Here is a 114975-nt window from a genome sequence, read left to right as displayed (position 1 = left end):
GGACGAGAAGCTGCGGGTTCTGTCCGAAGTCTCGGGCGACGATGCGGTCGTCGCGGAAGTTGCCCGGCGGCACGACATCACGCGACAGCACATCTATCAGTGGCGGCGCGAGGCGGTGAGGAAAGGCCTCTTGCCAGTCGAAGCGCCGCGGTTCCTGGCGATCGAAGTCGCCCCCGACGGTCCGCACGAACGAATCGATCCGTGCTCGGGGCCTGTGGCGAAGGCGGCAGGCCGGCTCGAGGTCGCGCTGCGCAACGGCCGGATCATCCGGCTCGGAGACGACGTCGACGACGGCAATCTCGCGCGCCTCATTCGGATCGTGGAAGCGGCATGATCGGACCGGGGACCGGCGTTCGCGTCTACCTCGCCTGCGGGGTGACCGACATGCGCAAAGGGATCGGCGGCTTGGCGGCAGCGGCCCAACAGACCTTGAAACAAGCTCCCGGCTCCGGCGCGGTGTTCGCGTTTCGGGGACGAAGAGGCGACCGGATCAAACTCCTTCACTGGGATGGGCAAGGGTTCTGCCTGTACTACAAGGTGCTCGAGAACGGCCGTTTCCCGTGGCCGTCGACGGCGGATGGGTCGATCGGACTGACGTCGGCGCAGCTGTCGATGTTGTGGGAGGGGATCGACTGGCGGCGGCCGGCGTGGAGCGCACCGCCGTCCCGCATCGTCTGATTATCGTGTCTTTCCAATGATATGCGTGGCGGATTCGGCGAGATTCCGCTAGTCTTCGAACATGACGAAGACGCCTGAAGATCTTCCCGATGACCCCGCCGCACTCAAGGCGATCATCCTCGCTCAGCGAGAAGAGAACGCGCGTCTGACGGTTCAGGTCGGCACTTGGGAAGCTCTGGTCGATGCGCTCAAGACCCGCATCGCATGGCTTGAGAAGCAGAAGTTCGGACGCAGTTCGGAGAAGATCCATCACGAAATCGATCAGCTCCAGCTCGCTCTCGAAGACCTCGAAGTGGCGATGGCCGCCGCCGGCCGGCTCCCGAAGGACGACGAGCCGGCCGCGCCCCCTTCCGGGCAGACGACGGAACAGCGGCGCCGTGGGGCGCCTCGGATCTCACCGAACGCGGAGCGTGAGCGGGTCGTCTTCGATCCCGGTGAACGCTGCCCGAAGTGTGGTGGCGAACTGCGCCTGATCGGTGAGGACGTCGCGGAGATCGTCGAATACGTGAAGGCGAAGCTGAGGGTTCTGGAACTGGCGCGGCAGAAGAAATCCTGCCGGGTCTGCGGGACCATCGTTCAGCCGGCGGCACCGACCCGCCCCATCGATCGCGGCATCGCCGGCGCGGGGCTCCTCGCCCACATCCTGGTCTCCAAGTTCGACGATCACCTGCCGCTCTATCGCCAGGCGGAGATCTTCGCCCGGCTCGGCATCGACATTCCGCGTTCGACGATGATCGACTGGTGTGGCGCAGCCATCGAGACGGTGAGGCCGGTCGCCGATCTGATCAAGACCGACATCATGACGGGGGATCGGCTGCACGGCGACGACACGCCGATCCAAGTCCTCGATCCCGGGCGCCGCAAGATCGACCCTGGCCTTCGTGCCGTGAAGGAGGGACGCATCTGGGTCTACGTCCGCGACGACCGTCCCTGGGCGGGGGAGAGCCCACCGGCGGCGGCCTACTGGTTCTCGCCCGACCGCAAGGGCGAGCATCCGCAGGGCTATCTGCGCGACTTCCGAGGCATCCTACAGGCCGACGCCTATGGTGGCTTCCAGAAGCTCTACGAACCGGGTCCCGACGGAGCCCCGCGCATTCGCGAAGCCGCATGCTGGGCGCATCTGCGGCGCGACTTCCACGACGTCTGGAAGGCGACCGGATCGCCGTTGGCCAAGGCGGCGCTCGATCTGATCGGCCGCCTCTACGACGTCGAGCGGGAGATCACCGGCACCACGGCGGAAAACCGTCGGGACATTCGTCAGTCACGGTCCATGCCGGTGGTCGAAGACTTCCGGGCTTGGTGCGACGCCCATCTGGCGCAGATTCCCGGCAAAGGCGACCTCGCCAAGGCGATCCGCTATGCCCTGCGGCGATGGCACGCGTTCACGCTCTTCCTCGACGACGGGCACGTGGCGATCGACAACAATCCCGCCGAGCGCGCCATCAGGCCGATCAGCATCGGACGGAAGAACTACCTCTTCGCGGGCTCGGACGCAGGCGGTGAGAACCTCGCCGACATCATGACGATCATCGAGACCGCCAAACTCAACGGCGTCGAACCGGAGGCCTACCTCACCGACCTCCTCGGCCGCATCAAAGACCACAAGATCAACCGGCTCGACGTACTCCTGCCGTGGAACTGGTCGCCCCTCACTCAGGCCGAAACAAAGGCCGCCTGAACGTCGACGACGGTGCTGGGCGGCCGGTTACGGTGGAACGGCCATCACTTGGTTTGGTCGCCACGCTCTTGGATTATTCAGCGCGGCATTCATCGGGGCCGGCCTGATTGTCGCGGAATTGGCGCATCGACGCATCGCACGGACTCTGAGCCCGCAGGCAAGTGCAGCCAAACCACTCTTCGCTGACGATGTGCACCGCTTCTTCCGATGGCGGGATGCCGTCTTCATCCTGTCTGTCGCTTGAGGGCGGCCGCGACCCTGCCCGTTGAGCCAGTCCTGATGTCCGTTGATCATCGGGTTAGGCTTTGGTGCCGGCTGTCTTACCCAGCTTCGCGTTGTATCTCGTCGAACAAGCCTGCGGCACGCACCTTGGCCACACTCTCAAGTCCGTGCTTTGCTTGTTTTGTCGAAGGACGGCGGCTCCAACCGCCTGCCGCATAGTTGGCGAGCGTCATGCAGATGCTGGCGAGCTTGAAATGAAGCACTCCGCTGCGTTGCCCGGCCTCGGCTGTCGCCACCCAGACCGCTGGCGGAATACGCATACATTCTTCGATCCGATCATAGTCAGCGACCTCCAAAGCTGGTCCACGCCATTCCGTCACAGCGCCGGCCATGTTTACTGAGGTACCGTTAAGCTCCACCGGGAGTGGATCCGACAGCGTCGGAAGGTGTTTGCGGACGTCAGTCCAGCAGTCCTCTTTCTTGAACCACTCGGTAGGATTGCGGCTACCAACACTGGCTCGTAGCGCCTGATCGATCAGCGGTGCCCAGATGGAGATGAGCGCCTCCATTTCTATCGACAGCCGTTGTTGACGCCATATCAGGTTGAAATCGATGCGACCACCCGTACGTTCGCCAAGCGCGGCGATTACGTACGCTACGATATTGGCGCCATACGCTGGAAACTTCATCGTTCGTACCAATCGCTCGGTCGTACGATATAGGATAGTGAGCGCAATCAGCCTCCGGAACCAAGCGGCGTCCGGAGGCGGAGCTATTTGTTCCTTGCGGCGTTGCATGAAAGCTTGAAAGTTCTTCTGACCGCCAAAAGCGACGCGCCAAGGTGAGCCATCCCATGCTGACAGATAACGCGCGAGGTCGAGCTTGCCGAAGCGTCGAGCCTTTGGCGTCTGCTCCCGGAAGGTCCGCTGCTCGGTTGTTCGGTAAGAAGCTTTTTGCTCGGCAGCGAGCCATGATCCGCGCGAGCGCTCATAGAACCAGCGACCGCGTCCGGTTTCGAGCCACTCATTGTTCGCCAGCGTCTCCACTTCGCGGTGGAACGGGTCGTTGGCCGAGAAGTCGGCCTGCTGCACGGTATTCTGTCGGTTTGCGGCCCGGGAGATGGAGGAGACCATTTGCTCCAGATCCCCCTCAGTCACTCGGATAATCTTGACCGGTACCTCCACCGCGCCAAGAGAGACGCCTTCCTTGCGCCGGGCCCGGTGAAGTGACGCTATCGTCTGTCCGCCATTGACGATCTGCAGGCCACGCAGGCCGGTCAGGTACAATGCACCACCCTCGCGCTCAAGCCGGACCTCGTCAGCAGTTGCAACTACGCCATTATTGAAAGCGAGAAACAATTCCGGCTGTTCGACCAGCGTGCGGCGCAGCTCGGCGTTCACCGACTTGCGACCAGAAAGCCCCAGGAATGCGCGCACGTTCAGCTCGAGGAGATGCGTGCCGTACCGATCATAGATTCGCGACAGCGCTTCCCCCGGAAAAGCTGCAAGGAAAGCCTCGTAATGCCCTGCGCCCGAAGCAACCGGCAGACAGGCGATACGATTACCGGCCAGAGCGACAACGTCAACGTCGATATCAGCACGGGTCTGACCTTCTCCAAGAACCCTATGTAGCCGAACTATGTCGTAAAGCTCGATTTCAACGGACTTTCCGTGACTCTCGACCGTCGCGGGCAGTGTGCCGCTGGCAATGCAGTCTGTCAGCACGAGTATCCGGAAGCGCTCGATGCGCTCGCCAAGCGCCGCTACGCGGCGAGCGAGATCCCCGGCTTCTGTGTTGGACGGCTCAATGCGGTCCGCTAGGCCGCCGATGCACGCGGCCACATAGGTGCCGGCCCTTTCGGCAGTCTTCAACAGGTCTGAGGTGGGAATCCGATGTGGCGGGAGGTCGCCCGAATAATGCGTTGCAAAGAGCGTCAATTGGCCAGCGTCCTCATCGATAGCATAACCGCTGATTCGGAACGGTGATCGTCCAACTTTCCCTTCCTGAGGGAGGTCAAAGGCCGCCTCGATGTGACCAATTTCCTCAAGCTCGTTAATGACGATGCGCGTGAAGAGCGCTTCAGTCGACGGGATGTCTATTGTCGGATCATCACGCGCCTCATCGACCTCGTCCGCCAGCGCGCGTGCGAATTCTGACGTCGCAATCTCACTCATTACGCGCGCCCCCCGAACGTGTCCAATACCGTTGCAGCATCGACGGTAAAGGCGACGAGCGCGCGCGCCTCAACCTGATAGGTCGCCTCGGCAATTCCGAGCGCTACATCGCTCCTTCGAAGCCGCGGAAAGCCATCGATGACCGCGTAACCATCAACGCCGGCGCAGGTGACCCGCGGCCCGGCATTCGTATCGTCGCTTGGCGCAAGACCGCGGCGCAATAGCGCATTGCGAAAGCCACTACGCGCCCGCTCGCCGGTCAGCCGCTGTTCGATCCTTGTGGTGATCTGGCCGAGCGTCTTGCCAATAGCCGATTCCACAAGACGGACGTGCATAACGTGCAGGGAGGTAAGACCTGCGTCGTCAAGTTGATCTAGCGTCGAAATATGGAGTTGGCGCGCTGCCCCCAGCGCAGTCTTGACCTCAAGACCGTGGCCGGAGACCTCGAAGTCATGCAAACCATCATCTGGAGCTTTCCAAGCGGCAACCGCCTCCGCGTTTTCATCCAACAGCCGATCGAGGACGAGGAGTTCTCCGATCAGGCCAATTATCTCGTTTCTCGAAAGGGCACCGGTCTGATCGCGTAAGAACGCTCGCCACGCGGCGAGACGTGCGGCGAGGACTGTGACCAATTCGACTTCGCCTTCATCTTCGGAGCGTAGGACGGAGCGGATGCAGTCGCTGCAAATTTCAGCGAAAAGATCACGCCGGGAGGGTTCTTCGAGCGAGAGGACAAGAAGGAGGCCTCGGGGATCTGCAACTCGCGACAGACGCAGGCCAGCGGTCTCGAAAGAAGAAATGGAAACGCCATCGTCACCCGGCAATGCAACAAGACAAGGCGCGCCGTCGGCTTCTCGCAGGGCCGCGCGGAGATCGAGTTGCGCCGGGCGGGAAAGCCGTCTGGTGCGATACATCCGGTCTCCCGAGGTTACAGCGGCCAGTTCATTCCACTCCTTCAGCAATGCCGCAGCATCAGGCGTTGTGCTCATGGCGCCGCCCGCTGCTGGACGGTGTTTTCCAGACGCCACTCGGACGAAGCTGTCGGCGAGGTCGGGAAGCTTACCACTACGCCCCAAAGCGGGATCCCAGGTTCGAGGCTGGCACCCGCTGGATCGATCGGATAGAGGATGAGCAGACCACGACGCGGATCTTCGCCGCGCACGTTTCGGATCCACGGTCCGGCGGGACGGTCGGCCGGCGGCTCGCCTTCGTCCGCAAGAATCTGATCGGTTTTTTCCTGCGCGCGGCGATATTGATCGTCACTCAGGTCGATGGCCTCGTCGAGTGGGCTGAGGATGGACTTGGTAATAAAGCGTGCTTCGGTCGAACGGGCAATCGGCGATCGGCGAACGCTGTTTAGGTCACGCCCGGCCACCTGAACAGTGGCTCCGACACCAGCAGGTACGAACACTGTCCAGTCGCTCAGCTCGCCCCGCTCGAGCTGCGTGGTGATGTAGCCCGCCATGCGCTTCCCATCGACGTCGCTACTCTCCGGTGGAAACGCCAAGGCCTCAAGCAGCGCGGCGACTCGGTTGCCACGAATATTTCGCCAGATGAATCCAGCGGCCCGGGGCCGGCCTCCCGGCCGGGCCGGATCGATCTCCGGCTCCCCCAGTTCCTCAAGCAGGCCGTCAACAGCCGCTGCGTTTGCGATGGCAGAATCGGTGTCCCGGTATTGCACCGTCTGGATCTTGCCTTCTCCGGCATAGGTGACCGGGCGGAGCACCGCATGCCGTCGTTTGTTAGCGGCCGTCACGTTCATGATGCTGTGGTCAGCGATGCTGAGACCGTAGAGCCTGGGCGTACCGGCAGTGACGCGCATATGTGCCAGTTGCGCGCGCAGGTCCTCGTTGACTGTTGCCAAATGCCGGAACCAAGTCTCCATATCGGTGGTGGTGTACAGCCGGCAGAGGTCGGCATAACCTCGGCGGTAACCAAACCAGCGCCCCATCTGCAGCAGGCTATCATACTGCCGGGAGACACGTAGGAAATAGCTGGTCGAGAGGCCTTCGAGTGTCAGCCCTCGTGACAGCTTGTCGCCACCGATGACGATGACCGAGAGGCTCTGCCCGGCAGCGTCGGCAGCGTCATAGTCGATGCCCGTGCGGCTGCGGCCGTTGGATACCGCGACCTGAATGCGGTCAGCTTCATCTCCAAGCCGTGCCGCGACCTCATCCCAGCCGATCCGCAGGACAGAACGTCCGAATACAGACGATGCCATCGCCTCTGTGGTCGGTTTGAAGTCCTCGCGCCACAGTCGTTCGAGCTTCGCCATTTCGATCGGATCGGCCGCAGCAATCGCATTGCGGATCGAACGAAGCTCCGCTTCTACCTGGGCATGGACTAGGTCATGGACATCCTGAAAGCGTGAAACATGCACCAGCATCGTCTTATGTGCATCGGATTGGCCGCGCGCGGCGCGTGCCGCGCTGCAGATGACAAAGCTGCGGATCGCCTCCGCTAGGCTCGGGGGGACACGCGTCTCGCTCCGGTATATCGGCCGCAACGTCTTATCGTGCGGGTCTGGAATCCAATTCTCCGCGGTCTGATCGAGATGGCGGGTGATTGGCAGTCCTTCTGCATCAACGTCATCGTCTCGACCAAACACCGCGAGTGGGCCAAAATAATCGTCAGGTGCTGAGAGCGAAACGATAAATGTCGAGGGGAACAGGTCGGCGCCGTAATCTTCTGCCGCACGTTCGTCATGGATCATGATGTTGGCGAAAGGCGTAGCGGTATAGCCGATATATGCGCTCCGCCTGAATGCGCCGAGCAACCTGCGGATTTCACCGTTTATACGTTTAGGATCGTAATCCTCGTCGAAGCTGCCATCTGGGAGAAAACCTTGATCGCCGGTATCGGGGGAGGCCTGATCTGCTTCGTCGTCGATAACCAGCAGTGGCGCGTTGCGGGACGCGTCCGGCAACCGTGCGATCCAGCGATTGAGATGCTTTAGGACCGCGCCGTTCTTTTTCACGACGAACACGAACGGTCGGTTGGCGGGCGCAAAGTTGGAATTCTGCGCGACCACTCTGTTAAAGTCACCGTTTAACTGGGACGTAGTGAGACTGTCGACCAACTGCACCGGTCCCGGCAGCAAACCGACGCCGATCGGCCGACGTCCTCCACCGGAAGCTACCCCGGCAGTGTCAAAGCCGAGGAAATCCTGGTCGAGACGCAGTTGTGTCTGGCGACGCAGGATATTGTGCATGCCCGCCAAAACGATGATCACGCGGTAGCCGGCGTCAGCGGCACGGTTGATGACGCCGGCATAGTGTGCCGTCTTGCCCGACTGAACATTGCCGACTACCAAGCCGCGCCAATCCCAGGGGCCGTCTCGTTCCGGATCATCGATCAGTTCGAGCACATCAGCGGTGCTTTCCTCAAGCACCTCGAGCGCTCGCGGCGCCCATCCGCTCTCGCTCAGCTTCTGCAGATAGCGCAAGAAAAAAGCACCCAGTCTACGACGCTCACCAAGATACCAGGGAGGAGGCTGCGTTTCACCTAGCAGCTGGATCGAGGGTCCCTGTGCGACCACAAACAGGGACTCAAGGTCCCGCGTCGCCGCTTCAATCTCGTCCCCGGTGAAACTGTGTCCGCTGGTAAGCCCCACAAGCGGGACTGAGGCGCGCACCACTGCCATGATCTCATCCGCACCCAGCGTACGGTCGGTAGCACGTGGTCCGAGCGCGACCCGGGCAGTGTTAGCAAGCTGTGTGACCGGATTCATCGACTCTCAGATCTCCCCCACTTTTCGGATGACCGCTTCGCGCAGCGCGGGCTGTATGACGCCAAGCGAACGCAGCAACGAGTCAAGGCGAACTCCAGCATCGTCCCTGTTGCTCATGCTGCGCACTAGCGACGCAAGCGACGCGGCAAGTTCCGCAATCTCAGTGGCTATCGGTTGCGCGAACTCTCCGCCGCCCTGCTCGGCGACATCTAGCCAGATGCGCTCGACGGGAACGGTAAGCTCCAGGGCGGAGAGCAGTCCTTCAAGCAACATCGATTCGGTGCCAAGCGCTTCTACCACAGCAGCAACGGCAGGGTGGTCCCGCCGCACCCGGTAGCGCGGCACGGCCTTGCCGCTCCGAGTCTCCCAGGGCCATGATGTCTCCCCGTCAGTGTCACTTCGGCGGCCCCGGCCACCCGACCGGCTACCGCGCCAAGCGAAAACCTCGCGAGCGCGCCGCCGGCAGTCGGCGCCAAGGCCTGCTAAGCGTCCCCGAGCCCAGGCTGGCGGTCGAGCAACAGACTTGCGGATATCGATACGCCAAGCTTCGTCCATCGAAACGGGTAGATCGAGAGCGATGCGCGCGAGCCGGCTCGACTCCTCGCGCGTCCAGGCTCGCGCACCACCGAGGCCAAGCCACCCGCCGGCTGAGACGATGCGGTCGCCCCGGTAGACATAGAATCCTTGCCGTTCAACCCAACCGCCCGGGCCGCCAGCGTCTTCCCATTCGCGTTCGCTCGCGAACCGGTCACGATGGGGGAGAATATACGGCCTTGCCGTGATTGCGCTGTCAGGACCGCGAATGATGTCACGCGGTAATGCCATGGTTGCATCATGCCTTCGGCAAAACGGATCCCAGGCGGCAAGTGTCCTGTCGTTAACGCTGATGGCAAGCCGCCGTGCCTCACCGCTCAGAAAGCGGTGAAACGTCATCGCTAGATGCGCGCGTATTTCGGAGATCCGCTCATTAAAGGCATCGCGGTCGAGACCCCATAGGCCGCCGAGCCGATCCATTTTGCTCCAGCTTACCAGCGTGCCATTGCCGGACGACTGGAATTCGGCCGCCAGCTCACCTGGGGGCGACCCGTCGGGCGCGTCGGCGTGCCAACCTTGGCCGACGCGATCGACATCCCAGGCAAGCCTCGCGACCACACTCTCTCGGCGCGACGCCACGGTCAGTTCGCGGCACTGCGAGAGTGAGGCGGTCTTCAAACCTAGTCCGAACCGGCCGAGATCGTCACCTTTCCGTTCGACGTCGGGTCCAGCACCACCAAAGCGCATTGCCTCGACGAGTTGATCAAAGCTCATGCCGGCGCCGTCGTCGAGAATTTCAACGAGTGGGTTGCCATCGCGCCATTCAAGGCGAATGCGAACCTCCCGCGCGCCGGCGGCCAGAGAATTATCGATCAGATCAGCGAGCGCGGTTTCAGGCGAATAGCCAAGACCACGTAAGGATCTCAGCAGCGCCTGTGGTGAGGGCTTTATCTCGACATGACGCAATGACAAGTCTCCGACGGCGTTGGAATTCATGTTCGCCCGAGTACATCCGGATTTAGAAATACCGAGAATAGACCTGACGAACGCGGAGCCGCAATTTTCGCAAGATACGTTGGAATCTCCCGAATTCTACGCAATCGCGTCCGGCAACGCGCCGATAAAACGTGATGCATAGTGGTGTGATCTGGTGTAGCATGGAATTGAGGAGTACCGCAATCTTGGCAACAGGTAGGACTATCCGCACAACCGTATTGCTGCCCGAAGGCGTGCATCGCCAAGTGCAAGCGCTGGCGGCTGCCAATGATGTGTCCTCTGCCTGGGTGATTCGGCAGGCTGTTCTGCACTATCTTGCGACGAAAGTCGGCCAGACCAAGCTACCTTTTGGGAGCGACCGGTCATGAGTGCTGACCCCAGAGTCATCCGTCAGAAAATGCAGCGCCTGCAAGCCGGGGCTCGTCCTCGCGTACTGGACCTTTTTTCTGGCTGTGGCGGGATTTCGCTTGGTTTTCAGGCCGCGGGTTATGAGATCGCCGCGGCGGTCGAGAATGATCCGGATGCGGCCCGCTCACACGGCCTTAACTTCCATCATGGCGAGGACCGCCACAGTATAGGCCGGGACATCACAGCGACCTCTCCTGCGGACCTTGCCACAGCGCTCAGCCTCGGACCGGCGGTAAGCGCCTTTGATGTCATCGTGGGCGGTCCGCCTTGCCAAGCGTTTGCGCGTGTCGGGCGCTCTAAGCTGCGCGAGATAGCGGAACACCCCGAGGCATTTCGCCATGATCCCCGCGCGCGGCTCTACATCGAGTATCTTGCCTATGTAGAGGCTTGCGCTCCACTCGCGGTGGTCATCGAGAACGTGCCGGACATGCTAAATCATGGAGGCCACAATCTCGCGGCAGAGATTGGGGAGATCCTCGCCGGGAAGGATTATGTAGTCCGCTATACGTTGCTCAATGCAGCCTTCTACGGCGTGCCGCAGATGCGCGAGCGGATGATCCTCATTGCAATCCGCAAAGAACTTGGGGACGATGTGGAGTTTCCCGCACCGACGCATTGGATCGAACTTCCGTCCGGCTATCAGGGTTCGCGTGCTGTCGCTCTCAAACTGACGACAGGGAAGGATTTGCTCGCCGCAGCGATCGGGGGCAGCGCATATAAAGCCGCGCCGGAGGCTGATGAAACACTGCCTCCTGCGGTCTCCACGCAACAGGCTATCGGTGATCTTCCGGAAATCATGGCGCGCGAACTGCTTGCGGAAGGAGCGCTCAGGCGTGGCACGCGGCGGCTCGATTCTATGCTCCCATATGGTGGGCACAGCCAACAGAACAGCTATGTGAAAGAGATGCGCACTTGGTCTGGGTTCGAAGGTGGCTCGCATGTGCGTGACCATGTGATCCGATACCTCCCGCGAGACTATCGAATCTTCGCTGGTCTGAAGCCGGGCGATCAATATCCTGAAGCGCACCGTTACGCTCTCAGCTTATTTGAGACTGAGCTTGAGCGGCTCCAGGCGCGGGGCAAGCGACCGAAAGACGGCAGTTCTGAATGGGGTGCTCTCAAGGCGGCTTTCGTGCCGCCCTACGATGCCGGGAAGTTTCCGAACAAGTGGCGCAAGATGGAGGCGGTGACGCCCGCCCGTACGCTCCTCGCGCATCTCGGTAAGGACGGTTATAGTCATATTCATTATGACAGTCGGCAAGCACGGCCGATCTCGGTACGTGAGGCTGCTCGCCTGCAATCCTTCCCTGACGGCTTCCGCTTTGCAGGAACCATGAACCCGGCGTTCCGTCAGATCGGCAACGCAGTCCCGCCGCTGCTTGCGCGCGCAGTCGCTCAGACACTGCGTAAGCAGCTTGTCAGAGAAGCCATCTCGGAGGACCTGCCGCGGGCGGCGGGCGCAGGTCACTGATGAGCCGACGCGACGAGATCATCGTAGTCAGATCACTTGCCGAGTCAGACCTGGGTATCTTCTCGGCGCACCGCTTGAGCGCGACCAGTAAGCAGCGCGCGATTGCGCTGACCACGCCGGTTGCGCGCAAGCTTTTGAGCGTGCGGTTGTTCGAAAGCGGTGGCGCGGACATGGATTTGATCTGCGTTTACGGAGGCTATGGCAATCGCGAACTCAGAAGTATCGGTAAAGTCGGCAAGAACTGGCGGCTCGGCGGCCACAAGATCACGGCAAATGCTTGCGCTTTTCTCGATAGCAAGGATTTCGTGCTGCTGCGTTCAGTTCCCGACAATGATGGCGATCAGCCGATCTTGATGACCTTCATTGGCCGACAGCGTGAGCGGCTGCTCCATGCGGGGATCGTCGCCAGCCTAGCCGCCGAATTCCGGGACAGTGTCGCCATGGTGTCAGCGGGGTCGGATGCCTTCTACGCCCTCTCGGCTGCCTTTCCTGCCGTGCCGGCCGATCTGGCAGTTAGTCCGCCCCTGGCTGAGGACGATGCCGTAACCCGGGAGCAGGCGGCCGGAAACGATGGCCGATAGGCTGAACCCGGAACGGCGCCGGCTCAATATGAGCCGCATCCGCGCGAGAAATATTTCGCCAGGATGGACAGTGCGCCGGCTGGTGAACAGCTGCGGGTTCCGATACCTGCTTCATCGCGGGGAATTGCCAAGCAAGATCGGGCAGGCTGCGCTTGGCTGGCGAAGTTCGTCGCGCCGATGATCGAGCGGTTCATGGCGACGGATCGGGGATTTTGTCGTCTTCGGAGGGAGAAGGGTCTACCGACGTGAGATCGAGCGAGCGGGCTGCCCAATCGGAAGATCCTCGTCGAATACGACCGGCCAGAATATGGGCGACGCTCAGAAAGCGCCGAAATGCTGGGTTGTCGTTCTGCGGGGACCAGACGGCGCTGAAGGGGACGATATCTGTCTCGTCGGGCAATGGACGTAGCACTACGTCTGGAAGCTCAATGGATGTCGATGCCGATGAAATCAAAGTGATCCCGTATCCCAGGCCGACGAGATTCAACAATGTGTCCTGAAGGACCGCCTTGTATTCGATCCGCGGGAGAGTCCCGAATGTACTCGCACGTTTCACGATGTGGTCATGTACTTCTGCCCCGGGAGAGAAGGTGCTGACGATGAAGTTTTCGCATCGAAGCTCTGACCAGCTCAGATTTTCGGCGATGGCCAACCTGTGTTCCTTTGGCAGTGCGACGTAGATGCGCTCCCGCCAGAGTGGGGTCGTCACGCAATCCGGAATCTCGTCCATCCCCGCCAAAAAGGCGATGTCGAGCCGATGGGATCGGACTCCAGCGATATGTTCGTGACGAGTTCCGTCATGGATATCAAGTCCGACATCGGGATGCTTTGTGGAATAGTTTTGGAGGAGGTTTCGCAGGAAACCTTTGGTCAGGGACGTTTGAATGCCAATGCGCACGGTACCAATCTCGGCGCGCCCTGCCGCCGCCGCCGTGATCTTGGCGTTCTCTAGTTGCTCTATCGCCGGGATGGCTCTGCTGAGGAAACGTCTACCCGCCTCCGTCAGCTGTACGCCACGGTAAGAACGATCAAATAGTGAGACGCCGATTCGCTCTTCAACGTGTCGGATCGCTCTACTGACACTCGACTGCCGGACGCGCAGAACCTCGGCGGCGCTGCGGAAGCTACCGGTCTCTGCGGCTACAATGAGATAGCGAAACCGAATCCCATCCGTCATTTTCGATTTATTTCTTATGTTATAGATCCCAGATTATGCGTTGTCGTTGCATATGAGAATACAGTTATGAACTGCATTTCTTCGGCTGACGGCCTCGACTTGCCGAGCGATGGTCGACGACACCGCAGATGACGATCTCACATGATCCATGACCACGGCGATGGGCGGCTCGACCTGGTGGATCGGCAGACATCCTTTGCATCGTCGACCCATGCCTTCGGCGCCTCTTCGTCGAGAGCTCTACGATCTCGAGTTCGGCGTGAAGGGCTGCCGATCGGGTTTCATCCTTCTCGCTGCGTCAGATATTCCCTCATGAACTCGAGCCGGTCGTTGCCCCACCACATCTGGTCGTCGACCATCATGGTGGGGACACCGAACACACCGCGCTCGTGAGCGGCGCGATTGGCGGCAGCGTATCGGGCTTCCGCTTCGGTGGAGTCGACGAAGGATAGAAGGTCGGCTTCGTCCCACCCCAGGCTCTCGGCGATCCGTTCGAACAGAGCCGGGTCGTTCATGTCCGCCCCGGTGCCCCAGACGGCGTGCCAGGCGGCGTCCACATAGGCCGGGCCGGCACCACGATCGAGCGCATGAAACACGCCCTTGTTCAGCCGCGCCGAGTCGAGTGACGGCGGAAAGACCAGCGGAACCGCATACCGTTGCGCCCACCGTTCCAGGTCGACCTTCAGGTAGCGAATCTTCGCCGGGATATCGACGTTGCGTGGTCCGGTGTTGCCGGCGGCCTTCTTGGCGGCGGGGAGGTCGATGACGTTCAACCGCAGTTCGAGGCCGAACTCGCGTACCAGAGCCGGCAGCCTTTGGTAGGCGAGATAGGCGAAAGGGCTCATAAAGTCGAAGTAGAAATCGAGTGTCTTGGTCATGGTGGGGCTCGCACGTTGGGTCTGATCACGTCGTGGTTGGAAGGCATCAGCCGTCGCTTCGGTTCATCTCCTGATGCAGGGTTGCCCACTGCCGTCCAGATTCCCGAGCGCCGGCGAGATGGACTTCGGGGACGAGGTGGTAAGGCGGTCGGCAGGGTCCGGCGGTCATCCAGCCGGCGGCATCCATGCGCGCTTTCTCCAGTCCGATGTTGTAGGTCGAGAACTCCTTGAACGACCCGTTGGGGAACAATGTGCGATAACTCGCCGCGATGCGGTCGGTCAGGCGCTTGGCTGCGGTCCAGTCTCCGGTCCGCTTGGCTTCGGCGACCTCGCCGCGCAAGGCCAGGGCCGGAGCAGGGCCGCACACCGCACCGCTGGTCCAGAACGCGGTGCAGAATTCCGGATCGATGCGGGCGGCGCCGTAATAGTCGACATCGAGCGGCAGGAGGCGAATGCGTCGCCGGCTGAGGTTCAGGTCGGCGTGAAGCGTGCCGATGCCGAGATATTTGGCGGTGACGACCTGCGGAATTTCCGAAACCTGGGCCCAGAAGGGTCGGGGGAAGTCGAATTTGAAGGCCTCGTTGTTGGCGTAGACACAGATGGCGGTGTCGGGGCAGGCCTCGGCCACGTCGCGGTAGAACTGCACCACGGTGGCCAGATCAGGCGCGCACCACATCGGCGGGCCGAGCATGACGCCGTCGATGCCCAGCGCACGCGCCTCGCGGGTCTGGCGTATGGTTTCGCGGGTGTTGAGGCTGCTGGTTCCGCCGAAGACGGGCACGCGACCGCGTGCGACCTCGGCCAGGGTGGCCATGAAGGCGCGCTTCTCGTCCCACGTGAGGGTGGCGCATTCCCCGAGAGTCCCCAGCGAAAGGATCCCGTCGACGCCTGCGGCGATCAGGCGTTCGACCGTGCGGGCGGTTTCGTCGAGATCGACGGTATCGCTGGCGTGGGGGGCCGAAGCGTTGGGTTTCGCAGGCGTCGGCATGATCGCCCAACAACCCTGGATCTCATCGACGGTGAGCAATTTCTTCGACATGGGATGGTTCTCCTTGGACTGCGGTCGCGCGTCGCTCGATCGGCGGTTCGGACGAGTTCGGTGTCGGTGAACCGTCGCAACCTCGTCCGGCGCGGCCTGTTTTTCAGCGTGTGGGGTGGACCGATCGGCTCTCCGCGCCGATCGATCATCTTGCGGCGATCTCAGTTCGTGCGGCACGGACCACGGTCGACCGATGGATCTGCGAGGCGACGACGGCCGCCAGAAGCTGAACCGCCGCCACGCTGTAGAGCGCGGTGGAGAAGTTGGGGGTCATGTTGCGGATCAGGCCGACGAAATAAGGACCGACAAAGCCGCCGAGGATGCCGATGCTGTTGATCAGGGCCAATCCACCGGTGGCGCCGCTGCCGGACAGGAATGAAGTCGGCATCGGCCAGAACACGCCGGTCGCACTCCACAGTCCAATCGCCGCGACGCAGATGGCCACGAAACCGAGAACGGGATCGCTGCTGGCGGCACTCACCGCCAAGCCGGCGGAACCGACCAGGAAGGCCACGACCAGATGCCACTGCCGCTCGTTGGTGCGATCGGAGTGCCTCCCGTAGAGCGTCATGCAGATCGAGGCGAAGACGAAGGGAATGGCGCTGACGAAGCTCACTTGTACCGAGGTCAGACCCGACAGCTGTTTGACGACCAGCGGCAGCCAGATCATGACGCTGAAGAATCCGATGCCGAGCAGGAAATAGAGGAGACCGAAGATCCAGACGATGGGGGCGCGAAGGGCAGCCTGGAAGGTGTCGTAACCCTTGTTTCCTTGCGTGACTTCGCCTTCGGCGAGTTCCGCGACCAGCCAGTCGCGCTGATCCGCGCTCAACCATTCGACGGTTTCCGGCCGCTCGGGAAGGTACCTCAGTGCGAAGATCCCCAGGAGGATCGGCGGGATGCCCTCGAGGATCAGGATCCACTTCCAACCAGAGACGCCGAGAAGCCCATCCATCTGCATGATTGCGCCAGACAGCGGGCCGGCGACGATGACCGACACGGCGGTCGCCATGTACAGGGTCGACACGACCTTGCCGCGCTCGTTCTGCGGATACCATTGGGTCAGATAGAGCAACATGCCGGGAACGAACCCCGACTCGGCGAGGCCCAGCAGGAAACGCATGCCGTAGAACATGGCCTCGCTGGAGATGAGGGCATTTCCGAGCGCGACGATGCCCCAGCCGATCGCCAGGGTGGAGAGCCAGACCCTTCCGCCGATCTTCTTCATCAGGAAGTTACTGGGAATGCCGAACAGGACATAGCCCAGGAACAGCAACCCGGCGCCGAGGCCGAAAACGGCCGGGTTGAAACCGAGCTCGGTGTTCATCTGCAGGCCGGCGTAGCCGATATTGACCCGGTCGATGTAACTGAACAGATAGAGAAGGAACAACAACGGGATCACATGCTTCGAAACACGGCGAAGCGTGCTGGTGGAGACGTCGGTCATTGGGCGTTCCTCACGATTGTCTTCTTTTTGGGCACGTGGTCGGTAAGGTGGTGCGGGTGGCGGCCCGTTCGCCGCTTCGTTGTGCTGGGCCTCAGAGCCGAATTTCAGAAGGGGTAGGGTTGGCTCGCCGGCTCGATGGTGATCCACTTCAGTTCGGTGAACTCATCGATCACGGCGCGACCGTCGAAACGCCCGTATCCGCTGTCCTTGGTGCCGCCGTAGGGCGCCTGGGCTTCGTTCTGGACGGTCGAGCCGTTGACGTGGCAGCTGCCGGTGTCGATGCGGAGAGCGACGCTGAGGGCGCGGGTGACGTCGTGGCCGAATACCGCCGCCGACAAGCCATAGGCGGTGTCGTTGGCGATGCGCACGGCGTCCTCGGTATCCTTGGCGCGCACGACGATGGTGCAGGGGCCGAAGGTCTCCTCGTCGTAGATGCCCATCGCCGACGTGACATGATCGATGATGGTGGCGGGCATCTCGGCACCGTCCGCGATCCCTCCGGCAGCGATCTCCGCGCCCTTCTCCAGAGCATCCTCGATCAACTTGTTGATACGCCGACCGGCATCGGGTGTGACCAGCGGGCCGATGACGCAGGCCGCTCCACGGGCGGGATCGCCGGACGGCAGGGCGTTCGCCCGCGCGGCGAGTTTGGCGACGAATGCGTCGGCGATGCTCTCGTCGACGACGATGCGGCCGGTCGTCATGCAGATCTGACCCTGGTAGAGGAACGATCCGAAAGCGGCGGCGTGAGCCGCACTGTCGATGTCGGCGTCGTCCAGCACGACCAGCGGCGATTTGCCGCCCAATTCGAGCAGACAGCGTTTCAGGTGACGTCCCGCCTTTTCGGCGATGATGCGGCCGACCCGGGTCGACCCGGTGAAGTTGACGCGGCGGATCGCCTTGTGGGCGATCAGGGCATCGATGATCGCCTCGGCCTCGGTCGGTGCGCTAGTGAGCACGTTCAACACGCCCGGCGGCAGTCCGGCCTCGAGGAGGGCTTCGGCAACCAGCATGTGGGTCTTGGGGCTGGTCTCGGATGCGCGAAACACCACGGTGTTGCCGCAGACGATCGGGTAGGCGATCGCGCGCGCAGCCAGGACCACCGGTCCGTTCCAGGGGACGATGCTGAGAACCGCGCCGACCGGTTGGCGCACCGTCATCGACAGGGTGCCGGGCTTGTCGGTCGGGATGGTCTCGCCCTGAATCTGGGTGGCCAGGGACGCCGCTTCCCGGAACAGATTTGCCGCCAACATCACGTTGAAGCCAGCCCACAGTTCGGATGCGCCGATCTCTCGGGCCATGACGGTGATGAATTCCGGGGCCTTGGCCTCCAGGCGGTCGGCGGCGGCGAGGAGGATGCGTCGACGTTCGGTTGGGCCGGTGACGGACCACGTCATGAAGGCCTTTTGCGCCGAGTCGGCGGCGGCGATGGCGTCGGCCACGGTGGCCGCCGCTGCACGCGTCACCACGTCACCACTCATGGGATGTCGACGCTCGAACGTGGCGCCGCTGGTGGCGGCCTTCGGTGCGTTGTCGATGATCAGTTGCGTTTCCAACGGCGTCTCTCCCGAACATGTCTTGGTTTTTCTTGGTGGTTTTTCTAGCAGCCGGGAGAGGAGCCGAAGAAGTCGAGAAAGCAGATGTCAGGTATCGGGCCCGCCGATGGATGCGGCGCGGAGGTCAGGCCATCGAACGGCGCGAGCATGCCAACCCGGTCCACCAAGTGACGGAAATTCGCCGCAGGCCCGTCCGGCATTCCGGCATTACCGAGCGCCGCATCGCGCCTGTCGTCGGGGTGTGCTCGGCGCAGACGAGGATGTGTCTTGCCGGTTCTGGCAGGCGGGGCGCTCACGCCGATGGCACCGGCACCTCGGTGCGATCTGCATTCGATGCCGAGGATCCTACGACGTGACTTGTCGAATGACCGAGCGGAGCCAGTCGAGATCGGCTGTGGCCTCTCGATTGCGGGCCCAGATCATGGCCGACTCGAGAGGCGGTAACGGGTAGGGTGGACGGAAGACATGAATGTGAAACAGCTTTGAATACTGATCGGCCAGGGACTCGGGAACCACGCCGATCAGATTGCTTCCTACGACGATCTGCGGAAGCAACGTAAAATACGGAATGAGAAATCTATTCTTCTGGTGAATTCCAAGACTGTCGAGGGCGTCTTGCTCGATGGTGTTTCTGCCGTCGGTCCGACAATAGATGGCGTGGGGACGATCGAAATATTCGTCATATGAGAGATCGCGACCGGCGGATGGATGGTCCGCCCACTGGATCGCCACCCAGTCGTCGAGTTTGAAAACTTCGAGGCCGAAGTCGGCATCATCTTCGCCGATGCCGCAGGCCTCCAGATTGGCGCGTCGATTGGGGCAGATGATCAGGTCGAGCGTACCCTGCCGTAGCGATTTGGCGGATGAACCGGGTGTCGGCACCAACGTTAGGCTGACATTGGGGGCTTGCGTCTGGAGGGTCTTGCCGATCTGGGAGGCGACCAGCGCCGAGACATAGTCGGCGGTTGCGATGCGAAAGTTCGTTGCGGCGGTCAACGGGTCGAAATCTTCGGTCTGGAACAGCCGGCTGGTGAGCTCGACGAGCCGTTCGACGTCGGGAGCCAAACGTCGTGCCTTCTCGGTCAGGTGCATTGCACGGCCGCGCTGCACGAGGATTTCGTCGTCGAATATCTCTCGCAGTTGGCGTAGGGCGCCGCTGACCGTCGACTGGGTCAGGTTCAGCAGGTTGGCGGCATGAGTGACGTTACGACAACGGAGAAGCTCCGCCAAGATGGGCAGAAGATTCAGATTGACGGTGCGCAGGGAACGGATGGGATCGGTCATGGCTCACGGCGACGGAGTGGATGATGGCTCTGGATCGAATACGCCGATCCCTGGGCAAACGATACGGCCAGAACGAGCACTGCAACGACTGTCTCGGGATTCAACGGACTTTCATCTTCTGGCCGCGGCGGCTTGGTGATCGAATTCGATCTCGTGTTCCCGTCGACTTCCTCTCGCAGTGCTGGTCGTGTCCGGTCACGGGTGTGAGAAGGATGTGGTGGCGATCGAATATCAGCAGCCCGTTTCGCTGCTTTGCTTCCTGCCGTTTCAAATGGATTGAGACGTGGTGGCGACAATCGAGCCGATACCACGCCTCAGGTCCCACGTCTTGCGGCGTAGGGGGCACGCCATTCGGTGCCTTCCCTCTGGCGGAACGATCTCAACCGAACAGCTCGTAGAACCCGAGCTTGCGCTGCATCGGCGCGTCGTCGACCACGAACAGGTGCGCCGGTCTGGTCGCCGAGGCGTTCTCGAGGCGCACCTCGGCGTGGGTCGGCACCGCCATCGTGTCGAACTGCTCGAACGCCAGCGACACGCCGTCGATCTCCACCGTGCCCGATCCGTCGACCACGTTGATCACGCTCGACGCCGAGTGGCGCGGCAGGCGGACGCTCTCGCCGGGGCGCAGCTCGATCGCCGAGAAGCCGAGGATCGGCATGCATTCGCCCCCCGTCTCCGGGTTGACGTAGGCGAGCCGCACCGCCTCGCCGCGCGGCGTCACGGCCGCGAGCGAGCCCAGCGCCTCGCGCACCTCGCGCCAGGGAAACCGCACTAGCGGATAGTTGGCCCGCGGCCGGGTTACGGCGGCATAGGGCACCAGCCCCGCGCGGCGATAGCGGGTCTGCGAGGCGTCGGCCTCGTTGCGCGCCTGCTGCGGCGTGCCCTCGATGCAGTAGGAGGCCTCCAGCGCATAGACCATCGGCAGGTCGAGCGCGTCCATCCACACCACCGGCCCGGTGCCGGCATGGCCGTGTTCGTGCCACAGGCCCGACGGCGTCAGGATCAGGTCGCCCGGCTCCATCGGGCACTTCTCGCCCTCGACGATGGTGAAACCGCCGTCGCCCTCGACCACGAAACGCACCGCCGACGGCGAGTGCTTGTGGTTGGGCGCGGTCTCGCTCGGCAGGATCAGCTGCATGCCGATGTAGATCGACGGCGTCGCCTGCATGTTGTCGAGCCCGAGCCCGGGATTGGCGAGCACCAGCACGCGGCGCTCGGCCTTCTCGATCGGGGTGAGGCGGCCGGCCTCGAGCAGCTGCGGCCGCACGTCGGCGTAGCGCCACAGAATCGGCCGGGTGCGGCGCAACGGGATGCCGTAGGGCAGAGCCGCGCGCAGGTTCGGCCACAGCGGCACCAGGTTGCGGGCGGTGAGCCCCTGGCGGTAGTCGAGCGGCAGGTCTTCGAGGGTGCCGAGTGCGGACATGGGTTCCTCCGAGTGTTCTTGTGGAAGCTCAGGCTTCGGCGTCGGGCTGCCGGTCGGGCTTCGCCTCGGCGAAGGCGGGGAGCTCGTTGCAGGCTGCCTCGATCGCGGTGAGGCGCGGATAGGCGTCGGTGGTGCCGCCGAAGCGCCGGGCGCCGTTGAGCTGCGGCACGAGGCAGATGTCGGCTAGCGTCGGCGTGTCACCGAAGGTGAAGCGCCCGCGATGGGCGTGGCGCCGCGCCACCACCTCGAGGGCGGTGAGACCTTCGGCGCACCAGTGGCGATACCAGCCGTCGACCTCGTCCTGGGACCGGCCGAGTGACGACTTGAGGTAGTTCAACACCCGCAGATTGTCGATCGGGTGGATGTCGGCGGCGATCGCCAGGGCGAAGGCGCGGACTTCCGCCCGTTCCAACGGATCCTTCGGCAGCAGCGCGGGGTCCGGAATGGTCTCGTCGAGCCACTCGATGATGGCGAGCGACTGGGTGAGGACATGGCCGTCCACCTCCAGCGCCGGGACGAGGCCCTGCGGGTTGAGTGCCTTGAAGCCCTCGGCGCGCTGTTCGCCCTTGCGCAGGTGGACGGCTGCGAAATCGGGCGTCACCCCCTTCAGGCCGAAGGCGATGCGGCAACGATAGGCGGCCGACGAGCGGAAATAGCCGTGGAAGAGCATGAAGGGTGCCTTCCTCGGGTCAGACGGCTTCGGCCGGGGCGATGGTGAGCGAGATCGGCGGCAGGCCGTCGATCGAACCGGTGACGACGTCGCCGGCCACCACCGGGCCGACGCCGGCCGGAGTACCGGTGTAGATCAGGTCGCCGGGGGCGAGGTGATAGTAGCGCGACAGGTGCGACACCAGTTCCTCGACCGACCACACGAGGTCGGAGAGGTGGGCGTCCTGCTTGGTCACACCGTCGACCGCCAGGATGATGCGCTGCGGCCCGACGACCCCGAAGGCGGCCTTGGGGACGATGTCGGTGATGATCGCCGACTGTTCGAAGTTCTTGCCGAGATCCCACGGGCGCTGTTTGGCGCGCGCCTGGAGTTGGAGATCGCGACGGGTCATGTCGAGGCCGCAGGCATAGCCCAGCACCGCATCGAGAGCCGTCTCGACCGGCACGGCCCGAGCCGGGGCGCCGATGGCGACGACGAATTCCATCTCGTAATGGTAGTTCTCGGTGCCCGGCGGATAGGCGATGGTGGCACCGCTGTCGACGATGGCGCCGGCCTGCTTGAGGAAGTAGAACGGCGCCTCGCGATCGACCTCGACGCCCATCTCCTTGGCGTGGTCGGCATAGTTGCGACCAACACAGAAGATGCGGTTGACGGGGTAGCGACGGGCCTCACCGACGACGGCGACGCTCGGGGCGGGCGGGACGGTGAAGAGCAGGGCGGTCGAAGGCGTGTCGGGCATCGCAAGGGCTCGCTTTGTTCGGCAAAGGGAATAAGGAGCGGCGGAGCCCGGTCGCCCCACCCCGCCGCTCGTCGATGTCAGGTCGCGGGGCGCGGCGTCGGGTCTTCGGCGAGGCGCAGGTTGCGGCGGTGGACCGAACGTCCGAGGGCGAAGACCGCGACCGCCGCCACGAGGGCCGGCCACAGCGACATCTGGAGGATCGCGGCCGGTGCCCAGGCCTGCGCCAGCAGCAGGCCACCGACGGTGGGGCCGAGGATCGAACCGAGGCGGCCGACGCCGAGCGCCCAGCCGATGCCGGTCGAGCGTAGGCCGGTCGGGTAGAGGCTCGACGCAACGGCGTTCATGCCGATCTGCGCCCCGACGACGCCGATGCCGACGATGAAGAGCGAGCCGTAGAGTGTCGGGCCGTTGCCGCCGGCATTGGCCATCACCCCGATGAACACCGCCGCCGTGGCGTAGCAGACGCCGAGGATGGTGAAGGGCCCCATACGATCGATCAGACGGCCGAGCACCACGCCGCCGACGACACCGCCGAGGTTGAGGGTGGAGGTGGCGTAGATCGCCGCGTCGAGAGGGTAGCCGCTCTGCTTCAGTAGCGCGGGCAACCAGTTGACGAGGAAATACATGACCAGGAGGTTGCAGAAGAAGGCGACCCACAAGAGCAGCGTCGAACCCGCCCGGTGCTCGGTGAAGAGGTGGCGCCCGGTGAAGCCGGAAACCTTTCGCTCCGGCACGTAGTAGGCGACATCGGCTCGGTGCTTGCCCGGTTCACCGGTGATCTTGCCCAGGATCGCCGCGACCCGCTCGGGGTGGCGGGCGTGAGTGACGAAGAAGCGCACCGACTCCGGCAGCAGGACGACCAGCAGCGGCGCGAGCAGCAGCGGTAAGATACCGCCGAGCAGGAAGACCGACTCCCAGCCCCACAGCGGGATCATCTTGGCGGCGAGGAAGCCGCCGAGCATCGAGCCCAGCGGAAAGCCACAGAACATCACGGTGATTGCCGTGGCGCGCAGGCGGTGCGGGGCATATTCGGCGGTCATGGCGATGATGTTGGGCATGGCGCCGCCGAGGCCGACGCCGGTGAGGAAGCGCAGCCAGAGCAGCGTGTGGAAATCACTCGCCCAGGCGGTGGCAAGGGCGAAGGCGCCGAAGCCCGCGGTGCAGGCGATGAGGACGACCTTGCGTCCGAGGCGATCGGCGACCGGGCCGAATACCAGCGCGCCGACGGTGAGGCCGAGCAGGCCGATGCCGAAGACGGCACTGAACTGCGCCATCGGCAGCTTCCATTGTGCCGACAGCAGCGGCGCGACGAAGGCGATGGCCTGGGTATCGAAGCCGTCGAGCATGGCGATGACGACGCAGATCGCCAGGACGAGCAGATGGAACCGCCCGACGGGCACGTCGTCCATCAGCGCGACGACATCGACCGCGCCGGGCGGCAAGTTCTGGAGATGTGACTTCATGGGGTCCTCCCTCCGAGGCACCGGCCAGCGAACAGGCGCCCGCGATCGCGCCCCCTCCGTCCGAGGCGCGGTTCAGCCGAGTTTCGGGTCTTTGTTGGTGGCGGGCGGGGGCGTCGACCCCCGTCCCGATCTCAATCCGTGCCGATGAGGACGCGCCCGCCGTCGATCCGTACCGCAAACGTGCGGATGTCCTCGGTCAGCGGCTCGTTCAACGCCTTGCCACTGCGGATGTCGAAGCGCCCCTGATGCAGGGGACATTCGATCTCGAAGCCGTCGAGGAAGCCGTCGCACAGGTGGGCGGCGCCGTGAGTGCACAGACCCGCTGTGGCGAAGACCTCGCCCTCGACCTTGTAGAGGGTGATGCCCTGGCCTCGGCACGACGCGCCGAGGGTGTCGCCCTCGGGAACGTCGTCGATCGCGGCGACGTCGATCCAAGTCTCGGAACTCATCGGCGTTGTCCTCGCTCAGATGGGGTAGATCAGCGAGTTCGGGATCATCTCGCTGTCATAGACGCAGAGGCGCGATCGGAACTTCAGCCCCTCGGTGGTCCGGACGATGGCGTCGCGATAGCGGCCGGCGTTGAAGACCTCGGTGACGCCTTCGCGCTTGGTGCGGAAGACGATGTAGTTGGCCTCGGCCTCGATCTCCTCGCCCCTATCTGTGGTCTTCACCGACAGGACGCGCGGGGTCCCGACGACGTGCCGTTGGTAATAGGGGTCGTGGTACATGGTCTCCTTCACGCCGAAGACGCGATCGCGGATCATCGCCTTGCTCTCCAGCGCGAGCAGGCAGAGCGGCAGGCCGGCATCGAAGTTCTCGCGCGGCTGGAGCCGGTAGGTGCCGTCGTCGAGGAAGAATTCGGGCCACTTCTCCCAGTCGGACGAATCCACCACGCCGGCGTAGCTGCTGTAGAGATCGAGAAGTTCGGAATAGGACTGAAAGTCGAGCATCTCACTCCCCCATCACTTTGCGCCAATAGGCGTACATGCCGCGGATCAGGGTCTCGGTGACCATGTGATCGCTGTCGGTCGTGTCGGTGCCGCCCATTTCGACGAGCGTGCGGTGCGACGGTTTCTGTTCGAACCCTTCCTGCGACCACTCGATCACCTCGCCGTCGTCGGCGGAGACGAAGCCGGCCGGGCCGAAGAGGTTGGCCTGGATCAGGCGGCGCTGCTTCATCTCCGGGTCGTCGTCGGCGAAGCCGAAGTGGGTCCAGACGAAGTCGAAGGAGCCGTGGCCGTTGGGCTGGATGTGGCGGGTGGAGACGGAGTTCACCTGCTGCTGGATGATCACACTGGGGAAGATCGTGGTCATCACCGCCGTCGGCTTGCCCCACCACGGTTCGTGCACGATGTCGAGCAGGCGCGGGTCGTTGACCTTCATCGCCTCCTTGAAGCTGTCGATGCCGGAGGTCACCTCGGTGACCTTGCCACCCTGACCACGGGTCGAGATCATCGCGGCGTGGCGCAGATGGGCGTCCATCTTCAGCTCCGACTGGTTGTCGGCGCGCCACAGGCCGAAGGTCGAGAACCAGGTGTGCAACAGGCCCGGGTGGTAGGGGTCCTTGATGTTCTCCTGCATCAGCTTCCAGTTGCCGGGGATGCGCTGGCGGCGATAGCCGAGAAGCTCGAGCTTGCGGCCGTCGAAGACGCGATCGAAATAGGCGAGGATCGTCGGGCCGAGGAACGCTTCGAAGGGTTCGATGGAATGATCGAACGAGGCGAAGACCACGCCGCCGCGTCGCGCCACCTTCAGCTTGGTCAGGCCGTGATCCTCGGGCTTGAAGTCGGCGGGCATGCCGCCGTTGACCTTGCCACCCTGCTTGACGCCGCGCCGGAACGGCACGCCGGTCAGATTGCCCTTCAGATCGTAGTTCCACTGGTGATAGGGGCAGAGCAGGTCCTTGGAATTGCCCCGCTTTTCGCGGCAGAAGCGCATGCCACGATGGGCGCAGACGTTCTCGACGACATGGATCTCGCCGTCGGCGGTCCGCGTCATGATCACCGAACGCTCGCCGACCACCGTGCGCTTGAAGTCGCCGGGCTCGGGCACCTCGACCTCGAGGCCGATGTAGCACCAGTGGTTCGCATAGAAGAGGCGTTCGAGTTCACGTTTGTAGAGATCGTCGCGGGTATAGGCCCAGAACGGGATGCGGCTGCTGCCGGTCCCCGGCCAGTGCGGATCGACGGGAAAGATCGTACCTGTGGCGTCCATCGTTTCCTCCCATGGGTTTTCTTGGATTTCGTCGTGCCGTCGGATGGGCGCGGCACGTTCGGTCGGGCTTCAGTAGCCGGTCGAATAGAAGGCGTCGGCGTAGACGTGCGCGATGGGCAGCCCCAGCCGCTTGACCAGGATGGTCGCCGCTTCGACCATCGGCGGCGCGCCGCAGAGATAGGCGCGGAACCCGGCGAGGCTCGACCAATCGACCGCGATCGCGTCGGTCACCAGACCACGCCGCATCGCCGCCGGGGCGTCGCCGTTGGCGATCACCTGATGCACGGTGAGCTGCGGGTGGGCGGCGGCGAGTTCGGCCAACCGGTCGACGGCGTAGAGATCGCGCGTGGTGCGCACCCCGAAATAGAGATGGATCGGATTGGTCATGCCGGCCGCGACGGCGCCGCGCAGGATAGACAACACCGGGGCGAGGCCGGTGCCGCCGGCGACGAGCAGCATCGGACCGTCATGGCGGCGGCGCAGATAAGAGGCGCCGAGCGGGCCGCTGATCCGCACCGCATCGCCCACCTTCAGCGTTTCGAAGACATGGGGGCTGACCCGACCTCCGGGCACGAGGCGGACATGAAACTCGAGAAGCTCGTCGCTCTCGATCCCCGCCATCGAATAGGGGCGGATGTGGTCCGGCGTGAACTGGAGCGTGGCGTACTGACCCGGGGTGTATTCGAGTGGCTTCGCCGTCTTCAGGCGGAGGCGGCGGATGTCGTGGGTCTCGTCACGGATCTCGACGACGGTCGCCTTGAGGATCTTGGCGGGATGAACGACGACTTCGTCCGGCTCGGGAATCTCGATGGCGCAGGAACCGGTCAGGGTCGTCTGGCAGGCCAGGATCTGACCGTTCTCGCCGATGATCGGCTGACGCAGTTCACCGCTCGCCGACAGCACCTGACCCTGTACCACCTTGCAACGGCACACGCCGCAACGCCCGGCCATGCAGCTGTAGGAGATCGGCACGGCGTTGGCGCGCAGCGTCTCCAGCAGGTTGGCACCCGGCTCAACGGCGATCGTGCGTCCCAGTGGGCGGACGAGAAGTTCCATGGTCGTTTCCCTTCGAGCCGTTCGGCTTCTTCGAGGGAGACGATGGCAGGGAATAGCGAATTTTAGAAATTTATGGTGAGAATGATCAAAATCACTCTCGTGAATGTGCTGGTGGCCATGGATCTGCGCGATATCGATCTCAACCTACTGGTCTTGTTCAACGATCTCCTGGGTACTGGTCGTGTGAACGTGACGGCGGAGCGGCTCGGGCTGACCCAACCCGCGGTGAGCAATGCCCTTGGTCGTCTGCGCCGCCTGCTCGGCGACGACCTCTTCGTCCGCACGCCGCAGGGCATGCGGCCGACCCCTTTCGCGGAGGCCCTGGCGGAGCCGATCTCCTACGCGCTGGGGGCCATTCACGGCGCCCTGAACCAGAACGTCGCCTTCGACCCGCTGCGGAGCCGGCAGAACTTCACCATCGCCATGACCGACATTGGCGAGATCCACTTCCTCCCGGAACTGATGCAACGGTTGGCGGCCACCGCGCCGGGGATCTCGCTCAGCACCGTGCGCAACCACAGCATCGACCTCGATCGCGAGATGGAGGCGGGGAATGTCCACCTCGCCATCGGGCTGCTACCGGATCTCCAGGCGGGCTATTTCCAGCGCCGCCTGCTCGGCCAGCACTATGTCTGCCTGTTTCGCAAGGGCCACGCGCTCGACCGTGGCACCGTGACGCTTGAAGACTTCACGGCGGCCGAACACATCGGCATCGTTGCCGCCGGCACCGGCCACGGCATGGTCGACGAGTTGTTCGCCCGCATGGGGATCGAACGGCGGATCCGTCTGCGGGTCCCGCACTTCGTGGCGATCGGCCACATCCTGCGCAACACCGACATGATCGCCACGGTGCCCGAGGTCCTGGCGCTTCGGATCGCCGAGCCCTTCGGCCTGACCTGGTGCCGTCACCCGATCTCTCTGCCGGAAATCTCGATCGGGATGTTCTGGCACTCGAAATTCCATCGCGATGCCGCCAATCAGTGGCTGCGCACTCTCATCTTCGATGCTCGGCCGACAAGCCTGTCGTGACCTCCGAACGCATTGCATCTGGAGATCACAATATTTATTTTCTCTCTATGTTTATATTTCTATTTATGATAAGTGTAAACTGGCATTTATTTTGATTTATTTGCTATTTGGTGCGTTGTGATGCAGACAAATGTTGCTTATGTGCCTTCCGCAGGATCGATGGTGAGGCTGCCAAAGAATGGATGGGGCTGAGTCAAAATGAAAACGCTCATAGGCGCTTCCGCAAATTTTGATCGCAGCCGTATAGTCCCCGTGCCGCCATTCTTAGGTATTTTTACTTCGCTAAATAGCGCCATGGCACGCGGAGGGCGTCGGGAGTGGCGGATCGATATCCGTCAGTACATTTCGGTCTCGCCTCCTTTTGGAGAGAGGTTGTTTGATTACATGTCCTCTCTTGCGATAGTGGCGGCATGTCTGCGAAGATATATCCCTTTCCTGGGTCCGCGAGCCCCGACGATCTTTACGATTATGCCCGACCGCAAATTGTTGCGCGCCGTGCATCGATCGATGCTTGTTCCTCGCTTGGATACCCTCGGGTTTGGTCGCCGGAGATTGTGGACGACTGGCCGATCAGTATTCCCGTATCCGAAGTCGAGATCGACCTGTTCGAGGGTTATTTCGGCGATCTATTGGACGAGGTATTCGGGTCAAAACGCTGATTATATTGGAGGAGATTTGGTATGAGCGCCAAAGCCAAGCCCGTCTCGGCAATACCGAGGCGGGCTGCATTGTACCTCCGTGTATCGACGGGACGGCAGGCTGAGAATGACCTCTCCATTCCCGATCAACGCCGGCAACTTCAGTCTTATTGTCAGGCCAAAGGGATTTCGATCGAAGCGGAGTTCGTCGAACCGGGCGCTTCTGCAACCGATGATCGGCGTCTGGAATTCCAGCGAATGATGGACGCTGCGTCGCAAAAACCGGCACCGTTCGACGCTATCGTCGTGCATTCCTTCTCGCGCTTCTTCCGCGATCAGTTCCAGCTGGAGTTCTATGTGCGCCGTTTGGCCAAGAGCGGCATTCGGCTGACGTCGATCACGCAGGATCTCGGCGACGACCCGATGAGTGTGATGATGCGGCAGATCATGGCGTTGTTCGACGAATATCAGTCGAAGGAGAACGCCAAGCACACGCTTCGGGCCATGAAGGAGAATGCGAGGCAGGGGTATTGGAACGGTTCTCGCCCGCCATATGGCTACAAGATCGTCGCCTCGGAACAGCGCGGGGCTCGCATGAAGAAAAAGATCGAGCCTGATCCCGACCAGACCGAGAATGTCCGCTTGATGTTCCGATTGGCATTGGTTGGAAACGAACACGGTCCAATGGGTGGTCGGCAGATCGCGAACTTTCTGAACTCCCGGGGTATTCGCACTCAAACGGGCGGACGTTGGGGCGTCGGCGCCGTCCATCAGGTTCTGAGCCGGACGACCTATATCGGCCTGCATAGGTTCAACGTCTATAGCTGGCGGAAAAAGCTCGAAAAGCCGGATGACGAGATCGTCGAAGTTGCAGTTCCGCCGATCATCGGAGCCGACGAATTCGAGGCGGTGCAGGAAATGATGCGGTCGCGCAGCCCTCAATTCAAGGCGCCGCGATTCGTGAGCGCCGGGACACTCCTCGGTGGCGTGTGCTTCTGCGCGGAATGCGGGGGAGCGATGACGTTGAGGACATCGGGCAAAGGCGCGCAGTATCGATATTACACCTGCTGCACGACCGCGCGGCAGGGCAAGACCGGCTGTAAGGGGCGGACCGTCCCGATGGACGAGCTGAACGACTTGGTGGTGTCCTATTTGGAAGACCGTCTCTTGGCGCCCGAACGGATCGAAATCTTGCTGACGGGCTTGCTCCGGCGTCGTGAGGAGCGGGTGGAGCGCCAGAGGGCGCGGATCACAGAATTGAGAAAACAGGCGGCAGATGCCGAGGGAAAGCTCACACGGCTGTACGAGGCCATCGAGAACGGCTTGGCCCAGCCCGACGATCAGAACCTGAAGGGCAGAATTGCCGAGTTGATGCGCATACGGGATTCGGCGCGCGCCGATGCCGACCGAGCAGATGGACGAGAGAAGGAGCCGGATGCTCGGATTTCGCCGGAAGCCCTGTCGCGATTCGCCGACGCGGCTCGGGAGCGCCTCCGGTCGAAGGACGGGAGCTTTCGACGCCATCATCTGCAAATGTTGGTGCAGCGGATCGAGGTCGGGGATGACGAAATACGAATCAAGGGGTCTAAAACGAAACTCCTCCAGACGCTTGTCGCATCTGGAGGAGTGTCTGGAGGGAACTCGGCTACGAATGGAGTTCGTAGCTTCGTTCCGAACTGGCTCCGCGAGCAGGACTCGAACCTGCGACCATTCGATTAACAGTCGAACGCTCTACCAACTGAGCTATCGCGGAACACGCGGCCGCCGGAGCAGCGCGGTGCGGGCGGGTCTATAGCAAGCTCGGTCGGGCTTGCCAAGCCCTTCGACGCGCAACCATCGACGTTCTCGCCGATGCCTGTGGACGAAGGGGGGCGCGGGCGCCTAAGCAGGACCGCGATCGGGCGCCGCCCGACCTCGCCCTCGGAGATCGACCATGCCTGCTTCGCCCCGCTTTTCGCCGCTCCGCGACTTCGTTCTCGGCGGCGCGCGCTCCGGCAAGACCGGGGTGGCGCTGGCGCGGGCGGAGGCGAGCGGGCTCGCGCCGGTGATGGTGGCGACGGCCGAGGCCTACGACGCGGAGATGGCGGCGCGAATCGCCGCCCATCGCGCCGAGCGCGGCGCCGCGTGGGGGCTGATCGAGGAGCCGCTCGATCTCGCGCGGGTGCTGCGCGAGGAAGCGTCCGAGGCACGGATCCTGGTTGTCGATTGCCTGACTCTCTGGCTCACCAACACGCTCCTCGGCGAGCGGGACACCGAGGCGGCGATCGCCGACCTCTCGGCGGCGCTGGCGGCGATCGGCGGGCCGGTCGTGCTCGTCTCCAACGAGGTCGGGCTCGGAATCGTGCCGGAGAACGCGCTGGCGCGGCGGTTTCGCGATCTCCAGGGGCGCCTCAACCGCGTGGTCGCGGTGGGCGCCGACCGGGTGACGCTGGTGGTGGCGGGTCTCGAGATGGTGGTGAAGGGGGGCGATTCGCCGCCCCCGCGCTAGCGAGTTCACCCGTCGGGAGGGATCCGAATGGGACGGCTCCCGATTCTTCTCTTCCGGTGGACGTGCTTTGCTGTCCATGGTGCCCGCGAACGTTGCCGAGGCACCGGGCGGCGATCGCTCTGGTGCGAGCGGTGGGAGTTCATGGCGATGATGCCGGGTCGATCGGACGAACCTGCTCAGCCGTCGAGTGGCGGCACGACCCCACGCTCGGCGGAGGCTTCGCCGACGAGCGCCGGTCCCGATTGCCGGACCTGCGAGCTGCGCGCCCGCTGCATCAGCTACGGTTGGATGTCGCCGGGCGGGGTCTGGTTCGAAAACGCGGTGATGCTGAGGCCGAAGCCCGGTTGCCGCGGCTTCATCGGCCGGGGCGACGACATTCGCGCCCATTTCTCGGCCGTCCGCCCCGTCGAACGGGGCCATTGACGCGCGCCGTCGACCTCGTCGAGACGAAGGCGGTCGTTTCCGCGATTTTCGGGAAGATGTTGGAGGCCTCGTCCGGATTCGAACCGGAGTACACGGATTTGCAGTCCGCTGCGTAACCACTCCGCCACGAGGCCTCACGCGGATCGGTCTCTAAACGCTCCGGCGGCGACAGGCAAGTCCTCGTCGCGACCCCCGACCTTTTTCCTCACATGGTCGTCACGTCCTTTCGCTCACGCGCTCTCGCCCTCGCGCGCCGCGTTGGGGCGATCGGAGGTGATGCGGCCGTCGATCACCTCGACGATGCGGTCGCAGCGGCGCGCCAGACGCGGGTCGTGGGTGACGATCAGGAAGGTGGTTCCGCGCTCGCGGTTGATCTCGCGCATCAGGTCGAAGGCGAGGTCCGACGATTTGGTGTCGAGGTTGCCGGTCGGCTCGTCGGCGAGCACCAGGGCCGGATCCATCGCCAGCGCGCGGGCGATGGCGACGCGCTGCTGCTGGCCGCCGGAGAGCCGCGTCACCGCCTGACCGGCCCAGGGCGCCAGCCGGAAGCGATCGAGCAGTTCGCGGGCGCGGGCGCGCATCTCGTCGTCGGGAAATCCGCGATCGACCAGCATCGGCATCGCGACGTTCTCCTCGGCCGAGAAGGCGGAGATCAGGTGGTGGTACTGGAAGACGAAGCCGATCGAGCGGCCGCGCAGGCGGGTCAGATCGCGATCGTCGAGGGTGGTCGTCTCGGCGCCGAGGAGCGCGAGCCGGCCGGAGGTCGGGCGGTCGAGCAGGCCGATCAGATTGAGGAGCGTGCTCTTGCCGGAGCCGGACGGGCCGATCAGGGCGACGAATTCGCCGCGCTCGAGGGTGAGATCGAGGCCGTGCAGCACCTCGACCTCCACCGGCGTGCCGATGGCGAAGGACTTGGTCACGGCGTCGAGCCGCAGCACGGGGGCGGGGAGGGGGACGGGGTCAGCCACGGATCGCCACCACAGGATCGAGACGGGCGGCGCGCAGCGCCGGGGTCATGGCGGCGAGAATGCCGGTGGCGGTCGCCAGCGCCGCCGACCACGCCGGCAACGTCCAGTCGAGGACGAGGGGGAAGAACTCCGAGCCGTCGGCGTTGCGCAACAGGGCGTGGAAGGCGACCAGCGAGGCCATGCCCATCGCCGAGCCGAACAGGGATCCGACCAGACCGAGCACGCCGCCCTGAATGAGGAAGATCCGCAGGATCTGGCCGCGTCGGGCGCCCATCGCCCGGAGAATGCCGATCTCCTTGGAGCGCTGCACCACCGAGACCACCAACACCGAGGCGATGCCGAAGGCGACCGACAGGGCGACGAGGACGCGGATGGCCGTGTTCGAGGTGAACTGGGTCTTCATCACGGTGAAGAACTGGGCGTTGGTCTTGATCCAGCTGTCGGCCTCGATGCCGGTCGCGGTCTGGATGAACTCGGCGACCTCCTGGGCGGCATAGACGTCGGTCAGGGTGACCTCGAGGGCGGTGGCGCCGCCGATCAGGCCGAGCAGGGCCTGTCCGGTGCGCAGCGCCACATAGACGTTGCGCATGTTCACGCCGCGATTGCCGAGGTCGAAGATGCCGATGATGGTCTGGGTGACGCCGGCGCCGGTGGCGGAGGTCAGGCGCAGCTTGTCGCCGAGGGTGACGCCGAGTTCGCGGGCGAGGTCGGTGCCGATCACCACGCCGTCGGAGGCGAGGCGGGCGTGGCCCTCGAGCAGATTGCCGGGGAGATCGACGATCTCGAAATAGGTCTCGGGCTCGCAGGCGACCACCGTCACCGAGCGCGAGGCGCTGCCGCGGGCGGCGAGCGCCGAGCCGGAGACGATCGGGGCGACGTGGGTGACTTCCGGGTTCCGGGCGAGCACCTCGCGCAGCGACTGCCATTGATCGATCGACTTCACACGTTGGGTCGGGCGCTGGACGGTGGTGAGGGTGATGACGGGGTCGCCGCCGCGCAAGGGGCGGGCGACCTCGTCGGCCGGCACCAGCTCGATGTGGGCCTGCGAATTGAGGATGCGGCGCATCATGTTGGTGGTCATGCCGGTCAGGATCGCCGACATGAAGACGATGACGCCGACGCCGATGGTGACGCCGGCGACGATGAAGAGGCTCTGCATCCGCCCCTCGACCAGGAAGCGAATCGCGGCGATCCATTCGAACGGCAGCCAGCGTCTCATCGGCCGCTCCCTCCCGCGGGGGTGCCGGCGAGGGCATCGGAGCCGGTGCCGCGCGGCGGGATCACGGCGCGCAGGCGGTCGCCGGCGGCGATGGTGGTGCGCACCGGCACGACCGCGTCGCTCGCCGTGAGACCGGAGACGATCTCGGTGCGGCCGCCGCCGATGAGACCGACACGGACCGGGAGGCGGACGGCGTGCCCGTCGACCGCGACCAGCACCCAGGGGTCGGAGGAGAGCGGCTGGTGGACGGCATCGGTCGGCAGCACCAGCGCGTCGGTGCGGCGGGCGACCTCGATGTCGACCGAGACGGTCATGTCCTGACGGATCCAGGCGGGCGGGTCGGCGACCTTCAGCTTGACCTGGACCGAGGCGGTCTGCGGATCGATCGAGGGGTTCACATAGATCAGCTCGGCGGCGAAGCGCTGGTTCGGATAGGCGTCGGCGGAGACGAGCGCCTTCTCGCCGACCGCCAGCAGTGCAAGGTTCTTCTCGTCGATCTGGACGACGATCTGAGTCTCGCCGGTGGGCGAGAGCGTCATCAGCGCCTTGCCGGGCTGGACGACGTCGCCGACCTCGACGTCGCGGGCGATCAGGATGCCGTCGGCGGGCGCGTCGATCACCGTATAGGCGAGGCGGGTGCGGGCGGCGGCGACGTTGGCGGCGGCCTGGCGCAGGGCGGCCTCGGCCATGATTCGGTCGGTGCCGCCGACATCGGTGGTCTCGACCTGGAAGCGGGCGGAGCGGACCTGGGCGCGGGTGACGTCGCGGGTCTTGCGGGCGTCGTCGACCTGGGCCTGGGTGGCGAAGCCGGTCGTCTTCAGCTTGTCGACGCGGTCGAAGGCGGCCTCGGCGGCGGCGAGGCTCGCCTCGGCCTGGAGGAGCGTCTCGCGGGCGACCGGCAGCGTCACCTCGGCGATCTGCGTCACTCGGGCGGTGGCCTGGGCGAGAGCGGCTTCGGCGGCGGCGAGGGCGGCGCGGGCCTCCGCGTTCTCCAGCCGGATCAGCACCTGATCGCGGCGCACGGTCTGGCCCTCGTCGACCGGCACGGCCTCGACGACGCCGGTCACCTGGGCGCCGACGTCGACCCGGAAGGGGGCGAGGACGCGCCCGGTGGCGACGACCGCGCGCACCACCTCGCCGCGCTCGGGACGGACGACCCGAATCTCGGGGCCCGAGACGAAGATCCACGCGCCGTAGCCGGCCGCCGCCAGGGCGGCGAGGGCGAGGAGGGCGAGGAAGAGGCGTTTCGGCGGCGAGCGGCGGGGGGCCTGCGGCGTGTCGTTCACGATCGTCCTCCTCGCATGGGGCCGGTCCATGGCCGACCTCGTCCGACGTTCCCCCGACGGGGCATAGTGCGACTCCGGCGCGACGGCGGCCTTGATCGGCCGCAAAGCCGGCGCGACGATCGACGGGGACGGGGGCGCCGTCCGCGCCGGCGCCGGTCGGATCTCGGCGAAGGTTCCTATTGTCTCGGTGGGGCCGGGGGATTAAGGAAACCCGACGGCCTTTCGGGCCGACGAGAGACGTCGAGAGCGAGCGGGGGAGCCGATGGCCGAATTCGCCATTCAGCGCAGGACGATGGTCGACAATCAGATCCGCACGGTGGACGTCACCGATCACGGCGTGATCGCGGCCTTTCTGACGGTCGGGCGCGAGGCCTTCGTTCCGACGGCCATGCGGGACCTCGCCTATATCGATCGTCCCATCGATCTCGGCGGTGGTCGTGCCATGATGCAGCCGGCGCCGCTCGCCAAGCTGATTCAGCTCGCCGCGCCGCGCGCCGGCGAGAAGGTGTTGATCGTCGGCGGCAACACCGGCTACGCGGCGGCGATCGTCGCGGCGATGGGCGCCACGGTGACGACGCTCGATCAGGATCCGGCGCTGGTCGCGGTCGCGCGCGGCGCGCTCGCCGACGTTCCCGGCGCGACGGTGGTCGAAGGGCCGCTGGCGGCGGGTTGGCCGGCCGGGGCGCCCTATGATCTGGTGATCCTCGACGGCGCCGCCGAAGAGATCCCGGCGGCGCTCGACGCGCAGGTCGCCGAGGGCGGACGGATCGTCTACATCGACGGCGAGGGCCTCGCGGCGCGCGCCACGGTGGCGGTGCGCTCGTCGGGCCGGGTGTCGTCGCGCACGGTCTTCAATCTGCCGGGGCGGCTCCTGCCGGGCTTCGCCAAGCCCGTCGCCTTCGCGCTCTGAGGACCGGATCCGGTCTACCGGATCCGGGTCGGTCCCCTCGGGGATCGGGCTCCGAAACGGCTCTTCTTTCGTCGGTGGAGACGGCTCCGATCGACGGGGAGTGCCGTTTTTCCTGTCGCGGAAGATCGCGCGTCCCGCGCGCCGCGCTGTTGCCCATCGGCCGCAGGTCGGCCGAAATGCGTGGATGAACTCCCCTCCCGGGCCCATCCGCGTTTGCGTTTCGCGGCCTTTGACTGTTCGTTAAGGCCTTCGCTCACGGTCGGCGATGAGAGCGCGCCGCCGATTCGTCTGTCGAACACGGGAGTTGCAACGTGGTGATGAGTCGTTCGGTCGTCTTCGGCCTCGTCGGTGCCCTCGGGCTCGCGTGGCAAACGGGTTCCGTTGCCGCTCAGTCCCTGACCGAGGCGCTGGCGCTCGCCTATTCGAACAACCCGCAGCTCAATGCCGCGCGGGCGCAGGCCCGCGCCACCGACGAGGGTCTCGGCATCGCTCAGGGCGCCGGCCGTCCCAAGGTGAACGGCTCGGCCTCGATCGGCCGGTCCTACACCGGCTACGGCTATCAGAACTATTCCAACGGCGGCGCCAACCTCGATTTCTACAATACGCCCGCCAGTTACGGCATCACCCTGGTGCAGCCGCTCTATACCGGCGGGCAGATCACCGCCGGCATCAATCAGGCCGAGGCGGCGATCCGCGCGCAGCGTGAACTGGTGCGTTCGGCCGAGCAGTCGGTGCTCCTGGCGGCGGCGACCTCGTTCATGGACGTGATCCGCGACACCGCGCTCGTGTCGCTGCAGGAGAGCAACGTCAAGTTCCTCACCGAGCAGGTCCGCGCGGCGCGCGATCGGTTCAACGTCGGCGAGGGCACTCAGACCGACGTGGCGCAGGCCGAGGCCTCCTATCAGCTGGCGGTGTCGCAGCTCAACGCGGCACGCGCCCAGATGAACGCCTCGCGGGCGAACTATCGGCAGGTGATCGGCAAGGAGCCGGGCAAGCTCACCGGCGCCAGCTCGGTCGATCGGATGCTGCCGAAGTCGATGGAGGCGGCCGTCAAGGCGGCGCAGGGCGAGAACCCGAGCATCCTCGCCGGCATCCACAACGTCGACGTGGCCCAGCACAACGTGAGCTATCTCGAGGGCGCGCTGCTGCCCCAGGTGAGCGCGCAGGGGTCGGCCTCGCGGTCGTTCGACAACCCGTCCTACAAGACGCTCAACAACGCCTCGGTGTCGGTCAACGTGACCGTGCCGATCTACCAGGGCGGCGGCGAATACGCCAAGATCCGTCAGGCCAAGGAGCAGCTCGGCGCGGCGCGTCTCCAGGTCGATCTGGCGCGCGACACGGTGCGCGCCAACGTCGTCTCCGCCTGGGGCATGCTGCAGGCGGCGAACGCCTCGATCGAGGCCTATCGGGCGCAGGTGGAAGCCTCGCAGCTGGCGTTGAACGGTGTCATCGAGGAGCAGCGGGTCGGTCAGCGCACCACGCTCGACGTGCTCAACCAGCAGACCACGCTGATCACGGCGCGCTCCAATCTGGTCAACGCCGAGCGCTCGCGGGTGGTCGGTTCGTTCCAACTGGTGGCGGCGGTGGGGCGCCTCGACGTCCAGCACCTCAAGCTCAAGGTCACCAACTACGATCCGGCCGAGCACACCGACGCGGTGCGCGACAAGTGGATCGGCCTGCGCACGCCCGACGGGCGCTGAGGGCCGGCGGCCGCGACGTCGTCGGGGATAACTTCGACGTCGCGGTTTTCCCGCGTTTTCGTGGGGCCCTGTTCCATCTATAGTATCTCCGGTGGCGCCCACCGCATCATGTCGATGTTGGGCCTGGGTGTCTCGTGTTCGTCGGAGAGTGTCCCATGGCCAAGGCGCAAGCGCAGGAACCCTCGATGGAGGAGATCCTGGCCTCGATCCGCAGGATCATCGCGGACGAGGAGACGGCTCCCAAGGGCGCCGCGCCCGCCCCCGATCCGGCCCCGGCCGAAGACGAGACCATCTCCGAGGAAGATCTCGACAAGCTGTTCGCCTCGGCCGATGCCGGCGAGCCGGAGCCCGACGTGAGCGCCGACGAGGACGACGTCCTCGATCTGACCGAGGAACTGGCCGAACCCGCCGTCGACGGTCCGCCTCTGGTGGAAGGGCTCGCCGAGGCGGCCGACGTCGCCTTCGCCGACGTGCCCGAGCCGGAACCCGCACCCGCGCCGGAACCCGTGCGGATGGTCGCGCCCGAGCCGGTGCGCCCGCAGCCGGCGCCCGAGCCGGTCTTCGTCGCGCCGCCGCGCGCGCCCGAGCCGGCGCCGCGGCCGATGCCGGAACGGAGCGTCGCCGCCGAGGCGCCGGTCGAGGTGGAACCGCTCCTGTCGGGGACCACCGAGGGGCTGGTCACCAGTGCCTTCAACGATCTGGCGCTGACGGTGCTCAACCGCAACGCGCGCACGATCGAGGATCTGGTGCAGGACATGCTGCGTCCGATGCTGAAGACCTGGCTCGATCAGAACCTGCCCGGCATGGTCGAGCGGATGGTGCGCGCCGAGATCGACCGCGTCACTCGGGGCCGCTGAGAGCCGATCTCGAAAGGTCGGACGGGTCGGCGCGGGATTTTCGCGCCTCGCGGCGTCGGCGCTCTCGCCGCGATCCCGGCATCGGCGTCGATTCCCTCCTCGCGAGACACGAGAATCCGGCGCCGCTCCCTCGCCGCCCACGTTCGAGGCGGGCTGCGAGGCGGGCCCCGACGTGTTCACTTCGTTTCGGGCCGCCTCGAACGTGACGTCGGGACGGTTCGACGCAACATTCGCGCGCTGCCGCGCAATCACAGGGACATGTCGATGCGATCTGATCGCGACGTTCGGCGGCGGTGTGTCGCCGTCGCCGCGATCGCGAGCGCCGTCCGTGCGTCGCGCCGCGACCGGCTCTCGGAGTGAACTGGCATGTCTCGCAAATTGTTCGCCGAAGTCTTCGGCACCTTCTGGCTCGTCTTCGGCGGATGCGGCAGCGCCGTGCTGGCGGCGGCGTTTCCGCAGCTCGGCATCGGCTTCGCCGGGGTCGCGCTCGCCTTCGGCCTCACCGTTCTGACCATGGCCTATGCGGTCGGTCCGATCTCCGGCGGCCATTTCAACCCGGCGGTGTCGGTGGGTCTCGCCGTCGCCGGGCGCTTCTCCTGGGGCGAGCTCGTTCCTTATGTGGTGGCGCAGGTGATCGGCGCGGTCGCGGCGGCGGGCGTGCTCTTCGCGGTGGCGTCGGGCAAGGCCGGCTTCGACCTCGCCGGCGGCTTCGCCTCCAACGGCTACGGCGAGCATTCGCCGGGCGGCTATGGTCTCGTCGCCGCGCTCGTCATCGAAGTGGTGCTCACCGCCTTCTTCCTCCTGATCATCCTGGGCTCGACCGAACCGCGGGTTCCCGCCGGTTTCGCCCCGATCGCGATCGGTCTGGCGCTGACGCTGATCCATCTGATCTCGATTCCGGTGACCAACACCTCGGTCAATCCGGCCCGTTCGACCGGGCAGGCGCTGTTCGTCGGCGGCTGGGCGGTGCAGCAGCTGTGGCTGTTCTGGCTGGCGCCGATCGTCGGCGGCGCGGTCGGCGGGGTGATCCACAAGGCGCTCTTCGCCGAGAAAGCCTGACGAAGCGGGCCTTCGAGGGGTCGGACGAGGTTGACACCGGCCGGCCCCTCGAGGTTCAACGGGCGCCTCATCTCTCGTGGCCGGAGCCGATCCGGTCACCGGCGTTTCGGAAGACATCATGCTCGAAAAGACCTACGAGGCCGCCGCGGTCGAACCGCGTATTTCCGCCGCTTGGGACGAGGTCGGCGCGTTCCGCGCCGGCGCCGGCGCGAAGCCGGGCGCCGCGCCCTATTCGATCGTGATTCCACCGCCCAACGTCACCGGCAGCCTGCACATGGGCCACGCGCTCAACAACACGCTCCAGGACGTGCTGGTCCGCTTCGAGCGGATGCGCGGCAAGGACGTGCTGTGGCAGCCGGGCATGGACCATGCCGGCATCGCCACGCAGATGGTGGTCGAGCGGCAGATGATGCAGCGCCAGGAGCCGGGCCGCCGCGAGATCGGCCGCGCCGCGTTCCTCGAGAAGGTCTGGACCTGGAAGGCGGAATCGGGCGGCACCATCGCCGCGCAGCTGAAGCGCCTCGGCGCCTCCTGCGACTGGTCGCGCGAGCGCTTCACCATGGACGAAGGCCTCTCGGAGGCCGTGCTCAAGGTGTTCGTCCAGCTCCATCGCGACGGGCTGATCTATCGCGACAAGCGGCTGGTCAACTGGGATCCCCATTTCGAGACCGCGATCTCGGACCTGGAAGTGCTCCAGGTCGAGGTGAAGGGCCATTTCTGGCACTTCAAATATCCGATCGAGGGGATGCCGGGCCGGTTCATCACCGTCGCCACCACCCGCCCCGAGACCATGCTCGGCGACACCGCCGTGGCGGTTCACCCGGACGACGAGCGTTACGCCGATCTCGTCGGCAAATTCGCGATCCTGCCGCTGGTCGGCCGGCGCATCCCGATCGTCGCGGACGAATATTCCGATCCCGAGAAGGGCACCGGCGCGGTCAAGATCACCCCGGCGCACGACTTCAACGACTTCGAGGTCGGCAAGCGTCACGGCTTGGCGATGATCAACATCCTCGACCGCAAGGCGCACGTCGCGCTTTCCGGCAACGAAGCCTTCTGGGCCGATACCGGCCATGGCGCCGAGCTCTCCGGGGCGCCGGAGCCGGCGGAGGGCGCGGAGGCGGAGACGCCGGTCTCCTACGTCTTCGGCGCGGAGATGCTGGAGGCGCTGCTCCACGGCAAGGCGCGCGAGGCGGCGCGCAAGATCGTGGTCGAGGCGATGGAGCGGCGCGGGCTCCTCGCCAAGGTCGAGCCCAACACCCACATGGTGCCGCACGGTGATCGCTCCAACGTGGTGATCGAGCCGTTCCTGACCGACCAGTGGTACGTCAACGCCGGGGAACTGGCGAAGCCGGCGCTCGCCGCCGTGCGCGACGGGCGCACCAGCTTCGTCCCGAAGAATTGGGAGAACACCTATTACCAGTGGATGGAGAACATCCAGCCGTGGTGCGTGTCGCGCCAGCTTTGGTGGGGCCATCAGATCCCGGCGTGGTACGGGCCGGACGGCGAGGTCTTCGTCGCCCACGACGAGGCCGAGGCGCTCGACGCGGCGATCCATCACTATCTGACGCGGGCCGAGATCGACGCGGCCAAGGCGGCGGATCTGCGCGTCAACGGCGCGGCCGGGTTCCTCACCCGCGACGAGGACGTGCTCGACACGTGGTTCTCGTCGGCGCTGTGGCCGTTCTCCACCCTCGGCTGGCCCGAGCAGACGCCGGAGCTGGCGCGCTACTATCCGACCTCGGTGCTGGTCACCGGCTTCGACATCATCTTCTTCTGGGTCGCCCGGATGATGATGATGGGCATGCACTTCATGAAGGACGCCGACGGCAATCCGGTCGTGCCGTTCAAGGACGTCTACATCCACGCCCTCGTCCGCGACGAGAAGGGGCAGAAGATGTCGAAGTCGAAGGGCAACGTCATCGATCCGCTCGAGCTCTGCGACGAGTTCGGCGCGGACGCGCTGCGCTTCACCCTTGCCGCGATGGCGGCACAGGGCCGCGACATCAAGCTCGCCAAGGCGCGCGTCGCCGGCTATCGCAACTTCGCGACCAAGCTGTGGAACGCCGCCCGCTTCGCCGAGATGAACGGCTGCGTCTCGGTCTCCGACTTCGAGCCGGCGGCGGCGAAGGGCACGCTCAACCGCTGGATCGCCACCGAACTGGCGCGGGCGGTCGCCGGCGTCACCGAGGCGCTCGAGGCCTATCGCTTCAACGATGCGGCGGCGGCGGCCTATCGCTTCGTCTGGAACTCGTTCTGCGACTGGTATCTGGAACTCGCCAAGCCGATCTTCATGGGCGAGGATCAGGCGCTCAAGGACGAGACCCGGGCGACCTGCGCCCATGTGCTCGACGAGATCCTGAAGCTCCTGCATCCGTTCATGCCCTTCATCACCGAGGAACTGTGGGCGAAGACGGCCGCCGAGGCGGGCCTGACGCGCGGGGCGATGCTGGTCACGACGGAATGGCCGGGCGTCGGCATCACCCATGACGAGGCCGCCGACGAGATCGACTGGCTGGTCGGGCTGATCACCGAGGTGCGTTCGGTGCGCTCGGAGATGAACGTGCCGGCGGCGGCGCAGATCCCGCTGGTGGTGGTCGGCGCCTCGGCGCGGACGACCGCCTGGATGGCCACCCACGAGGCGGCGATTCTGAGGCTCGCGCGCGTCGCCTCGATCGCCTCGGCCGATCAGGCGCCGGCGGCCTCGGCGCAGATCGTGGTCGGCGAGGCGACCTTCTGCCTGCCGCTCGAGGGTGTCATCGACGTCGGCGCGGAGCGGACCCGGCTCTCCAAGGAAGTGGTCAAGCTCGAGGGCGAGATCGGCCGCATCGACAAGATGTTCGCCAATCCGCAGTTCATGGCCAAGGCCAAGGAAGAGGTCGTCGAGGAAAATCGCGAGAAACGCGAGGAATACGTCGCCCGCATCGCCAAGGTGCGCGAGGCACTGGCGCGTCTCGGTTGAGTCGATCCGAGGCGGGCTCGACCGACGGCCGGCGTGGGGTCTCACGCCGGCCGTCGTCGTTTCGGCGGAAACGTTCGTCGGCGATTTCGTGTCGGTTTTGCAACACCACTTTTCAATGATTTCCGGGCATGATGCGCGAGGTGGGATTGCCGCGCTTCGGTCACAAATGAGACCGAGCGTGCGCTCCGTCGACGAGGTGGTGGGACCTTCGAGGTGCGTGGCGTGAGAGTGTCGGGGACGAGTGGGCGTGAGGGGACGATCGATCCGGTGGGGATCGTGGTCTCGGAGTCCGATTCCGTCTCGATCATTTCGGCGCGATTGCCTTCGGATCACCTCGATCCGGCCGGTTTCGGCCGTGTTGTCGCCGAAAATCGGTGCGATGGTCGCTCATCGCCCGCTGGTGCCGACCTTTCCGAAGACCGCTCCGGCGGAGACGAGATCGCGGGATCCGCTTGCGGCCGATCGGCCGATCCGAGATCCGGGGAGCGCCAGGCGCGCGCCCATGGGAGTGAATACGTGACCACGAAGCTCCGAGTGACGACCAACGATCGAGCGGGCGGCAGGGCCGTCGGCGGATGGATGCGGCGGCTCGGTGGCGAGGACGTTGTGAGAACGGCCATGCGGACTTCCTGGATTCTTCGCGTCGGCTGCGCCGCCGCGGTTCTCGCCGGGGCGACGAGCGCGGCCTCGGCCTTCGATCCGAACGGCATCGGCGGCGACGACGCCTCGACGCTGCCCAACGTGCAGGCCCTGGCGCCGGTTCCCGCGCCGGGCCGTCTCGGCGGCGGTTCGGCGGTCGTGTCGGCTCCGGTCGCTCTTTCGGCGCCTCCCGGCGTCTCCTCCAAGCTCCTGCCGGGGCCGATCGTGACGCCGCCGGCGACGATGTCGGCGGAAGAGGCGTTCCGCGCGGGGACGCGGCTCTACTATGCCGGCGACCGCAAGGCGGCGCTGGAGCAACTGCGTCGGGCGGCCGAACGCGGCCATCCGATCGCCCAGTGGAAGCTCGGCAAGATCTACGAGACCGGCGACGGCGTGCCGGTCAACGACGCCAAGGCGTTCGAGTTCTATCGCGAGGTGATCGACCATCACTCCGACGACGCGCGCGGCACGCCGCAGGCGGCCTTCGTGGCCTCGGCCTTCGTCGCGCTCGGGTCCTACTATCTCAAGGGTGTCGACAACGCGGCGATCCGCCCCAACGTCGACCGCGCCCGCGAGCTCTACACCTATGCCGCGTCGATCTTCGGCGACACCGAGGCGCAGTATCGCCTCGGCCGGCTCTATCTCGAGGCGAGCGGCGAGGAACGCGATCCGCGTCAGGCGGCGCGGTGGCTGACGGTGGCGGCCCGCAAGGGCCATTGCGGCGCTCAGGCGATGCTCGGCCAGTTGCTCTTCACCGGCGACGAGGGCTTCCCGCGCCGCCCGGTCCAGGGTCTGATGTGGCTGACCGTGGCGCGCGCCAATGCCGGCAGCAGTACCGCCGAGGACTGGATCCGCGAAGTTCAGGAGCAGGTGTTCTCGGTCGCCTCGGAGTCGGAGCGCCGCCGCGGCGTGGCCGATGCCCAGGAATGGATCGCCAAGGCCGGCAACTGAACGGCATGCGACGGACGGGCATGGAGCCCGTCGTTCAGACGCGAGACGAGGGCGCGGGGGCCGATCCCGCGCCCTTTATCATTTCGATTCAAAAATGAAAATTATTCCATGTAATTCAATGGCTTAGTCTTAGTTCTCAATTCTCCAGATCAAGTTCATGAGCGGATCACCCGGTTCGTAATCTGGTTCAAAAATCATATGTAACTCATTGAAATCAGATATTTATCAAAATTCATGAGATGCGAGAGCCGGCAGTCTCGCATCTCATGGTTAACGAGAGTTTAATTTCGGTCGCGATCTGCGAAAAAACCCTTAGGCCGATCGCCGCGCGGGCGTCAGGTGAGGGCCGCGGGAGTGACGTCGTCCGGCGAGGGGCCTTCGTCGTCGTAGTCCGGCAGGCGATCGTCGAAGCCGTGGAGGAAGCCGAGCCGGGTTCCGACCCAGATGTTGCGCGTGGGCACGCAGAGGTCGGGCCGGTCGAGGGAGGCGACGGTGACGTCGACGTCGTCGGCAGGGAGCGGTTCGGCCGGGCGATCCGTGGTCTTCGTCCGGGGGAGATCGGCGGGCGCCTCGGCGTCCTGGGCGAAGAAGATCTGGGTGCCGCAGGTCGGGCAGAAGCCGCGCCGCGACCGGGGCGAGGACCGGAACCAGGCCGGGGTTCCGGCGAGGAGGGCGATCTCGGCGCGTCGCACCGTCGCCCAGGTGACGAAGGGCGCGCCGGTCGAGCGCCGGCACAGGCTGCAATGGCAATGGCCGACGTCGTCGGGCACGCGGGCGAGACGATAGCGCAGGGCGCCGCAGAGGCAGCCGCCGGTCGGGCTCGTGGAGGCGGCGTCGCTCATGGTCTCACTCCTTCTCGTCGACGGCGAGCTCGACCCAGACGGGCACGTGGTCGGAGGGCTTGTCCCAGCCGCGCACATGCTTGTCGATGCCGACGGCGCGGAGGCGGTCGGCGGCCTGGGGGCTCGCCAGGACGTGGTCGATGCGGATGCCCTCGTTGCGCTGCCAGCAGCCGGCCTGATAGTCCCAGAAGGTGAAGAGCTGGGCGTCGGTCGTGGCGCGCAGGCAATCGGTCAGGCCGAGGCCGAGCAGGCGCCGATATGCGGCGCGGCTCTCCGGCTGGAACAGCGCGTCGCCGAGCCAGTTCTCGGGCGTCTTGGCGTCGATCGCCTCGGGGATCACGTTGTAGTCGCCCATCAACAGGAACGGCTCCTCGAGGGCGAGGCGCTCGCGGGCGTGGCGCTCGAGGCGGTCCATCCAGGCGAGTTTGTAGGAGAATTTCTCGGTGCCGATCGGATTGCCGTTGGGCAGATAGAGGCCACCGATCCGGACGACGCCGGTCGAGACCGAGATCACCGCCTCGATGTAGCGCGCCTGGAGGTCGTCGGGATCGCCGGGCAGGCCGCGCGTGACGTCCTCGAGGCGATGCTTCGACAGGATGGCGACGCCGTTGAAACCCTTCTGGCCGTGGGTGGCGACGTGATAGCCGAGCCGCTCGATCGGGGCGGCGGGGAAGCCCTCGTCGACGCTCTTGATCTCCTGGAGGCAGACGACGTCGGGGCGCGCCTCCTCGAGCCAGGCGACGAGCGTATCGATGCGGGCCTTGCTGCCGTTGATGTTCCAGGTGGCGAATTTCATGAGGTGACTCGGTCGCTGCTGATCCAGATCCGAGCGGCACGATAACGAGGCGGGGCCGCGAACGCATCGCCTTTCGCGTCTCGCCCCCAGGAACGCGCGAAAGGCGCCCGCGCGGGGGAGCGTGGACGCCTCTCGAGGGATCGGCGATCGGGCATCAATGGTGCCGATTGTGCTCGATCAGGTAGCGATCGACGGTGTTCAGAGCGCCGGGCGTGGCGGCCACGGGCGCGGCCTGACGGCCCTCGATCATCGCGGGCTTCGCGGCCGGGTTGCCGAGCGACTGCTCATAGGCGGCGACGGGGCGCTGCGAGAGGTCGCCGGATTCGGCCAGCGCCGGGCCGAGGGAGGCGCCGAGCGCCAGCGCGGCGATCGCGAACTTGGTGAAGGTCATGGCTGATCTCCTCTTCTAAGACGGCGGCCGAACGGGTTGTCGGCCGAGGAGGGCGGACGGCGGCCGATCCGGTGACCGGCCGAAGTCCATCGTGGTCGCGGTCTCGCGATCAGCGATCCTGGTCCTGGATGCGGCCGTCGAGGTAGCGCGCGGCGCCGGAGACGGCTGCGGCGTTGTCGACCGGGGCGGCCTGACGGCCCTCGATCATCGCGGTCTTGGCGGCCGGATTGCCGAGCGCCTGCTCGTAGGCGGCGACGGGCGACTGCGAGAGGTCGCCGGATTCGGCGAGCGCCGGGGTCAGCGAGGCACCGAGGACGAGGGCGGCGAGGGAGAGCTTGGTGAAGGTCATGGCATTTCTCTTTTCTGGGGTCTGTGGCCGACCGGGGGATCGGTCTCGGGGGATTTTCGGCGTGGCGGCCGCGATCAGCGATCCTGGTCCTGGACGCGGCCGTCGAGGTAGCGCGCGGCGCCGGTCTCGGCGGTGGGGGTGACGACCGGGGCGGCCTGACGGCCCTCGATCACCGCGGGCTTCGCGGCCGGATTGCCGAGCGCCTGCTCGTAGGCGGCGACGGGCGTCTGCGAGAGGTCGCCGGATTCGGCGAGCGCCGGGGTCAGCGAGGCGCCGAGGACGAGGGCGGCGAGGGTGAGCTTGGTGAAGGTCATGTCTGTCTTCCTTGTCTGTCCGTGGACCGAAGAAGGTCGGTCGTCGGGGAATACGTCGTGGGATCTCGCGTCGTTTCGCGGGGGATCAGCGATCCTGATCACGGTTGCGAGAGTCGAGGTAACGGGTGGCGGCGTCGGTCGGTGCGGTGGGGGTGACCACCGGGGCGGCCTGACGGCCCTCGATCACCGCGGACTTCGCGGCCGGATTGCCGAGCGCCTGCTCGAAGGCGGCGACGGGCGTCTGCGAGAGGTCGCCGGATTCGGCGAGCGCCGGGGTCAGCGAGGCGCCGAGGATCAGGGCGGCGAGGGGGAGCTTGGTGAAGGTCATTTCGGTGTTCCTTGTCTCGGACCGAATGTTGCGTCGGTCGGTGAGCGGTATGTGCTCCCGTTCGCCGGCTGGGAGTAGCTACCGAAATTGCGACTGAATATCGACTGATAGTGAACAATCACACATCTGTGTCTTTGATTGTTCATCAAGCACTCATCCGTGATAACCCGTGACGGATCGAGAGCACGGAAGTGGTTGCGGCGCGGGCCTATCGGCCGCATCGTCGAGGGGCAGGGCTCGCCCATCTCCGAGGGAGACGACGATGTCGAAGCGTACGCATCATCCGCCGCCGGATACGGGCCGCGATCGTCCGCCCGCCCGTCCGCGTCTCGCGGTTCTGCGGCCCGCTTCGGGCGCCCGCGCGGTCGGTCTGATCGGCATGCTGCTGACGAGTGTCGCGCACACCCATGCGGGCGAACGGCGGGTGGTGATCGGCCACGACGGGCGGATGCCTCTCGAACATGCGGCGGCACTCGGCGCGGGCTCGGCGAAGCGCTTCGCGGCGACGGGGCAGGTCGAATGCGGCGGCGTGCGCGGGATCGGGCAGGTGACCGCCTCGGCCGACGTGGTGACCTCGGCGGCGCATGTCTTCTTCGACGAGGCGGGGCGGCCGCGCGCCGCGCAGGGGCGCTGCGTCTTCATCGTCGACGGGCCGGAGGGGCGTCAGACCATTCCGCTGACGCCGAGCGCGCAATTGTGCGGCTCGACCTCACCCTACGGGGTGTCGGGGCGGCACGACTGGGGCGCGGCGCGGCTGGCGCATCCGATCGCCGGGATCCGCGCCTATGAATTGGGGACCCGGGTCAAGGCCGGCGACCCGATCGCCGTGGTCGCCTTCGAGGGCGGTCGCAAGACCGTCGACGTCTGCCACGTCCGCGACGTGGTGACGACCGAGACGGGCGCGCGCGAGCTCAGGACCGATTGCGTCGGCTTCGACGGCATGTCGGGGGCGGCCTATCTGACGCTCGACAAGACGCCGAAGGTGCTCGCCGTCCACGTCGGGTTCCGCTCGGCCGATCCGGGCGCCGTGATGGTCTATTCCGATCGCCACTACACGTTCGGCGCCGCGATCGGTCAGGTGTTGCGCCGGGCGCTGGCCTCGGCGCGCTAGGGACGCGCCGGGCCGATCCGCGACTCACATGGCGAAGGAGGTGCCGCAGCCGCAGGTCGCGGTGGCCTGCGGGTTCTTCATCTTGAAGGCCTGACCCATCAGGTCGTCGACGAAGTCGAGTTCCGAGCCGGTCAGATATTCGGCCGAGACGGGGTCGATCACCACGGTGGCGCCGTCGCGTTCGATCACGATGTCGTCGTCCTCGCGGGCCGTGGTCAGCTCGAAGCCGTAGGAGAAGCCCGAGCAGCCCCCTCCCTTGACGGAAATGCGCATCACCGTTCCGGTGGGTTCGTCGGAGACGACGTATCTGATGCGGGCGGCGGCGGCGGCCGTGACGGCGATCGGCGGGGCGGTGTCGGTCATGTCTCGTTCTGTCCTCGCGTTCGCCGGCCGAAGGGTCGACGGCGTCATGCGCTTGAAACCTTCGTTCGTCTCGATCAAATGCGATCGAACCCTTGAGAATCAAGACCGCTCGGTGAGCGTCGCGCCGAAATCGGGGGCAGTCGTCGGCGGCGGCGACGTCAGGAGACGGGGAAAGCCCATGTCGAGGATCGCCGAACGGGTCGGATTGGGCGGCGAGGCGCGGGCGCTGTTCGCGGTGGATCCGCAACGCTCGCGCGGCCGGCTGGTCGACGAACCGACGAGCCCGACCCGCACGCCCTTCCAGCGCGACCGCGACCGGATCATCCATTCGACCGCCTTCCGCCGCCTCGCCAACAAGACTCAGGTCTTCCTGCCGCACGACGGCGATCATTTCCGCTCGCGCCTGACGCACACGATCGAGGTGGCGCAGATCGCCCGCGCGCTCGCCCGCGCCTTCCGTCTCGACGAGGATCTGGCGGAGGCTCTGGCGCTCGGCCACGATCTCGGCCACACGCCCTTCGGTCATGCCGGCGAGCGGGCGATGGAGCGCGCGATGGCGCGGCACGGCGGCTTCGACCACAACGCCCAGACGCTGCGGATCGTGACGCGGTTGGAGCGGCGCTATGCCGGTTTCGACGGGCTCAACCTGACCTGGGAGACGCTGGAGGGGCTCGTCAAGCACAACGGGCCGCTGACCGACGCGCGCGGGCGCCCGCTCGCCTCCGCCCATGGCCAGCATCGGCCGCCGGCGGAACTGCCCTACGGCATCCGCGACTATGCCCGCCGCCAGGATCTCTGGCTCGCGACCTGGCCGAGCCTCGAGGCGCAATGCGCGGCGATCGCCGACGACATCGCCTACGACGCCCACGACATCGACGACGGGCTCCGGGCGCGGCTGATCGATCTCGACGATCTCGGCGATCTGCCGGTGGTCGGCGCGGCGATCTCGGAGGTGCGGGCGCGGCATCCGAACCTTGAGCGGGCGCGGCTGAAGCAGGAGGTGATCCGGCGGATCATCACCGCCATGGTCGAGGACGTGATCGGCGAGAGCTTCCGCCGGCTCGAGGATCAGCTGCCGGGGTCGGCCGACGACGTGCGCAACGCCGGGCGGGCGCTGGTCGGCTTCTCGCCGGTGCTGGCGGCGGCCGATCACACGATCAAGACGTTCCTGTTCGCGCGCGTCTATCGGTCGGATCTGGTGATGACCAAGATGCGGGCGGCGGAAGGGGTGGTGGAGGATCTCTTCGCCGCCTTCATGGATCGGCCGCAGGCGCTGCCGGAGGAATGGCGCGCCGACGACGTCGCCTCCGACCGCGAGCGGCTGGCGCGGCGGATCTGCGACTACATCGCCGGCATGACCGACCGCTTCGCCGTCGGCGAGCACCGCCGGGTCTGCGGCGACACGCCGGATCTGGGGTGAGGCGTCCTCCCGGTTTGACGCCCCTGCCGATTTGCGATAGCTCCGCGCCAGGTTTTCCGCGCTCTCGTCGGCCTCGCGTCGACGGGACGGCGCGGACGTTCCGATTCCTGGACGAGAGAACGGCGGATACCCATGGACATCTTCGCGGATTTCGGCGAGCGGGTGCGCTCCACCATCGCGCGGCTCGGTTGGACGGCGGCGGACGGGACGGCGCTCGATCTCACGCGTGTGGTGGTCGAGCCGCCGCGCGACGCCGCCCATGGCGATCTCGCCGTCAATGCCGCGATGGTTCTCGCCAAGCCGATGGGCAAGCAGCCGCGCGCGCTCGCCATCGAGTTGATGGGCGAACTCGCCGCCGATCCGGACGTCGCGGAGACCGAGGTGGCCGGTCCCGGCTTCCTCAACTTACGTCTTTCGGCCGGTTATTGGGCGCGGTTCCTGGCGCTGGTGCTGCGTGAGGGCGAGGCCTACGGCCGCGGCACGCCGGGCAAGGGCGCGGTCAACGTCGAATACGTCTCGGCCAATCCGACCGGGCCGATGCACGTCGGTCATTGCCGGGGCGCCGTGGTGGGCGACGCGCTCGCCAACATCCTGGCCCATGCCGGCCATGCGGTGACCAAGGAATATTACATCAACGACGCCGGCGCCCAGGTCGACGTGCTCGCCCGCTCGGCCCATCTGCGCTACCGCGAGGCGCTCGGCGAGGCGATCGGCGAGATCCCCGAGGGGCTCTATCCGGGCGACTATCTGAAGCCGGTCGGCGAGGCGCTGGCGAAGCGGTTCGGCGCGTCGCTGGTCGGCAAGCCCGAGAGCGAATGGCTGGAAGAGGTCCGCCGGACGGCGATCGACGGCATGATGGCGATGATCCGCGAGGATCTCGCCGCCCTCAACGTGCGCCACGACGTGTTCTTCTCCGAGAAGAGCCTCCAGAACGCGCCCGACGGCGACCGCGTCGCCCAGGCGATCGATACGCTGACGGCGGCCGGGCTGATGTATCGCGGCCGGCTGGAGCCCCCCAAGGGGCAGCTGCCGGAGGATTGGGAGGATCGCGAGCAGGTTCTCTTCCGCTCGACCCAGTTCGGCGACGACGTCGACCGTCCGCTGATGAAGTCGGACGGGTCCTATACCTATTTCGCCTCCGACATCGCCTATCACCTCGACAAGTATCGGCGCGGCTTCGCCAACCAGATCGACATCTGGGGCGCCGACCACGGCGGTTACGTCAAGCGGATGCAGGCGGCGGTCAAGGCGATCTCGGGCGGCAAGGCCTCGCTCGACGTCAAGCTGTGCCAGCTCGTCAAGCTGTTCCGCGCCGGCGAGCCGGTGAAGATGTCGAAGCGCTCGGGATCCTTCGTGACGCTGCGCGAAGTGGTCGACGAGGTCGGCGTCGACGCGGTGCGCTTCATGATGCTCTTCCGCAAGTCCGACGCGCCGCTCGACTTCGACTTCCAGAAGGTCACCGAGCAGTCGAAGGACAACCCGGTCTTCTACGTCCAATATGCCCATGCGCGGGTGCATTCGGTGTTCGCCCAGGCGCGCGAGGGCCTGCCGGCGCTCGATCTCTCCGACGAAGGTCTCGGCGGCGCCGATCTCACGCGTCTCTCCGACGCCGGTGAAATCGGTCTGATGAAGAGAATCGCGCAGTGGCCCCGTGTCGTGGAGGGTGCGGCGGAAAGTCACGAGCCGCACAGGATCGCGTTCTTCCTGCACGATCTGGCGAGCGATCTTCATGCCCATTGGAACAGGGGCAAGGATCTGCCACAATTACGCTTTGTTAACGTTGACGATCCATTGTCGTCCCATGCCCGACTGGCGATGGTGAGAGCCGTCGCCTCGGTTCTCGCGTCCGGGCTCGCCGTTCTCGGAGTGAGCGCACCGAAAGAAATGCGCTGAGGACGAGCGATCGGGACGACGGCCAACGAAGCGGCCCCGGCCGGCTTCGTCGACAGAGGTGCCCGTTCGATGTCCGAGCCCATGCGTCACGCCTACGATCCCCATGCGACCGGCCCGGTCGATGCCGGGCAGGGTCATCGTGCCCGGCCGATGGCGGAGGATCCGCTCGCGGAACTGGCGCGCATCCTCGGGGAGGGCGCGGCGCATCCGGTGCGTCCCGAGCACGTCGTCGAAGTGGGCCGGCGGACCCTGCCGAAGAGCCCCGCCCCGGCGCAGATCTCCGACCTCGAGGCCGAACTCTTCGAGACCCTGCGCTCGTCGGTGACGCCGGAGGAGCGGGTGCGCGGCGACTTCGAGCGCGAAGTGCCCAAGATCATTCCCCAGCATCCGGTCGACGATCACGACATCGCCAGCCTCAGCGGCTATTCCGGCGCCGAGGCGGCGGAGGATCCGATCGTCTCGACGCCGGTCGATCCGGCGCCGGTCGATCCGCGCTGGGCCGACTTCTACGCCTATGACGACGGCATCTCGGCCGGGTCCTACGACCCCGCCTTCGCGGGCGGCGCGGCGCAGGCGGTCGATCTCGACGCGGCCTTCGCGGCGGAGATCCATCGCGCCCGTGGCGGCGAGGCGCCGCGGCCGACCTTCGACGAATTCGATCCGGCGGCGATCGCGCGCGCCGCCGCCGAGGCGTCGCCCTATGTCGCCGACGAGGCGGTGATCCTGCCGCATTCGATGGCCGAGGAATACGAGGCGCGGCAGTTGCCGCACGAGGGCGGGCGCTCGGGCTTCCGGATCGCGGCGGCGGTCGTCGGCCTTCTACTGGTCGGCGGCGGGGCGCTCGCCGGATGGAAGATCTGGGGCGACCCCAAGGCGCGCGGGCCGGTGCTGATCCAGGCCGACGGCCAGCCGCTCAAGGTGCTGCCGGATCCGACCAAGGCGGCGACGGTGGCCGACGGCGAGATCTCGCTGAAGCGCGACACCAAGGTCGACGGCTCGAAGATCGTCAGCCTCCAGGAGGATCCGGTCGAGCATGTCTCCGGGCTTACCCCCGAGGGACGCGAGGTGCGGGTGATCAATCCCGGCACGCAGCGCCCGACCTCGCCCGATCAACCGCATACGGTCAAGACGGTGGTGGTGCGGCCCGACGGCTCGATCGTCTCGGAGGGCTCCCAGGCGCGGCCGCCGAACGGCGCCGCGCCCACGGCTCCCGCCGCCCCCGCGACGCCGGGCCCGACGGCCGCGGCGCCGGCCAAGCCGAGCGCGCCGCCGGTGCCGAGCGTGCCGCCGCCGATGGTGCCGGTGACGACGACCCGGGTCACCACCCAGCCGGTGGTGCCGACGCTGCCGCAGGCGGCGGCGGTGGCGCAGCCGGTTCCCATGGTTCCGGTCACGCCGGCTCCGGCCGCTCCGGCCGAGGCCGCGCCGGCCACGCCCGCCGGAACGGTGGTCGACGTGCCGATGCCGATCCCGGCGCCGCCGCGCCCGGCCGCGACCGCCCCGGTCCGGACGGTGACGACCACGCCGGTCACGCCGCAGCGGCCGCAGGCCTCGGCCGGGGCGCCGCTGGCGCTCGGTCCGGTGGCGCCGCGTCTGGCGAGCGCTCCCGCGCCGCAGGCGTCGGCTCCGGCCCCGGCACGTCCGCAGCCGACGGCCGCCGCGCCGACGCCGCTCGCGCCGGCCGCCGCCGGTGGTGGCGATTGGATGGTGCAGCTCTCCGCCTCCAAGTCGGAAGCGGACGCGCGGCGCTCCTTCGCCGACGCCCAGCGGCGTTATTCGGCGTTGTCGGGCCGGCCGCTCGACGTGCAGCGCGCCGATCTCGGCACCCGGGGCACCTATTATCGGGCCCGGGTGCCGGTGGGATCGCGCGAGGCGGCGGCGGCACTCTGTTCGCAGATCCAGTCCCAGGGCGGGCAGTGCATGGTGACGCGCCGCTGAGCGGACCGCCCCTCTCGCCGCCTTTCGGCCGGTCGTGGTTCGCCTCGGCCGGCCGTCCTCGTCTCCCCCCACGCGAGTGCCGACCGTCATGACCGTCTCCGCCTTCATCGCCGGCTGCGCCGGACCGACGCTCTCGCCCGACGAGGTCGCCTTCTTCCGCGACGCCCGCCCGTGGGGGTTCATCCTGTTTTCCCGCAACTGCGAGACGCCGGACCAGATCCGCGCGCTGACGGCGGCGCTGCGGGCGGCGGCGGACCGGCCGGACGCGCCGATCCTGATCGATCAGGAGGGCGGCCGGGTGCAGCGTCTCGGCCCGCCGCAATGGCCGGCCTATCCCGCCGGGCGCCGCTTCGGCGAGGTCTATGCCCGAGATCGGCGCACCGGGCTCGCGGCGGCGCGGCTCGGCGCCCGGCTCATCGCCCACGATCTCCTCGAACTCGGCATCGACGTCGACTGCCTGCCGGTGCTCGACGTGCCGGTCGAGGGCGCCCACGACGTCATCGGCCACCGCGCCTACGGGGTGACGCCGGAAGTGGTGTCGGACCTCGGTCGGGCGGCGGCGGCGGGGCTCCTCGAGGGCGGTGTGCTGCCGGTGATCAAGCACATTCCCGGGCACGGCCGCGCCGGCGTCGACAGCCATCATCACCTGCCGGTGGTGGAGACGTCGCGCGCGGCGCTGGAGACGACCGATTTCCCGCCGTTCCGCGCGGCGGCGGACCTGCCTCTGGCGATGACCGCGCACGTGGTCTATTCGGCGATCGATCCCGACGCCCCGGCGACCACCTCGAAGACGGTGATCGATACGGTGATCCGGGGCTTCATCGGCTACGACGGCTGCCTGATGTCGGACGACGTGTCGATGCGGGCGCTGTCGGGGACGATCGGCGAGCGCACCGCCGCCGCGCTCGCCGCCGGCTGCGATCTGGTGCTCCACTGCAACGGCGATCTCGCGGAGATGACCGCGGTGGCGGCGGCGTGTCGTCCACTCGAGGGGCGGGCGCGGGAGCGGGCCGACCGGGCGGCGGCGATGCGGCGTCCGGTGGAGAGTTTCGACGTCGAGGCGGCGCGCGCGCAGTTCGCCCGATTGACGGGAACCCCGGTCGTCTGAAACATCCCTCGCGGGGGCGAGGGACGCGGGCCGTGGACACCAGCGAGACGCAACGACTGCCGGAGAACGGACGCGCGGCGCCCGACGACTGGTCGCGTCCGCCGCGCGCGGCGCCGGCCGGGGCGGGCGAGGACGCGCTGATCGTCGACGTCGACGGTTGGGAGGGGCCGCTCGACCTGCTGTTGTCGCTGGCGCGCAATCAGAAGGTCGATCTCGCCAAGATCTCGATCCTCGATCTGGTCGATCAATATCTCGCCTTCGTCGAGCGGGTGCGCGAGAGCCGGCTCGAGCTCGCCGCCGATCATCTCGTGATGGCGGCGTGGCTCACCTATCTCAAGTCGCGGCTGCTCCTGCCGAAGCCGCCGGAGGACGCCGAGCCGACCGGCGAGGAACTGGCGGCGGCGCTCGCCTTTCGCCTGCGCCGGCTCGAGGCGATGCGCGAGCGGGCGGCGGTGCTGATGGCGCGGCCCCGGGTCGGGCGCGAGATCTTTCTGCGCGGCGCCCCCGAGGGGACGTCGGTGGTGACGCGGCCGAAGTGGGACGCGAGCCTCTGGGATCTCCTCTCGGCCTATGCCGACTTCCGACAGCGCGGCATGATCACCGAGGTCCGGGTGGCGGCGCGCAAGGTGTGGTCGCTGGTCGACGCGCGCGAGATCCTGGAGCGGCTGGTCGGGCCGATCGACGAGTGGATCGATCTCGATCGGCTGATCGCGCCGCACGAGACCGCCGAGACCCGGGCGACGCTGATCGCCTCGACCTTCGCGGCCAGTCTCGAGATGGTGCGCGAGGGGCTGCTCGACGTCGCCCAGGCGGAGGCCTTCGCGCCGTTGATGGTGCGCGCGCGGGGCGGGGGCCGACCCGACGAGGGGGAGGAGACGTCATGATCGACGCGGACGACGACGACGACGATCGTCCGCCGGCCGAGGCGGGGGGCCCCTTTCGCGACCGCGACGCGGCGCGGCTGGTGGAGGCGGCGATCTTCGCCGCCGCCGAGCCGGTCGACGAGGCGGCGCTGGCCGAGCTCGTGGGCGCCGACGTCGACCTCGACGCCGTTCTCGCCGATCTCGTCGCCGATTATCGCGGGCGTGGGGTCGAGCCGGTGCGACTCGCCGGCAAATGGCTGTTCCGCACCGCCGCCGATCTGGCACCGCGTCTGTCGCGACGCGTCGAGGAACCGCGCCGTCTCGGCCGCGCCGCGCTCGAGACGCTGGCGATCATCGCCTATCACCAGCCGGTCACGCGCGCCGAGATCGAGCAGATTCGCGGCGTCACCATGTCCAAGGGCACGCTCGACATGCTGCTCGAGGCGGGGTGGATCCGCATGCGCGGGCGGCGGCGGACGCCGGGGCGGCCGGTGACCTGGGGGACGACCGAGGCGTTCCTGGTCCATTTCGGCCTCGAGACGGTGCGCGATCTGCCGGGGCTCGAGGAGTTGAAGGCGGCGGGGCTGCTCGAGGGGCAGATCCCGGCCGGCTTCCACGTGCCCCTGCCGGTCGAGGGCGAGGCGCTGACGGCGGAGGAGGATCCGCTCGAGCCGGGCGATCTCCTCGATCTCCTCACCGATTCCGGGTCGGAGGAGGGCTGAGGCCGGCGTCACGCGGGCGTGTTGGCAGCGCGGTTGCTCCACCACGGCCTTTTTGCCATAGTGCGGCGCCGCCCGGCCGGGGTGCGCCGAAGGCGTGCCGGCCCACCATCTGGAGCAGTACGACATGGGTTCTCTGAGCATCTGGCACTGGCTGATCGTTCTCGCGGTCGCCCTGCTGTTCTTCGGCGGCAAGGGCAAGATTTCCGACCTGATGGGTGATTTCGCCAAGGGCATCAAGAGCTTCAAGAAGGGTCTTCAGGACGACGACGTGGCCGAGAAACCCGCCGCTCCGAAGTCCATCGATGCCAAGACGGGCGAGACCGTTCCCCAGGACGAGAAGTCGAAGACCGTCGGCTGACGCCGTCGCGACCGGCTCGACGCGGGCCGCGGTGGCGTCCGCTCCCGTCGAGGTCGGTGATTTCCGTGAACCGTTCGGTTCTCGGTCGGATCGAGGGGGTGCGCGAGACGCCGCCCCCGCAGGCGGACGAACATGCTCGGGCTCGATTTCTCCGAACTCCTCATCATCGGCGTGGTGGCCCTGGTCGTCGTCGGGCCGAAGGAGTTGCCGCAACTGATGCGCACCGTCGGCCAATGGGTCGGCAAGGCGCGGCGCATGGCGACCGAATTCCAGGGCCAGATGAACGAGGCGATCCGTGAGGCCGAGCTCGACGACGTCAAGAAACACGTCGACGATCTGCGCTCGCTGTCGCCCAAGGCCCTGCTGGCGGAACAGTTCTCGTCGGTGACCCGCACGCTCGACGAGGTCAAGCGCGACACCGAGGCCGAGATGGCCGGGATCGAGGCCGGGGTCTCCGCGCCGATGGTCGCCGACGGCGGCACGGTCGAGGCGCCGACGGACGAGACGCCGGCGATGGCGGAGGGCGAGATCGCCGCGCGGATCGACGCGGCCTCGCCGATGCCGATGGATCTGACAGAGCCGGTGTTCGATCTGACCCCGGCGCCGGGCAGCCCGGTCGAGGTCGCCGAGGCGGCGCCGGCCGCGTCCGAGCCGGCCGAAGCGAAGAAAGAGCGTGACGCATGAGCGAGCAGGACGAGATCGAAGCCTCGCGCGCGCCGTTGATGGAGCACCTGATCGAGCTGAGGGCGCGGCTGATCCGCTCGCTCCTCGCGATCGTCGTGGCGTTCCTGGTGTGTTTCGCCTTCGCCAAGCAGATCTACAATGTTCTGGTGTGGCCCTACGACTATGTGATCCGCTCGATGACGGGCAAGCCGGCGACGATGATCTTTACCGCGCCGCAGGAATTCTTCATCACGCAGATCAAGGTGGCGTTCTACGGAGCGATCGTCATCGCCTTCCCGATGATCGCGGCACAGATCTACAAATTCGTGGCGCCCGGGCTCTATCGGCACGAGAAGAACGCGTTCCTGCCCTATCTGATCGCCACGCCGGTGTTCTTCCTGATGGGGGCGGGGCTCGTCTATTTCCTGCTGCCGATGGTGCTCGGCTTCTTCGCGGGCATGCAGCAGACCGACGGCGACGGCATCAAGATCGAGCTTCTGCCCAAGGTCTCCGAATATCTGTCGCTGATCATGTCGCTGACGGTGGCCTTCGGTCTGGTCTTCCAGATGCCGGTGGTGCTGACGCTCTTGGGCAAGATCGGCGTCGTCACCTCCAAGGGGCTGCGGTCCAAGCGGCGCTGGGCGATTCTGCTCGCCTTCATCGTGGCGGCGGTGCTGACGCCGCCCGATCCGCTCTCCCAGATCTCCCTTGCCCTGCCCACCATCCTCCTCTACGAACTCACGATCTTCGCCGTGAAGATGGTGGAGAGGAAGGAGACGCCGGAAGGCGAACTCGCCTCGCCGAGCACCGACGTCGCGACCCGCGACTGAGTCCCGCTCCCGCTCATGCGGTCCCGTCTCGTCGGCGAAACGCGGGCCGCGTCATGCGGCCCGTGGCATCTTTCGAGGACCGTCCCATGCACGACATCAAGTGGATCCGCGACAACGCCGAGGCCTTCGACACGGCGCTCGCCCATCGGTCGAAGCCGGCGATGGCGGCCGAGGCTCTGGCTCTCGACGAGAAGCGGCGCGCCCACCTGACGCGGTTGCAGGAGCTGCAGGCGAGCGCCAACGCCTCCGCCAAGGCGATCGGTGCCGCCATGGGCAAGAAGGATCTCGAGACCGCCGAACGGCTCAAGGCCGAAGTCGCGCAGATCAAGGCCGAGATCCAGGCGGGCGAGGCCGAGGAACGGGCGATCGAGCAGGCGGTCACCGACTTCCTCGCCGGCATCCCCAACGTGCCCGCCGCCGACGTGCCGGTCGGCAAGGACGAGGCCGACAACGTCGAGATCCGCCGCTGGGGTACGCCGCGGACCTTCGACTTCGCGCCGAAGCAGCATTTCGAGATCGGCGAGGCGCTCGGCCAGATGGACTTCGAGGCCGCGACCAAGATCTCGGGCGCGCGCTTCGTGCTGCTCAAGGGCAAATTGGCCCGGCTCGAGCGCGCGCTCGGCCAGTTCATGCTCGACCTCCATGTCGACCACCACGGCTACACGGAAGTGAACCCGCCGTTCCTGGTGAAGAGCGAATCGGCCTATGGCACCGGCAATCTGCCGAAGTTCGCCGAGGATCTGTTCCGCACCGAGAACGGCTACTGGCTGATCCCGACGGCGGAGGTCCCGGTCACCAACATCGTCCGCGACGAGATCGTCTCCGAGGCCTCGCTCCCCTATCGCTTCACCGCGTGGACGCCGTGCTTCCGCTCGGAGGCGGGCTCGGCCGGGCGCGACACGCGCGGCATGATCCGGCTGCATCAGTTCCCCAAGGTCGAGATGGTGTCGATCACCACCCCGGAGACCTCGGAGGCCGAGCACGAGCGGATGACCGCCGCCGCCGAGGACGTTTTGCAGAAGCTCGGGCTGCCCTATCGCACCATCGTGCTGTGCACCGGCGACATGGGCTTCTCCTCGCGCAAGACCTACGACATCGAGGTGTGGCTGCCGGGTCAGGACGCCTATCGCGAGATCTCGTCCTGCTCCAATTGCGGCGACTTCCAGGCGCGGCGGATGAACGCCCGCATGCGGCCGACCGAGGGCAAGGGCACGCGATTCGTCCACACGCTCAACGGCTCGGGCGTCGCGGTCGGACGCTGCCTGGTGGCAGTGCTCGAGAACTACCAGAATGCCGACGGCTCTGTGACCGTGCCGGAGGCGCTGCGCCCCTACATGGGCGGGCTGGAGCTGATCACGCCCTGAGGCGGATCGAGCGGACCGCCGCCGGCTCTGGGTGACGGTTCGCCACGGCGTCGCACATCCTTCCTTCTCCCCCTCGCGGGAGAAGGTGCCCGAAGGGTGGATGAGGGGTGCCGCGCGGAGCGCGAAGTCCTCCGGCACCGCCCGTCGCGGGCTCGCGCCCGCGCCCTCTCGTCCGGCCCGTGCCGGGCCGCCTTCTCTCGCGAGGGGAGAAGGAGAGGACTCGCGACGAGACGTTCCGCCCGGGATGCCTTGTCGGCGACACGGGCGGACACTACCTTGGCCCGCGCCGCCCCGGCGAAACGCCGAACTCGAGGGAACGCCCATGTCCAGCGATCATCCGTCCGACAAGGATCGCCCAAATTCCGGGCAGGGGACCCCGTCTCCCGGTGGTCCAGGGCCGCGCGCGCCGAACCGTTATCCGCCGGGCTACGATCCGGTGACCCATGTCTATACGCCGCCGATCGGACCGGACGGCCAGCCGATCTATCCGCCGGGCTACGATCCCGTCACCCACACGTTCAAGCGGCCCGAGTCGGCCGCCGGCGGGGCAATCGATCACGAACACCACCACGCCTACGGCCACGTGCCCCCGGCGCTCGACGCGGACGGCGAGCGGCGCACCATGCTGGTGACCGGCGCCAGTCGCGGCATCGGCCATTCGATCGTGCGCAAATTCGCCGACGAGGGCTGGCGAATCGTCACCTGCTCGCGCCATCCCTTCGAGCGCAGCCGCTGCCCGTGGGAAGCGGGGCCGGAGGATCACGTCCAGGTCGACCTCGGCGATCGCGAGCAGATCCCGCTCGCCATCATCGACATTCGCCGCCGGGTCGGCGGACGGCTGCACGCGCTCGTCAACAACGCCGGCATCTCACCCAAGGGGCCGAACGGCGAGCGGCTGAATTCGATGACGACACCGATGCATACGTGGATGCAGGTGTTTCACGTCAATCTCCTGGCGCCGATCATGCTGGCCAAGGGATTGTTCGACGAGTTGAAGGCGGCGCGGGGCTCGGTGGTCAACATCACCTCGGTGGTCGGCAGCCGCGTCCACCCCTTCGCCGGCACCGCCTACGCCACCTCCAAGGCGGCGCTGACGGCGCTGACCCGTGAAATGGCCAATGATTTCGCGCCGCACGGTATTCGCGTCAATGCGATCGCGCCGGGCGAAATCGTCACCGACATCCTGTCGCCGGGCACGGAAGAAAAGTTCCTGCCGCTCATCCCGATGAAGCGCCTGGGTCGGCCCGAGGAAGTCGCCGAGCTGGTGCATTTCCTCTGCTCGGAGGCGGCGTCCTACATCACCGGCGAACAGATCAACATCAACGGTGGTCAGTTGCTCTGACTCTTCAGTATGCTGCTGTGCATCCATCTTCTGTATACGATCGTTAGGACTTCTGGGTAAGTATTTTTCCTCAGGCCAGTTTTGAATCAATGCATTTCGTTTGTGCATTCGTGTCGGATTCCTGACGTCAAAAGCAGCGTGACATTTCGTGCGGTCGCGCGCAGCATTTCTCTCGTCGAGCAGATCTTGCGGTTTCCCTTACGGAAATCGAGGAGTGGGAGATCTGGCGAGGAGAGCGAACCATGGGGATTGCGACCGCGCCCGCATTCGGATCGGACCAGGCGAAGCCGGCCGGGCCGGCGCCCTATCCGAAGGCCAATGCCGAGATGGCGCTCTTCGGGATCTACGAGATCTCGAAGATCCTCACCACGCCGGCGCGACTCGAGTTGACGCTCTCCAACGTCGTGAACGTGCTGACGTCGTTCCTGCAGATGCGGCGCGGCATGATCGTCGTACTCGACGACGGCGGCGACGTGGAGATCGTGGCGACCGCGGGATGGGCCGAGCAGGGTGGACGCGGTGGGCGCGCCATCGACAGTCTGCCGCGCGCGGTGATCGACCGGATCGTCGCGACGACGACGCCGGTCGTCGCGCAGGACATCGCCACCGATCCGCTGTTCGAGACCGCCGACGGGCTCTTGGCCGAGGAGGCGGGCATGCGCGTCTCCTTCATCGGCGTGCCGATCAAGGCCGACAACAAGGTGGTGGGCACGCTCTCGATCGACCGGGTGTGGGACGGGCGCACGCAGTTCCGGATCGACGACGATCTGCGCTTCCTCGCCATGGTCGCCAATCTGGCGGGTCAGACCGTCCGTCTCCACCGCATCCTCTCCGCCGATCGTCAGCGTCTCCTCGACGAGCGGTCGTCGCTCGAGAAGGCGCTCGGCAACGAGTTGGCCAATCGGGTGCCGAACGCCATTCCCAAGGTCGAGGGCATCGTCGGCGAGAGCGTGGCGGTGAAGCGGGTGCTCCAGACCATCGCCGTCGTCGCCAAATCCAATTCGACCGTGCTGTTGCGCGGCGAGAGCGGCACCGGCAAGGAGCTCTTCGCGCGCGCCATCCACGATCTGAGCCCACGCAAGGCCAAGGCCTTCGTCAAGCTCAACTGCGCCGCGCTTCCGGAGAGCGTGCTCGAGAGCGAGCTCTTCGGCCACGAGAAGGGCTCGTTCACCGGCGCCGTCGGCCAGCGCGCCGGCCGGTTCGAGCTCGCCAACGGCGGCACGCTGCTGCTCGACGAGATCGGCGAGATCTCGGCCTCGTTCCAGGCGAAACTCCTGCGCATCCTGCAGGAGGGCGAATTCGAGCGGGTCGGCGGATCGAAGACGCTGAAGGTGGACGTGCGGCTCGTCTGCGCCACCAACAAGAACCTCGAGGAGGCGGTCGCCAAGGGCGAGTTCCGCGCCGACCTCTATTACCGCATCAACGTGGTGCCGGTGTTCCTGCCGCCGCTGCGCGAGCGTCCGGGCGACATTCCCCATCTGGCGCGCGCCTTCGTCCAGCGCTTCAACGCCGAGAACGGTCGCAAGATGTCGATCTCGGCGGCGGGTCTCGATCTCCTCTCGCACTGCTACTTCCCCGGCAACGTGCGCGAACTCGAGAACTGCGTGCGGCGGACGGCGACGCTGGCGCACGGCGACATGATCACGCCCGACGATTTCGCCTGTCACACCGGCAACTGCCTGTCGGCGCTCCTGTGGAAGAGCGCGCCGAAGAAGCCGGGCGTGCCCGATCCGATCACCATGCTCGCCTCGGGCGTGTCGGTGGTGGCGCCGACGCCGTCGCACGGGGTGCCGCCGGCGGTCTATCCGGTCGCCCCCGTCGAGCCGGCTCCGGCGGCGGCGCCTCTGCCGGCGAGCCCGGCCGAGGCGGTCGCGTCCGGCGGATTGTGCGAACATGCCGACGCCAACTGCCCGGCGCTCGGCGGACGACCGAGCGAGCGCGAACGTCTCGTCGATGCGATGGAGCGGTCCGGCTGGGTCCAGGCCAAGGCGGCGCGGATTCTGGGGCTCACGCCGCGCCAGATCGGCTACGCCCTCAAGAAGCACAACATCGAGCTGAAGCGGTTCTGACCCGACCGCTCGGCGCGACCGACAGACTTCGGTTCCTCCCTGAAGACCCACTCGGCCCGGATCGCTCCGGGCCGTTTCTTATGGTGGCGTCAGGGGCGGCGGGCGACGGCGTGGAAGAAGGAGCCGGAGACCCGGCCGCGCCGGCTGCCGGTCGGCTGCGGCGGGGTGCCGTAGGCGTCGCCGGCGAGGGCGAAGGGGGCGTCACGGCCGGGGTCGACGATGGTCGCGTAGTGGAACTCGTGGCCGGCGAGGCGGGTGCCGGTGGGGCCGAGGACGCCGTCGGCGAGGAGTTCGACGGCGCGATAGCCGAGATGCATCTTGCGTTTGGCGAAGGAGGTTTCGACGTCGAGCAGGCCGGCCATGGCGTGGGTTCGGCCGCTCGCGTCGGTGAGGGAGCGGCCGAGCACCATGTAGCCGCCGCACTCGCCGTGGACCGGCCGGTCGGCGGCGAAGGCGCGCAGCCCCTCGAGGAAGCCGCTCGCGGCGGCGAGACGTTCGGCGTGGAGTTCGGGATAGCCGCCGGGGAGCCAGCAGACGTCGCAGGCGGCGTCGGGGGCCTCGTCGGCGAGGGGCGAGAAGAACGCGATCTCGGCGCCCTCGGCGCGCCAGCCCTCGACCAGATGCGGATAGAGGAAGGTGAAGGCGGCGTCGCGGGCGACGGCGATGCGTCCGCCCGGGGCCGGGATGGCGCCGATCGACGAAGCGGTCGCGGCATCGGCGGGCGGCGAGGCGACGAGCGGCCGGGCGGCGGCGATAAGGCGATCGAGGTCGACATGGGTTTCGACGAGATCGGCCATGCGGTCGAGCAGCGTGTCGAGGCCGCTCGTCTCCGAGGCCTGGACGAGGCCGAGGTGGCGCTCGGGCAGGACCACGTCGGGGTTGCGCGGGATCGCGCCGAGGACGTCGATGCCGAGGGCGCGAATCGCGTCGCCGACGAGCCGGGTGTGACGCTCCGAGCCGACCCGGTTGAGGATCACCCCGGCGAGCGGCAGGTCGGGGGCATAGGCGCGGACCCCGGCGACGATGGCGGCGGCGGATTGCGATTGGCCGGAGACGTCGAGCACCAGGAGGAGCGGCAGGCCGAGGGCACGGGCGACGTCGGCGCTGGCGCCGCTGCGGCCGGGGGCGGCGGGGACGCCGTCGAAGAGGCCCATCAGCCCCTCGGCGACGACCAGATCGGCGCCCGCGCCGGCCCGGGTCGCGAGGCGTGCCATCAGCTCGGGCGGCATCGCCCAACTGTCGAGATTGAGGCTGGCGCGTCCGCTCGCCACCGCGTGGAAGGCGGGGTCGATGTAGTCGGGGCCGCATTTGGCGCCGCCGACGGCGAGGCCGCGCCGGGCGAGCGCCCGGAGGAGGCCGAGCGTCACCGTGGTCTTGCCGGAGCCGGAGCGCAGTGCCGCGACGAGGAGGCCGTTCGGGGGGGGCGTCACGGGCGACCGTCGCCGTAGCCGAGGGCGGCGCGGAGCGGCACGATCGAGCCGATCACGGTGATGGTCGGCGGCTCGATGCCGGCGGCGGCGGCGTCGGCGACGCAGGTGGCCAGCGTCGACACCAGCACGCGCTGTTCCGGCGTCGTCGCCTTGTTGACGAAACCGACCGGGGTCTCCGGCGCCATGCCGGCCTCGACCAGTTCGGCGACGATGGCGGCGAGGTTGTTCATCGCCATGTAGAGGATCAGCGGCACGCCGGTGCGGGCGAAGGCGGCCCAATCGATCGCCTCGGGGCCGTGGACGGCATAGTGGCCGGTCATCAGGATGACGGCCTGATTGGTGTCGCGGGTGGTCGCGGGGATGCCGGCGGCGGTGAGGCCGCCGAGGCCGGAGGTGATGCCGGGCACCACGTGGAAGGGCACGCCGGCCGCCACCAGGGCGAGGGCCTCCTCGCCGCCGCGGCCGAAGACGAAGGGATCGCCGCCCTTCAGACGCAGCACGCGCTTGCCCTCGCGGGCGAGTTCGATCAGGCGGTCGGTGATGTCGCCCTGTTTGGCGGAGGGTTTGCCGCCACGCTTTCCGGCGAATTCGCGTTCCGCCGCCGGATTGACCAGCGACAGGATCTCGGGCGCGACGAGGGCGTCGTAGACCAGCACGTCGGCCTGACCGAGCGCGAAGATGGCGCGGGCTGTGAGGAGGCCGGGATCGCCGGGGCCGGCGCCGACCAGCCAGACCGAGCCGGGCTCGAAAGGCGGCATGTGGGCGGCGAGCGGTCCGAGATCGACCATGGCGTATCCTCCTGGGACGTTTCGTCCTTCGTGCGGGCGGCGCCTTTCGGGGCCGCCCCTTCGTCGTGGTGACGCCGGTGGGGATCGGTTCCGACCGGCGTCGGGCGATCGACAGAACCGCATGGACCGGCGTCGAGGTCCATGAGATACCAAGTCGCAGGATGAATGACGACGCCGCCTCGACGAAAATCAAGAACAATTCCGATCTCCGCCGGGGATGGACGACGGGGACCTGCGCCACCGCCGCCGCCAAGGCGGCCGCGACGGCGCTCCTCGGCGACGACTTTCCCGATCCGGTCGACGTGCTCCTGCCGGGCGGAGGCCGTCCGGCCTTCGCGCTCGCCCGCGCCGAGCTCGGCGACGGGGCCGCGCTCGCCGGGGTCGTCAAGGATGCCGGCGACGACCCGGACGTCACCCACGGCGCGCTGGTGTGGGCGCGGGTGACGCGTGGGGCATCCGGATCCGGCCTCGTCTTCCGCGCCGGCGAGGGCGTCGGCACGGTGACGCGGCCGGGGCTGCCGATCGCGGTCGGCGAGCCGGCGATCAATCCGGTGCCGCGCGCGATGATTCGCACCGCCCTCGAGGAAGTGGTGGCCGCCCATGGCGGGGCGCTCGACTTCGTGGTCGAGGTCGGCATCGAGCATGGCCGCAAACTCGCGGAAAAGACCCTCAATCCGCGTCTCGGCATTCTCGGGGGGCTGTCGGTGTTGGGAACCACCGGCATCGTCATCCCCTTCTCCTGCTCGGCCTGGATCCACTCGATCCATCGCGGCATCGACGTCGCCCGCGCCATGGGGCTCGATCACGTCGCGGGCTCGACCGGCAACACCTCGGAGAAGGCGGTTCAGGCGCTGCACGATCTCCCCGATCAGGCGTTGATCGAGATGGGCGATTTCGTCGGTGGCATGCTCAAATACGTCCGCACCCATCCGGTGGCGCGGGTGACGCTCGCCTGCGGCATCGCCAAGGCGGTGAAACTGGCGCAGGGGCTCGCCGATCTCCATTCCAAGCGCGGTTCGGTCGACCACGACTTTCTCGCGCGCGTCGCGGCCGAGGCGGGGGCCTCGGAGGCGGTCGTCGCGCGGGTGCGCGGCGCCAATTCGGCGCTCGAAGTGCTTCAGATCGCCCGCGCGGAGGGCTTCGATCTGGGCACGCCGATCGCGGCGGCGGGCTGGCGGACCGGCGCGGCGCTGCTCGCCGGGTCGGGCGTCGACCTCGAAGTGGCGGTCTTCGACCGCGCCGGCGGGCTGGTCGCCTCGAGCGGGTTTCACGCCGTCGGGTGAGGCGCCTCTTCCTTCTCCCCTCGTGGGAGAAGGTGGCCCGCAGGGCCGGATGAGGGGGCGCGCGCGGGAGCGCGCATCCGATGAACTCTCCGGCGACGTCGCGAGCGGCGACGTCCAGACCCCTCATCCGCCCTTCGGGCACCTTCTCCCGCAAGGGGAGAAGGGAAGGGCGCGCGGGGCGAGCCGCTCACTCGGGGCGCGAATCGCGGCCCCGGAAGCGGCGCTGATAGGCGGCGTCGTAGAGCGAGGAGTCGCGGAAATCCTCCGCCGCCAAGGCGCGGCCGACCAGGATCAGCGCGGTGCGCTCGATCGGCGATTTCGCCACTTCCGCCTCGATGGTCGCGAGCGTCGCGCGCACCACCTGCTGATCCGGCCAAGTGGCGCGGAACACCACGGCGACCGGGCAATCGGCGCCGTAGTCGGGGGTGAGGTCGGCGACGACCTTGGGGAGCACGTGGATCGAGAGATGGATCGCCAACGTCGCGCGGGTGGCGGCGAAGGCCGTCAGCGTCTCGGTCTCGGGCATGGCCGACGCGCGGCCCGAGGTGCGGGTCAGCACCAGGGACTGGGCGACCTCGGGCAGGGTCAGTTCCTGCTCGAGAACGGCGGCGGCGGCGGCGAAGGAGGGGACGCCCGGCGTCACCGTATAGGGGATGGCGAGGCGCCTCAGGCGGCGGATCTGCTCGCCCATCGCCGACCACACCGAGAGATCGCCGGAATGGAGCCGCGCCACGTCCTCGCCGGCCGCATGCGCCTTCACGAATTCCGCCTCGATCTCGTCGAGCGAGAGCGGCGCGGTGTCGACGATGCGGGCATCGGGACGGCAATGGGCGAGGAGATCGCGCGAGACGATCGAGCCGGCCCACAGCACCACCGGGCAGCTCGCGAGGAGATCGCGGCCGCGCACGGTGATCAGGTCGGCGGCGCCGGGGCCGGCGCCGATGAAATGGACGGTCATCGCGGGTTCCTCGTCGGAGCGGGTGTGTGGGGGATCGGGGCGTCGATCATGGCGTGCCGCCGCCCTCGCCGGAGACGGCGATCGCCACGGTGGCGCCGCGCTCGGCCATGCGGGGGACGACGAGGCGGCCGTTCGCGCCGGCTCCGGCGAGCGCCGACCCTTCCGCGATCGAGGGCACGCCGAAGAGTTCGACCACCTTCTCCGAGCGGGTCTCGACCCGGTCCGCGACCGTCTCGAGCGCGACGCGCGGCAGGTGGACGAGGGGAAAGCCGAGCCGGACGGCGGCCTCGGCGATGCCGGCCTCGGACTGTTTGTCGAGCACGGTGAAGAGAGCGACCGGCAGCGTCGGCTCGGCCGCGCGCTCGAGCGCGGTCTCGATCAGTTCGGCGATCACCGCGCCGGCGACCCCGGAGCGGCAGCCGATGCCGACGGCGAGAAAGCGCGACGTCATGCACCGTCCTCCCCCAGGATGTCCACATCGTTCTCCCCGAGATTCGCGGGGTGATCTCCACCGTTCGTCCCCAAGGTCGTCCCCACGGTCGTCCCGCGGTTGTCCACGGGGTTTTCCACAGCGGTCCCGGCCGGTTTCGGCCACGTCCACTGGATGATCGGCATGGCCGGGCGGAAGCCGTGGAAGCGGCCGATCGGGACGGCGCGGGCGATCGAGATCTGGACGAGATCGCCGCCGTGGGCCTCGAAGGCGGCGATCACCTCGGCCTGCGTCTGGATGGTCACGGCGTTGACGACGAGGCGGCCGCCCGGCGCCAGACGTTCCATGCAGAGGCGAACGAGGTCGGGGTCGGAGCCGCCGCCGCCGAGGAAGATCGCGTTCGGGGTCGGCAGGCGCTCGAGCGCTGCGGGGGCGAAGCCCTGGACGGGCACGAGATCGGGCACGCCGAAGAGGGCGGCGTTGCGGGTGACGCGGTCGAGGCGATCGGCGCGCGGCTCGATGGCGATCGCCCGATTGTGGGGGCTCGCCAGCATCCATTCGATCGAGATCGAGCCGGTGCCGGCGCCGACGTCCCACAGGAGTTCGCCGTGGCGCGGCGCGAGTTTCGACAGCGTCGCGGCGCGGATCTCGCGCTTGGTGATCTGGCCGTCGTTCTCGAAGAACGAGTCCGGGATGCCGCTCGCCAGCGGCAGGACGCGGGCGTCGGCGTCGGCGACGACCTCGATCGCCACGGTGTTGAGCGGATCGAGATCCTCGCGGGCGAAATCCTGCGCCAGCGCCGAATTGACCCGCTCGCGGGCGCCGCCCATGGCCTCCAGCACGATCAGCTTCGAGCGGCCCATGCCGTTCTTGGTCAGGTGCTCGGCGAGGCGCAGCGGCGTGGTGCCGTCCCAGGACAGCACCAGGATGCGGCGGCCGGGCTGGAGATGGGGCACGATCTTCTCGAAGGCGCGGCCGTGCAGGGTCACGAGCGCGCAGTCCTGCACCGCCCAGCCGACGCGCGCCGCCGCCATCGAGAAGGCGGACGGCGCCGGCAGGGTCACGTATTCGGTCGGCGGCACGGCGCGAGCGAGGAGCGAGCCGACGCCGTAGGAGAAGGGATCGCCCGAGGCGAGCACCACCACGGGGTGGCCGCGCCGGGCGAGGATCGCCGGGAAGGCATCGGTGAGCGGAGAGGGCCAGGCGAGCTTTTCGGCTTGCGTCTCGCCGATCAGCGCGAGATGACGCTTACCGCCGACGACGAGTTCGGCGCCGTCGAGCAGGCGGCGCGCGGCGGGCGACAGGCCGTCGAGCCCATCCTCGCCGAGGCCGAGGATGGCGAGCCACGGGCGGGTCTCGGTCGGATCGATCATCGCGAGCACTCCTGGAGGGTCGCATGCGCATTCTGGTTCTGGGCGGCACCACCGAGGCGAGCCGTCTGGCGAAGGCCTTGGCCGAGCGGGCGGACATCGAGGCGACGCTGTCGCTCGCGGGCCGCACCGTCGATCCGGCGGCCCAGCCGATCCCGACGCGAATCGGCGGTTTCGGCGGCGTCGAGGGGTTGGCGGCCCACCTGCGCGACCATGCCATCGATGCGCTGGTCGACGCCACCCATCCCTTCGCGGCGCAGATCAGCCGCAACGCGGCCGAGGCGGCGCGGGTGGCGGGTACGCCGATCGTCGCCTTCGTCCGCCCCGCGTGGACCCGCGCGCCGGGCGACGACTGGCGCGAGGTCGCGAGCCTCGAGGAGGCGGCAGCGGCGATCGGGGCGGCGCCCAAGCGCGTGCTCTTGACCACCGGACGGTTGGGGCTGGCGAGTTTCGAGATCGCGCCACAGCATCATTACGTGATCCGCACGATCGATCCTCCCGGCGATCTGCCGGGCCTGCCCGATCATGCGCTGCTGCTCGATCGCGGTCCGTTCGATCTCGCGGCCGAGCGGGCCTTGATGGAGCGCGAGCGGATCGAGGTGGTGGTCACCAAGAATTCGGGCGGGGCGGCGACCTATCCGAAGATCGTCGCGGCGCGCGAGCTCGGCCTGCCGGTGGTGATCCAGCAGCCGCCGACGCGCCCGGACGTGCCCCGAGTCGGCGACGTCGCCGGGGTGTTCGCTTTTCTGAACGGGGTCGGGAAAGCGTAGAATGATATTGCGTGGGGGCGGGGATGAGGTGTGTGCGGTGCTGCATCGGAGGAGCCGCGCGGCGACAGCCCGAACGTCGCGAGCTTCACCCCGAGGCGCCGAGCGCAGATCGGCCTCGAAGGGCGAAGCCGGGGCACGGAGGTCCCTCAGCCCTTCGTGGTTCGAGGCCCCGCCCGCGGCGGGGCACCTCACCATGAAGGGGGCCGAAGAGGGGGCGGCGGCCATCGGCTCACCTCGCGACCGAACGGGGCGACCAGACCCAGGGCTCGAGGTCCTCGCCGCGCTCGATCACCCGGGTGTCGGCGTTGCCGACGATGACGCAGGTCGCCATGTCGACCATGGACAGATCGGCCGCGCCCAGCGTCGTCACGGTGATCCGCTCGTCGGGACGGCCGACGGCGCGGGCGAAGATCACCACCGTTTCGGGCGCCTTGACCCGGGCGAGGCAGGCGAAGGCGTCGAAGATCTGGCGGGGGCGCGCCCTCGAGGCGGGGTTGTAGAGCGCGATCACGAAGCCGACCTCGGCGGCGGCGATCAGGCGCTTCTCCACGACCTCCCAGGGCTTCAGATTGTCCGACAGGTTGATGGCGCAGAAATCGCCGCCGAGCGGCGCGCCGAGCCGCGCCGAGGCCGCCTGCATCGCCGAGACGCCCGGATGGACGGTGACGTCGAGGGTGCGCCACTCCGGCCGACCGCCGTCGATCGCCTCCATCACCGCTGCCGCCATGGCGAAGACGCCGGGATCGCCGCCGGAGACCACCGCCACCCGGGCACCCGCCGTCGCCAGCTCCAGCGCGTGGCGGGCGCGGTCGAGCTCGACCCGATTGTCGGAGGCGTGGCGGGTCTGGCCGGGCCGCTCGGGACAGCGCGCGACGTAAGGCGCGTAGCCGACGAGGTCGGTGGCCTCGGCGAGGATCGCCGCCGTCTCCGGCGTCAGCCAGCGATCCGGGCCCGGTCCGGTGCCGACGACGCGGAGCCAGCCGCCGTTCGTTTGCCGGCTCATGGCCTGCGTCCCTCGCCGGGGATCAGGATCAGCGAAAAATAGGGGGCGGCGCCGTCGTCGCGGTCGGCGAGCGCCGTGACGACCTCGCCGGCCATGGTGCCGCGCTCGACATAGGTCGCCCGCGCGAGCATGCCGGCGCGCTCGATCGCCTTGCGAACCTTGGCGAAATTGGAACCGAGCTTCATGATCACGGCGGCGTCGGTCGCCTCGAGACGACGGACCAGCTCGTCCTCGTCGAGGGTGCCGGGCAGCACCGAGAGCTGGTCGTCGCCCCAGGTCATGGGCAGGCCGGCGGCGGCCCAGCAACCGGCCATGCCGGTGACACCGGGGGTGATCTTCGTCGGGTAACGATCCTTCAGCCGAATGTAGAGGTGCATGAAGGAGCCGTAGAACATCGGATCGCCCTCACAGACCAGGACGACGTCCTTGCCCATGTCGAGGACGTCGGCGATCGCCTCGACCGAGCGCTCGTAGAAGTCCTTCAGCGCGGTGATGTAGATCTCCTCGCCGAAATGGGTCTCGGTGGTCATGGGATACCACAGGGGCAGCTCGGGCTTGCCGGCCGGGACCCATTTGTCGACGATGGTGCGGGCGTTTCCGCGCCGGCCCTTCTTGGCGAAATAGGTGAGGAGACCGGCCGCCTCGACGAGCTTCACCGCCTGGACGGTCAGGAGATCGGGATCGCCGGGGCCGAGGCCGACGCCGTGAAAGGTGCCCTTGGGCGTCATGGTCATTCCTTTGCCGAGGCGAGTGCGTTGACGGCGGCGGCGGTCATCGCCGAGCCGCCCTTGCGGCCGCGCACCACCAGCCAGGGGACGCGGCCGTCGGCGATCAGCGCCTCCTTGCTCTCGGCGGCGCCGACGAAGCCGACGGGCATGCCGACGATCGCCGCCGGGAGGGGGGCGCCCTCGTCGAACATCTCGAGGAGACGGAAGAGCGAGGTCGGCGCGTTGCCGATGGCGACGAGGCTGCCGGCGAGATGCGGGCGCCACAGCTCCATCGCGGCGGCGGAGCGGGTGGTGCCCATGGCCTTGGCGAGATCGGCGACGGCGGGGTCGTTGAGGGTACAGATCACCGCGTTGTCGGCGGGAAGGCGCGCACGGGTGATGCCGCGCGCCACCATCTCGGCGTCGCAGAGGATCGGCGCGCCGCTCTTCAGCGCCGCCTCGGCGGCCTCGCAGGCGCCGGGGGCAAAGGCGATGTCGGCGGCGACCTCGACCATGCCGCAGGAATGGATGATGCGCACGGCGGTGCGCTCCTCCACCGGCGAGGTGAAGCGGGCGAGATCGGCCTCGGCGCGGATGATGCGGAACGAGCGTTCGTAGATCGCCGCGCCGTCCTTGACGTAGGTCTCTCGGGTGGCGGCGTCGCCGGGGGTGGCGTTCAAGGTGGGCTCCTCAGAGGGGGGCGAGATCGGTCAGCGCGGCGACGGCCTCGTCGAGGGTGAGGCCGGTCATCCACGGCTCGTCCCAGGCGCGGCCGTTGCGGACGAGGTCATAGGCGCCGTCGCGGCCGGTCAGCGTGACGAGGGCGGGGCCGGGATGGGCGCAGCCCTTCTGGCAGCCGGAGACGTGCAGCGTCACGCCCGATTTGGCGAGCCGGCGGGCATGAGGGGCCAGCGTCTCGCCGTCGGCGCGGGCCTCGACGGTGGCGGAGCGGCAACCGCTCGCCCCGGCGCAGGAGACCACCGCCAGACGCGGATCGTCGGGCGCGAAGACGTAGCGGGCCGAGGCGATCCACGGGCGGATGCGCGGCATCTTCTCCGGCTTGACGCCGGGGATCAGCACCACCCGCCAGGGGGTGAGACGCAGTTCGCCGGCAGCGCGTTCGGCGGCGAGTTCGCCGAGCAGCGCCATCTGGTCGGCGGTGAAGCGGCCGAAGGGGGCACCGACGCCGATGAAGGCGGCGGGGTCGTGGGTGTGATCGCCGAGCACCGCCTCGGCGCCGCAGGCGCGCGGCAGGAGCGGCGTGACCTCGGCCATGATCTCGCCGAAGCCGGCCGCCTCGAACAGGGCGGGGAGACCGACGCGGGCCAGGATCTCGGGCATGCGGCGCGGCGCGTCGGCGAGGCCCACGCGCAGCGCGATCACCGCGCGGGCGAGATCGGCGGCGCGGTCGGGGACGTCTTCGACCGGCACCACGGCGATCGATTGATAATGGCCGGGGGCGGTCGCGACCTGGATCAGGACGCGCGCGCCCTCCGGCGTCTTCAAGCCGGCGAGGCGGACGTCGACGGCGACGTCGTCGAGCGCCAGCCGGCCGCCTTCGTCGACGACGAAGCCGAATTTGCCGGGGAGCGCGTGGAGGCTCGCGTCCTCGGTCAGGCGAGTCTCGAGCGCGGCGCAGAGGGCGCGGCCGTCGATCGCGGCTTCGGGATCGAGGCCGGAGAGCGGCGAGGCGACGATGTTGCGCACCGCTTCCGCTGCGGCATCATGGTCGAGCAGGCCGAGTTCGGCGAGCACCTCCTGGAGCGGGTGGATGTTCTCGATCGAAACGCCGCGCAGTTGCAGGTTGCCGCGCTGGGAATAGTCGATGAGCTCGTTGCCGAAGCGGCGGGAGAGGTCCGAGAGCTCACCGGCGATCGCGGCCGGGAGGATACCGGCGGTCAGGCGCACCCGGACGAGGAAGCCGTCGCCGGTCTCCATCGGGCGCAGCGCGCCGGGGCACCAGCCTTTGACGAGCGCGGGATCGGGTCTGTTTCTTCCGGTCATCGGTCGTCCTCCAGGATCTCCGCCAGACATCCGGCGACGGAATTGCGCCGGCTCGCCCACAGGCCGCGGCGCAGCGCCTCGTCGAAGGTGCGGGCGGCGGCTCGGGCGGCGAGGGGGTTGGCGTCGAGCATGAAGGCGCGGACCCGTTCGTCGCCGAGTGTCGCGTCGAATAGCAGATCGTAGGCCCTCGGCGCCACTGCGTCCGTGGTCGCGGCGAAGACGTGGAGATTGGCGATGGTCTCGGCGATCTCGGCGGCGCCGCGATGGCCGTGGCGCATCTGGCCGGCGATCCAGCGCGGATTGGTGGCCCGCGCCCGGACCACCCGGGCGATCTCCTCCGACAGGGTCCGGACCGTCGAGCGATCGGTGCGGGTGGTGTCGGCGTGATACAGCGCCGGGCGATTGCCGAGCCCGCTCGCGGCGGCGGCGAAGCCGCCCTCGTGCTCGGCGAAGGCGTCGGCGTCGAGGACGTCCTGTTCGGCGGTGTCCTGGGTGTGGACGAAGGCGTCGGCGGAGGCGACGCGGGCGGTGAAGGCCTCGGGCGCGGCGATGCCGGCGGCGTCGAGGCCGTAGGCGTGGGAGGAGGCGGCGACATAGGCGGCGCCGAGATCGGCACGGGTCTCCCAGGCGCCGGTCGCCACCGTCGAGGAGAGGCCGACACCATAGGCGCCGGGGGCCGCGCCGAAGACGCGCCATCCCGCCTCGATCGCGCCGCCGGAGGCGCGCCGCGCGGCGGCGAGCGCGTTGTCCTCGTCGTCCTCGTCGAGGGCGGCGACGGCGCGCACGGCCTGATCGAAGAGGGTGATCTGGCCCTCGAAGACGTCGCGGAAGAGGCCGGAGACGCGCAGGGTGACGTCGACGCGGGGCCGGCCGATCTTGGCCGGGACCAGGATCTCGAAACCGGCGACGCGCGCGGTCGCGGCATCCCAGGTCGGGCGCACGCCCATCAGCGCGAACCCTTGCGCGAGATCGTCGCCGCCGGTGCGCATCGTGGCCGAGCCCCAGAGATCGAGCACGATGGCGCGCGGCCAGTCGCCGTGGTCCTGGACGTGGCGGGCGATCACCTCTTCCGCCGTGCGGCGGCCGATCTCCCAGGCGGTGCGGGTCGGCACGCCGCGCGGATCGACCGCGTAGAGATTGCGCCCGGTCGGCATCACGTCGAGACGGCCGCGCGCCGGGGCGCCTGCCGGGCCGGGAGCGAGGAAGCGTCCGTCGAGGGCGGCGAGGAGGCCGTCGCGCTCGGCGGTGGCGCAGGCGTCGAGGCGAGTGGGGAGATGCGCGCGGTCGACGCCGGTCATGCCCTCGCCGAGCGCCTCGACGGCGGCCGCGCGCAGGGCGGGCGCGTCGGGACGAGCGAAGACGTGGAGGCCGTCGGCGATGCGGGCGTCCTTCAAGTCGCAGAGCCAGGCGTCGAGCCGGGTCAGCGCCTCGGCGGCGTCGAGATCGGCGGCGATGCCGCTCTCTTGCGCCAGGCCGGTCTCGCGGGCGCGGTCGAGGATGGTCTCGGCGAGCATCCGGGCGCGGCGGGAATCGAGGGTCTGGGCCTGGCTGAATTCGTCGAGCAGGGCCTCGATCTCGGCGGCGGCGCCGTGGCTTCCGGCGCGCGCCAGCGGCGGCGTCATGTGGCCGACGGTGACGGCGCCGATGCGCCGCTTGGCCTGGGCCGCCTCGCCGGGATTGTTGACCACGAAGGGATAGACGACCGGCACGGGGCCGAGCACGGCGGTCGGCGCGCAGTCGGGGGAGGGCGCTGCGCTCTTGCCGGGCAGCCATTCGAGCGTGCCATGGGTGCCGAGATGGATCATCGCGTCGATGCGAAGCGTCTCGCGCAGCCACAGATAGAAGGCGACATAGCCGTGGCGGGGTGGGATCGAGGTGTCGTGATACTCGCTCTTGCGGGTGTCGCGACGACCGCGATCGGGCTGGACCGCGACGGTCAGGTTTCCGAGCGCGAGGTGGGGGAAGCGGAAGGCGTCGCCCTCGAGGTTCGCGTCCGCGGCGGGGGACCCCCAGGTGGCCCCGACCGCGTCGCGGAAGGCGGCGGGGAGGGCCGCGAAGTGGCGTTCGTAGGCGGCGAGGGAGAGGGCGGGGGCTTCCTCCTCCATCGCCGTCGCTCCCGGCGTGCGCGGCGAGGAACGGGAGCCGAGGGCGCCGTTGCTCGGTGCGACGCCGTCGCGTCCCAGCCCTTCCTGGTTCGAGGCCCCGCCTTCGGCGGCGCGCCTCGCCATGAAGGGGGCCGAGGAGGTGGCGACCGGGTGGGCATCGGGGGAGGCTCGATCGAGGCGGCGGCCCGGAGACCCCTCATCCGCCCTTCGGGCACCTTCTCCCGCACGGGGAGAAGGGAAGGGGGCGGACGTGTCGATCCGGCGTTCGAGAACCCGCATCAACGTCGCGGCGTCGGGCGGCGGCGTCACGGCGTAGCCGGCGGCGGCGAGGTCTTCGGCGACGGCGATCACGGAAGCCGGCGTGTCGAGGCCGACGGCATAGGCGGTGCGTCCGCCCTTGGCGGGGTAGTCGGAGACCACCATCGCGAGGCGGCGCTCGGCCCTCGGCGTCGCGCCCAAGCGTACCCAGGCACGCGCGAGATCGGCCACGGCGGCGATGCCCTCGGCGTCGGCCGTATGCACGTTGCGTGCATGCTGGTGGACCTCGGAGCGGGCCTCTCGCCCCTTGAAGGAGATCGCCCGGGTGGCGATGCGGCCGTCGACTTCCGGCAGCACCACGTTCATGGCGAGGTCGGCGGCGGCGAGGCCGCGGGTCGAGCCCTCCCAGGCCTCGCGGGCGCAGGTCGCCAGCACCGCCTGGAGGATCGGAACGCCGGCGCGATCGAGCACGGTGGTGCCGTCGTCGAGGCGGGCGGAAAAGGCGGTGGTGTTGACGACGATCGCCGGGCGCTCCGTCTCGATCAGACGGGCGAGGCCGGCGACGACGCGGGCGTCCTTGAGGCTCGTCACCCATTCGGCGCGGACGCGGAAGCCGCGCGCGGCGAGCGCGTCGGCGAGCGCGGTGATCGGCGCGGCGTCGGCCGCCGCCCAGATCGAGCGATAGAGCGTGATCAGCGCGAGAGGACCGGCGCCGGCGCGCGCGGCCTCGATCATCTCGCCGTGGGCGGGCAACGGGCGCGGCTCGTTCCAGGCGGCGTCGCGGCCGAGGTGCGCGGCGACCCAGCCGAGCGCCGAGGCGATGTTGTCGGGGCCGCCCTCGTCGAACCAGCGCCAGAGCCGGCGCAGGTCCTCGGGGGGGAGGGTCGAGGCGCGGTCGAGGCGCTCGTCCTCGCGGGCGTCACCGGGCACGAGGGCGAGGGTGAAGCCGTGGTTGCGGGCGGCGGCGGCGAGTTCGTCGACGCCGTAGCGCCAATAGTCCATGCCGCCGAGGAGCCGGACCAGCACGAAGCGCGCCTTGCGGCCGACGGCGTCGAGCCACAAGTCGACCGAATAGGGGTGGCGCAGATCGGCGAGCGAGGCGAGGCGCAGCGACGGCAGGGCGTCCGCGCCGGCGGCGTGGGCCTTCGCCACCAGCGCGAGATCGCTGTCGGAGAAGGAGAGGAAGGCGACCTCGGCCGTAGTCTGGCCGAGGTCGACGGCGCGCGCGGTCTCGTCCAGCGATCGCACCTGATCGGCGACGAGATGCATGATGGTCTCCTCAGGCGGCGAGCGCGGCGCGCACGGCGGCCTCGTCGAGGCCCTTCTCGGCGATCACCACCAGACGGCCGGCGCGGGCCTCGTCGCGGCCCCAGGGGCGATCCCAGCGATGCTGGAAGCGGGTGCCGACCCCTTGCACCAACAGGCGCATGGGACGGCCGGAGACGGCGACCCACCCCTTCACCCGCAGCACGTCGTGGGCCTCGACCACCGCCGTGAGGCGGGCGACGAGGCTCTCGGGATCGGCGGCGGGGGCGACGTCGACGACGAAGGTGGTGAAGTCGTCGTGGTCGTGATCCTCGCCCTCGGCCTCGTGATGGGAGGGGCGGGCGGCGAGGTCGTCCTCGGCGGAAGCGACCAGACCGAGCGCCACGGCCGGATCGACGCGGCCCTCGGTGGCGGTCACCACCTTGACGGCACGCGGGATCGCCGTGCGGATCGCCGCCTCGAGCGCGGCCAGCGCATCGGCATCGAGGAGGTCGGCCTTGTTGACCACGACCAGATCGGCGGCGAGCAGTTGGTCCTCGTAGACCTCCTCGAGCGGATTGTCGTGATCGACGGCCGCGTCCTCGGCGCGCCGGGCGAGGACGGCGGCGGGATCGTCGGCGAAGCGGCCGTCGGCGACCGCGCGGCCGTCGACCACGGCGACGACGCCGTCGACGGTCAGTTTCGCGCGGATCTCGGGCCAGTCGAAGGCCTTGATCAGGGGCTTCGGCAGGGCGAGGCCGGAGGTCTCGACGACGATGTGGTCGGGCCGGTTCGGCAGCGCGAGGAGCCCCTCGATCGCCGGCATGAAGTCGTCGGCGACGGTGCAACACAGGCAGCCGTTGGCCAGTTCGACGATCGCCTGCGGTTCGCAGGCGTCGTTGGCGCAGGATCTCAGGATCTCGCCGTCGATGCCGACGTCGCCGAATTCGTTGACGATCAGGGCGAGACGGCGGCCACGGGCGTTCTCGATCAGGTGCCGAATCAGCGTGGTCTTGCCCGCGCCGAGGAAGCCCGTGACGATGGTGACGGGGATCTTGGCGAAGGCGGTCATGCGGTCACCTCGGGAACGGAGACGAAGGGCGGGATCCGGGCGACGACGCCCTTCTTGAAGGCGACGGGACGGCTCTTCCACGGGATCAACCCGTCGGGGGCCGCGCCGTAGAGGGCGGCGGTGGCGAGGATCTCCTCGGCCGCCTCGGGGGGGAAGTCGCCGTAGACGTAGGTCCACTTGCCGGCATCGGCGAAGCCGACGGTGATCGGCCGCTTGCACACCGAAAGACACTCGACGCCGACGACACGGACGTCGTCGCGCCCACGCGCGGCGTCGAGGAGCGCGTCGCGGAGGCGGGCACCGGCGCGCGGGCCGTCCTCGGCGTCGCCGTCGCGGCGGCACGAGGTGCAGACGAGCACGGTGGTCGGGGGCGCCTCGGGCGTCGGGGCAGGGGGATGCGAGTGGGGTGTCGACATGCGCAGGTCTCCTTCTCCGCCCCTCCGGCGGTCCGGTCGGTCGCATCGACGGCAGGTCTCCTGGCTCACGGATCTCGCGCGCGACGCCGCCTTCCCGGGGGCGAACCCCAGTGGCCTTTCGGCGTCGCACTCTCCGCTCACAGTTGCGGGGGCAGCCGCGGCTTCTCGAACCTCGCCCTCGGGTGGCGCCCGATTCCGGGCACGACCGCGTGGAAGGGTTCGAACCGCATTCCCTCTTCGCCCGCGAGGTGGCTCGCGGGACCGTCGATCGGCCGAAATATGAGCGGAACGGCGGGAGAGTCAATGCGACGCGCGGCGAGGGCGGGCGTCGAGCGCCGACGAGGAGCCGGCGGATTCGTCCCGAGGATGTCTCGTCATGCATTCAGTGCATCGTTGTGCTTTGCAGCAATACGATAAACACATGGCAAGAATTTCATGAGTGTCGCACCGGCGACGTGGCTTGCAACGTCTTTCTTTTCAATGGATTATATCGTTCGGCGGGGATCGCGGAGACGATCGGCCGGTGGTCGACCCCGCCTTTCGTCTGATTTCGCCCTGCGACGGCAGGCGGTTAGGCAATGCGCGAGATCGAGACTGCGGCTCGCTCCGTTCGGCATGGCGGGGCGGGGGTGGGCGCGGGGCTTCGGTCGGACGAGCGCGCGGCGCGACGCCGCGCCTTTCGAGAGGGCTTCCCCCAGATGACCATTCAGACGTCCGCTTCCCGTGTGCTCCATCCCGGCCTCCGGTCCAAGATCATGTCGGCGGCCCAGGCCGCCGCGCTGATCCCGTCGGGCTCGACGGTGGGCATGAGCGGGTTCACCGGCGCGGGCTATCCGAAGCTGGTGCCGCTCGAGCTCGCCAAGCGGATCGAGGCGGCGCATGCGCGCGGCGAGCCCTTCAAGGTGTCGGTGTGGACGGGGGCCTCGACGGCGCCCGAACTCGACGGGGCGCTCGCCAAGGTCGACGGCATCGAGATGCGGCTGCCCTATCAGTCCGATCCGGTCTGCCGGAAGCGCATCAACGCCGGCGAGATGGAATATATCGACATCCATCTCAGCCACGTGGCGCAGTTCGTGTGGTTCGGCTTCCTCGGCAAGCTCGACGTGGCGGTGGTGGAAGTCGCCGGCGTGCGCGAGGACGGGCGGCTCATTCCCTCCTCCTCGATCGGCAACAACAAGACGTGGCTCGATCAGGCCGACAAGATCATCCTCGAGGTCAATTCCTGGCAGAGCCTCGCCCTCGACGGCATGCACGACGTCTATTACGGCACCGACCGGCCGCCGCACCGCAAGCCGATCCCGATGGTGACGGCCGCCGATCGCATCGGCGAGCCCTATTTCCACTGCGATCCGGAGAAGATCGTGGCGATCGTCGAGACCGACGCGCCCGACCGCTGCACCGCCTTCACCGCGCCCGACGAGACCTCCAAGACGATCGCCGCCCACATCGTCGACTTCCTCGGTCACGAGGTGAAGATGGGGCGGCTGCCGGAGAACCTGCTGCCGCTCCAGTCGGGCGTCGGCAACGTCGCCAACGCGGTGATGGCCGATCTCGAGCACGGGCCGTTCCAGAACCTGACCGCCTACACCGAGGTGCTGCAGGACGGCATGCTGAGCCTGATCAAGTCGGGCAAGCTGACGATGGCCTCGGCGACGGCGCTGTCGCTCTCCGAGGACGCGACCAAGGAATTCCTCGACAACATCGATTTCTACCGCGAGCGCATCGTGCTGCGTCCGCAGGAGATCTCCAACCATCCGGAGGTGATCCGCCGGCTCGGCGTCATCGCCATGAACGGCATGATCGAGGCGGACATCTACGGCAACGTGAACTCCACCCACATCATGGGCACGTCGATCATGAACGGCATCGGCGGCTCCGGCGATTTCGCGCGCAATGCCTATATTTCGTTCTTCATGACGCCGTCGGTGGCGAAGAACGGGGCGATCTCGTGCATCGTGCCGATGGTGTCCCATGTCGATCACACCGAACACGACGTGCAGGTGATCGTCACCGAGCAGGGCCTCGCCGACCTGCGCGGCCTCAGCCCCAAGGCGCGGGCGAAGCTCGTCATCGAGCGCTGCGCGCACCCGACCTTCAAGCCGGCGCTGGCGGAGTATTTCGACCGGGCGATGCATTTTTCGGCCGGCCGGCACACGCCGCACATCCTCGACGAGGCCTTCTCCTTCCTGCCCAACTGGACGGCGGCGAAGAACGCCCGCGAGGCGTGGAAGGACGAGAGTCTGGTCCAGGCCGACGCGTGGCGCTGAGGGTGCGCGAGGGGCGCGGGACGAGCCCGATCGTCGCGCGCTCCGACGGCATCGGAATTGCTTTCGACGTCCGAAACATGGCATCGATGCCGTGGGGACGGACGAGGGAGTCGAGGGGGCCGTTCAGGGTTCCTCACCCGCGTCGTCCACGGCGGATACTGGAGGGTCGGACGCGATGGTCGAATTGGCAGGCATGACGCGAGGGGCGACGGCGCGAGGACCCGCATCGGTCGAGGCCCTGCGCGAGGCGATCCTCGAAAAGCTCAAATATGCGGTCGGCAAGAACCCGGTCGCGGCGTCGACCCACGACTGGTTCGTGGCGACGGCGCTCGCCGTGCGCGACGTCATCGTCGACAACTGGATGGCCTCTACCACCCAGACCTACGACACCGACGAGAAGCGCGTCTATTACCTCAGCCTCGAGTTTCTGATCGGGCGGCTGCTCTTCGACGCCATGGGCAATCTCGAGATCACCGACACGGTGCGCGAGGCGCTCGGCGGGCTCGACGTCGATCTCGATCTGCTCAAGGAGGTCGAGCCGGACGCGGCGCTCGGCAACGGCGGTCTCGGGCGTCTGGCGGCCTGTTTCATGGAGTCGATGGCGACGCTGTCGATCGCCGCCTACGGCTACGGCATCCGCTACGACCACGGCCTGTTCCGCCAGCGGATCAAGGACGGCTGGCAGCTCGAATATCCGGAAGACTGGCTCGCCTGGGGCAACCCTTGGGAGTTCCCGCGCGCCGAAGTCGCCTATCCGATCGGGTTCGGCGGCCGGGTCGAGGCGATGACCGATCGCGACGGCACGGTTCGCTACGAATGGCGTCCGGCCGAGACGGTTCTGGCGGTCGCCTACGACACGCCGATCGTCGGCTGGCGCGGGCAGCACGTGAACACGCTCCGCCTGTGGTCGGCGAAGGCGTCCGATCCGCTGCGCCTCGACGCCTTCAACCGCGGCGACTACGTCGGCGCGGCGGCGGCGCGCGTCAAGGCGGAGGCGATCTCCAAGGTGCTCTATCCCTCCGACGCGACGCCGGCGGGCCAGGAACTGCGCCTCAGGCAGGAGTTCTTCTTCGCCTCGGCCTCGCTGCAGGATCTGATGCGGCGTCATCTCAACCAGCACGCCGACATCACGACGCTGCCGGAGAAGGTGGCGATCCAGCTCAACGACACCCATCCGGCGATCGCGGTCGCCGAGATGATGCGCATCCTGGTCGACATTCACGAGGTCGAGTGGGCGAAGGCGTGGGAGCTGACCCGGGCGACCTTCTCCTACACCAACCACACGCTGCTGCCGGAGGCGCTCGAGACCTGGCCGGTGCCGCTGATGGAGCGGCTCCTGCCGCGCCACATGCAGATCATCTATCTGATCAACGGCCTGCAGCTCGACGAGATCAAGAAGAAGGGCGAAGCCGACGGCGGCTTCCTCTCGGCGCTGTCGATCATCGACGAGCAGGGCGGCCGGCGCGTGCGCATGGGCCATCTCGCCTATCTCGGCAGCCACAAGGTCAACGGCGTCTCGGCGCTGCACTCCGACCTGATGAAGGTCACGGTGTTCCGCGACCTCAACACCGCCTATCCGAATCGCATCGTCAACAAGACCAACGGCATCACCTTCCGCCGCTGGCTCTATCAGTCGAACCCGGGGCTGACCGGACTGATCGGCGAGGCGATCGGCCCGTCCTTCCTCGACGACGCGCGCGAGCTGACGAAGCTCGCCCCGCATGCCGACGACGCGGGTTTCCAGGAGAAGTTCGCCGCCGTCAAACTCGCCAACAAGGAACGGCTGGCGCGGCTCATCCTCGATCGCTGCGAGGTCAAGGTCGATCCGCACGCGTTGTTCGACGTGCAGATCAAGCGCATCCACGAATACAAGCGTCAGTTGCTGAACATCCTCGAGACGATCGCCGTCTACGACGCGATGAGGGCGCAGCCGACGCGCGACTGGATCCCGCGCGTGAAGATCTTCGCCGGCAAGGCGGCCGCCTCCTATGCTCAGGCCAAGCTCATCATCAAGCTCGCCAACGACGTCGCCAAGGTGGTGAACACCGACCCGACGCTGCGCGGTCTGCTCAAGGTGGTTTTCTTGCCTAATTACAATGTCTCACTCGCCGAGCGGATCATTCCCGCGGCCGATCTGTCGGAACAGATCTCGACGGCGGGCATGGAGGCTTCCGGCACCGGCAACATGAAGTTCGGCCTCAACGGCGCGCTGACGATCGGTACGCTCGACGGGGCCAACGTGGAGATGAAGGAACATGTCGGAGACGACAACATCTTCATCTTCGGCCTGACGGCGGAAGAAGTCGAGGCTCGACGGGCACAAGGGATCGACAGTCGTGAAACACTCGCCAAGTCTTCGATCCTCAGTGAAGTGTTGGAGTCGATCGGTTCGGGGGTGTTCTCTCCGGGGGAACCCGATCGGTACAAACCCCTGGTCGACGCGCTGACATATCATGACTATTTCATGGTGACGGCGGACTTCGAGAGTTACTACGCGACGCAGCGTGCCGTGTTCCGCAAATGGCGTGACAAGGCGGCTTGGCGTCGCTCGGCGGCTCTCAACACCGCGCACATGGGATGGTTCTCCTCGGATCGGACGATCTCCGAATATGCCGAGGACATCTGGAACGTGCCGGTCCGGCCGCCGCTGGGATGAGGCGGCGCGGCGCCTTCGGCGTCGTCGTCATGCGATCGTCATCCCGACGGTCGACCACACGGACTGGGGAAGATCGCAGCGACCGCCCACCACGGGTCGGGGCGACTTCCGAAAGGGGGCGCGATGAGCGACCATGCAGTGAGCCCGGCCTGGATGGCCCGGCAATCGGACGTCGATGCGATCGTCGGCGGACGTCATGGCGATCCGTTCGCCGTTCTCGGGCCACACGATACGCCCGAGGGGCCGGTGGTTCGAGCCTTCGTGCCGCATGCGGAGTTCCTCGACGTCGTCGATTCCGCCGGACGGGTGGCGGCGCGACTCGATCGCCGTGACGACGCGGGCTTCTTCGAGGGCCTGCTCAAGGGCAAGGCGGCGAAACTCGGTCGACGCTACACCCTGCGCGCCACCAATCGCTCGGCGTCGTGGGATCTGATCGATCCCTACGCCTTTGCGCCCTTCCTCGGGGCGACCGACGACTATCTGCTGGTCGAGGGCACCCATCGGCGCCTGTTCGAGCGTCTCGGCGCGCAGGTGGTCGAGCACGAGGGCGTCGCCGGCGTCAATTTCGCGGTGTGGGCGCCGAACGCGGCGCGGGTCTCGGTGGTCGGCGACTTCAATGCCTGGGACGGCCGTCGCCACCAGATGCGCAAGCGCATCGACAGCGGCCTGTGGGAGATCTTCGCCCCCGGCGTCGACGTGGGCGCGGTCTACAAATACGAGATCGTGGCGGCGGACGGGCGGCTTCTGCCGCTCAAGGCCGATCCGTTCGGCTTCGGCAGCGAGATGCGGCCGTCGACGGCCTCGGTGGTGGTGCGCACCGATCGGTTCGAGTGGACCGACGCGGAGTGGATCGCCAAGCGGCCGGGCGACGACCGGCGGCGGCCGATGTCGGTCTACGAGGTCCATCTCGGCTCCTGGGCCAAGGCGGACTGGGGGCGGTTCCTGACGTGGGACGAACTGGCGGACCGCCTGATCCCCTATGCGGCGGGGCTCGGCTTCACCCATCTCGAACTGCTGCCGATCTCCGAACATCCGTTCGACGCGTCGTGGGGCTATCAGCCGATCGGCCTGTTCGCGCCGACGCGGCGATTCGGTGAGCCGGAGGGCTTCGCCCGCTTCGTCGACAAGGCGCATGCGGCGGGGCTCGGCGTCATCCTCGACTGGGTGCCGGCGCATTTCCCGACCGACGAGCACGGGCTGCGCGAATTCGACGGCGGGCCGCTCTACGAGCACGCCGATCCGCGGCGCGGCTTCCATCCCGACTGGAACACGGCGATCTATGATTTCGGCCGTCCGGAAGTGGTGTCGATGCTGTGCGCCAACGCGCTGTTCTGGCTCGAGCGCTATCACATCGACGGCCTTCGGGTCGATGCGGTCGCCTCGATGCTCTACCTCGACTATTCGCGCAAGGAAGGCGAATGGCTGCCGAACGAGGACGGCGGTCGCGACAATCGCGAGGCGGTGGCCTTCCTGCGGCGGGTCAACGAACTCGTCTATGGGCTCGGCACCGGGGCGGTGACGATCGCGGAGGAATCGACCGCCTGGCCGGGCGTCTCGGCGCCGGTCTACGCGGGCGGTCTCGGCTTCGGCTTCAAGTGGAACATGGGCTGGATGCACGACACGCTCGACTTCATGTCGCGCGAGGCGATCCATCGGCGCTGGCACCACGATCAGCTGACCTTCGGCCTGCTCTATGCCTTCGCCGAGAACTTCGTGCTGCCGCTCAGCCACGACGAGGTGGTGCACGGCAAGGGATCGCTGATCGGCAAGATGACCGGCGATCACTGGCAGAAGTTCGCCAATCTACGCGCCTATTACGGCTTCATGTGGGGCCATCCCGGCAAGAAGCTCCTGTTCATGGGGCAGGAGTTCGGCCAGTGGGCGGAGTGGAACCACGACAAGAGCCTCGACTGGCACCTGACCGACTATCCCGAGCATCGCGGCCTGCAGAGCCTGTTGCGCGATCTCAACCGGGTCTATCGCGACACGCCGGCGCTGCATGCCCGCGACTGCGAGCAGGAGGGGTTCCGCTGGGTCGTGGTCGAGGATCGCGATCAGTCGGTCTACGCCTTCGTGCGCTTCGGCGAATGGGGCGATCCGCCGGTTCTGGTGGTCTCCAACTTCACACCGATGCCGCGCGATCATTATCGGCTCGGCTTCCCGCGCGCGGGGCGTTGGCGGGAGATCCTCAATTCCGACGCCGCCTGTTACGGCGGCTCCAACATGGGCAACGGCGGCGAGATCCGCGTCGAGGAACGGGAGAGCCACGGGCTCCCCGCGTCGGCGGCGATCCTGGTGCCTCCGCTCGCCACGGTGATGTTCGAGTGGGTGGGCGAGTGAGCTCACGGGCGTCACGCCCCAAACGAAAACCCGACGACGGGAGGACAGGACGATGAACACGATGCCGACCAAGGCGGTGAAGCCGTCGGCGGGCGGAGCGCCCCTCTCCAGGCACGCGATGGCCTATGTGCTGGCGGGCGGGCGCGGATCGCGGCTGATGGAATTGACCGATCGCCGCGCCAAGCCGGCGGTCTATTTCGGCGGCAAGTCGCGCATCATCGACTTCGCGCTGTCGAACGCCCTCAATTCGGGTATTCGCCGTTTCGGCGTGGCGACGCAGTACAAGGCGCATTCGCTGATCCGTCATCTCCAGCGCGGTTGGAACTTCCTGCGTCCGGAACGCAACGAGAGTTTCGACGTGCTGCCGGCCTCGCAGCGCGTCTCGGAAGAGGCGTGGTACGCGGGCACCGCCGACGCGGTCTATCAGAACCTCGACATCATCAAGGACTACGAGCCGAAATACATGATCATCCTGGCGGGTGATCACATCTACAAGATGGACTACGAGAAGATGCTGCAGCAGCACGTCGAGCAGGGCGCCGACGTGACGATCGGCTGCCTCGAGGTGCCGCGCGAGGAGGCGGTCGGTTTCGGCGTGATGCACGTCGACGAGACCGACCGGGTGATCGCCTTCGTCGAGAAGCCGAAGGATCCGCCGCCGATGCCGGGCAAGCCCGACAAGGCGCTGGCGTCGATGGGCATCTACGTGTTCGAGGCGTCGTTCCTGTGGGATCAGCTCGAGCGCGACGCGGCCGATCCGCATTCCAGCCGCGACTTCGGCAAGGATCTGATCCCCTACATCGTCAAGCACGGCAAGGCGGTGGCGCATCACTTCTCCAAGTCCTGCGTCAAGTCGCGGTCGGAGGCGGAGCCCTATTGGCGCGACGTCGGCACGGTCGACGCCTATTGGGAGGCCAACATCGACCTCACCGACGTGGTGCCGGAACTCGACCTCTACGACAGCGAATGGCCGATCTGGACCTATGGTGAGATCACGCCGCCGGCGAAGTTCGTCCACGACATCGAGGGCCGGCGCGGGTCGGCGGTCTCCTCGCTGGTGTCGGGCGGCTGCATCGTCTCGGGTGCCTTCCTCAAACGGTCGCTCCTGTTCACCGGCGTGCGCGTCAATTCGTTCAGTCAGGTCGAGAACACGGTGATCCTGCCGCACACCTCGGTCGGGCGCGGGTGCCGGCTCACCAACGTGGTGGTCGACGCGCGGGTCAAGATCCCGGACGGTCTGGTGGTGGGCGAGGATCCCGAGCTCGACGCCAAGCGGTTCCGGCGCACCGAAAAGGGCATCTGCCTGATCACCCAACCGATGCTCGACCGCATCGCCGACTGAAGCGCAGACGCAAGGGGACGCGCATGGCCACGACGAAGGTTCTCTCGGTCGTCTCGGAAATCTATCCGCTGATCAAGACCGGAGGGCTCGCCGACGTGGCGGGCGCGCTTCCCGGCGCCCTCGCCGCCGAGGACGTCGAGATGCGCACGCTGGTGCCGGGCTATCCGGCCGTGATGACGGCGCTCGCGGAAGCGGAGAAGGTGGAGAAGGTCTTTCGGTTGAAGGATCTGTTCGGCGGGCCGGCCGTGGTTCTGGCCGGCCGGGCGAAGGGGCTCGATCTCTTCGTGCTCGACGCGCCGCATCTCTTCGATCGACCCGGCAATCCCTATCACGACGGCGACGGCGAGGACTGGCCGGACAATCCGTTCCGCTTCGCGGCGCTGGCGCGGGTCGGTGCCGAGATCGGCTTCGGGGCGATCAAGGGGTTCCGCCCCGACGTGGTCCATACCCACGACTGGCAGGCGGGCCTGACGCCGGCCTATCTCGAATATGACGGGCGGCCGCGGCCGGGAACGGTGGCGACGGTGCACAACCTGGCCTTCCAGGGTCAGTATCCCAAGGACATGCTGGCGGATCTGCGTCTGCCGCCGCATGCCTGGGGGGTCGACGGGGTCGAATATTACGACACGATCGGCTTTCTCAAGTCGGCGCTGCGGATGTCGGACCGGGTCACCACGGTGTCGCCGACCTATGCGGCGGAGATCCGCAGCGGCGAGGGTGGGATGGGGCTCTCGGGCCTTCTCGCCGGCCGCGCCGGGGTCGTCTCCGGCATTCTGAACGGCATCGACACCGACGTGTGGGATCCGGCCGACGATCCCCTGATCGCCGGGCATTACGATGCGTCGACGCCGTCGTCGCGACGGACCAACAAGTCGGCGTTGCAGAAGCGCTTCGGCATCAAGGTCGACCGCCGGGCGATGGTGTTCGGCGTGGTGTCGCGGCTGTCCTGGCAGAAGGGGCTCGACATGGTGCTCGAGGGGATCGAGACGATCCTCTCGGTCGGCGGCCAGTTGGTGCTGCTCGGATCGGGCGACCGCGAGCTGGTCGACGGGTTCCGCCACGCCGCCGCCGCCCATCCGGGGCGTGTGGGCGTGATGATCGGCTACGACGAGAGCCTCGCTCATCAGGTGCAGGCCGGGTCGGACGCGCTCTTGGTGCCGTCGCGGTTCGAGCCCTGCGGTCTCACGCAGCTCTGCGCGCTGCGCTACGGGGCGATCCCGATCGTCACTCGGGTCGGCGGGCTCGCCGATACGATCATCGACGCCAACGAGATGGCGCTCGAGGCGGGCGTCGGGACGGGCGTGATGTTCACGCCGCCGCATGCGGACATGTTCCGTGCGGCGATCCTGCGCGCGGCCGATCTCTACCGCGACGGCGCGACGTGGCGGCGGCTGATGAAGAACGCCATGCGCACCGACGTCTCGTGGCGCCGCTCGGCGGCTCGCTACGCCAAACTCTATCGGGATCTCGTCACCGAACGTAATGCGTGATCCCCTCGCAGACGGCCGCGCGCGGCCGGGGTGTCGGGGGGACGCCGCAGGGGGCACGGCATGCATTCAGGGAAGACCGGGCTCGGAGCGGCGGGACCGCTCGGCGCGAGCCATGACGGGATCGGGGTGAACTTCGCCGTGGTCTCGGCGAATGCGACCGAGGTGGACGTCTGCTTCTTCGACGACGAGGACCGTGAGACCGGCCGCTTCCGGCTGCCAGGACGCACCGGCGAGGTGTTCCACGGCTGGATCGAGGGCGTCGCGCCGGGGACGCGCTGGGGCCTGCGGGTGAGCGGACCCTGGGCGCCGGAGAGGGGGCATCGCTTCAATCCGGCCAAGCTCCTGGTCGATACGCACGCGACGCGGCTCGATCGGCCGTTCCGTCTCCATCCGGCGATGTTCGACGCGCGCATCCACGGCGCCGAGCACGACGAGGTCGACAGCGCCGCCGAGGTTCCCAAGGCGATCATCGAGGCGGCGAGCCCCGCGCAGCCGGTGGTCAGGCCGCGGGTCGCCCCGCGCGACCGCGTCGTCTACGAGTGTCACGTCAAGGGCTTCACCCGTCTCCATCCGGCGATCCCGGAGGAGATCCGGGGCACGTTCGCGGCGCTCGGACATCCCGTGGCGATCGGCCATCTGAGCCGGCTCGGGGTGACGGTGCTCGAGGTGATGCCGATCTGGGCGGGGCTCGACGAGCGTCATCTCGGGCCCCTCGGGCTCACCAACTATTGGAACTACAATCCGATCGTGCCGATGGCGGTCGATCCGCGCCTGGCGCCGGGTGGCTGGGCGGAGGTGCGCGCGGCGATCGACGCGCTGCACGACGCGGGGATCCAGGTGATCCTCGACGTGGTGCTGAACCATACCGGCGAGAGCGATCATCTCGGCCCGACCGTCGCCTATCGCGGCCTCGACAATGCGCTGTGGTATCGGCTGAGGAGCGGGGATCTCTCGCGCTACGCCGACGACAGCGGCTGCGGCAACGGGCTCGATCTGACCCGGCAGGCGGGGCTCCGGCTCGGGCTCGACGCGCTCCGGCACGCGGCGCGGGTCGGCGGCTTCGACGGGTTCCGCTACGATCTCGCGACCGCCCTCGGCCGGTGCGCGCTCGGCTTCGATGCCGACGCGCCGTTCCTGGCGGCGATCCGCTCCGATCCCGAGCTGCGCGATCTGGTGCATGTCGCGGAGCCCTGGGACATCGGGCCGGGCGGCTATCGGCTCGGCGCCTTCCCGGCCGGGTGGCCGGAATGGAACGACCGCTGGCGCGACACGATGCGGCGCTTCTGGCGCGGCGATCAGGGCATCATCGGCGAAGTGGCGACGCGATTCGCCGGGTCGTCCGACGTGTTCGCGGCGCGGCATCGGCCGACCTCGGATTCGCTCAACTTCATCACCGCCCACGACGGCTTCACCCTGGCGGACCTCGTCGCCTACGCCCACAAGCACAACGAGGCTAACGGCGAGAACAATCGCGACGGCACCGACGCCAATCATTCCTGGAACCACGGCGTCGAGGGGCCGACCGACGATCCGGCGGTGCGCGAGGCGCGGCTGCGCGACGTGCGGGCGCTGCTCGCGACCCTCTTCACGTCGCACGGCATTCCGATGCTGGCGATGGGCGACGAGGCGGGGCGGACGCAGGACGGCAACAACAACGCCTATGCCCAGGACAACGCCATGTCCTGGTTCGACTGGGAGCATGCGGACGACGGGCTGATCGCCTTCGTGGCGCGGCTCGCGCGGATCCGCGCCGCGCATGCGGCGCTGCGCGACGACCGTATGCCGACCGGGTCGGCGATCGGCGCGGAGGGTATCGCCGATCTCGAATGGCGCCGGTTCGACGGGGCGCCGTTCGGGCCGGGCGATTGGCACGATCCGGAGAACTTCCGTCTGGTCGCGGTGATGGCGGGGGAACAGGACGGCGCGATCGACCGGGTGATCGTGGCGCTCTCGGTCGATCCGCGGCCGGCGGTGTTCGTGCCGGCGCCGCCGCGTCCGGGGATGCGCTGGCGGCTCGAACTCGACAGCGCTCATCCCGACCGGGAGGCTTTCGCCAGCGCCAAGTTCCCGATCGACGGGCGCTCGGTGACGATCTTCGTCGAGGAGCCGATTCCGGACGATCATCGAATCTGGCCGGTCGACAGCGATTCGCTCGATCGATTGGCGCATGCCGCAGGCATCGCGCCGGACTGGTGGGATCTGACCGGCCATGGGCACCGGGTCGGGGACGACACCAAGCGGGCGATCCTGAACGCGATGGGCCTTCCGGCGGATACGCTCGGCGAGGCCACGGACAGTTTCGAGCGGCTGTCGTCGGAGACCACCCGGCGGCCGCTGCCGCTCGCCGCGACGGTGTTCGCCGGCCGCGAGGGCGAGGTGTCGCTGGCCGGGCCGCGCGCGCTCGGCGGCGGCACGCTGCGTCTGACGATCGAGCTCGAGGGCGGGGGCGAGCGCGTCGTCACCGTGCATCCCGGCGAGGGCCGGGCGGTCTTCGCGACGGGTGAGGAGACGGGGCCGAGCCGGCGCGTCGTGTCTCTTCCCGATCTGCCGATCGGGCGTCACCGGATCCGGCTCGAGGGCCACGACGAGACCTGTGCGCTGACGGTCGCGCCCGCGACCTGTCATCTGCCGGAGGGCGGCGCGGCGCGGCGGCTGTTCGGGCTCTCGGCGCATCTCTACACGTTGCGGCACGCGGCCGATCAGGGTATCGGCGATTTCGAGACGCTGGCGCTCTTCGCCGAGAAGGCCGGCGGCGTCGGCGCGGCCACGCTCGGTCTCAATCCGCTGCACGCGCTCTTCCAGGGCGATCGCGAGCGGGCGAGCCCCTATTCGCCGTCGGATCGGCGGTTCCTCGATCCGATCTTCATCGACGTGACGCGCCTGCCGGCGCCGCTCGCCGCCGGAATCGGCGCCGAGGCACCCCGAGCGGCGCTGGAGGCGGCGCGTCTCCAAGGGGTCTCGCACGTCGACTATCCGGCGGTGTGGGCGCTGAAGTCGGCGGTGCTGCGCGCGGCCTTCACCACCTTCGAGGAGACGGCGAAGGCGGGAAGTGGGTCGCTGGTGGCGGAGTTCGACGCCTTCGTCGCCGGCGGCGGCGAGGCGCTGACGCGCTTTTCCACCTTCGAGGCGATCGCGGCGGTGACCGGGGCGACCACGGCGAGCGGCTTTCCGGCCGATCTCGCGGCCTGGGATCGGCCCGGCGTGGCGGATTTCGCGGCGCGCCATCGCCGGGCGGTGCGCTGGTCGCAGTTCCTGCAGTGGCTCGCCGAACGGCAGTTGGCGGAAGCGGCGGCGCGCGGGCACGCGGCCGGGCTCGGGCTCGGCTTCTACCGCGATCTCGCGGTCGGCTGCGCGCCCGACGGCGCGGAGGCCTGGGGCGCGGGCGCGCGGCTGATGCATCGGGTCTCGGTCGGCGCGCCGCCCGATCCCTTCGCGCGCGACGGCCAGGTGTGGTCGCTGCCGCCGCTCAATCCGATCGAGAGCGCGCGGCTCGGACACGCGCCCTTCGCCGAACTGATCCGCGCCAACATGGCGCATGCCGGGGCGCTCAGGATCGATCACGTGCTGGGGCTCCGGCGGCTCTTCGTGGTGCCCGACGGGGCCAAGGGCTCGCAGGGCGCCTTCGTCGATCAGCCGTTCGAGGATCTGATCGGCCAGCTCACGCTGGAGAGCCGGCGGGCCGAATGCGTCGTCGTCGGCGAGGATCTCGGCACCGTGCCCTGGGGGTTCCGCGAGCGCATGGCGGAGGCCGAGGTCCTGTCCTATCAGGTGCTGTGGTTCGAGCGGGAAGGGCGGGGCTTCCGCTCGCCCGCGACCTATCCGGCGCTCGGGACGGCGGTGGTCGGCTCGCATGATCTCGCGACCCTGGCGGGGTGGTGGATCGGCGACGATCTCGACGAGGATCTGCGGCTCGGGCGGCTCGAGGCGGCGGCGGCGCCGGTCGCGCGCGCCGAGCGGGCCGAGGAGAAGCGGATCCTGATCGACACGCTGGTCGCGGCGGGCGCCTTGGCGCCGGAGGCGGTGGCCGACGACCTGCCGACGGCGCTCACCGACGAGATCGCGGCGGCGGTCCATGCCTATGCCGCCGAGGGGCGCTCGATGCTGGCGCTGGTGCAGGCCGACGATCTCAGCGGAGAGATCGAGCGGCTCAATCTGCCGGGCACCGATCGCGAGCGGCCCAATTGGCGGCGGCGGCTCTCGGTCGGCGTCGAGACGCTGCTCGAGACCTCGCGCGCGCGGGCGGTGCTGGCCGGGCTCGCCGACCGACGGTGGTGAGGCGGGCGGGGCGAGGCGGGGCGACCTGCCTCGGCGCCTGAAATTTGAGCTCTTCCTGTATTGTTTTCGATACACCACCGGGCGGTGTTCGGTTATGCTCGCCGCGGCGCTCCTTCGTCCGGCGAAGGAGTTTCCGGAGGTTCCAACCCATGGGCGCCGCGAACGGCGCCGCGAGGATCCCATCCATGAAGCTCTCCGCGCGCAACATGCTCTCCGGCACGGTTCTGTCCGTCACCAAGGGCACCACGACCGCTCACGTCACCGTCGACGTCGGTGGCCAGACCGTCACCTCGGCGATCACCAACGAAGCGGTCGAGGATCTCGGCCTCGCCGCCGGCCAGGCGGTCAAGGTGGTGATCAAGTCCTCGGACGTGATGATCGGCGTCGACTGAGGTCGGCGTGTTCCGCCCCTCGAGGGCGGCGGGGAGCCTCGATCGGGATCTGCCCATCGGGGTTTTCTTCGGCTTGTTGCTGTATCGTTGATGATATAGGTTTCGACGCTGCGTCGTCGACCGGAGGGTTTCCGTGATGAATTCGTTCGAGAAGAAAATGCGCCGGATGGCGGGTGCCCTGGTCGGTGCGGCGCTGATGGTGATCGGCGCGGCCGGCGGTTCGGCGCTCGCGCAGTCGGCGGGGCCGGTGGTCTTCGCCGCCGCCTCGATGAAGACCGCGCTCGACAAGATCGACGCCGCCTGGACCGCCAAGACCGGCAAGACGGTGACCGTCTCCTACGCCGCCTCCTCGGCTCTCGCCAAGCAGATCGAACAGGGCGCGCCGGCCGACGTCTTCGTCTCCGCCGACATCCCGTGGATGACCTATCTCTCCGACAAGGGACTGATCAAGCCGGAAACCCGTTCCGAGTTGCTCGGCAATGCGCTGGTGTTGATCGCGCCGATGGACACGCCGGAAAAGATCGAGATCGGCCCCGGCTTCCCGCTCGCCGAGAAGGTCGGCGACGGCAAGGTCGCGACCGGCGACGTCGGCTCGGTGCCGGTCGGGAAATACGCCAAGGCCGCGCTCGAGAAGCTCGGCGTGTGGGCCGCGGTCGAGCCGAAGATCGCCGGCGCCGCCAACGTGCGCGCCGCCCTCGCCCTGGTGGCGCGCGGCGAGGCCAAATACGGCATCGTCTATGCCACCGACGCGAAGTCGGAGCCCAAGGTGGTCGTGGTCGGGACCTTCCCGGCGGGCAGCCATCCGGCGATCATCTATCCGGTGGCGATCACCAAGGATTCGACCAATGCCGACGCGGCCGCCTATCTGGCCTTCCTGAAGAGCGCGGAGGCTGCCAAGATCTTCGCCGACGAGGGCTTCACGCCGCTCGCGAAGTGAGGATCGGGACGGGTGGACTGGTTCACGGTCGAGGAATGGACGGCGATCGGCCTGTCCCTGAAGGTGGGCACGATCGCCATGGTGGCCTCGCTGCCGCCGGCGATCCTGGTGGCCTGGGTGTTGGCGCGGGGGCGGTTTCCCGGCAAGGCGCTCCTGGACGGGATCGTCCATCTGCCGCTGGTGCTGCCGCCGGTCGTGACGGGTTACCTGCTCCTGTTGTCGTTCGGCCGGAGGGCACCGATCGGGGCCTTCCTCGCCGAGCATTTCGGGCTGGTGTTCTCGTTCCGGTGGACCGGCGCGGCGCTCGCCGCCGGGGTGATGGGCTTTCCGTTGATGGTGCGGGCGATCCGCCTGTCGATGGAGGCGATCGACGAGCGGATCGAGCAGGCCGCCGCCTCGCTCGGCGCGCCGCCGTGGTGGGTCTTCCTCTCGGTGACGCTGCCCTTGTCGTTGCGCGGGGTCGCGGCCGGGGCGGTGCTGGCCTTCGCCAAGGCTCTCGGTGAGTTCGGCGCCACCATCACCTTCGTCTCCAACATCCCCGGTCAGACTCAGACCATTCCCGCCGCCATCTACACCTATACCCAGACCCCCGGGGGCGATCTCGGCGCGCTCAAGCTGTCGCTGGTCGCGGCCGTGTTGGCGCTCGGGGCACTGGTCGTCTCCGAACTCGCGGTGCGGCGACGGCGCGGCCGGGAGGGGCGGGCATGATCTCGGTCGACGTGGCGCTGGCGCGCTCCGACTTCACGCTCGACGTCGCCTTCGAGGGTGGCCAGGGCATCACGGCGCTGTTCGGGCCTTCGGGTTGCGGCAAGACCACGGTGATCCGGCTGGTGGCGGGGCTCGAGCGGCCCGATCGCGGCCGCATCACGCTCGGCGACACGGTGCTGACCGACGTCGAACGGGGCGTGCGCCTGCCGCCGCATCGCCGCCGGATCGGGCTCGTGTTCCAGGACGCGCTGCTCTTTCCCCATCTCTCGGTCGCGACCAATCTCGCCTATGGGCGCTTCTTCACGGCGCGCGAGCGGCGCCGGGTCGAGCGCGACGCGGTGATCGCGGTGCTCGGCATCGGCCATCTGCTCGACCGGCGTCCGGCGACGCTCTCGGGCGGCGAGCGCCAGCGCGTGGCGATCGGGCGGGCGCTCCTGACCTCGCCCGACCTCCTGCTGATGGACGAGCCGCTGGCGGCACTCGACGACGACCGCAAGCTCGAGATCCTGCCCTTCATCGAACATCTGCGCGACGCCTTCGCGATCCCGATCCTCTACGTGTCGCATTCCGTCGAGGAGGTGGCGCGGCTCGCCGCCACGGTGGTGCGGATGGACCAGGGGCGGGTCGCGGCGATCGGCGCTCCGGCCGAGGTTCTGGCGCCGACCGGCCTCGCCTCGGCGATGCATCGCTTCGAGGCGGTCTCGGTCGTCACCGGCACCGTCGCCGAGATCGACGAGGCTTATGGGGTGACGACGATCGCCCATCCCGCCGGCTCGATCGTCGTCCCCGGCCGGCTGCCGCGCGTGGGGGCGAGCGTGCGGGTGACGGTGCGGGCGACCGAGGTGACGCTGTCGCGCGAGCGCGGCACGGCGACCAGCGTGCGCACCGCGCTCGCCGGGCGGATCGAGGCGGTGACGACCGACGGCGGGCCCTTCGCGCTGGTGACGGTGCTGCTCGACGGCGGCGAGACGCTCTACGCCTATGTCACGCGGCTCGGTTTCGACGCGCTCGGGGTCGCGGTCGGCGATCGGATCTCGGCGCTGATCAAGGCGGTGTCGATCGACGAGCGCGGTCTCGCCGGGCTCGAGGCGCCGGAAAAGAGGAAGGCCTGATCATGTTTCGTCCGACCCGGGCCGAGCTCGACGCGTTGCTGGCCGAGGACACGCCGCACGGCGATCTCACCACCGACGCCCTGGGGATCGGCGAGCGCGGCGCGGTGATGCGCTTCACCGCGCGCGATCCGCAGGTGGTGGCGGGGATCGCGATCGCACGCGGGCTGATCGAGCTCGCGGGTGGGAGCGTCGCCACGCTCGCCGCCGACGGCGAGCGGGCCGCGGCGGGAACGGCGCTTCTTTCCGCCGAGGGGCCGGCGGCGGCGCTGCACCGCGCCTGGAAGACCGCGCAGACGACGATGGAACTCCTCGGCGGCATCGCCACGGCGGCGCGCGAGGTGGTGGAGGCGGCGGTCGTGGGCGAGCGCCGGGTGTCGGTCGCCTGCACGCGCAAGACCTTTCCCGGCGCGCGGCGGTTCCAACTGGCGGCGATCCGGGCGGGTGGCTGCGTCGTCCACCGCACCGGACTGTCCGAGACGGTGCTGGTCTTCGCCGAGCATCGCGCCTTCCTCGGCGACGAGGCGCCGGAGGCGACGGTGGCGCGGCTGCGCGCGGCCTGTCCGGAGAAGAAGCTGGTGATCGAGGTGGCGACCCCGGACCACGCGGCGCGAGCCGCGGCGGCGGGGTTTGACGTGATCCAGATGGAGAAGTTCACGGTCGAAGACGTCGCGGAGGCGGCGGCGCTGGTGAAGTCGAGATGGCCTGCCGTGGTGCTCGCCTCGGCAGGTGGGATCTCGCCGGCCAATGCCGCCGATCACGTCCGTGCCGGCGCCGATATGCTGGTGACGTCGTGGCCCTACACGGCGCGGCCGCGCGACGTGCAGGTGACGATCGAGCCGGCGTGAGATCGGCGCGAGATACCGCGCCGATCCCCACGTCGTCCTCAGGCCCCCGTTCGCGGGCGCCGGGCGGCGAGGAGGCGCAGCAGCGCGACCGCCTCGGCCGGCGGGGCCTTCTCCAGCCGGCGATAGTCGCGGCCGTCGAAGGTCCGGCTCATCCAACCGCCGTCGACGAGTTCACGCCGGAGGAGGGCGTGATCGCCGAAGAGATGTTCGGCGCCGAGGCGCTCGTTGATCTCGCGTTCGTGCATCGAGCGGCGGGCCGGCAGGCGCGACCACATCACCCACAGGCAATCCGGCCGATGGCTCGCCTTGCCGGGCCAACGGATCAGGCGACCGTCGGCGTCGAAATAGCGCAGGATGCGCGCGAGCCGGGCGGTATCGACCGGCTGCGGCGGCGGGGGCGGGGTCTCGAGCCGGTCCAGCGTCTCGGCCTGGGCGCGAAAATGCTGGAAATTGCCGAAGCCGCCGGCGCGGGCGACCATGTTGAGCAGTTCGACATGGCCGGGCCGGCCCTCGTGCTCGGCCAATTGGGCGGCGAGCGCGCGGGCGAAGGCGGAGACGTCGGGCGTCGAGAAGGGAAGGTGGGTTCTGGACATCGCTGATCCTCGTGCGATGTGCCGCAGTCCGGGGGCGGAGCCTCGACGGACGTTCGGTGGTCGCCCTTGCCGACGCGGCACACGGGGAAAGCGTGTCGATCGCGAAGGTGAAAATTGGCAGGTCCAGCTCCCCTTTCGGGGTGGCGACGCCTCGGTGAACTGCCGACCGTAGCCGATCGTCTAGACCGAAGCGGGAAGGGGCGCAAGGGGGACGCGGTCGCCCGACGTTCGCGCGGAGCGCACGCCGTCGTTCTTTGGGCCGGTTTTCGCGACGCCGGGGGCGAGGATCGTCGAGACGTGTGAAAAACCGGCTACGTTGTGTTTCATCGAACACAAAGCTGCGGCATCCTCCCCGTCGAGGCCGCCGCCCGGTCGAGGGTCCCGTCATGAACCGTATCACGCCGCTTCTGCTCGCCACCGTCCTCGCCGGCCCCGCCGTGGCCGAGGAGGCGATCGTCCACGTCTCGGCCGGGAGCCTGCGCGGGGCGCTGACGCAAGCCGGCGCCGCCTTCACCAAGGCGACCGGCATTCGCGTCGATCAGACCTACAAGGCCTCGGGGACGCTGAAGAAGGAGATCGAGGCGGGCGCGAAGGTCGACGTCTTCACCTCCGCCAACATGGAGCATCCGTTGGCCCTCGCCGCCGAGGGCAAGATGGGGCCGGTGGTCCTCTTCGCGCGCAACGAACTCTGCGCCTTCGCCATGCCGAAGGCCGGCGTCGCGGCCGACGGGAGCAATCTGCTCGACCGGATGCTCGACCCCGCCGTCCGGCTCGGCACCTCGACGCCGAAGGCGGATCCGGCCGGGGACTATGCCTTCGAGGTTTTCGCCAAGGCGGAGGCGGTGAAGCCCGGCGCCGAGGCGGCGCTGGAGGCGAAGGCGCTGCAGCTGACCGGCGGGCCGAGCTCGCCGCCGCCGCCGGCCGGGCGCAACGTCTATGCGTCGTTGCTGGCGAGCGGCGAGGCCGATCTCTTCCTCGCCTATTGCACCAACCGCCGGCCGATCGCCAAGGAGGCGCCGGAGGCGCGGGCCTTCACCTTACCGGAGAGCCTGGCGGTGCGAGCCGACTACGGGCTCGCCGTGGCGCCGGGCGCGCCGGTCGCGGCCTATCGGTTCGCGCTGTGGCTCCTGTCGCCGGAGGCGCAGGCGATCCTGGCGGAGGCCGGTTTCGCCGCGCCGACCCTGCCGAGCGCGGCGAAACCCTGAGGCTCATCCTCGGCGCGGGAACGTCCGAACGGATCGGACCGTCGCGCGCTCGGGATCACACCGGCTTCAGGAGCACGTGCTTCTTCTTGCCGGAGGAGAGCTTGATCACGCCGTCGCCGGTCAGATCGCCGGTGGTCAGCTTCTGGCGCTCGTCGGCGAGGGGCACGTCGTTGACCCTGAGCGCGCCGCCGGCCACCGCGCGGCGCGCCTCGCCGTTGGACCCGGCGAGGCCGGCCCGAACGAAGGCGGCGAGGACGCCGAGGCCCTCCGCGAGCTCGCCGGCCGGGATCTCCACCGTCGGCAGATCGGCGGCGAGCGCCCCCTCCTCGAAGGTCTTGCGGGCGGTCTCGGCGGCGGCGAGCGCCACGTCGCGGCCGTGCACCAGCGTGGTGATCTCGGTCGCCAGGATCTTCTTGGCCTCGTTGATCTCCGAGCCGCCGAGCGCGGCGAGCCGGGCGATCTCGTCCATCGGCATCTTGGTGTAGAGCTTCAGGAAGCGCTCGACGTCGGCGTCCTCGGTGTTGCGCCAGTACTGCCAGTAGTCGTAGGGGCTCAGCATGTCCGCCTCGAGCCAGACGGCGCCGTTCGCCGTCTTGCCCATCTTCGCCCCCGAGGAGGTGGTGAGCAGCGGCGAGGTGAGCGCGAAGAACTGCGCCCGTTCCATCTTGTGGCCGAGGTCGATGCCGTTGACGATGTTGCCCCACTGATCCGAGCCGCCCATCTGCAGGATGCAGCCGGTGCGGCGGTAGAGCTCGACGAAGTCGTAGCCCTGGAGGATCATGTAGTTGAATTCGAGGAAGCTCAGCGACTGTTCGCGGTCGAGCCGGAGCTTGACCGAGTCGTAGCTCAGCATCTTGTTGACCGAGAAGTGGCGGCCGACGTCGCGCAGGAACTCGACGTAGTTGAGGTGGCGCAGCCAATCGGCGTTGTTGATCATCAGGGCGCGGCCGCTCTCGAAGTCGAGGAACTTGGAGAAGACCCGCTTGATGCCGGCGAGATTGGCGTCGATGTCCTCGACGGTGAGGAGCTTCCGCGCCTCGTCCTTGAAGGAGGGATCGCCGATCATCGTCGTGCCGCCGCCCATCAGGGCGATCGGACGGTGGCCGGTCTCCTGCATCCAGTGCAACATCATGATCTGGATCAGGGAGCCCGCGTGGAGCGAGGGGGCGGTCGCGTCGAAGCCGATATAGGCCGTCACCGGGCCGGCGAGGAAGGCGGCGTCGAGCCCCTCCGGATCGGAGATCTGGTGGATGAATCCACGCTCGGAGAGGACGCGGAGAAAATCGGACTTGAACGCGGTCATGATCGGCGAAACCCTGGCAGACGACGCGGGTGAGCCGCGTCGAACCGGGCTCATAGCATCTCGCGGGCGAGAAGGCACCCCCCGAGGGGGCGTGACCGCGGCGCGGATCGAGGCGGAGGACGGGTGGAGATGGGCGCGCGGCGCTGGGCGATCGGCTTGATGAGCGGCACCTCGATGGACGGGGTCGACGTCGCGGCGGTGGAGACCGACGGGCGGCGGATCTTCGACCTCGGGCCGACGCTCTTTCGCCCCTACGACGACCACGAGCGCGCGGCGATCCGCGCGGCGATCGCGGTGGCGCCCTCGGTCGGCGACCGGGCCGAGCGGCCGGAGGCGCTGGCGGCGGCCGAGGCCGTGGTGACGACGGCCCACGCGGATGCCGTCGCGACCTTCATGGCGGCGAACGGGCTGACGGCGGCGGACGTGGCGGTCGTCGGCTTTCACGGGCAGACGGTGTTCCATGCACCGTCGCACCGGATCACGGTGCAGCTCGGCGACGGGCTGGCGCTGTCGCGGGCGGTCGGTCTGCCGGTCGTCTACGACTTCCGCGCCGCCGACGTGGCGGCGGGCGGGGAGGGGGCGCCGCTGGTGCCGATCTGGCACGCGGCGCTGGCCGCCTCCGGCGATCTGCCGCGCCCGCTGGTGGTCTGCAACATCGGCGGCGTCGCCAATCTGACCTGGATCGGGGCGGGCGAGGATCCGAGCGATCTCGTCGCCTTCGACTGCGGGCCGGGCAATGCCGCGCTCGACGACTGGTGCCGTCTCCACACCGCGCGCCCGCTCGACGTCGACGGCCGCCTCGCGGCGGCGGGCCGGGTCGACGAGCGGTTGCTCTCGGCCTTGCTCGAACATCCCTTCTTCGACGTGCCGGCGCCGAAGTCGCTCGATCGCAACGCCTTCACGGCGTCGGCGGTCGAAGGGCTCTCGCCCGCCGACGGCGCGGCGACGCTGACCGCGCTCAGCGCGCGGGCGATCGCCAAGGGGCTCGCGATCCTGCCGGCCCAGCCGGCGATGGTGGTGGTCGCGGGCGGGGGCGCGCACAATCCGACCCTGCTGGCGATGCTCGGAGAGGCGACCAACGCGCGCGTGGTCACGGCGGCGGACGTCGGTTGGTCGACCGATTTCCTGGAGGCGCAGGCCTTCGCCCATCTCGCCGTGCGCCACCTGGAGCGATTGCCGCTGTCGTTCCCGGGCACCACCGGCGTGCCGCATCCGATGCGTGGCGGCGTCCTGGCGATGGGGTGAGGCGATGGCGAATCCGGTCCTGACCTTCCGCTGGTTCTACGAGGTCGCCGGGCGGCGGCCGAAGCTCGTGACCTTCGTCGGGCTCGCTCTGATCGCCGAGGCGGGGCGGGTGTGGATCGGTCTCGATGCGGGCGAGCCGGTGACGCTGCTCGGACGCGGCGGGTTCCGCGTGCTCGACCCTTACGAGGACGGGGGGGCGCTCGCCGCCTATGCCTTCTGGGTCGGCTTCTGCGGGGTGCTGCTGCTGGTTCTGACCCGCTTCGCGCGGCGCTCGGTCGGGCGCGCGACGGCGTCTGTCGGGCGCGCCACGGCGCCGGCCGCGCGCGCGACGGCGGTCCCGGCGAGCGGCGTCGGCGGCCGGCTCGGGAGCTCTCCGCCGGTCGTGCAGCGGATGCGGCGCTTCCCCGAGACGCGGCGCTGAGGCGCGCTCAATCGATCAGCGCGTCGAGGCCCCGGGTCAAGCCGACGCGCTCGATCACCCGGCGGGCGGCGAGCAGGGTTCCGGCGACATAGGGGCTCGGCGAGGATCCGGCGTCGTGGCGGATGACGAGGCGTTCGTCCTCGGCGGCGAAGATCGCCTCGCAGGCGAGGACGTAGGACGGCATCCGCACCGAATGGACCTGGATCGGCGTCGGCTCGGCGACGGTGGCGCCGCGTGTGGCGGGGAGGCCGGAGAGGTCGCCGACGGGCAGCGAGGTGCCCGGCCGGCGCACGGCGGAGAGCGCCTCGGCCAACTCGCGGCCGGTGCCGGAGGGCGTGTCGGGCTTCTTCGCCGAGGCATAGTCGATGATCTCGACGTCGGCGACGTGGCGCGCCGCCTCGAGCGCGAAGCGCTTCAGCAGGGTCGCGGTGATCGAGAAGTTGCCGGCGGCGACGACCCCGAGGCCGCGTTCGCGCGCCAGTGCGTCGATTTGGGCATAATCGGCCGAGCCGAGACCGGAGGTGCCGACGACGACGTGGCGGCCGGCCTCGAGCGCCATGCGGACATGGCCGGCGACGACGGCGGGTCTGGTATAGTCGATCACCACGTCGGAGGGGACGGCGAGGGCCTCGGCGAGCGTCGCGACCACCGGCACGCCGAGCGGGGCGAGGCCGGCGAGAGTGCCGGCATCGGCCCCGGCCTGCGCCCTCGCCACGGCTCCGGTGAGTTCGAGATCGGCGGCGCCGGCGACGGCGCGCACGAGGGCGCGGCCGACCCAGCCGGAGGCACCGGACACGACGATGCGGACACTCATGACGTCACTCCCGAGGAGTCGTTTCGGGGGAGACTGGCCCAGGGTCGGGCGCCGGTCCAACGAATTCGGGACCGGCGAACCGTCAGGGGCCCTGAAGGGTCGGGGGGCACGAAGGATCAGGCCGTCTCGATCGTCGAGGCGAGGCGCATGTCGACATATTGCTCGCAGTGGCCGAGCAGCTCGTCGACCTTGTTTTCGAAGAAGTGGTTGGCGCCCTCGATCACGCGCTGGTCGATGACGATGCCCTTCTGGGTCTTGAGCTTGTCGACCAGGGTCTGGACGTCCTTCAGCGGCACCACCTTGTCGATGTCGCCGTGGACGATCAGGCCGGAGGAGGGGCAGGGGGCGAGGAAGGAGAAGTCGTTGAGGTTGGCCGGCGGGGCGATCGAGATGAAGCCCTCGATCTCGGGCCGGCGCATCAGCAGCTGCATGCCGATCCAGGCGCCGAAGGAGAAGCCGGCGATCCAGCAGGAGCGGGCGTCCGGGTGGATGGTCTGGACCCAGTCGAGCGCGGCGGCGGCATCCGACAATTCGCCGGCGCCGTGATCGAACGCGCCCTGCGAGCGGCCGACGCCGCGGAAGTTGAAGCGCAGCACCGCGAAGCCGCGTTTCGCGAACATGTAGAACAGCTGATAGGTGATCTGGTTGTTCATCGTGCCCCCGAACTGGGGGTGGGGATGAAGAATGAGAGCGATGGGAGCGTTGCGCTGCTTCGCGGGCTGGAAACGGCCTTCGATGCGGCCGGCCGGTCCGTTGAAGATCACCTCGGGCATGGGTGGTGTCGTCCTGACGAATACGGGTGACGGGTCGGAGCGAGCCGACCGACTTGGGTCGCCACTGTTGGCACGAACGGCTCTCGGATTTCAACAAATTCCGACGTCGAACCCGCCTTCCGCGCCGCGCTCTTCCGTCACCCCGGCTCGAGCGACCACACGTTCGATCGGCTCCCGTTCGGCCGGCGGCCGCGATCCTCGTGTGGCGACGACGTGAAAAAGGCCGGGATCGCTCCCGGCCTTTCTCGTTTCATCGGATCGTCGGCCTCAGCCGCGCTTCGACCACCAGCCGGACTTGCGCGGCGCGTCGGGCGGCAGTTCGGTCGACTGCGGCACCGGCTTCGCCGGAGCGGCGGGTTCGGCCTCGGCCTCTTCGACCGGCGCCGGCTCGCTCACGCTCTGCGTCGCGGTGGCGGCGCTCGCCTCGGAGGCGGGCTGCTCGGGGGCCGGAGCCGGCTCCTCGGCGACGGCGGGCGCGGCCTCGGTCTCGGTCTCCGCGGCGGCGGCTTCGGCCTCCGCGGCGGCGGCCTCGGCGGCCTTGGTCTTGGCGGACTTGCGCGGCGCGCGGACGCGCTTGGGCTTCGCCGGCGGTTCCTCGGCGGGAACCTCGGCGGCGGCGGCCTCGGTGACCGGGGCCTCGACGGTCGGCGCCTCTTCGGCGACCACCTCGGCGGCGGTCTCCTCGGGGGCGGCGTCCATCGCCTCGACCTCGGCGGCGAGGGTCTCGCGGTCGATCACGACGACGTCGTCGGTCGCGAGCTCCTCGCCCTCGTCACTCTCTTCGCCTTCGTAGGTTTCGCCCTCGGCGCGGACGGTCTCGCCGGCCTCGCCGTTCTCGGGGCGATTGCGGCGGCCGCCGCGACGGCCGCGACGACGGCGCTTGCGCGGAATCTCGTCGCCGTTGGCGTCGAGCTCGACCGGGCCGGTCTCCTCGGAGCCTTCCTCGCCACCTTCCTCGGCACCGTTCTCGGCGTCGTAGGCGGCGTTCTCCTCGTCGGTGCCGTTCTGCGGGGCGCCCTCGCCACGACCACGACCGCGCCGACGCCGACGCCGGCGGCGACGACCGGCCTCGGTCTCGGCGGCGCGAGCGGCGTCGCCACGACCTTCGTCGCGGCTCTCGGCGCGCTCGGTCTCCTCCTCCTCGGTCTCCTCGATCTCGTCCTCGACGATCTCCTCCTCGGGCTCCTCGACGGGAGCGGGGGCGGCGACGAGTTCGGGCCGATCGGTGCGCGGCACCACGGGGTCGCCCTTCTCCACCACGTAGAGATGGCCGGCCTGGGAGGCGTGATCGTCGGCGAGCACGGTGATGTCGAGGCCGAAGCGGCGCTCGAGATCGGCGAGATGGCCGCGCTTGTTGTTGAGGATGTAGAGCGCCACGGCGGTGCGCGTCCGCACGATCAGGTCGTGCGTGACGCTGCGCAGCAGCGCCTCCTCGAGGGAGCGCAGGACGTGCAGCGCGACCGATTCGGTCGAGCGCACCATGCCGGTGCCGCCGCAATGGGGGCACAGCACCATCGAGCTCTCGAGAACGCCGGTGCGGATGCGCTGGCGGCTCATCTCCATCAGGCCGAAGTGCGAGATGCGGCCGACCTGGATGCGGGCGCGATCGTTCTTCAGGCATTCCTTGAGCTTGCGCTCGACCGCCCGGTTGTTGCGGTTCTCCTCCATGTCGATGAAGTCGATCACGATGAGACCGGCGAGATCGCGCAGGCGGAGCTGGCGGGCGACCTCCTCGGCCGCCTCCATGTTGGTGGCGAGCGCGGTGTCCTCGATGTTGTGCTCACGGGTCGACTTGCCCGAGTTCACGTCGATGGAGACCAGGGCTTCCGTCGGGTTGATGACGATGTAGCCGCCCGAGCGCAGGGTGACCTGCGGGCTGAACATCGCGTCGAGCTGGCTCTCCACCGCGAAGCGGGTGAAGACAGGGGTCGGCTCGCGGTAGTTCTGGACGTTCTTGGCATGGCTCGGCATGAGCATGCGCATGAAGTCCTTGGCCTCGCGATAGCCCTCTTCGCCGGCGACCAGGACTTCGTCGATGTCCTTGTTGTAGAGGTCGCGGATCGAACGCTTGATCAGCGAGCCTTCCTCGTAGACGAGCTTCGGCGCGGAGGACTTCAGGGTCAGTTCGCGCACGTTCTCCCACAGGCGCAGGAGATATTCGAAGTCGCGCTTGATCTCGGCCTTGGTGCGGGCGGCGCCGGCGGTGCGGACGATGACGCCCATGCCTTCCGGAACCTCGAGCTCCTGGGCGATGGTCTTCAGGCGCTTGCGGTCGGTCGGCTGGGTGATCTTGCGGGAGATGCCGCCGCCGCGCGCGGTGTTGGGCATCAGCACCGAATAGCGGCCGGCGAGCGACAGATAGGTGGTGAGCGCCGCGCCCTTGTTGCCGCGCTCCTCCTTGACGACCTGGACGAGGAGCACCTGACGGCGCTTGATCACTTCCTGGATCTTGTACTGGCGGCGCAGGCGCTGCTGCGGGCGACGCTCGGGCAGTTCCTCGAGCGCGTCCTCGGAGCCGACGCTCTCGACGGCCTCCTCGTCGGCGATCTCGGCCTCGGAGTCGGCGGCCTCGGAGACCTCCTCGCCCTCGGCGCCTTCGCTCTCGGCCTTGGCCTTGGGCTTCGACTTGCGGCGCGGGCGGTTCTCCTCGCGCTCGGCGTCGGCGTGCATGCGCGCCTCCTCCTCGAGGAGGGCCTGCCGATCGGCGGTCGGGATCTGATAGTAGTCGGGGTGGATCTCCGAAAAGGCCAGGAAGCCGTGACGGTTGCCGCCGTAGTCGACGAAGGCCGCCTGGAGCGACGGCTCCACGCGGGTGACCTTGGCGAGATAGATGTTACCCCTGAGCTGTTTCCTGTTGGCGGCTTCGAAGTCGAATTCCTCGACTCGGCTGCCGCGCACCACGACCACCCGGGTCTCTTCCGGGTGGGTGGCGTCGATGAGCATCTTGTTGGCCATGAGGCGAAAACTCCGGGCCCACGACGTACGGCGCCGTCCCGAGGAGGACGGCGGCACGGTCGCGGACTTGTCGTGTCGGTAGGGAATGGGGGAGCGCGATCGAACGTGTAGGCGCCGCGTGGACGAGGCGACGACGCGAAGAGAACCGGCCTGTCGCCGTCTCCGTCGTTTCCGTCGTGCGTCCCGTCGTCGTCGGCATGGCCGTTCGTTCGACCCTGTTCTTTCGTGGCGATCGAGTGGCAAACCATCGATCGGGAGCGGTCGCGGCCGGGCGAAATCGCAAGAAAACGCGACGAACCCGGGCCCGACCACCGTGAGGCATGGCCTCGGGGGCCCGAACACCACGCTCGACGACCGACCTCGTGTCGCCGACGCGCCGTGTTCCGGAACTTCTTCCCGACACCGGGTGGACGGTGACGGGACCGGGCCGCTCGTCTCGAGAGGTCGTCCAGGCGATACGCGCCAACGAACGAAACCACCCGCACGACGACATCCACCGGGGATGCCGGCCGCCGTGGGGCCTCTCTCCCGCCATCGTCGCGGGCGAGCCGGACGAGCATCGGGAACGAGCGGTCCGAACTCTTCGACGAGTGCCCCGGCCACGCCTCGGCGCGGATCGGGGATTCGCTCGGAGATCGAAATCCTGGCCCATACTTACGGGGGCGGGGGTGCCTTTGCAAGTCGCGCAACGAGCCGGCCGATGCCGGGGTGGCCGCGGACGACGCGGCGTCTCGCCACCGTCAACGACGGGTTAACCGCGAGGCGCCCATGGTCTATCCTGTCGCTTCGGACGACGGCCTCCGAGAGGGACGCATTTGGGTATCTTCGGCATCGCGAGACGGGTCGCCACGGCATGGGCGGCGCCCGAGAAGAAGGCGACGCGGCGGCTGGTCTCGGTCGTCGCGGCGGTCGTTCTGACCGGCGCCTCGGCGCTCGCCGGGGTGGTCGGCCGCGCGCCCGAGCCCGCCGAGGCGTCCGGCGCGGCGCGGGCTCTCACCGTCGCGGTGGAGGAGACCGGCTCGGTGAGCGGGACCGCCGCCGCCAAGGGCGACCGCGAGGGGGCGCGTCCGAGCGCGGCGTCGCGAGGCGTCGATCCGGGCGCGCCGGTGCCGGCTCGGCCGGTGATCGTGATCGATCCCGGTCACGGCGGCGTCGACGCGGGCACGGTCTCGCCCGCCACCGGCACGCCGGAGAAGACGGTCGTCCTCGAGATGGCGCAGACGTTGATCCGGGTGTTGCGGGAGAGCGGCCGTTACGACGTGCGCACGACCCGCGACGAGGACGTCTTCGTCGGGCTCGGGCGGCGGGTGACGATCGCCCGGGAGGCCAAGGCCGACCTGCTGCTGTCGATCCATGCCGACGCCGAATACGATCATTCGGTGCGCGGCGCGACCATCTATACGGTCTCGGAGAAGCCGTCGGACGCCCAGGCGGCGGCGCTCGCGGCCAAGGAGAACGCCGCCGACGCGGTCGCCGGCCATGTCGTCACGGACGCCGAGGACGTGGTCGAGGACATTCTGGCGGAGCTGACGCTGCGCGAGACGCGCCGGTTCTCGCTGCTCGCCGCGCGCGACATTCTCGAGGAATACCGCCGTCACGGCCGATTGGTGAAGGGGGCGGCGCATCGTCAGGCGGGGCTCAAGGTACTGCGCGCCCACGACGTGCCGTCGGTGCTGGTGGAGATCGGCTTCCTCTCCAACAAGGAAGACGAGGCGTTGATGACCTCGCCGCAGTGGCGGGAGACGACGTCGCGCTCGCTTCTCTCGGCGATCGATCGCTTCTTCGCCGGGCGCGGCGTGCCCGGGGCGGCGCGTGCGGCGGAACGGACACGCTGAGCAGGCGATCGACGTCCGCGGCGCCGGGCGCCGCAGCTTCGCCATAAACTTGAAAAAGAAAGGCGGGACGCATAAAGCCATGGTGCGAGTCCGGCGGCTCGTCCAGGCGGGTGGCGGTCCGCCTCGAGAGGAGCCGGGATCGGCGAGAGGCGAGGCTTCGGCCGGGGCGCGAGGGCCGAAATCGGATCTTCGCGAACGGGCGAGACGCATCGAAAGGCATGTCACGGCGGCGACGTCCGGCGGGTTCGAGCGAACCCGTGGGCGACGCGGGAGCGCCCGTGGAATCGGACGGGGGCGACGAAGGATCGCCGCCCGTCGCATCGGCGAGGAAAACGGGCGGCATGTTTCTTCTGCGGTTCATCGGCTACGTCTTCGGAATCGGCACGGTCGCGGTCCTGATCGTCGCGGCGGGCGTGTGGGTCGCCTATAAAAACGCCTCCGCCGACCTTCCCGACTACACGGCGCTCAAGAACTACGAGCCGCCGGTGATGAGCCGCGTGCACGCCGGCGACGGCGAGCTCGTCGCCGAATACGCCTCCGAGCGGCGGCTGTTCCTGCCGAGCCAGGCGATCCCGCAGCTTCTGAAGAACGCCTTCCTCTCGGCCGAGGACAAGAATTTCTACGAGCATTCCGGCCTCGATCCGGAAGGCATCATCCGCGCCGCGATCATCACGGTGCAGAACAAGCTCTCCGGCCGCCGTCCGCAGGGCGCCTCGACCATCACCCAGCAGGTCGCCAAGAACTTCCTCCTCTCCAACGAGCAGACCTTCGAGCGCAAGATCAAGGAGGCGATCCTCGCCATCCGGATCGAGGCGGCCTACTCCAAGGAGGAGATCCTCGAGCTCTACATGAACCAGATCTATCTGGGCATGGGCGCCTACGGGGTGGCGGCGGCCTCGCTCCTCTATTTCGACAAGTCGGTGCACGAGCTGACCATCGCCGAGGCCGCCTATCTCGCGGCTCTGCCGAAGGGTCCGAACAACTATCATCCGTTCCGCCACACCGACCGCGCCATCGAGCGGCGCAACTGGGTGATCGGGCAGATGGCCGCCAACGGGTTCATCACCCAGGAGCAGGCGGACAAGGCCAAGGCGGAGCCCCTGAAGGTCGTGCCGCGCACCACCGGCCCGCACATCTTCGGCGCCGACTATTTCGCCGAGGAGGTGCGCCGCCAGCTGATCGAGAAATACGGCGAGCGTGGCCTCTATCAGGGCGGCCTGTCGGTGCGCACCTCGCTCGATCCCAAGCTCCAGCGGCTCGCCCGCAAGGCGCTGATGGACGGTCTGCTCGGCTACGACACCAACAACGGCTGGCGCGGCCCCGTCTCCAAGCTCACCTACACCGGCGACTGGGGCCCGGCGCTGGCCGAGGTCAAGGCGCTCTCCGACGTGCCGGAATGGCGGCTCGGCGTGGTGCTCTCGGTCGGCGATCAGGAGGCGATCGTCGGCCTGCAGCCGCGCCGTCTGGTGACGGGCGAGATCTCGACCGAGCGCGAGCGCGGCATCCTCGCCTTCGACCAGTCGAAATGGGCGACGCGGATGGCCGACGGCGTCAAGCGCACGGCGATCGGCAAGGGCATGGCGAGCATCGTCATGCCGGGCGACGTCGTCTATGTGGAGAAGGTCGGCGCCGGCACCGGCGAGCGTCAGGTCTATCGCCTGCGTCAGGTGCCCGACATCTCCGGCGCGATCGTGGTGATGGACCCCCACACCGGCCGCGTGCTCGCCACCACCGGCGGCTTCTCCTTCGCGGAGAGCGAGTTCAACCGCGCCACCCAGGCGTGGCGCCAGCCCGGTTCGTCGTTCAAGCCCTTCGTCTATGCCGCCGCGCTCGACAACGGCTACACGCCGTCGTCGCTGGTGCTCGACGGGCCGATCGAGATCAATCCCGGCGGCGGACAGCCGGTGTGGAAGCCGGAGAACTATTCGCAGAAGTTCTACGGCCCCTCGACGCTGCGCGTCGGCATCGAGCAGTCGCGCAACACCATGACGGTGCGGCTCGCCAAGGACATGGGCATGCCGCTGGTGGTCGAATACGCCAAGCGGTTCGGCATCTACGACGATCTCGGCGCCTATCTGCCGATGTCGCTCGGCGCGGGCGAGACCACGGTGCTGCGTCTGACGGCCGCCTATGCGACCATCGCCAACGGCGGCCGCAAGGTGAACGCGAGCTTCATCGACCGTATCCAGGATCGCTGGGGCAAGACCGTCTTCAAGCACGACGAACGGATCTGCGAGGCCTGCGACGCGCCGAAATGGGCGCATCAGCCCGAGCCGGAGCTGATCGACGACCGCGAGCAGGTGCTCGATCCGATGACCGCCTATCAGATCACCTCGATCATGGAGGGCGTCGTCCAGCGCGGCACCGCGACGGTTCTCGCCGATCTGAAGCGCCCGATCGCCGGCAAGACCGGCACCACCAACGACCAGAAGGACGTGTGGTTCGTCGGCTTTACGCCCGATCTCGTCGCCGGCGTCTTCATGGGCTACGACCGGCCGCGCGACCTCGGCCGAGCCTCCGGCGGCCACACCGCCGCGCCGGTGGTGCGCGAGTTCTTCGCCGACGCGCTCAAGGACAAGCCGCCGGTGCCGTTCCGCGTGCCGCCGGGGATCCGGCTGGTGGCGGTCAACCACCACACCGGCATGAAGGCCTCGCCGGGCGATCCGGACGCGATCATGGAAGCCTTCAAGCCCGGCACCGCGCCGCCCGACACCTATTCGGTGATCGGCTACGACACCGAGGAGTTCGGCAAGGCGCAGAAGGTCACGCCGGAGCAGGAGCGCGGTCTCCAGCAGGGCGGCCTCTACTGACACCCGTCTCGAGAAATCCCGACCCGTCGGGATTTCTCGAGGTTTCGGCCCGACCGGCCGATGCCCGGTCGCGCTCGGCGATGGCGCCGGCGGTATCCGCGTGAGCCACGAGAACGCCCGAATCCCACCTCGATTTCGCACGTTTGCGCATCGACGATCTCCTCGCCTCGAGCTTCGAGGTTTCGTGGGAGTGAGGGACGATGTGGATCGATCGGCGTAGGATTTTGTGGACGGCGGCGTCCGCGACGACCTTCGGCGTGATGGGCCCGGCCCGGGCTCGAGCCGGCAGCGATCCGCTCGAGGAGGCCGTCGTGGCGGTCGAGACGCGGCTCGGCGCGCGGGTCGGCATGACCGTGCTCGACGACGAGACCGGCCGGGTGTGGCACCACCGCGCCACCGAGCCGGTGGCGCTCACCAGCACCTTCAAGGTGCTCGCCGGGGCGGCGCTGCTCGCGCGGGTCGATCGCCGCGAGGACCAGTTGGAGCGGCGGGTGGTCTTTTCCAAGGCGACGCTCGTGCCCTATTCGCCGACGACCGAGACGCGGGTCGGCGATCCCGGCATGACGCTCGCCGAGATCGCCGAGGCGGCGATCACGCTCAGCGACAACACCGCCGGCAATCTGTTGCTCGAGACGATCGGCGGCCCGCGCGGGCTGACCGCGTTTCTGCGTTCGATCGGCGACGACGTGACCCGGCTCGATCGCTGGGAGCCGGACCTCAACGAGGCGAGGCCGGGCGATCCGCGCGACACCACGACGGCGGCGGCGATCGCCCATTCACTGCGCTCTCTCGTGCTCGGCCGTGCGCTGTCGCCGGCGTCGCGCGATCGGCTGACGGCGTGGATGGTCGACGATCGGGTCGGCGGGCCGCTGCTGCGCGCCGGTCTGCCGGCGTCGTGGAAGATCGCCGACAAGACGGGGGCCGGCGGCAACGGCGCGCGCGGCGTCGTCGCCGTGGTCTGGCCGACCGGGCGCAAGCCCATGACCGTGGCGGTCTATCTCGCCGAGACGCGGGCCGCGATGGCCGAGCGCAACGCCGCCATCGCCGAGATCGGCGCCGCGCTCGCCCGCTCGATCGGCTGAGGCGGCGCGCCTCGGCTCACGCGGCGGTGCCGGTGCCGGTGACGCGCACGCGCGAACGGCCGGCGCCCGCCTTCTCCACCCGGATCTGCACCGGAATGCGGTCGTGCATGGCGGCGACGTGGCTGATCACGCCGACCTTGCGGCCCTCGCTCTGGAGGCTCTCGAGGGCGTCGATGGCGACGTCGAGGGTGGCCGCGTCGAGCGAGCCGAAGCCCTCGTCGATGAAGAGCGTGTCGACGAAGGAACGGCGCCCCTCGAGCCCGGACAGCGACAGCGCCAGCGACAGCGAGGCGAGGAAGCGCTCGCCGCCCGACAGCGAACGGGTCGAGCGCATCTCGTCGCCCATGTCGCGGTCGACGATGGCGAGGCCGAGGCCGCCGGTGCGCACCAGCCGGTAGCGCGGGCTCAGCGTCTCGAGATGGCGATCGGCGAGGGCGGCGAGGCGGTCGAGGGTGATGCCTTGCGCGAATTTGCGGAACTTGTCGCCGTCGGCCGAGCCGATCGCCGCGCCGACGGCGCCGCGCACGGCGAAATCGGCCTCGAGGGCGGTGATCTCGGTCTCGAGATCGGCGGCGCGGGCGCGGGCGCCGTCGTCGGCGGCGAGGATCTCGGCGAGCGCCCCCAGTTCACGGTTGAGGCCGTCACGGGCGGCGCGGTCGGCCTCGGCGGCGGCGAGGAGGTCGGGGCGGGGCGCGAGGCCGGTGCTCTCGCCGATCGCGGTGGCGAGATCGGCGCGGCGGGCGGCCGCCTCGGTCGCGGCGCGGGCGGCGCTCTCGACGAGGTCGGAGAGGCGGGCGCGCAGCGCCTCGACCTCGCCGTCCGGCGTCGCCAGCAGAGCGGCGGCGATCTCCCAATCGAGATCGGCGGCGGCGAGGGCGTGGTCGCAGGTGGTCGCGGCGCGGCCGGTCTCGGCCTCGGCGGCTTGGAGATGGGCGCGCCGTTCACCGATCTGGACCAGCGCGGCGTCGTGTTCGCCGGCGGCGCGGGTGAGATCGGCGGCCGCGGTCTGGAGGGCCGCGTCGGCGGCGAGCCGTTCCGCCTCGATCCGGCCGCGATGGATCTCGGTCGCCTCGCCGTCGAGGAGGGCGGCGCGTTCCGCGGCGAGGGCGGTCGCGGCGGCGGTGCGGTTGGCGAGTTCGACGGCGGCGGCGATGCGACCGCGTTCGGCATGAGCGAGGCCGTCGCCGAGGCGCAGGACGTCGAGTTCGAGCGCCTGTTCGGTCTTGGCGAGGGTCTCGGTCTCGGCGATCAGCCGGCGGCGGCCGGCGACGGCGGCGGCGAGCTTCTCGGTCAGCGCGGCGCCGTTCTGATCGAGTTCCTCCGGGCCGATCGACAGCGGCGCCAGGGTCACGGCGAGGCTCGCGTCGAGCTCGGCGCGGCGGGCGGCGGCGCCACGGGCAGCTTCCGCGGCGACGGCGCCCCGGCGCTCGGCCTCGGCGCGGCTCTCGGAGGCGAGACGGCGGCGATCGGCATCGGCGTCACGACCGTGATCGAGCCGGTCGAGGGTCTCGCGCAGGGCGTCGATCTCAGCGCGGCGGCGGCCGGCTTCGGCGATGCGCAGCGCGAGGGGCCGGCGGAGCGCGTCGATGCCGGCGACCGCCGCCTCGAAACGGGCGGCGGCGGTCGTGCCGAGGGCCGGCCAATCGAGCCCGAGGGCTCCGGCGAGGCCGGTCGCGTCGGCATCGGCGGCGGCGATCGCCGCTTCGGCCGCGTCGAGGCGGGCGGCGGCCTCGCTCGTCGTGGTCGTGGCGGCGGCGGCGCGGGTCTCCTCGACGGTGCGGTCGCGATCGATCTCGGCGATCTCCGCGTCGAGGCGGATCTTCCGCGCCTCGATCCCGGCGCGCTCGGCGCGCAGCGCGGCGAGGGCGGCGGCGATCGAGGGATCGGCGAGGATCGGGTGGTCGGTGGCGCCGCAGACCGGGCAGGGGGCACCGTCGACCAGGGTGGCGCGCAGATCGGCGGCGGCCTTGGTCTCCACCGCCTCGGCGAGGCGCTGGGCGAGGGCGCCCTCGGCGAGCCGGCGGGCGAGCGCGTCGCGTTCCTCGAGGAGCGGCGGCCGGGCGCGGGCGAGCCGGGCGAGCGCCTCGGCGGCGGCCCCGGCCTCGGCGGCGGCACGGTCACAGAT

97 protein-coding genes, 2 tRNA genes and 1 riboswitch (1 of these 100 only partly in view) are annotated in these 114975 nt (G+C 68.3%); of the genes, 51 read left to right on the top strand and 48 right to left on the bottom strand.

Going from position 1 to position 114975, the window contains the following annotated elements; translation table 11 throughout:
• The 3 genes from tnpA to tnpC form a co-directional block, all read left to right on the top strand.
• A protein-coding gene (gene tnpA, locus J3S89_RS13360) for an IS66-like element accessory protein TnpA (protein ID WP_217928067.1) crosses the window boundary here: on the top strand, positions 1–334 show its 3' portion. 50 nt of this gene lie to the left of the window's left edge; 334 of the gene's 384 nt are visible here — the last part of the coding sequence; its start codon lies beyond the left edge, outside the window; the stop codon is at positions 332–334.
• Positions 331–678, top strand: a complete 348-nt coding sequence (tnpB, locus tag J3S89_RS13355; protein ID WP_217928066.1) for an IS66 family insertion sequence element accessory protein TnpB — start codon at positions 331–333, stop codon at positions 676–678. Before tnpA ends, tnpB begins: the two co-directional genes overlap by 4 nt.
• 61 nt (positions 679–739) lie before the next feature.
• Positions 740–2356, top strand: a complete 1617-nt coding sequence (tnpC, locus tag J3S89_RS13350; RefSeq protein ID WP_217928065.1) for an IS66 family transposase — start codon at positions 740–742, stop codon at positions 2354–2356.
• A 320-nt stretch (positions 2357–2676) separates the two neighbouring features.
• Here tnpC and J3S89_RS13345 read toward each other — a convergent pair whose 3' ends face one another.
• The 4 genes from J3S89_RS13345 to J3S89_RS13330 are packed head-to-tail and all read right to left on the bottom strand — an operon-like array spanning position 2677 to position 10012.
• Positions 2677–4752 (bottom strand): AIPR family protein, encoded by a 2076-nt coding sequence (locus J3S89_RS13345; RefSeq protein ID WP_217928064.1) that lies wholly within the window; start codon positions 4750–4752, stop codon positions 2677–2679.
• On the bottom strand, positions 4752–5741 hold the full coding sequence (locus tag J3S89_RS13340) for a PD-(D/E)XK motif protein (RefSeq protein ID WP_217928062.1): 990 nt from the start codon (positions 5739–5741) through the stop codon (positions 4752–4754). The genes J3S89_RS13345 and J3S89_RS13340 overlap by 1 nt, the downstream gene beginning before the upstream one ends.
• Positions 5738–8482, bottom strand: coding sequence for a Z1 domain-containing protein (locus J3S89_RS13335; protein ID WP_217928060.1), 2745 nt, complete (start codon positions 8480–8482; stop codon positions 5738–5740). Before J3S89_RS13335 ends, J3S89_RS13340 begins: the two co-directional genes overlap by 4 nt.
• Before the next feature lie 6 nt (positions 8483–8488).
• On the bottom strand, positions 8489–10012 hold the full coding sequence (locus J3S89_RS13330; RefSeq protein ID WP_230489065.1) for an ATP-binding protein: 1524 nt from the start codon (positions 10010–10012) through the stop codon (positions 8489–8491).
• Between the two features lie 134 nt (positions 10013–10146).
• Here J3S89_RS13330 and J3S89_RS13325 point away from each other — a divergent pair, with 134 nt between their 5' ends.
• From J3S89_RS13325 to J3S89_RS23650, 5 genes are read left to right on the top strand one after another with little or no spacing between them, the layout of a single operon-like run.
• A complete protein-coding gene (locus J3S89_RS13325) occupies positions 10147–10380 on the top strand; it encodes a ribbon-helix-helix domain-containing protein (protein ID WP_338020050.1) in 234 nt (77 codons plus the stop codon).
• Complete coding sequence (locus J3S89_RS13320; RefSeq protein ID WP_217928058.1) at positions 10377–11891, top strand: DNA cytosine methyltransferase; 1515 nt, start codon at positions 10377–10379, stop codon at positions 11889–11891. Before J3S89_RS13325 ends, J3S89_RS13320 begins: the two co-directional genes overlap by 4 nt.
• Entirely contained in the window at positions 11891–12472 is a 582-nt protein-coding gene (locus J3S89_RS13315) for a hypothetical protein (RefSeq protein ID WP_217928056.1), read from the top strand. Before J3S89_RS13320 ends, J3S89_RS13315 begins: the two co-directional genes overlap by 1 nt.
• A complete protein-coding gene (locus J3S89_RS13310; RefSeq protein WP_217928054.1) occupies positions 12462–12653 on the top strand; it encodes a hypothetical protein in 192 nt (63 codons plus the stop codon). Before J3S89_RS13315 ends, J3S89_RS13310 begins: the two co-directional genes overlap by 11 nt.
• The gene (locus J3S89_RS23650; RefSeq protein WP_420801321.1) at positions 12596–12721 is read left to right on the top strand and encodes a DUF2274 domain-containing protein; all 126 of its coding nucleotides are present in this window, start codon (positions 12596–12598) and stop codon (positions 12719–12721) included. The genes J3S89_RS13310 and J3S89_RS23650 overlap by 58 nt, the downstream gene beginning before the upstream one ends.
• Here J3S89_RS23650 and J3S89_RS13305 read toward each other — a convergent pair.
• The 14 genes from J3S89_RS13305 to J3S89_RS13240 form a co-directional block, all read right to left on the bottom strand.
• Positions 12663–13649, bottom strand: a complete 987-nt coding sequence (locus J3S89_RS13305) for a LysR family transcriptional regulator (protein ID WP_217928052.1) — start codon at positions 13647–13649, stop codon at positions 12663–12665. The genes J3S89_RS23650 and J3S89_RS13305 overlap by 59 nt on opposite strands.
• Positions 13650–13930: 281 nt before the next feature.
• Positions 13931–14527, bottom strand: coding sequence for a 2-hydroxychromene-2-carboxylate isomerase (locus J3S89_RS13300; protein ID WP_217928050.1), 597 nt, complete (start codon positions 14525–14527; stop codon positions 13931–13933).
• A gap of 46 nt (positions 14528–14573) precedes the next feature.
• Positions 14574–15566: a dihydrodipicolinate synthase family protein gene (locus J3S89_RS13295; protein ID WP_217928049.1), complete on the bottom strand. Its 993-nt coding sequence runs from the start codon at positions 15564–15566 to the stop codon at positions 14574–14576.
• Positions 15567–15711: 145 nt separating this feature from the next.
• Positions 15712–17013: an MFS transporter gene (locus tag J3S89_RS13290; RefSeq protein WP_217928048.1), complete on the bottom strand. Its 1302-nt coding sequence runs from the start codon at positions 17011–17013 to the stop codon at positions 15712–15714.
• Between the two features lie 104 nt (positions 17014–17117).
• Positions 17118–18569: an aldehyde dehydrogenase gene (locus J3S89_RS13285; RefSeq protein ID WP_217928047.1), complete on the bottom strand. Its 1452-nt coding sequence runs from the start codon at positions 18567–18569 to the stop codon at positions 17118–17120.
• Between the two features lie 345 nt (positions 18570–18914).
• Positions 18915–19853 carry a LysR family transcriptional regulator gene (locus J3S89_RS13280; protein ID WP_217928046.1) on the bottom strand — a complete coding sequence of 313 codons (939 nt, stop codon included), beginning with the start codon at positions 19851–19853 and terminating at the stop codon, positions 18915–18917.
• Between the two features lie 379 nt (positions 19854–20232).
• The gene (locus J3S89_RS13275) at positions 20233–21276 is read right to left on the bottom strand and encodes a cupin domain-containing protein (protein ID WP_217928045.1); all 1044 of its coding nucleotides are present in this window, start codon (positions 21274–21276) and stop codon (positions 20233–20235) included.
• A gap of 28 nt (positions 21277–21304) precedes the next feature.
• Positions 21305–21946, bottom strand: a complete 642-nt coding sequence (maiA, locus tag J3S89_RS13270; protein WP_217928044.1) for a maleylacetoacetate isomerase — start codon at positions 21944–21946, stop codon at positions 21305–21307.
• A gap of 19 nt (positions 21947–21965) precedes the next feature.
• Positions 21966–22685 carry a fumarylacetoacetate hydrolase family protein gene (locus tag J3S89_RS13265; RefSeq protein ID WP_217928043.1) on the bottom strand — a complete coding sequence of 240 codons (720 nt, stop codon included), beginning with the start codon at positions 22683–22685 and terminating at the stop codon, positions 21966–21968.
• Positions 22686–22762: 77 nt separating this feature from the next.
• On the bottom strand, positions 22763–24148 hold the full coding sequence (locus tag J3S89_RS13260) for an MFS transporter (RefSeq protein WP_217928041.1): 1386 nt from the start codon (positions 24146–24148) through the stop codon (positions 22763–22765).
• Positions 24149–24279: 131 nt separating this feature from the next.
• Entirely contained in the window at positions 24280–24597 is a 318-nt protein-coding gene (locus J3S89_RS13255; protein WP_217928039.1) for a non-heme iron oxygenase ferredoxin subunit, read from the bottom strand.
• A 15-nt stretch (positions 24598–24612) separates the two neighbouring features.
• Complete coding sequence (locus tag J3S89_RS13250; RefSeq protein ID WP_217928037.1) at positions 24613–25098, bottom strand: aromatic-ring-hydroxylating dioxygenase subunit beta; 486 nt, start codon at positions 25096–25098, stop codon at positions 24613–24615.
• A gap of 1 nt (position 25099) precedes the next feature.
• Positions 25100–26362, bottom strand: a complete 1263-nt coding sequence (locus tag J3S89_RS13245) for an aromatic ring-hydroxylating dioxygenase subunit alpha (protein ID WP_217928035.1) — start codon at positions 26360–26362, stop codon at positions 25100–25102.
• A 69-nt stretch (positions 26363–26431) separates the two neighbouring features.
• Positions 26432–27418, bottom strand: coding sequence for a 2Fe-2S iron-sulfur cluster-binding protein (locus tag J3S89_RS13240; RefSeq protein ID WP_217928034.1), 987 nt, complete (start codon positions 27416–27418; stop codon positions 26432–26434).
• Positions 27419–27499: 81 nt separating this feature from the next.
• Between J3S89_RS13240 and J3S89_RS13235 the strand changes: the two genes are divergently transcribed.
• The 3 genes from J3S89_RS13235 to J3S89_RS13225 all read left to right on the top strand — a co-directional run bounded on the left by J3S89_RS13235 (position 27500) and on the right by J3S89_RS13225 (position 30804).
• Positions 27500–28447, top strand: a complete 948-nt coding sequence (locus J3S89_RS13235) for a LysR family transcriptional regulator (protein ID WP_274383208.1) — start codon at positions 27500–27502, stop codon at positions 28445–28447.
• A gap of 410 nt (positions 28448–28857) precedes the next feature.
• On the top strand, positions 28858–29106 hold the full coding sequence (locus J3S89_RS13230) for a hypothetical protein (RefSeq protein ID WP_217928087.1): 249 nt from the start codon (positions 28858–28860) through the stop codon (positions 29104–29106).
• 21 nt (positions 29107–29127) lie between these two features.
• On the top strand, positions 29128–30804 hold the full coding sequence (locus J3S89_RS13225; RefSeq protein ID WP_217928080.1) for a recombinase family protein: 1677 nt from the start codon (positions 29128–29130) through the stop codon (positions 30802–30804).
• Here the strand turns inward: J3S89_RS13225 and J3S89_RS13220 are convergent.
• Positions 30763–30838 (bottom strand) — tRNA-Asn (locus J3S89_RS13220). The genes J3S89_RS13225 and J3S89_RS13220 overlap by 42 nt on opposite strands.
• Before the next feature lie 180 nt (positions 30839–31018).
• Here J3S89_RS13220 and cobU point away from each other — a divergent pair.
• Positions 31019–31573 carry a bifunctional adenosylcobinamide kinase/adenosylcobinamide-phosphate guanylyltransferase gene (cobU, locus tag J3S89_RS13215; RefSeq protein WP_217928032.1) on the top strand — a complete coding sequence of 185 codons (555 nt, stop codon included), beginning with the start codon at positions 31019–31021 and terminating at the stop codon, positions 31571–31573.
• 147 nt (positions 31574–31720) lie between these two features.
• The gene (locus J3S89_RS13210) at positions 31721–31996 is read left to right on the top strand and encodes a hypothetical protein (RefSeq protein ID WP_217928030.1); all 276 of its coding nucleotides are present in this window, start codon (positions 31721–31723) and stop codon (positions 31994–31996) included.
• 60 nt (positions 31997–32056) lie between these two features.
• Here J3S89_RS13210 and J3S89_RS13205 read toward each other — a convergent pair.
• The 4 genes from J3S89_RS13205 to J3S89_RS13190 all read right to left on the bottom strand — a co-directional run bounded on the left by J3S89_RS13205 (position 32057) and on the right by J3S89_RS13190 (position 35469).
• A tRNA-Cys gene (locus J3S89_RS13205) sits at positions 32057–32130 on the bottom strand.
• A gap of 96 nt (positions 32131–32226) precedes the next feature.
• Positions 32227–32964 carry an ABC transporter ATP-binding protein gene (locus tag J3S89_RS13200; protein ID WP_230489066.1) on the bottom strand — a complete coding sequence of 246 codons (738 nt, stop codon included), beginning with the start codon at positions 32962–32964 and terminating at the stop codon, positions 32227–32229.
• On the bottom strand, positions 32957–34183 hold the full coding sequence (locus tag J3S89_RS13195; RefSeq protein WP_217928028.1) for an ABC transporter permease: 1227 nt from the start codon (positions 34181–34183) through the stop codon (positions 32957–32959). The genes J3S89_RS13200 and J3S89_RS13195 overlap by 8 nt, the downstream gene beginning before the upstream one ends.
• Positions 34180–35469, bottom strand: coding sequence for an efflux RND transporter periplasmic adaptor subunit (locus tag J3S89_RS13190; RefSeq protein ID WP_217928026.1), 1290 nt, complete (start codon positions 35467–35469; stop codon positions 34180–34182). Before J3S89_RS13190 ends, J3S89_RS13195 begins: the two co-directional genes overlap by 4 nt.
• Positions 35470–35731: 262 nt before the next feature.
• Here J3S89_RS13190 and J3S89_RS13185 point away from each other — a divergent pair, with 262 nt between their 5' ends.
• From J3S89_RS13185 to J3S89_RS13160, 6 genes are all read left to right on the top strand, one after another.
• On the top strand, positions 35732–36379 hold the full coding sequence (locus J3S89_RS13185) for a protein-L-isoaspartate O-methyltransferase family protein (RefSeq protein WP_217928025.1): 648 nt from the start codon (positions 35732–35734) through the stop codon (positions 36377–36379).
• A 317-nt stretch (positions 36380–36696) separates the two neighbouring features.
• Positions 36697–38079, top strand: a complete 1383-nt coding sequence (locus J3S89_RS13180) for a TolC family outer membrane protein (protein WP_217928024.1) — start codon at positions 36697–36699, stop codon at positions 38077–38079.
• Positions 38080–38234: 155 nt separating this feature from the next.
• Positions 38235–38936 (top strand): PopZ family protein, encoded by a 702-nt coding sequence (locus J3S89_RS13175; protein ID WP_230489067.1) that lies wholly within the window; start codon positions 38235–38237, stop codon positions 38934–38936.
• A gap of 366 nt (positions 38937–39302) precedes the next feature.
• Complete coding sequence (gene aqpZ, locus J3S89_RS13170) at positions 39303–39995, top strand: aquaporin Z (RefSeq protein WP_217928023.1); 693 nt, start codon at positions 39303–39305, stop codon at positions 39993–39995.
• Positions 39996–40113: 118 nt separating this feature from the next.
• Entirely contained in the window at positions 40114–42957 is a 2844-nt protein-coding gene (locus J3S89_RS13165) for a valine--tRNA ligase (RefSeq protein WP_217928022.1), read from the top strand.
• Positions 42958–43575: 618 nt separating this feature from the next.
• Positions 43576–44547, top strand: coding sequence for a tetratricopeptide repeat protein (locus J3S89_RS13160; RefSeq protein ID WP_217928021.1), 972 nt, complete (start codon positions 43576–43578; stop codon positions 44545–44547).
• Positions 44548–44882: 335 nt separating this feature from the next.
• Here the strand turns inward: J3S89_RS13160 and J3S89_RS13155 are convergent, their stop codons facing one another.
• The 6 genes from J3S89_RS13155 to J3S89_RS13130 form a co-directional block, all read right to left on the bottom strand.
• Positions 44883–45389 carry a GFA family protein gene (locus J3S89_RS13155; protein ID WP_217928020.1) on the bottom strand — a complete coding sequence of 169 codons (507 nt, stop codon included), beginning with the start codon at positions 45387–45389 and terminating at the stop codon, positions 44883–44885.
• Positions 45390–45393: 4 nt separating this feature from the next.
• Positions 45394–46185, bottom strand: coding sequence for an exodeoxyribonuclease III (xth, locus tag J3S89_RS13150; RefSeq protein WP_217928019.1), 792 nt, complete (start codon positions 46183–46185; stop codon positions 45394–45396).
• Positions 46186–46339: 154 nt separating this feature from the next.
• Positions 46340–46576, bottom strand: coding sequence for a hypothetical protein (locus J3S89_RS13145; protein WP_217928018.1), 237 nt, complete (start codon positions 46574–46576; stop codon positions 46340–46342).
• 109 nt (positions 46577–46685) lie between these two features.
• The gene (locus J3S89_RS13140) at positions 46686–46925 is read right to left on the bottom strand and encodes a hypothetical protein (RefSeq protein WP_217928017.1); all 240 of its coding nucleotides are present in this window, start codon (positions 46923–46925) and stop codon (positions 46686–46688) included.
• Between the two features lie 74 nt (positions 46926–46999).
• Positions 47000–47239 carry a hypothetical protein gene (locus J3S89_RS13135; RefSeq protein WP_217928016.1) on the bottom strand — a complete coding sequence of 80 codons (240 nt, stop codon included), beginning with the start codon at positions 47237–47239 and terminating at the stop codon, positions 47000–47002.
• 85 nt (positions 47240–47324) lie between these two features.
• Entirely contained in the window at positions 47325–47567 is a 243-nt protein-coding gene (locus tag J3S89_RS13130; protein ID WP_217928015.1) for a hypothetical protein, read from the bottom strand.
• A 262-nt stretch (positions 47568–47829) separates the two neighbouring features.
• Here J3S89_RS13130 and J3S89_RS13125 point away from each other — a divergent pair, with 262 nt between their 5' ends.
• Complete coding sequence (locus tag J3S89_RS13125) at positions 47830–48678, top strand: hypothetical protein (protein WP_217928014.1); 849 nt, start codon at positions 47830–47832, stop codon at positions 48676–48678.
• 24 nt (positions 48679–48702) lie between these two features.
• Here the strand turns inward: J3S89_RS13125 and erpA are convergent, their stop codons facing one another.
• Entirely contained in the window at positions 48703–49041 is a 339-nt protein-coding gene (gene erpA / locus J3S89_RS13120) for an iron-sulfur cluster insertion protein ErpA (protein ID WP_230489068.1), read from the bottom strand.
• A 178-nt stretch (positions 49042–49219) separates the two neighbouring features.
• Here erpA and J3S89_RS13115 point away from each other — a divergent pair, with 178 nt between their 5' ends.
• The 12 genes from J3S89_RS13115 to nifA all read left to right on the top strand — a co-directional run bounded on the left by J3S89_RS13115 (position 49220) and on the right by nifA (position 63611).
• Positions 49220–50461 carry a deoxyguanosinetriphosphate triphosphohydrolase gene (locus J3S89_RS13115; RefSeq protein ID WP_217928012.1) on the top strand — a complete coding sequence of 414 codons (1242 nt, stop codon included), beginning with the start codon at positions 49220–49222 and terminating at the stop codon, positions 50459–50461.
• 132 nt (positions 50462–50593) lie between these two features.
• Positions 50594–52354, top strand: a complete 1761-nt coding sequence (gene argS, locus J3S89_RS13110; protein WP_217928010.1) for an arginine--tRNA ligase — start codon at positions 50594–50596, stop codon at positions 52352–52354.
• 69 nt (positions 52355–52423) lie between these two features.
• On the top strand, positions 52424–54292 hold the full coding sequence (locus tag J3S89_RS13105; protein WP_217928009.1) for an SPOR domain-containing protein: 1869 nt from the start codon (positions 52424–52426) through the stop codon (positions 54290–54292).
• A gap of 88 nt (positions 54293–54380) precedes the next feature.
• Entirely contained in the window at positions 54381–55400 is a 1020-nt protein-coding gene (gene nagZ, locus J3S89_RS13100) for a beta-N-acetylhexosaminidase (protein ID WP_217928008.1), read from the top strand.
• Positions 55401–55432: 32 nt separating this feature from the next.
• Entirely contained in the window at positions 55433–56284 is an 852-nt protein-coding gene (locus J3S89_RS13095) for a segregation and condensation protein A (protein ID WP_420801316.1), read from the top strand.
• Positions 56281–56985, top strand: coding sequence for an SMC-Scp complex subunit ScpB (scpB, locus tag J3S89_RS13090; RefSeq protein ID WP_217928007.1), 705 nt, complete (start codon positions 56281–56283; stop codon positions 56983–56985). Before J3S89_RS13095 ends, scpB begins: the two co-directional genes overlap by 4 nt.
• 124 nt (positions 56986–57109) lie before the next feature.
• Positions 57110–57343 (top strand): twin-arginine translocase TatA/TatE family subunit, encoded by a 234-nt coding sequence (locus tag J3S89_RS13085; RefSeq protein WP_217928006.1) that lies wholly within the window; start codon positions 57110–57112, stop codon positions 57341–57343.
• Positions 57344–57475: 132 nt separating this feature from the next.
• On the top strand, positions 57476–58027 hold the full coding sequence (tatB, locus tag J3S89_RS13080) for a Sec-independent protein translocase protein TatB (protein ID WP_217928005.1): 552 nt from the start codon (positions 57476–57478) through the stop codon (positions 58025–58027).
• Positions 58024–58836, top strand: coding sequence for a twin-arginine translocase subunit TatC (gene tatC / locus J3S89_RS13075; protein ID WP_217928004.1), 813 nt, complete (start codon positions 58024–58026; stop codon positions 58834–58836). The genes tatB and tatC overlap by 4 nt, the downstream gene beginning before the upstream one ends.
• An 86-nt stretch (positions 58837–58922) precedes the next feature.
• On the top strand, positions 58923–60200 hold the full coding sequence (serS, locus tag J3S89_RS13070) for a serine--tRNA ligase (RefSeq protein ID WP_217928003.1): 1278 nt from the start codon (positions 58923–58925) through the stop codon (positions 60198–60200).
• 322 nt (positions 60201–60522) lie between these two features.
• Entirely contained in the window at positions 60523–61542 is a 1020-nt protein-coding gene (locus tag J3S89_RS13065) for an SDR family NAD(P)-dependent oxidoreductase (RefSeq protein WP_230489069.1), read from the top strand.
• 242 nt (positions 61543–61784) lie between these two features.
• Entirely contained in the window at positions 61785–63611 is a 1827-nt protein-coding gene (nifA, locus tag J3S89_RS13060) for a nif-specific transcriptional activator NifA (RefSeq protein ID WP_420801317.1), read from the top strand.
• An 89-nt stretch (positions 63612–63700) separates the two neighbouring features.
• Here nifA and J3S89_RS13055 read toward each other — a convergent pair whose 3' ends face one another.
• Both J3S89_RS13055 and cobA read right to left on the bottom strand, forming a co-directional pair.
• A complete protein-coding gene (locus J3S89_RS13055) occupies positions 63701–65041 on the bottom strand; it encodes a cobyrinic acid a,c-diamide synthase CobB (protein ID WP_217928002.1) in 1341 nt (446 codons plus the stop codon).
• Positions 65038–65829, bottom strand: coding sequence for a uroporphyrinogen-III C-methyltransferase (gene cobA, locus J3S89_RS13050; RefSeq protein WP_217928001.1), 792 nt, complete (start codon positions 65827–65829; stop codon positions 65038–65040). Before cobA ends, J3S89_RS13055 begins: the two co-directional genes overlap by 4 nt.
• A gap of 161 nt (positions 65830–65990) precedes the next feature.
• Between cobA and J3S89_RS13045 the strand changes: the two genes are divergently transcribed.
• Positions 65991–67112, top strand: a complete 1122-nt coding sequence (locus J3S89_RS13045; RefSeq protein ID WP_217928000.1) for a cobalt-precorrin-5B (C(1))-methyltransferase — start codon at positions 65991–65993, stop codon at positions 67110–67112.
• A 187-nt stretch (positions 67113–67299) separates the two neighbouring features.
• Here the strand turns inward: J3S89_RS13045 and cobM are convergent, their stop codons facing one another.
• Genes cobM through cbiE form a run of 3 tightly spaced genes read right to left on the bottom strand, consistent with a single transcriptional unit; the run spans position 67300 to position 69873 of the window.
• The gene (gene cobM / locus J3S89_RS13040) at positions 67300–68070 is read right to left on the bottom strand and encodes a precorrin-4 C(11)-methyltransferase (protein WP_217927999.1); all 771 of its coding nucleotides are present in this window, start codon (positions 68068–68070) and stop codon (positions 67300–67302) included.
• Positions 68071–68116: 46 nt separating this feature from the next.
• Positions 68117–68521, bottom strand: a complete 405-nt coding sequence (locus J3S89_RS13035) for a cobalamin biosynthesis protein (protein WP_217927998.1) — start codon at positions 68519–68521, stop codon at positions 68117–68119.
• Positions 68518–69873, bottom strand: a complete 1356-nt coding sequence (cbiE, locus tag J3S89_RS13030; RefSeq protein WP_217927997.1) for a precorrin-6y C5,15-methyltransferase (decarboxylating) subunit CbiE — start codon at positions 69871–69873, stop codon at positions 68518–68520. The genes J3S89_RS13035 and cbiE overlap by 4 nt, the downstream gene beginning before the upstream one ends.
• A gap of 23 nt (positions 69874–69896) precedes the next feature.
• Here cbiE and J3S89_RS13025 point away from each other — a divergent pair, with 23 nt between their 5' ends.
• Entirely contained in the window at positions 69897–70640 is a 744-nt protein-coding gene (locus tag J3S89_RS13025) for a cobalt-precorrin-6A reductase (protein WP_217927996.1), read from the top strand.
• Positions 70641–70869: 229 nt separating this feature from the next.
• Here J3S89_RS13025 and cobJ read toward each other — a convergent pair whose 3' ends face one another.
• From cobJ to J3S89_RS12990, 7 genes are read right to left on the bottom strand one after another with little or no spacing between them, the layout of a single operon-like run.
• Positions 70870–71643, bottom strand: coding sequence for a precorrin-3B C(17)-methyltransferase (gene cobJ / locus J3S89_RS13020; protein ID WP_217927995.1), 774 nt, complete (start codon positions 71641–71643; stop codon positions 70870–70872).
• Positions 71640–72371, bottom strand: a complete 732-nt coding sequence (locus J3S89_RS13015; RefSeq protein WP_420801319.1) for a precorrin-2 C(20)-methyltransferase — start codon at positions 72369–72371, stop codon at positions 71640–71642. Before J3S89_RS13015 ends, cobJ begins: the two co-directional genes overlap by 4 nt.
• Before the next feature lie 2 nt (positions 72372–72373).
• A complete protein-coding gene (locus J3S89_RS13010; RefSeq protein WP_217927993.1) occupies positions 72374–73030 on the bottom strand; it encodes a precorrin-8X methylmutase in 657 nt (218 codons plus the stop codon).
• Positions 73031–73040: 10 nt separating this feature from the next.
• Positions 73041–74354: a precorrin-3B synthase gene (gene cobG / locus J3S89_RS13005; protein ID WP_217927992.1), complete on the bottom strand. Its 1314-nt coding sequence runs from the start codon at positions 74352–74354 to the stop codon at positions 73041–73043.
• The gene (gene cobN, locus J3S89_RS13000) at positions 74351–77986 is read right to left on the bottom strand and encodes a cobaltochelatase subunit CobN (RefSeq protein WP_217927991.1); all 3636 of its coding nucleotides are present in this window, start codon (positions 77984–77986) and stop codon (positions 74351–74353) included. Before cobN ends, cobG begins: the two co-directional genes overlap by 4 nt.
• Before the next feature lie 10 nt (positions 77987–77996).
• Positions 77997–79034 carry a cobalamin biosynthesis protein CobW gene (gene cobW, locus J3S89_RS12995; protein WP_217927990.1) on the bottom strand — a complete coding sequence of 346 codons (1038 nt, stop codon included), beginning with the start codon at positions 79032–79034 and terminating at the stop codon, positions 77997–77999.
• Positions 79031–79450, bottom strand: coding sequence for a DUF1636 domain-containing protein (locus J3S89_RS12990; protein ID WP_217927989.1), 420 nt, complete (start codon positions 79448–79450; stop codon positions 79031–79033). Before J3S89_RS12990 ends, cobW begins: the two co-directional genes overlap by 4 nt.
• Before the next feature lie 33 nt (positions 79451–79483).
• Positions 79484–79731: riboswitch (cobalamin riboswitch) on the bottom strand.
• A 417-nt stretch (positions 79732–80148) separates the two neighbouring features.
• Between J3S89_RS12990 and J3S89_RS12985 the strand changes: the two genes are divergently transcribed.
• The 11 genes from J3S89_RS12985 to modD all read left to right on the top strand — a co-directional run bounded on the left by J3S89_RS12985 (position 80149) and on the right by modD (position 97814).
• A complete protein-coding gene (locus tag J3S89_RS12985) occupies positions 80149–81717 on the top strand; it encodes an acetyl-CoA hydrolase/transferase family protein (protein ID WP_217927988.1) in 1569 nt (522 codons plus the stop codon).
• Between the two features lie 193 nt (positions 81718–81910).
• On the top strand, positions 81911–84373 hold the full coding sequence (locus tag J3S89_RS12980) for a glycogen/starch/alpha-glucan phosphorylase (protein WP_230489076.1): 2463 nt from the start codon (positions 81911–81913) through the stop codon (positions 84371–84373).
• Positions 84374–84496: 123 nt separating this feature from the next.
• Positions 84497–86713: a 1,4-alpha-glucan branching protein GlgB gene (glgB, locus tag J3S89_RS12975; protein ID WP_217927986.1), complete on the top strand. Its 2217-nt coding sequence runs from the start codon at positions 84497–84499 to the stop codon at positions 86711–86713.
• 61 nt (positions 86714–86774) lie between these two features.
• Positions 86775–88055: a glucose-1-phosphate adenylyltransferase gene (gene glgC, locus J3S89_RS12970; RefSeq protein ID WP_217928069.1), complete on the top strand. Its 1281-nt coding sequence runs from the start codon at positions 86775–86777 to the stop codon at positions 88053–88055.
• Between the two features lie 23 nt (positions 88056–88078).
• A complete protein-coding gene (gene glgA / locus J3S89_RS12965; RefSeq protein ID WP_217927985.1) occupies positions 88079–89545 on the top strand; it encodes a glycogen synthase GlgA in 1467 nt (488 codons plus the stop codon).
• A gap of 60 nt (positions 89546–89605) precedes the next feature.
• Positions 89606–93820, top strand: coding sequence for a glycogen debranching protein GlgX (gene glgX / locus J3S89_RS12960; protein ID WP_217927984.1), 4215 nt, complete (start codon positions 89606–89608; stop codon positions 93818–93820).
• A 185-nt stretch (positions 93821–94005) separates the two neighbouring features.
• The gene (locus J3S89_RS12955; protein WP_217927983.1) at positions 94006–94212 is read left to right on the top strand and encodes a TOBE domain-containing protein; all 207 of its coding nucleotides are present in this window, start codon (positions 94006–94008) and stop codon (positions 94210–94212) included.
• A 157-nt stretch (positions 94213–94369) separates the two neighbouring features.
• On the top strand, positions 94370–95149 hold the full coding sequence (gene modA / locus J3S89_RS12950; protein ID WP_217927982.1) for a molybdate ABC transporter substrate-binding protein: 780 nt from the start codon (positions 94370–94372) through the stop codon (positions 95147–95149).
• Between the two features lie 12 nt (positions 95150–95161).
• Positions 95162–95857, top strand: a complete 696-nt coding sequence (modB, locus tag J3S89_RS12945) for a molybdate ABC transporter permease subunit (RefSeq protein WP_217927981.1) — start codon at positions 95162–95164, stop codon at positions 95855–95857.
• Positions 95854–96969, top strand: a complete 1116-nt coding sequence (modC, locus tag J3S89_RS12940; protein ID WP_217927980.1) for a molybdenum ABC transporter ATP-binding protein — start codon at positions 95854–95856, stop codon at positions 96967–96969. The genes modB and modC overlap by 4 nt, the downstream gene beginning before the upstream one ends.
• A 2-nt stretch (positions 96970–96971) precedes the next feature.
• A complete protein-coding gene (gene modD, locus J3S89_RS12935; RefSeq protein ID WP_217927979.1) occupies positions 96972–97814 on the top strand; it encodes a ModD protein in 843 nt (280 codons plus the stop codon).
• 38 nt (positions 97815–97852) lie between these two features.
• Here modD and J3S89_RS12930 read toward each other — a convergent pair whose 3' ends face one another.
• Positions 97853–98407, bottom strand: coding sequence for a DUF2087 domain-containing protein (locus J3S89_RS12930; RefSeq protein ID WP_217927978.1), 555 nt, complete (start codon positions 98405–98407; stop codon positions 97853–97855).
• 386 nt (positions 98408–98793) lie between these two features.
• Here J3S89_RS12930 and J3S89_RS12925 point away from each other — a divergent pair, with 386 nt between their 5' ends.
• Positions 98794–99612: a molybdate ABC transporter substrate-binding protein gene (locus J3S89_RS12925; protein WP_217927977.1), complete on the top strand. Its 819-nt coding sequence runs from the start codon at positions 98794–98796 to the stop codon at positions 99610–99612.
• Between the two features lie 55 nt (positions 99613–99667).
• Here J3S89_RS12925 and tyrS read toward each other — a convergent pair whose 3' ends face one another.
• Positions 99668–100915, bottom strand: a complete 1248-nt coding sequence (gene tyrS, locus J3S89_RS12920) for a tyrosine--tRNA ligase (protein ID WP_217927976.1) — start codon at positions 100913–100915, stop codon at positions 99668–99670.
• Between the two features lie 129 nt (positions 100916–101044).
• On the opposite strand from tyrS, the gene J3S89_RS12915 reads away from it, so the two are divergent.
• Positions 101045–102160, top strand: a complete 1116-nt coding sequence (locus J3S89_RS12915; RefSeq protein ID WP_217927975.1) for an anhydro-N-acetylmuramic acid kinase — start codon at positions 101045–101047, stop codon at positions 102158–102160.
• Between the two features lie 4 nt (positions 102161–102164).
• The gene (locus J3S89_RS12910; RefSeq protein WP_217927974.1) at positions 102165–102581 is read left to right on the top strand and encodes a hypothetical protein; all 417 of its coding nucleotides are present in this window, start codon (positions 102165–102167) and stop codon (positions 102579–102581) included.
• Between the two features lie 7 nt (positions 102582–102588).
• On the opposite strand, the gene dapB is transcribed toward J3S89_RS12910, so the two are convergent.
• From dapB to J3S89_RS12895, 3 genes are all read right to left on the bottom strand, one after another.
• The gene (gene dapB / locus J3S89_RS12905) at positions 102589–103395 is read right to left on the bottom strand and encodes a 4-hydroxy-tetrahydrodipicolinate reductase (protein ID WP_217927973.1); all 807 of its coding nucleotides are present in this window, start codon (positions 103393–103395) and stop codon (positions 102589–102591) included.
• A gap of 116 nt (positions 103396–103511) precedes the next feature.
• Positions 103512–104168: an alpha/beta hydrolase gene (locus tag J3S89_RS12900; protein ID WP_217927972.1), complete on the bottom strand. Its 657-nt coding sequence runs from the start codon at positions 104166–104168 to the stop codon at positions 103512–103514.
• A 267-nt stretch (positions 104169–104435) separates the two neighbouring features.
• The gene (locus J3S89_RS12895; protein WP_217927971.1) at positions 104436–107123 is read right to left on the bottom strand and encodes an Rne/Rng family ribonuclease; all 2688 of its coding nucleotides are present in this window, start codon (positions 107121–107123) and stop codon (positions 104436–104438) included.
• Between the two features lie 815 nt (positions 107124–107938).
• Between J3S89_RS12895 and J3S89_RS12890 the strand changes: the two genes are divergently transcribed.
• The 3 genes from J3S89_RS12890 (at position 107939) to bla (ending at position 112850) form a co-directional block, all read left to right on the top strand.
• A complete protein-coding gene (locus tag J3S89_RS12890; protein ID WP_217927970.1) occupies positions 107939–108958 on the top strand; it encodes an N-acetylmuramoyl-L-alanine amidase family protein in 1020 nt (339 codons plus the stop codon).
• Between the two features lie 341 nt (positions 108959–109299).
• Positions 109300–111768: a penicillin-binding protein 1A gene (locus J3S89_RS12885; RefSeq protein ID WP_217927969.1), complete on the top strand. Its 2469-nt coding sequence runs from the start codon at positions 109300–109302 to the stop codon at positions 111766–111768.
• A 260-nt stretch (positions 111769–112028) separates the two neighbouring features.
• Positions 112029–112850, top strand: coding sequence for a class A beta-lactamase (gene bla / locus J3S89_RS12880; protein ID WP_274383218.1), 822 nt, complete (start codon positions 112029–112031; stop codon positions 112848–112850).
• A gap of 16 nt (positions 112851–112866) precedes the next feature.
• Here the strand turns inward: bla and J3S89_RS12875 are convergent.
• A partial coding sequence (locus J3S89_RS12875; RefSeq protein ID WP_274383938.1) for an SbcC/MukB-like Walker B domain-containing protein occupies positions 112867–114975 on the bottom strand: 2109 nt, incomplete at its 5' end.

The organism is Pinisolibacter aquiterrae (genome assembly GCF_019160155.1).
GTDB classification, from domain to species: domain Bacteria; phylum Pseudomonadota; class Alphaproteobacteria; order Rhizobiales; family Ancalomicrobiaceae; genus Pinisolibacter; species Pinisolibacter aquiterrae.
This window is presented reverse-complemented; position numbering and strand designations above follow the sequence as displayed.

Excerpts from the sequence above, each read along its gene's own strand:
- tnpB (WP_217928066.1), top strand. The coding sequence starts at position 331 with ATGATCGGACCGGGGACCGGCGTTCGCGTCTACCTCGCCTGCGGGGTG.
- tnpC (WP_217928065.1), top strand. The coding sequence starts at position 740 with ATGACGAAGACGCCTGAAGATCTTCCCGATGACCCCGCCGCACTCAAG.
- J3S89_RS13345 (WP_217928064.1), bottom strand. The coding sequence starts at position 4,752 with ATGAGTGAGATTGCGACGTCAGAATTCGCACGCGCGCTGGCGGACGAG.
- J3S89_RS13340 (WP_217928062.1), bottom strand. The coding sequence starts at position 5,741 with ATGAGCACAACGCCTGATGCTGCGGCATTGCTGAAGGAGTGGAATGAA.
- J3S89_RS13335 (WP_217928060.1), bottom strand. The coding sequence starts at position 8,482 with ATGAATCCGGTCACACAGCTTGCTAACACTGCCCGGGTCGCGCTCGGA.
- J3S89_RS13330 (WP_230489065.1), bottom strand. The coding sequence starts at position 10,012 with ATGAATTCCAACGCCGTCGGAGACTTGTCATTGCGTCATGTCGAGATA.
- J3S89_RS13325 (WP_338020050.1), top strand. The coding sequence starts at position 10,147 with ATGCATAGTGGTGTGATCTGGTGTAGCATGGAATTGAGGAGTACCGCA.
- J3S89_RS13320 (WP_217928058.1), top strand. The coding sequence starts at position 10,377 with ATGAGTGCTGACCCCAGAGTCATCCGTCAGAAAATGCAGCGCCTGCAA.
- J3S89_RS13315 (WP_217928056.1), top strand. The coding sequence starts at position 11,891 with ATGAGCCGACGCGACGAGATCATCGTAGTCAGATCACTTGCCGAGTCA.
- J3S89_RS13310 (WP_217928054.1), top strand. The coding sequence starts at position 12,462 with ATGGCCGATAGGCTGAACCCGGAACGGCGCCGGCTCAATATGAGCCGC.
- J3S89_RS13305 (WP_217928052.1), bottom strand. The coding sequence starts at position 13,649 with ATGACGGATGGGATTCGGTTTCGCTATCTCATTGTAGCCGCAGAGACC.
- J3S89_RS13300 (WP_217928050.1), bottom strand. The coding sequence starts at position 14,527 with ATGACCAAGACACTCGATTTCTACTTCGACTTTATGAGCCCTTTCGCC.
- J3S89_RS13295 (WP_217928049.1), bottom strand. The coding sequence starts at position 15,566 with ATGTCGAAGAAATTGCTCACCGTCGATGAGATCCAGGGTTGTTGGGCG.
- J3S89_RS13290 (WP_217928048.1), bottom strand. The coding sequence starts at position 17,013 with ATGACCGACGTCTCCACCAGCACGCTTCGCCGTGTTTCGAAGCATGTG.
- J3S89_RS13280 (WP_217928046.1), bottom strand. The coding sequence starts at position 19,853 with ATGACCGATCCCATCCGTTCCCTGCGCACCGTCAATCTGAATCTTCTG.
- J3S89_RS13275 (WP_217928045.1), bottom strand. The coding sequence starts at position 21,276 with ATGTCCGCACTCGGCACCCTCGAAGACCTGCCGCTCGACTACCGCCAG.
- maiA (WP_217928044.1), bottom strand. The coding sequence starts at position 21,946 with ATGCTCTTCCACGGCTATTTCCGCTCGTCGGCCGCCTATCGTTGCCGC.
- J3S89_RS13265 (WP_217928043.1), bottom strand. The coding sequence starts at position 22,685 with ATGCCCGACACGCCTTCGACCGCCCTGCTCTTCACCGTCCCGCCCGCC.
- J3S89_RS13260 (WP_217928041.1), bottom strand. The coding sequence starts at position 24,148 with ATGAAGTCACATCTCCAGAACTTGCCGCCCGGCGCGGTCGATGTCGTC.
- J3S89_RS13255 (WP_217928039.1), bottom strand. The coding sequence starts at position 24,597 with ATGAGTTCCGAGACTTGGATCGACGTCGCCGCGATCGACGACGTTCCC.
- J3S89_RS13250 (WP_217928037.1), bottom strand. The coding sequence starts at position 25,098 with ATGCTCGACTTTCAGTCCTATTCCGAACTTCTCGATCTCTACAGCAGC.
- J3S89_RS13245 (WP_217928035.1), bottom strand. The coding sequence starts at position 26,362 with ATGGACGCCACAGGTACGATCTTTCCCGTCGATCCGCACTGGCCGGGG.
- J3S89_RS13240 (WP_217928034.1), bottom strand. The coding sequence starts at position 27,418 with ATGGAACTTCTCGTCCGCCCACTGGGACGCACGATCGCCGTTGAGCCG.
- J3S89_RS13235 (WP_274383208.1), top strand. The coding sequence starts at position 27,500 with ATGATCAAAATCACTCTCGTGAATGTGCTGGTGGCCATGGATCTGCGC.
- J3S89_RS13230 (WP_217928087.1), top strand. The coding sequence starts at position 28,858 with ATGTCTGCGAAGATATATCCCTTTCCTGGGTCCGCGAGCCCCGACGAT.
- J3S89_RS13225 (WP_217928080.1), top strand. The coding sequence starts at position 29,128 with ATGAGCGCCAAAGCCAAGCCCGTCTCGGCAATACCGAGGCGGGCTGCA.
- cobU (WP_217928032.1), top strand. The coding sequence starts at position 31,019 with ATGCCTGCTTCGCCCCGCTTTTCGCCGCTCCGCGACTTCGTTCTCGGC.
- J3S89_RS13210 (WP_217928030.1), top strand. The coding sequence starts at position 31,721 with ATGATGCCGGGTCGATCGGACGAACCTGCTCAGCCGTCGAGTGGCGGC.
- J3S89_RS13195 (WP_217928028.1), bottom strand. The coding sequence starts at position 34,183 with ATGAGACGCTGGCTGCCGTTCGAATGGATCGCCGCGATTCGCTTCCTG.
- J3S89_RS13185 (WP_217928025.1), top strand. The coding sequence starts at position 35,732 with ATGGCCGAATTCGCCATTCAGCGCAGGACGATGGTCGACAATCAGATC.
- J3S89_RS13180 (WP_217928024.1), top strand. The coding sequence starts at position 36,697 with ATGAGTCGTTCGGTCGTCTTCGGCCTCGTCGGTGCCCTCGGGCTCGCG.
- J3S89_RS13175 (WP_230489067.1), top strand. The coding sequence starts at position 38,235 with ATGGCCAAGGCGCAAGCGCAGGAACCCTCGATGGAGGAGATCCTGGCC.
- aqpZ (WP_217928023.1), top strand. The coding sequence starts at position 39,303 with ATGTCTCGCAAATTGTTCGCCGAAGTCTTCGGCACCTTCTGGCTCGTC.
- J3S89_RS13165 (WP_217928022.1), top strand. The coding sequence starts at position 40,114 with ATGCTCGAAAAGACCTACGAGGCCGCCGCGGTCGAACCGCGTATTTCC.
- J3S89_RS13160 (WP_217928021.1), top strand. The coding sequence starts at position 43,576 with ATGCGGACTTCCTGGATTCTTCGCGTCGGCTGCGCCGCCGCGGTTCTC.
- J3S89_RS13155 (WP_217928020.1), bottom strand. The coding sequence starts at position 45,389 with ATGAGCGACGCCGCCTCCACGAGCCCGACCGGCGGCTGCCTCTGCGGC.
- xth (WP_217928019.1), bottom strand. The coding sequence starts at position 46,185 with ATGAAATTCGCCACCTGGAACATCAACGGCAGCAAGGCCCGCATCGAT.
- J3S89_RS13145 (WP_217928018.1), bottom strand. The coding sequence starts at position 46,576 with ATGACCTTCACCAAGTTCGCGATCGCCGCGCTGGCGCTCGGCGCCTCC.
- J3S89_RS13140 (WP_217928017.1), bottom strand. The coding sequence starts at position 46,925 with ATGACCTTCACCAAGCTCTCCCTCGCCGCCCTCGTCCTCGGTGCCTCG.
- J3S89_RS13135 (WP_217928016.1), bottom strand. The coding sequence starts at position 47,239 with ATGACCTTCACCAAGCTCACCCTCGCCGCCCTCGTCCTCGGCGCCTCG.
- J3S89_RS13130 (WP_217928015.1), bottom strand. The coding sequence starts at position 47,567 with ATGACCTTCACCAAGCTCCCCCTCGCCGCCCTGATCCTCGGCGCCTCG.
- J3S89_RS13125 (WP_217928014.1), top strand. The coding sequence starts at position 47,830 with ATGTCGAAGCGTACGCATCATCCGCCGCCGGATACGGGCCGCGATCGT.
- erpA (WP_230489068.1), bottom strand. The coding sequence starts at position 49,041 with ATGACCGACACCGCCCCGCCGATCGCCGTCACGGCCGCCGCCGCCGCC.
- J3S89_RS13115 (WP_217928012.1), top strand. The coding sequence starts at position 49,220 with ATGTCGAGGATCGCCGAACGGGTCGGATTGGGCGGCGAGGCGCGGGCG.
- argS (WP_217928010.1), top strand. The coding sequence starts at position 50,594 with ATGGACATCTTCGCGGATTTCGGCGAGCGGGTGCGCTCCACCATCGCG.
- J3S89_RS13105 (WP_217928009.1), top strand. The coding sequence starts at position 52,424 with ATGTCCGAGCCCATGCGTCACGCCTACGATCCCCATGCGACCGGCCCG.
- nagZ (WP_217928008.1), top strand. The coding sequence starts at position 54,381 with ATGACCGTCTCCGCCTTCATCGCCGGCTGCGCCGGACCGACGCTCTCG.
- scpB (WP_217928007.1), top strand. The coding sequence starts at position 56,281 with ATGATCGACGCGGACGACGACGACGACGATCGTCCGCCGGCCGAGGCG.
- J3S89_RS13085 (WP_217928006.1), top strand. The coding sequence starts at position 57,110 with ATGGGTTCTCTGAGCATCTGGCACTGGCTGATCGTTCTCGCGGTCGCC.
- tatB (WP_217928005.1), top strand. The coding sequence starts at position 57,476 with ATGCTCGGGCTCGATTTCTCCGAACTCCTCATCATCGGCGTGGTGGCC.
- tatC (WP_217928004.1), top strand. The coding sequence starts at position 58,024 with ATGAGCGAGCAGGACGAGATCGAAGCCTCGCGCGCGCCGTTGATGGAG.
- serS (WP_217928003.1), top strand. The coding sequence starts at position 58,923 with ATGCACGACATCAAGTGGATCCGCGACAACGCCGAGGCCTTCGACACG.
- J3S89_RS13065 (WP_230489069.1), top strand. The coding sequence starts at position 60,523 with ATGTCCAGCGATCATCCGTCCGACAAGGATCGCCCAAATTCCGGGCAG.
- nifA (WP_420801317.1), top strand. The coding sequence starts at position 61,785 with ATGGGGATTGCGACCGCGCCCGCATTCGGATCGGACCAGGCGAAGCCG.
- cobA (WP_217928001.1), bottom strand. The coding sequence starts at position 65,829 with ATGGTCGATCTCGGACCGCTCGCCGCCCACATGCCGCCTTTCGAGCCC.
- J3S89_RS13045 (WP_217928000.1), top strand. The coding sequence starts at position 65,991 with ATGAATGACGACGCCGCCTCGACGAAAATCAAGAACAATTCCGATCTC.
- cobM (WP_217927999.1), bottom strand. The coding sequence starts at position 68,070 with ATGACCGTCCATTTCATCGGCGCCGGCCCCGGCGCCGCCGACCTGATC.
- J3S89_RS13035 (WP_217927998.1), bottom strand. The coding sequence starts at position 68,521 with ATGACGTCGCGCTTTCTCGCCGTCGGCATCGGCTGCCGCTCCGGGGTC.
- cbiE (WP_217927997.1), bottom strand. The coding sequence starts at position 69,873 with ATGATCGATCCGACCGAGACCCGCCCGTGGCTCGCCATCCTCGGCCTC.
- J3S89_RS13025 (WP_217927996.1), top strand. The coding sequence starts at position 69,897 with ATGCGCATTCTGGTTCTGGGCGGCACCACCGAGGCGAGCCGTCTGGCG.
- cobJ (WP_217927995.1), bottom strand. The coding sequence starts at position 71,643 with ATGAGCCGGCAAACGAACGGCGGCTGGCTCCGCGTCGTCGGCACCGGA.
- J3S89_RS13015 (WP_420801319.1), bottom strand. The coding sequence starts at position 72,371 with ATGACGCCCAAGGGCACCTTTCACGGCGTCGGCCTCGGCCCCGGCGAT.
- cobG (WP_217927992.1), bottom strand. The coding sequence starts at position 74,354 with ATGACCGGAAGAAACAGACCCGATCCCGCGCTCGTCAAAGGCTGGTGC.
- cobN (WP_217927991.1), bottom strand. The coding sequence starts at position 77,986 with ATGCATCTCGTCGCCGATCAGGTGCGATCGCTGGACGAGACCGCGCGC.
- cobW (WP_217927990.1), bottom strand. The coding sequence starts at position 79,034 with ATGACCGCCTTCGCCAAGATCCCCGTCACCATCGTCACGGGCTTCCTC.
- J3S89_RS12990 (WP_217927989.1), bottom strand. The coding sequence starts at position 79,450 with ATGTCGACACCCCACTCGCATCCCCCTGCCCCGACGCCCGAGGCGCCC.
- J3S89_RS12985 (WP_217927988.1), top strand. The coding sequence starts at position 80,149 with ATGACCATTCAGACGTCCGCTTCCCGTGTGCTCCATCCCGGCCTCCGG.
- J3S89_RS12980 (WP_230489076.1), top strand. The coding sequence starts at position 81,911 with ATGACGCGAGGGGCGACGGCGCGAGGACCCGCATCGGTCGAGGCCCTG.
- glgB (WP_217927986.1), top strand. The coding sequence starts at position 84,497 with ATGAGCGACCATGCAGTGAGCCCGGCCTGGATGGCCCGGCAATCGGAC.
- glgC (WP_217928069.1), top strand. The coding sequence starts at position 86,775 with ATGCCGACCAAGGCGGTGAAGCCGTCGGCGGGCGGAGCGCCCCTCTCC.
- glgA (WP_217927985.1), top strand. The coding sequence starts at position 88,079 with ATGGCCACGACGAAGGTTCTCTCGGTCGTCTCGGAAATCTATCCGCTG.
- glgX (WP_217927984.1), top strand. The coding sequence starts at position 89,606 with ATGCATTCAGGGAAGACCGGGCTCGGAGCGGCGGGACCGCTCGGCGCG.
- J3S89_RS12955 (WP_217927983.1), top strand. The coding sequence starts at position 94,006 with ATGAAGCTCTCCGCGCGCAACATGCTCTCCGGCACGGTTCTGTCCGTC.
- modA (WP_217927982.1), top strand. The coding sequence starts at position 94,370 with ATGCGCCGGATGGCGGGTGCCCTGGTCGGTGCGGCGCTGATGGTGATC.
- modC (WP_217927980.1), top strand. The coding sequence starts at position 95,854 with ATGATCTCGGTCGACGTGGCGCTGGCGCGCTCCGACTTCACGCTCGAC.
- modD (WP_217927979.1), top strand. The coding sequence starts at position 96,972 with ATGTTTCGTCCGACCCGGGCCGAGCTCGACGCGTTGCTGGCCGAGGAC.
- J3S89_RS12930 (WP_217927978.1), bottom strand. The coding sequence starts at position 98,407 with ATGTCCAGAACCCACCTTCCCTTCTCGACGCCCGACGTCTCCGCCTTC.
- J3S89_RS12925 (WP_217927977.1), top strand. The coding sequence starts at position 98,794 with ATGAACCGTATCACGCCGCTTCTGCTCGCCACCGTCCTCGCCGGCCCC.
- tyrS (WP_217927976.1), bottom strand. The coding sequence starts at position 100,915 with ATGACCGCGTTCAAGTCCGATTTTCTCCGCGTCCTCTCCGAGCGTGGA.
- J3S89_RS12915 (WP_217927975.1), top strand. The coding sequence starts at position 101,045 with ATGGGCGCGCGGCGCTGGGCGATCGGCTTGATGAGCGGCACCTCGATG.
- J3S89_RS12910 (WP_217927974.1), top strand. The coding sequence starts at position 102,165 with ATGGCGAATCCGGTCCTGACCTTCCGCTGGTTCTACGAGGTCGCCGGG.
- dapB (WP_217927973.1), bottom strand. The coding sequence starts at position 103,395 with ATGAGTGTCCGCATCGTCGTGTCCGGTGCCTCCGGCTGGGTCGGCCGC.
- J3S89_RS12900 (WP_217927972.1), bottom strand. The coding sequence starts at position 104,168 with ATGCCCGAGGTGATCTTCAACGGACCGGCCGGCCGCATCGAAGGCCGT.
- J3S89_RS12895 (WP_217927971.1), bottom strand. The coding sequence starts at position 107,123 with ATGGCCAACAAGATGCTCATCGACGCCACCCACCCGGAAGAGACCCGG.
- J3S89_RS12885 (WP_217927969.1), top strand. The coding sequence starts at position 109,300 with ATGTTTCTTCTGCGGTTCATCGGCTACGTCTTCGGAATCGGCACGGTC.
- bla (WP_274383218.1), top strand. The coding sequence starts at position 112,029 with ATGGGCCCGGCCCGGGCTCGAGCCGGCAGCGATCCGCTCGAGGAGGCC.